General features: G+C 33.8%; 92 protein-coding genes and 1 other RNA gene (2 of these 93 running past the window's edge). 64 read left to right on the plus strand and 29 right to left on the minus strand.

Annotated elements, in window-relative coordinates; translation table 11 throughout:
• Nucleotides 1-552, plus strand: partial view of a LytR/AlgR family response regulator transcription factor gene (locus tag ACEN92_RS06710; RefSeq protein WP_495641599.1) — the 3' portion only. 150 nt of this gene lie to the left of the window's left edge; the window shows 552 of its 702 coding nt (coding positions 151-702); the start codon falls outside the window, past its left edge; it ends in the stop codon at nucleotides 550-552.
• A 174-nt stretch (nucleotides 553-726) separates the two neighbouring features.
• A complete protein-coding gene (locus ACEN92_RS06715) occupies nucleotides 727-2,196 on the plus strand; it encodes an MFS transporter (protein ID WP_495641600.1) in 1,470 nt (489 codons plus the stop codon).
• A gap of 122 nt (nucleotides 2,197-2,318) precedes the next feature.
• Here ACEN92_RS06715 and fsa read toward each other — a convergent pair whose 3' ends face one another.
• The 3 genes from fsa to ffs all read right to left on the minus strand — a co-directional run bounded on the left by fsa (nucleotide 2,319) and on the right by ffs (nucleotide 4,358).
• Entirely contained in the window at nucleotides 2,319-2,975 is a 657-nt protein-coding gene (gene fsa, locus ACEN92_RS06720; RefSeq protein WP_495641601.1) for a fructose-6-phosphate aldolase, read from the minus strand.
• 309 nt (nucleotides 2,976-3,284) lie between these two features.
• Entirely contained in the window at nucleotides 3,285-4,088 is an 804-nt protein-coding gene (locus ACEN92_RS06725; RefSeq protein WP_495641602.1) for an SDR family oxidoreductase, read from the minus strand.
• A 172-nt stretch (nucleotides 4,089-4,260) separates the two neighbouring features.
• An RNA gene (gene ffs / locus ACEN92_RS06730) (signal recognition particle sRNA small type) lies at nucleotides 4,261-4,358 on the minus strand.
• An 88-nt stretch (nucleotides 4,359-4,446) separates the two neighbouring features.
• Between ffs and ACEN92_RS06735 the strand changes: the two genes are divergently transcribed.
• Nucleotides 4,447-5,499, plus strand: coding sequence for a glutaminyl-peptide cyclotransferase (locus tag ACEN92_RS06735; RefSeq protein WP_495641603.1), 1,053 nt, complete (start codon nucleotides 4,447-4,449; stop codon nucleotides 5,497-5,499).
• Between the two features lie 135 nt (nucleotides 5,500-5,634).
• Entirely contained in the window at nucleotides 5,635-6,873 is a 1,239-nt protein-coding gene (gene hutI / locus ACEN92_RS06740; protein WP_495641604.1) for an imidazolonepropionase, read from the plus strand.
• Between the two features lie 56 nt (nucleotides 6,874-6,929).
• Here the strand turns inward: hutI and ACEN92_RS06745 are convergent, their stop codons facing one another.
• The gene (locus tag ACEN92_RS06745; RefSeq protein WP_495641605.1) at nucleotides 6,930-7,811 is read right to left on the minus strand and encodes a DUF8428 domain-containing protein; all 882 of its coding nucleotides are present in this window, start codon (nucleotides 7,809-7,811) and stop codon (nucleotides 6,930-6,932) included.
• Between the two features lie 97 nt (nucleotides 7,812-7,908).
• On the opposite strand from ACEN92_RS06745, the gene ACEN92_RS06750 reads away from it, so the two are divergent.
• Nucleotides 7,909-8,946 carry a formimidoylglutamase gene (locus ACEN92_RS06750; protein ID WP_495641606.1) on the plus strand — a complete coding sequence of 346 codons (1,038 nt, stop codon included), beginning with the start codon at nucleotides 7,909-7,911 and terminating at the stop codon, nucleotides 8,944-8,946.
• Nucleotides 8,947-9,079: 133 nt separating this feature from the next.
• Nucleotides 9,080-10,330 carry a DEAD/DEAH box helicase gene (locus ACEN92_RS06755; protein ID WP_495641607.1) on the plus strand — a complete coding sequence of 417 codons (1,251 nt, stop codon included), beginning with the start codon at nucleotides 9,080-9,082 and terminating at the stop codon, nucleotides 10,328-10,330.
• On the opposite strand, the gene ACEN92_RS06760 is transcribed toward ACEN92_RS06755, so the two are convergent.
• From ACEN92_RS06760 to aroC, 3 genes are all read right to left on the minus strand, one after another.
• Nucleotides 10,327-12,513: a response regulator gene (locus ACEN92_RS06760; RefSeq protein ID WP_495641608.1), complete on the minus strand. Its 2,187-nt coding sequence runs from the start codon at nucleotides 12,511-12,513 to the stop codon at nucleotides 10,327-10,329. The genes ACEN92_RS06755 and ACEN92_RS06760 overlap by 4 nt on opposite strands.
• A gap of 128 nt (nucleotides 12,514-12,641) precedes the next feature.
• A complete protein-coding gene (locus ACEN92_RS06765) occupies nucleotides 12,642-13,928 on the minus strand; it encodes a dicarboxylate/amino acid:cation symporter (protein WP_495641609.1) in 1,287 nt (428 codons plus the stop codon).
• Nucleotides 13,929-13,975: 47 nt separating this feature from the next.
• Nucleotides 13,976-15,034 carry a chorismate synthase gene (gene aroC, locus ACEN92_RS06770; RefSeq protein WP_495641610.1) on the minus strand — a complete coding sequence of 353 codons (1,059 nt, stop codon included), beginning with the start codon at nucleotides 15,032-15,034 and terminating at the stop codon, nucleotides 13,976-13,978.
• Nucleotides 15,035-15,222: 188 nt separating this feature from the next.
• Between aroC and ACEN92_RS06775 the strand changes: the two genes are divergently transcribed.
• Complete coding sequence (locus ACEN92_RS06775) at nucleotides 15,223-16,041, plus strand: UDP-2,3-diacylglucosamine diphosphatase (RefSeq protein ID WP_495641611.1); 819 nt, start codon at nucleotides 15,223-15,225, stop codon at nucleotides 16,039-16,041.
• A 151-nt stretch (nucleotides 16,042-16,192) separates the two neighbouring features.
• Nucleotides 16,193-16,690: a hypothetical protein gene (locus tag ACEN92_RS06780; protein ID WP_495641612.1), complete on the plus strand. Its 498-nt coding sequence runs from the start codon at nucleotides 16,193-16,195 to the stop codon at nucleotides 16,688-16,690.
• Between the two features lie 54 nt (nucleotides 16,691-16,744).
• Here the strand turns inward: ACEN92_RS06780 and ACEN92_RS06785 are convergent, their stop codons facing one another.
• The 8 genes from ACEN92_RS06785 to ACEN92_RS06820 all read right to left on the minus strand — a co-directional run bounded on the left by ACEN92_RS06785 (nucleotide 16,745) and on the right by ACEN92_RS06820 (nucleotide 24,424).
• Nucleotides 16,745-17,170 carry a protease complex subunit PrcB family protein gene (locus ACEN92_RS06785; RefSeq protein WP_495641613.1) on the minus strand — a complete coding sequence of 142 codons (426 nt, stop codon included), beginning with the start codon at nucleotides 17,168-17,170 and terminating at the stop codon, nucleotides 16,745-16,747.
• Between the two features lie 26 nt (nucleotides 17,171-17,196).
• The gene (gene bshA / locus ACEN92_RS06790; protein WP_495641614.1) at nucleotides 17,197-18,333 is read right to left on the minus strand and encodes an N-acetyl-alpha-D-glucosaminyl L-malate synthase BshA; all 1,137 of its coding nucleotides are present in this window, start codon (nucleotides 18,331-18,333) and stop codon (nucleotides 17,197-17,199) included.
• 537 nt (nucleotides 18,334-18,870) lie between these two features.
• Entirely contained in the window at nucleotides 18,871-19,353 is a 483-nt protein-coding gene (locus tag ACEN92_RS06795; RefSeq protein WP_495641615.1) for an ABC transporter ATPase, read from the minus strand.
• Between the two features lie 56 nt (nucleotides 19,354-19,409).
• Nucleotides 19,410-20,009: a hypothetical protein gene (locus ACEN92_RS06800; protein ID WP_495641616.1), complete on the minus strand. Its 600-nt coding sequence runs from the start codon at nucleotides 20,007-20,009 to the stop codon at nucleotides 19,410-19,412.
• Complete coding sequence (locus ACEN92_RS06805; protein WP_495641617.1) at nucleotides 20,009-20,800, minus strand: (Fe-S)-binding protein; 792 nt, start codon at nucleotides 20,798-20,800, stop codon at nucleotides 20,009-20,011. Before ACEN92_RS06805 ends, ACEN92_RS06800 begins: the two co-directional genes overlap by 1 nt.
• Before the next feature lie 137 nt (nucleotides 20,801-20,937).
• On the minus strand, nucleotides 20,938-22,275 hold the full coding sequence (locus ACEN92_RS06810) for a 4Fe-4S dicluster domain-containing protein (RefSeq protein WP_495641618.1): 1,338 nt from the start codon (nucleotides 22,273-22,275) through the stop codon (nucleotides 20,938-20,940).
• 5 nt (nucleotides 22,276-22,280) lie between these two features.
• Nucleotides 22,281-23,246, minus strand: a complete 966-nt coding sequence (locus ACEN92_RS06815) for an MlaD family protein (protein WP_495641619.1) — start codon at nucleotides 23,244-23,246, stop codon at nucleotides 22,281-22,283.
• A 50-nt stretch (nucleotides 23,247-23,296) separates the two neighbouring features.
• Nucleotides 23,297-24,424, minus strand: coding sequence for an N-acetylmuramoyl-L-alanine amidase family protein (locus ACEN92_RS06820; RefSeq protein WP_495641620.1), 1,128 nt, complete (start codon nucleotides 24,422-24,424; stop codon nucleotides 23,297-23,299).
• 82 nt (nucleotides 24,425-24,506) lie between these two features.
• Between ACEN92_RS06820 and ACEN92_RS06825 the strand changes: the two genes are divergently transcribed.
• Both ACEN92_RS06825 and ACEN92_RS06830 read left to right on the plus strand, forming a co-directional pair.
• Complete coding sequence (locus ACEN92_RS06825) at nucleotides 24,507-27,245, plus strand: putative LPS assembly protein LptD (protein ID WP_495641621.1); 2,739 nt, start codon at nucleotides 24,507-24,509, stop codon at nucleotides 27,243-27,245.
• A gap of 30 nt (nucleotides 27,246-27,275) precedes the next feature.
• Nucleotides 27,276-27,656 (plus strand): Rid family detoxifying hydrolase, encoded by a 381-nt coding sequence (locus ACEN92_RS06830; protein ID WP_495641622.1) that lies wholly within the window; start codon nucleotides 27,276-27,278, stop codon nucleotides 27,654-27,656.
• Here the strand turns inward: ACEN92_RS06830 and ACEN92_RS06835 are convergent.
• From ACEN92_RS06835 to ACEN92_RS06855, 5 genes are all read right to left on the minus strand, one after another.
• Nucleotides 27,637-28,011 carry a methylglyoxal synthase gene (locus ACEN92_RS06835; RefSeq protein WP_495641623.1) on the minus strand — a complete coding sequence of 125 codons (375 nt, stop codon included), beginning with the start codon at nucleotides 28,009-28,011 and terminating at the stop codon, nucleotides 27,637-27,639. The genes ACEN92_RS06830 and ACEN92_RS06835 overlap by 20 nt on opposite strands.
• A 9-nt stretch (nucleotides 28,012-28,020) precedes the next feature.
• Nucleotides 28,021-28,872, minus strand: coding sequence for an N-acetylglucosamine kinase (locus ACEN92_RS06840; protein WP_495641624.1), 852 nt, complete (start codon nucleotides 28,870-28,872; stop codon nucleotides 28,021-28,023).
• Nucleotides 28,873-28,996: 124 nt separating this feature from the next.
• Nucleotides 28,997-30,001, minus strand: coding sequence for a type I glyceraldehyde-3-phosphate dehydrogenase (gap, locus tag ACEN92_RS06845; RefSeq protein ID WP_495641625.1), 1,005 nt, complete (start codon nucleotides 29,999-30,001; stop codon nucleotides 28,997-28,999).
• 74 nt (nucleotides 30,002-30,075) lie between these two features.
• The gene (gene pfkA, locus ACEN92_RS06850) at nucleotides 30,076-31,062 is read right to left on the minus strand and encodes a 6-phosphofructokinase (protein WP_495641626.1); all 987 of its coding nucleotides are present in this window, start codon (nucleotides 31,060-31,062) and stop codon (nucleotides 30,076-30,078) included.
• A gap of 279 nt (nucleotides 31,063-31,341) precedes the next feature.
• Nucleotides 31,342-35,814 carry a translocation/assembly module TamB domain-containing protein gene (locus ACEN92_RS06855; RefSeq protein WP_495641627.1) on the minus strand — a complete coding sequence of 1,491 codons (4,473 nt, stop codon included), beginning with the start codon at nucleotides 35,812-35,814 and terminating at the stop codon, nucleotides 31,342-31,344.
• Between the two features lie 227 nt (nucleotides 35,815-36,041).
• Between ACEN92_RS06855 and tsaD the strand changes: the two genes are divergently transcribed.
• From tsaD to ACEN92_RS06880, 5 genes are all read left to right on the plus strand, one after another.
• A complete protein-coding gene (gene tsaD / locus ACEN92_RS06860; protein ID WP_495641628.1) occupies nucleotides 36,042-37,064 on the plus strand; it encodes a tRNA (adenosine(37)-N6)-threonylcarbamoyltransferase complex transferase subunit TsaD in 1,023 nt (340 codons plus the stop codon).
• A gap of 3 nt (nucleotides 37,065-37,067) precedes the next feature.
• Nucleotides 37,068-37,781, plus strand: a complete 714-nt coding sequence (locus ACEN92_RS06865) for a 16S rRNA (uracil(1498)-N(3))-methyltransferase (RefSeq protein WP_495641629.1) — start codon at nucleotides 37,068-37,070, stop codon at nucleotides 37,779-37,781.
• A gap of 17 nt (nucleotides 37,782-37,798) precedes the next feature.
• Nucleotides 37,799-38,437, plus strand: coding sequence for a DUF4159 domain-containing protein (locus ACEN92_RS06870; RefSeq protein ID WP_495641630.1), 639 nt, complete (start codon nucleotides 37,799-37,801; stop codon nucleotides 38,435-38,437).
• A gap of 10 nt (nucleotides 38,438-38,447) precedes the next feature.
• The gene (locus ACEN92_RS06875) at nucleotides 38,448-38,942 is read left to right on the plus strand and encodes a TrmH family RNA methyltransferase (protein WP_495641631.1); all 495 of its coding nucleotides are present in this window, start codon (nucleotides 38,448-38,450) and stop codon (nucleotides 38,940-38,942) included.
• 158 nt (nucleotides 38,943-39,100) lie between these two features.
• Nucleotides 39,101-40,063, plus strand: a complete 963-nt coding sequence (locus ACEN92_RS06880) for a zinc metalloprotease (protein ID WP_495641632.1) — start codon at nucleotides 39,101-39,103, stop codon at nucleotides 40,061-40,063.
• A gap of 149 nt (nucleotides 40,064-40,212) precedes the next feature.
• Here the strand turns inward: ACEN92_RS06880 and ACEN92_RS06885 are convergent, their stop codons facing one another.
• A complete protein-coding gene (locus tag ACEN92_RS06885) occupies nucleotides 40,213-43,578 on the minus strand; it encodes a CheR family methyltransferase (RefSeq protein ID WP_495641633.1) in 3,366 nt (1,121 codons plus the stop codon).
• A 76-nt stretch (nucleotides 43,579-43,654) separates the two neighbouring features.
• Complete coding sequence (locus ACEN92_RS06890; RefSeq protein ID WP_495641634.1) at nucleotides 43,655-44,107, minus strand: response regulator; 453 nt, start codon at nucleotides 44,105-44,107, stop codon at nucleotides 43,655-43,657.
• 619 nt (nucleotides 44,108-44,726) lie between these two features.
• Here ACEN92_RS06890 and ACEN92_RS06895 point away from each other — a divergent pair.
• The 10 genes from ACEN92_RS06895 (at nucleotide 44,727) to ACEN92_RS06940 (ending at nucleotide 62,939) form a co-directional block, all read left to right on the plus strand.
• Nucleotides 44,727-46,940 carry a fasciclin domain-containing protein gene (locus tag ACEN92_RS06895; RefSeq protein ID WP_495641635.1) on the plus strand — a complete coding sequence of 738 codons (2,214 nt, stop codon included), beginning with the start codon at nucleotides 44,727-44,729 and terminating at the stop codon, nucleotides 46,938-46,940.
• Between the two features lies 1 nt (nucleotide 46,941).
• Nucleotides 46,942-50,226, plus strand: a complete 3,285-nt coding sequence (locus tag ACEN92_RS06900) for a SusC/RagA family TonB-linked outer membrane protein (protein ID WP_495641636.1) — start codon at nucleotides 46,942-46,944, stop codon at nucleotides 50,224-50,226.
• A gap of 12 nt (nucleotides 50,227-50,238) precedes the next feature.
• On the plus strand, nucleotides 50,239-51,753 hold the full coding sequence (locus ACEN92_RS06905) for a RagB/SusD family nutrient uptake outer membrane protein (protein ID WP_495641637.1): 1,515 nt from the start codon (nucleotides 50,239-50,241) through the stop codon (nucleotides 51,751-51,753).
• 7 nt (nucleotides 51,754-51,760) lie between these two features.
• Nucleotides 51,761-53,452, plus strand: a complete 1,692-nt coding sequence (locus ACEN92_RS06910) for a fasciclin domain-containing protein (RefSeq protein ID WP_495641638.1) — start codon at nucleotides 51,761-51,763, stop codon at nucleotides 53,450-53,452.
• Nucleotides 53,453-53,504: 52 nt separating this feature from the next.
• Nucleotides 53,505-54,956 (plus strand): fasciclin domain-containing protein, encoded by a 1,452-nt coding sequence (locus ACEN92_RS06915; RefSeq protein ID WP_495641639.1) that lies wholly within the window; start codon nucleotides 53,505-53,507, stop codon nucleotides 54,954-54,956.
• 18 nt (nucleotides 54,957-54,974) lie between these two features.
• Nucleotides 54,975-58,163, plus strand: coding sequence for a SusC/RagA family TonB-linked outer membrane protein (locus ACEN92_RS06920; protein ID WP_495641640.1), 3,189 nt, complete (start codon nucleotides 54,975-54,977; stop codon nucleotides 58,161-58,163).
• 28 nt (nucleotides 58,164-58,191) lie between these two features.
• Nucleotides 58,192-59,934: a RagB/SusD family nutrient uptake outer membrane protein gene (locus tag ACEN92_RS06925; RefSeq protein WP_495641641.1), complete on the plus strand. Its 1,743-nt coding sequence runs from the start codon at nucleotides 58,192-58,194 to the stop codon at nucleotides 59,932-59,934.
• A 163-nt stretch (nucleotides 59,935-60,097) separates the two neighbouring features.
• Nucleotides 60,098-61,189 (plus strand): AI-2E family transporter, encoded by a 1,092-nt coding sequence (locus ACEN92_RS06930; RefSeq protein ID WP_495641642.1) that lies wholly within the window; start codon nucleotides 60,098-60,100, stop codon nucleotides 61,187-61,189.
• Nucleotides 61,190-61,191: 2 nt separating this feature from the next.
• Nucleotides 61,192-62,370, plus strand: coding sequence for a THUMP-like domain-containing protein (locus ACEN92_RS06935; RefSeq protein WP_495641643.1), 1,179 nt, complete (start codon nucleotides 61,192-61,194; stop codon nucleotides 62,368-62,370).
• A 2-nt stretch (nucleotides 62,371-62,372) separates the two neighbouring features.
• A complete protein-coding gene (locus ACEN92_RS06940; RefSeq protein WP_495641644.1) occupies nucleotides 62,373-62,939 on the plus strand; it encodes a hypothetical protein in 567 nt (188 codons plus the stop codon).
• Nucleotides 62,940-62,941: 2 nt separating this feature from the next.
• On the opposite strand, the gene ACEN92_RS06945 is transcribed toward ACEN92_RS06940, so the two are convergent.
• Nucleotides 62,942-63,580, minus strand: coding sequence for a M15 family metallopeptidase (locus ACEN92_RS06945; protein WP_495641645.1), 639 nt, complete (start codon nucleotides 63,578-63,580; stop codon nucleotides 62,942-62,944).
• A gap of 337 nt (nucleotides 63,581-63,917) precedes the next feature.
• On the opposite strand from ACEN92_RS06945, the gene ACEN92_RS06950 reads away from it, so the two are divergent.
• From ACEN92_RS06950 to ACEN92_RS07045, 20 genes are all read left to right on the plus strand, one after another.
• A complete protein-coding gene (locus ACEN92_RS06950) occupies nucleotides 63,918-64,421 on the plus strand; it encodes an OmpH/Skp family outer membrane protein (RefSeq protein ID WP_495641646.1) in 504 nt (167 codons plus the stop codon).
• Complete coding sequence (locus tag ACEN92_RS06955; protein ID WP_495641647.1) at nucleotides 64,405-65,010, plus strand: hypothetical protein; 606 nt, start codon at nucleotides 64,405-64,407, stop codon at nucleotides 65,008-65,010. The genes ACEN92_RS06950 and ACEN92_RS06955 overlap by 17 nt, the downstream gene beginning before the upstream one ends.
• On the plus strand, nucleotides 65,007-71,123 hold the full coding sequence (locus ACEN92_RS06960; RefSeq protein WP_495641648.1) for a hypothetical protein: 6,117 nt from the start codon (nucleotides 65,007-65,009) through the stop codon (nucleotides 71,121-71,123). Before ACEN92_RS06955 ends, ACEN92_RS06960 begins: the two co-directional genes overlap by 4 nt.
• A 20-nt stretch (nucleotides 71,124-71,143) precedes the next feature.
• Nucleotides 71,144-71,716, plus strand: a complete 573-nt coding sequence (locus ACEN92_RS06965) for a hypothetical protein (protein ID WP_495641649.1) — start codon at nucleotides 71,144-71,146, stop codon at nucleotides 71,714-71,716.
• Nucleotides 71,717-71,775: 59 nt separating this feature from the next.
• Nucleotides 71,776-80,514 (plus strand): GH-E family nuclease, encoded by an 8,739-nt coding sequence (locus ACEN92_RS06970; protein ID WP_495641650.1) that lies wholly within the window; start codon nucleotides 71,776-71,778, stop codon nucleotides 80,512-80,514.
• Between the two features lie 6 nt (nucleotides 80,515-80,520).
• Nucleotides 80,521-81,006: an ankyrin repeat domain-containing protein gene (locus ACEN92_RS06975; RefSeq protein WP_495641651.1), complete on the plus strand. Its 486-nt coding sequence runs from the start codon at nucleotides 80,521-80,523 to the stop codon at nucleotides 81,004-81,006.
• A gap of 178 nt (nucleotides 81,007-81,184) precedes the next feature.
• Nucleotides 81,185-81,769, plus strand: a complete 585-nt coding sequence (locus ACEN92_RS06980) for a hypothetical protein (RefSeq protein ID WP_495641652.1) — start codon at nucleotides 81,185-81,187, stop codon at nucleotides 81,767-81,769.
• On the plus strand, nucleotides 81,741-82,265 hold the full coding sequence (locus tag ACEN92_RS06985; protein ID WP_495641653.1) for a hypothetical protein: 525 nt from the start codon (nucleotides 81,741-81,743) through the stop codon (nucleotides 82,263-82,265). Before ACEN92_RS06980 ends, ACEN92_RS06985 begins: the two co-directional genes overlap by 29 nt.
• A gap of 221 nt (nucleotides 82,266-82,486) precedes the next feature.
• On the plus strand, nucleotides 82,487-83,224 hold the full coding sequence (locus tag ACEN92_RS06990; RefSeq protein ID WP_495641654.1) for an RHS repeat domain-containing protein: 738 nt from the start codon (nucleotides 82,487-82,489) through the stop codon (nucleotides 83,222-83,224).
• Nucleotides 83,224-83,859, plus strand: a complete 636-nt coding sequence (locus ACEN92_RS06995; protein WP_495641655.1) for a hypothetical protein — start codon at nucleotides 83,224-83,226, stop codon at nucleotides 83,857-83,859. The genes ACEN92_RS06990 and ACEN92_RS06995 overlap by 1 nt, the downstream gene beginning before the upstream one ends.
• The gene (locus ACEN92_RS07000; protein ID WP_495641656.1) at nucleotides 83,859-84,278 is read left to right on the plus strand and encodes a hypothetical protein; all 420 of its coding nucleotides are present in this window, start codon (nucleotides 83,859-83,861) and stop codon (nucleotides 84,276-84,278) included. The genes ACEN92_RS06995 and ACEN92_RS07000 overlap by 1 nt, the downstream gene beginning before the upstream one ends.
• Nucleotides 84,279-84,544: 266 nt before the next feature.
• Nucleotides 84,545-85,783, plus strand: coding sequence for an RHS repeat-associated core domain-containing protein (locus ACEN92_RS07005; RefSeq protein WP_495641657.1), 1,239 nt, complete (start codon nucleotides 84,545-84,547; stop codon nucleotides 85,781-85,783).
• A 19-nt stretch (nucleotides 85,784-85,802) separates the two neighbouring features.
• A complete protein-coding gene (locus ACEN92_RS07010) occupies nucleotides 85,803-86,273 on the plus strand; it encodes a hypothetical protein (RefSeq protein WP_495641658.1) in 471 nt (156 codons plus the stop codon).
• Between the two features lie 30 nt (nucleotides 86,274-86,303).
• Nucleotides 86,304-87,203 (plus strand): RHS repeat domain-containing protein, encoded by a 900-nt coding sequence (locus ACEN92_RS07015; RefSeq protein ID WP_495642329.1) that lies wholly within the window; start codon nucleotides 86,304-86,306, stop codon nucleotides 87,201-87,203.
• Nucleotides 87,204-87,359: 156 nt separating this feature from the next.
• Complete coding sequence (locus ACEN92_RS07020) at nucleotides 87,360-88,733, plus strand: polymorphic toxin type 43 domain-containing protein (protein WP_495641659.1); 1,374 nt, start codon at nucleotides 87,360-87,362, stop codon at nucleotides 88,731-88,733.
• Between the two features lie 10 nt (nucleotides 88,734-88,743).
• A complete protein-coding gene (locus ACEN92_RS07025; RefSeq protein WP_495641660.1) occupies nucleotides 88,744-89,238 on the plus strand; it encodes a hypothetical protein in 495 nt (164 codons plus the stop codon).
• A 200-nt stretch (nucleotides 89,239-89,438) separates the two neighbouring features.
• Complete coding sequence (locus ACEN92_RS07030) at nucleotides 89,439-90,656, plus strand: RHS repeat domain-containing protein (RefSeq protein ID WP_495641661.1); 1,218 nt, start codon at nucleotides 89,439-89,441, stop codon at nucleotides 90,654-90,656.
• Nucleotides 90,657-90,666: 10 nt separating this feature from the next.
• Nucleotides 90,667-91,128 carry a hypothetical protein gene (locus tag ACEN92_RS07035; protein ID WP_495641662.1) on the plus strand — a complete coding sequence of 154 codons (462 nt, stop codon included), beginning with the start codon at nucleotides 90,667-90,669 and terminating at the stop codon, nucleotides 91,126-91,128.
• 203 nt (nucleotides 91,129-91,331) lie between these two features.
• Nucleotides 91,332-92,031, plus strand: a protein-coding gene (locus ACEN92_RS07040) for an IS1 family transposase (RefSeq protein ID WP_495641663.1) whose coding sequence is annotated in 2 segments (ribosomal slippage) — nucleotides 91,332-91,946 and nucleotides 91,948-92,031 — 699 coding nt in all. Because the reading frame shifts where the segments join, the coding sequence is not laid out codon by codon here.
• Between the two features lie 156 nt (nucleotides 92,032-92,187).
• Entirely contained in the window at nucleotides 92,188-92,394 is a 207-nt protein-coding gene (locus ACEN92_RS07045) for a hypothetical protein (RefSeq protein ID WP_495641664.1), read from the plus strand.
• An 81-nt stretch (nucleotides 92,395-92,475) separates the two neighbouring features.
• On the opposite strand, the gene ACEN92_RS07050 is transcribed toward ACEN92_RS07045, so the two are convergent.
• Nucleotides 92,476-93,414 (minus strand): class I SAM-dependent methyltransferase, encoded by a 939-nt coding sequence (locus ACEN92_RS07050; RefSeq protein WP_495641665.1) that lies wholly within the window; start codon nucleotides 93,412-93,414, stop codon nucleotides 92,476-92,478.
• A 97-nt stretch (nucleotides 93,415-93,511) separates the two neighbouring features.
• Here ACEN92_RS07050 and ACEN92_RS07055 point away from each other — a divergent pair, with 97 nt between their 5' ends.
• The 17 genes from ACEN92_RS07055 (at nucleotide 93,512) to ACEN92_RS07135 (ending at nucleotide 107,604) form a co-directional block, all read left to right on the plus strand.
• Complete coding sequence (locus tag ACEN92_RS07055; protein ID WP_495641666.1) at nucleotides 93,512-94,519, plus strand: hypothetical protein; 1,008 nt, start codon at nucleotides 93,512-93,514, stop codon at nucleotides 94,517-94,519.
• Nucleotides 94,520-94,633: 114 nt separating this feature from the next.
• A complete protein-coding gene (locus ACEN92_RS07060; RefSeq protein ID WP_495641667.1) occupies nucleotides 94,634-94,951 on the plus strand; it encodes a hypothetical protein in 318 nt (105 codons plus the stop codon).
• Between the two features lie 102 nt (nucleotides 94,952-95,053).
• On the plus strand, nucleotides 95,054-95,494 hold the full coding sequence (locus tag ACEN92_RS07065; RefSeq protein WP_495641668.1) for an SMI1/KNR4 family protein: 441 nt from the start codon (nucleotides 95,054-95,056) through the stop codon (nucleotides 95,492-95,494).
• A gap of 13 nt (nucleotides 95,495-95,507) precedes the next feature.
• On the plus strand, nucleotides 95,508-95,936 hold the full coding sequence (locus tag ACEN92_RS07070; protein ID WP_495641669.1) for a hypothetical protein: 429 nt from the start codon (nucleotides 95,508-95,510) through the stop codon (nucleotides 95,934-95,936).
• Nucleotides 95,937-96,190: 254 nt separating this feature from the next.
• Nucleotides 96,191-97,021, plus strand: a complete 831-nt coding sequence (locus tag ACEN92_RS07075) for a toxin-antitoxin system YwqK family antitoxin (RefSeq protein WP_495641670.1) — start codon at nucleotides 96,191-96,193, stop codon at nucleotides 97,019-97,021.
• Nucleotides 97,021-98,232: a hypothetical protein gene (locus tag ACEN92_RS07080; RefSeq protein WP_495641671.1), complete on the plus strand. Its 1,212-nt coding sequence runs from the start codon at nucleotides 97,021-97,023 to the stop codon at nucleotides 98,230-98,232. The genes ACEN92_RS07075 and ACEN92_RS07080 overlap by 1 nt, the downstream gene beginning before the upstream one ends.
• Nucleotides 98,207-98,551, plus strand: a complete 345-nt coding sequence (locus ACEN92_RS07085) for a hypothetical protein (protein WP_495641672.1) — start codon at nucleotides 98,207-98,209, stop codon at nucleotides 98,549-98,551. Before ACEN92_RS07080 ends, ACEN92_RS07085 begins: the two co-directional genes overlap by 26 nt.
• Nucleotides 98,532-99,032, plus strand: coding sequence for a PulJ/GspJ family protein (locus ACEN92_RS07090; RefSeq protein ID WP_495641673.1), 501 nt, complete (start codon nucleotides 98,532-98,534; stop codon nucleotides 99,030-99,032). Before ACEN92_RS07085 ends, ACEN92_RS07090 begins: the two co-directional genes overlap by 20 nt.
• On the plus strand, nucleotides 99,032-100,153 hold the full coding sequence (locus tag ACEN92_RS07095) for a type II secretion system F family protein (protein ID WP_495641674.1): 1,122 nt from the start codon (nucleotides 99,032-99,034) through the stop codon (nucleotides 100,151-100,153). The genes ACEN92_RS07090 and ACEN92_RS07095 overlap by 1 nt, the downstream gene beginning before the upstream one ends.
• 70 nt (nucleotides 100,154-100,223) lie before the next feature.
• A complete protein-coding gene (locus ACEN92_RS07100) occupies nucleotides 100,224-100,658 on the plus strand; it encodes a type IV pilin protein (protein WP_495641675.1) in 435 nt (144 codons plus the stop codon).
• Between the two features lie 208 nt (nucleotides 100,659-100,866).
• Nucleotides 100,867-101,142 (plus strand): hypothetical protein, encoded by a 276-nt coding sequence (locus ACEN92_RS07105; protein ID WP_495641676.1) that lies wholly within the window; start codon nucleotides 100,867-100,869, stop codon nucleotides 101,140-101,142.
• Nucleotides 101,142-102,548: a GspE/PulE family protein gene (locus ACEN92_RS07110; RefSeq protein WP_495641677.1), complete on the plus strand. Its 1,407-nt coding sequence runs from the start codon at nucleotides 101,142-101,144 to the stop codon at nucleotides 102,546-102,548. The genes ACEN92_RS07105 and ACEN92_RS07110 overlap by 1 nt, the downstream gene beginning before the upstream one ends.
• Nucleotides 102,549-102,552: 4 nt before the next feature.
• Nucleotides 102,553-104,457, plus strand: coding sequence for a type II secretion system protein GspD (locus ACEN92_RS07115; protein ID WP_495641678.1), 1,905 nt, complete (start codon nucleotides 102,553-102,555; stop codon nucleotides 104,455-104,457).
• The gene (locus tag ACEN92_RS07120) at nucleotides 104,457-105,644 is read left to right on the plus strand and encodes a hypothetical protein (protein WP_495641679.1); all 1,188 of its coding nucleotides are present in this window, start codon (nucleotides 104,457-104,459) and stop codon (nucleotides 105,642-105,644) included. Before ACEN92_RS07115 ends, ACEN92_RS07120 begins: the two co-directional genes overlap by 1 nt.
• Nucleotides 105,637-106,161 (plus strand): hypothetical protein, encoded by a 525-nt coding sequence (locus tag ACEN92_RS07125; RefSeq protein ID WP_495641680.1) that lies wholly within the window; start codon nucleotides 105,637-105,639, stop codon nucleotides 106,159-106,161. Before ACEN92_RS07120 ends, ACEN92_RS07125 begins: the two co-directional genes overlap by 8 nt.
• Nucleotides 106,145-107,095 (plus strand): hypothetical protein, encoded by a 951-nt coding sequence (locus ACEN92_RS07130; protein ID WP_495641681.1) that lies wholly within the window; start codon nucleotides 106,145-106,147, stop codon nucleotides 107,093-107,095. The genes ACEN92_RS07125 and ACEN92_RS07130 overlap by 17 nt, the downstream gene beginning before the upstream one ends.
• 2 nt (nucleotides 107,096-107,097) lie before the next feature.
• Nucleotides 107,098-107,604: a hypothetical protein gene (locus tag ACEN92_RS07135; RefSeq protein ID WP_495641682.1), complete on the plus strand. Its 507-nt coding sequence runs from the start codon at nucleotides 107,098-107,100 to the stop codon at nucleotides 107,602-107,604.
• Nucleotides 107,605-107,762: 158 nt separating this feature from the next.
• Here the strand turns inward: ACEN92_RS07135 and ACEN92_RS07140 are convergent, their stop codons facing one another.
• The 5 genes from ACEN92_RS07140 to ACEN92_RS07160 form a co-directional block, all read right to left on the minus strand.
• A complete protein-coding gene (locus tag ACEN92_RS07140; protein ID WP_495641683.1) occupies nucleotides 107,763-109,841 on the minus strand; it encodes a beta-galactosidase in 2,079 nt (692 codons plus the stop codon).
• Between the two features lie 260 nt (nucleotides 109,842-110,101).
• Nucleotides 110,102-110,638 carry a YceI family protein gene (locus ACEN92_RS07145; protein WP_495641684.1) on the minus strand — a complete coding sequence of 179 codons (537 nt, stop codon included), beginning with the start codon at nucleotides 110,636-110,638 and terminating at the stop codon, nucleotides 110,102-110,104.
• 14 nt (nucleotides 110,639-110,652) lie between these two features.
• On the minus strand, nucleotides 110,653-111,021 hold the full coding sequence (locus ACEN92_RS07150) for a hypothetical protein (protein WP_495641685.1): 369 nt from the start codon (nucleotides 111,019-111,021) through the stop codon (nucleotides 110,653-110,655).
• 17 nt (nucleotides 111,022-111,038) lie between these two features.
• Nucleotides 111,039-111,917 carry a DUF5777 family beta-barrel protein gene (locus tag ACEN92_RS07155; RefSeq protein WP_495641686.1) on the minus strand — a complete coding sequence of 293 codons (879 nt, stop codon included), beginning with the start codon at nucleotides 111,915-111,917 and terminating at the stop codon, nucleotides 111,039-111,041.
• A 116-nt stretch (nucleotides 111,918-112,033) separates the two neighbouring features.
• Nucleotides 112,034-112,438 (minus strand): OB-fold protein, encoded by a 405-nt coding sequence (locus ACEN92_RS07160; protein ID WP_495641687.1) that lies wholly within the window; start codon nucleotides 112,436-112,438, stop codon nucleotides 112,034-112,036.
• A gap of 622 nt (nucleotides 112,439-113,060) precedes the next feature.
• Here ACEN92_RS07160 and ACEN92_RS07165 point away from each other — a divergent pair.
• On the plus strand, nucleotides 113,061-113,156 hold the full coding sequence (locus ACEN92_RS07165) for a four-helix bundle copper-binding protein (protein WP_495641688.1): 96 nt from the start codon (nucleotides 113,061-113,063) through the stop codon (nucleotides 113,154-113,156).
• A 137-nt stretch (nucleotides 113,157-113,293) separates the two neighbouring features.
• On the plus strand, nucleotides 113,294-115,343 hold the 5' portion of the coding sequence (locus ACEN92_RS07170) for a ligand-binding sensor domain-containing protein (protein ID WP_495641689.1). Its footprint extends 512 nt past the window's final position; 2,050 of the gene's 2,562 nt are visible here — the first part of the coding sequence; the start codon lies at nucleotides 113,294-113,296; its stop codon lies off the right edge, out of view.

Below are 115,343 nucleotides of genomic sequence, written 5' to 3' on the forward strand. Positions count from 1 at the left end.
GCTGTTTTTTTAGATATAAACATGCCCATGATGACCGGTTTTGAATTAATTAGTTTAATCGAAAACAAAACTAAAGTCATTATTACCACTGCTTTTAGGGAATTTGCTGCCGAGAGCTATGATCTTGATGTTTTGGATTATCTGGTAAAGCCAATTCCGCTACCAAGATTCATTAAATGCATTAACAAAATTACAACCGAATACAATTTAAAAAACAATATTAGAACAGAAGCCAGCAAAGGCGATTCACATATTTTTATTAAAGTAGATAAAAAAATGATGAAGATTAATATTGAAGAAATTCTGTTCGTTGAAGGAATGAAAGAATATATAAAAGTAGTTACTCCGGACAAAACATACATTACCCATAAATCGCTTACCTCATTATCAGAAGAACTTCCTAATGATAAATTTTTACGCATTCACAAATCGTATGTAATTGCTCTTGACAAAGTAAAATCAATTGAAGGAAACCGAATTCAAATTCTAAATCATATTATACCCATTGGAAGAAATTACAGTAAAGAAGTAAAAAATAAAATTTTAGAGTAACTTATTTTATCTCTGAAAATTCATAATTATATAAAAAAACAACACTTTGTTGAATAAATTATGCTGTTTGTTTAATTTTAAAATTATTTGTGTTCTTTTATTTTTTTTTGAAAAATGTAACAAATATATTTACGCACTTCAAAAAAACAATAAAACAAAAAATTAACCTTAATTATGAATTCAGAAAATGTTCAAACCAAATGGGGGCAATTTATCTCTTTGATAATAGTCTTCTTCTTTTGGGGTTTTGTTGGCTCAGCCAATGATATCCTGATTCCAGTGTTCAAAAAAGTATTTACATTATCTCAGGTACAGTCACAATTAGTTGCATGGGCTTTTTATGCTGCGTACTTTGTAGGATCCATTATCTTTTTTTTAGTATCACTAAAATCAGATGTTTTACAAAAATTCGGATATAAAAAAACACTGTCAGCGGGATTGATTCTTTCTGCCGTTGGTTCATTTTTATTTGTCCCTGCAGCAACAATGGAAAGCTTTCCTTTCTTCCTGACCGCTTTATTTACGGTAGGTTTAGGATTTTCGATTCAGCAGATTGTTGCAAATCCGCTTGCTATCAAAATGGGTAGCCCAACAACCGGGGCTCACCGTCTAACTTTAGCAGGAGGTGTGAACTCTTTCGGAACAACTATTGGTGCCATCTTGCTTGGAATTGCCCTATTTGGAATGGGTGACAACAAAAAAACCAATCTTTCATTAGAAGACATCAAATTACCATTTATCATTTTAGGACTGGCATTTATACTTGTTGCAGTTTTCATGTATTTTTCTAAAATCGAAGATCCAGCTAAAATAGAAGAGGCTCTAATCGAAAATAAACATGCCAAATTCAACATACTTGATTATCCACAGTTATATTTAGGAATGCTAGGAATCTTTATTTATGTTGGAACAGAAGTTACAATCATCAGTAATTTACCGGCATTATTAAAAACGAAAGAATTTGGCAGCATTCTGGAAGATGCTATTTCTCCATTTATTGCACTATACTGGGGAAGTTTAATGATTGGTCGCTGGAATGGCGGAGTGAATGTTTTCAATACATCAAACTTAATAAACACTGCCCTTAAATTTATTGTTCCGGCTTTGGCTTTTGGAGTGATTATCGGAGCCAACATTTTTGCTGCACATGACGTTTCTTCATTCTATATTTACCCGCTTTGGATCTTACTATTTATTGCTGTTAGTTTTGTAGGAGGAAAAAATGCCGGAAAAACATTAATGCTTTTCGGAATATCCGGTTTAGTAATGATGGTGGCAGGATTAGTTTGTCCAGATACGGAAATTGCTAAATTCTTCTTTATCTCAGGTGGTTTGTTTTTATCAATCATGTGGCCATCCATTTTCGATTTAGCCATCGCAGGTTTAGGAAGAAACACAGGAAAAGCTTCGTCTTTCCTGATTATGATGATTCTTGGCGGTGGCGTAATTCCATTAGTACAAGGAGGAATTTGTGATTTGGATGCAACACATCCAAACGGAATATTAGGCATCACTTATACACACTTCTCATACATTGTACCACTTATTGGTTTTGCATATTTGGCATTTTATGGTTTCTACTGTCCTAAAATATTAAAAAAACAAGGTGTGAGCCATGTTATAAGCGAAGGCGGAGGACATTAAAATCTCCTAACAAAATAAAAAGTCCCGTATTACAAAAGTGTAATTAGGGGACTTTTTTTATTAAAAAAATGCTGTTTTCTCTTATGAAAAAACAGCATTTTAAATTATTATCTTCAGTAAAATTACTTATTACCTTTCTCAAAATCAGCAACAAACTGAGCCAATCCGATATCTGTTAACGGGTGTTTCAATAAACCGTAAATAGCAGAAAGAGGTCCGGTCATAACGTCAGCGCCAATTTTAGCACAGTTTACAATATGCATTGTATGACGAACTGAAGCAGCTAAAATCTGAGTTTCATAACCGTAGTTATCATAAATCAATCTAATTTCTTCGATTAATGCTAAACCATCAGTCGAAACATCATCCAGACGACCAATAAAAGGTGAAACATAAGTTGCACCAGCTTTTGCAGCCAATAAAGCCTGACCAGCAGAAAATACAAGAGTTACATTTGTTTTAATTCCTTTATCAGAAAAATATTTAGCAGCCATAACGCCTTCTTTCGTCATTGGCAATTTCACCACGATTTGATCATGCAAGTCAGCCAGCTCCTCACCCTCCTTAATCATTCCGTCATAATCCAGCGCATTAACTTCAGCACTCACATCACCTTCAACAAGATTACAAATGTCAACGTAATGCTTTAAAATATTATTTTTTCCGGTAATCCCTTCTTTTGCCATCAATGATGGATTTGTAGTTACACCATCCAAAACACCTAAAGCCTGTGCTTCTTTAATTTGAGCTAAATTAGCTGTGTCAATAAAAAATTTCATATTATTTAAATTTAATTGTGTTCATAATTTGGGCGTGACCTAAGGGTCGGGCTATTCACTATATCTTTTGTTTTTTGGCAGCAAAAACAAAAGGATATCGTTTTTATCCCTCACGCAAAATCGGTGCAAAATTACGAAATGAATATCAATAACAATTACAATTTCAAAATTCAATTCAGAAATTATAATTTAAACTCCTTGAATATAAATCTTAAAACAAACTGCTTACGAAAAACGATACAAAAAAACATTCACAATCTGTACACCATGTTGTCATTCCGTAGGAATCTCAACACAAACTTATTAACTCTATAATTTATAATGATTCATTAACATCTTTTCGTAAACTGTATCAGGAAGAACCCGCTTCAATACAATCGAAAATTTCTGCATAAAAGCCCCAACTTTATAATGCACATTTGGCTTTTTAGCCTGCATGATTTTATAGATTGCTTCAGCCATTTCGTTCGGGTTGCTTCCGGCATCAACATGCTCATTCATTGTAGAAAGCGTTTCTCCATACACCTTTTCGTAAGCAGAACCGGAAATTACAGGAGCATGATAACGTCCCGCAGCGATATTCGTAGCAAAATCGCCTGGTGCAACGTTGGTAATATGTATTCCGAAAGATTTTACTTCCATACGCAATGCTTCCGTAATTAATTCCAAAGCACCTTTCGAAGCCGAATAAACACTTCTGTACGGTAATCCCATATAACCTGCGATAGAAGTAATATTAATAATCAAACCCGATTTTTGCTCACGCATTTGTGGCAGAACAGCTTTCATCACTTCAATTGGTCCGAAGAAATTAGTTTCAAAATTATTCTTGATTTCTTCCATCGGAATTTCTTCCAAAGGTCCGGTAATTCCAACACCTGCATTGTTAATCACAACATCAAGTCGTCCGGTTACAGCAATAATTTTTGCCACAGCAGTTTTAATTGACTCTACATTTCGAACATCCAAAGCCACAAGAGGAAAAACAGAATTAAGTACTTTTTCAGGATTACGGCTTGTCCCATAAACAACGAAACCTTTTTGTTGCAAAAATTCTCCAATAGATTTTCCGATCCCTGAAGATCCTCCGGTAATTAAAACGACTTTATTCATATTTTGGTAATAGGTTATGGTTATGGGTTAAAAGTTATGCGTTGATTAATGAGATAAAACTTTTAACCTCTAACTAATAACTTCTAACTTTACAAAGTCCCAAAAATAAAAAAATCCTCCCGAAGGAAGACCGCTTTTGTATTAATTCTAAAAAGAATTTCGATAAAATAAAAAATGGCAAGCGACCTACATCGCACCGCTCAACCACGTACCCTTGCTATGTTCCCATCCTGGGGGAGTCTGCAGGAGCTGGTCGTGTAGGACTTGCCGATGCAAATATACAATCTTTTTATATTTTTGCAAGAGCTTTGTTGCTATAAAAATATCGTCGTATATTGGCTTATTCAAAATTTTAACTATGAAAAAATATAACTTCCTAGCTGTCATTTTATTAGGAATCACATTAATTGGTTGCAACGGTGCAAAAAAAGGTGAAAATTCTTTATTTACAATCGATGATTCGGCTTTTCCTGCACATTTCACATCTAACGAAGCAGTTTCTATAGCCATTTTAAATCCAAATTCTAAAGAAATTGACAGCATCGTATATTTTGTAAATGACAAAAAAATGGGAAGCACTAAAGGTGTCGAAAAATTCAAATTTGAATTAAAAGACCAAAAACTAGGATACCAATACCTAAAAGCGACTGTTTATTTTGGCGGAGATTCATCTGATGCAACCAAAAGAATCGAATTGGTTTCTAACGTTGAAGCCAAACCATTAAAATACAAAATCGTCAATACTTTTCCTCATGATACAGCTTCTTTTACAGAAGGCTTAGAATTCTACAAAGACACATTGTATGAAAGTACAGGAAAAGAGGGAACTTCTTATTTAAGAAAGTACGATTACAAAACAGGAAAAGTTTTTAAACAAATTGATTTAGATAAAAAATATTTCGGAGAAGGGATTACCTTTATTAATGGTAAATTATTTCAATTGACCTGGCAAGACAAAATTGGTTTTATATATGATGCCAATACATTAAAACTGGAAAAATCTTTTACTTATGAAAAAGATATCGAAGGTTGGGGAATGACAAATGATGGCAAATATATTTATCATTCTGACGGAACTGAAAAAATATGGAAAATGGATCCAGACAATCAAAAGTTAATTGATTACATTAATGTTTATTCAGGAACTTCAAAAATAAAAGCGATCAACGAATTAGAATTAATCAACGGAAAATTCTATGTAAATGTTTGGCAGAAAGACGCAATCGCAGTGGTTAATCCAACTTCAGGAGCTGTCGAAGGCGTCTTAGACATGTCAGGTTTGCGCAAATTCATGAAAGACATTACCAAAGACGACGTTTTAAACGGAATTGCTTATAACCCTAAAACCAAAACTATTTTTGTAACAGGTAAGAACTGGAGCAAAATGTTTGAAATCACGGTTTCAGAATAAACATTATTTTTTAAAATACAAAATTCACAAATTTCACGAATTGTTTGGTGATAATTTGTGACCCGAGAACGTAGGACGAACTGGCGAAGCAAATTTGTGTTTAATAGCGTTACTTAAATATAACTAAACCAATTGATGATTACTCTGCTTATAAATATAAAAGAACTGCTTCAGGTTCGTGAAACATCTGTTTCTAAAGTTTCCGGAGCTGAAATGGCAATTCTTCCAACCATACAAAATGCTTTTTTGATTATAAAAGATAATCTGATTGGTGATTTTGGATCTATGGAAGATCTTCCTGAAATAAAAGCTGATAAAGTTATAGATTCAACTGGCCGAATCGTTTTACCTGCCTGGTGTGACAGTCACACCCACATTATATATGCGGGCAATCGCGAACAGGAATTCGTAGATCGAATTAACGGTTTTTCATATGAAGAAATCGCAAATCGCGGCGGTGGAATTCTAAACTCCGCAAAGAAATTAAATGAAACTTCCGAAGAAGAAATCTATGAGCAGTCAAGGTTTCGCTTAGAAGAAATAATGCTCCTAGGAACCGGAGCTGTCGAAATAAAATCAGGTTACGGATTAACGGTAGAAGGAGAATTGAAAATGCTTCGCGTTATTAAAAAACTGGCAAAAAGTTATCCAATTGCTATAAAGGCTACTTTTTTGGGAGCTCATGCTTTTCCACTGAATTATAAAGAAAACAAAGCAGGTTATATTGATGAAATTATAACCAAAATGCTTCCTGAAATTACTAAAAACAAGCTGGCAGATTATATAGATATCTTTTGCGAAACAGGTTATTTTTCTGTAGAAGAAACTGAAAAAATTATGGAAGCCGGGATTCAATTCGGCTTAAAGCCAAAAATTCATGTGAACCAATTTAATTCTATTGGTGGAATTCAGGCCGGAATCAAATTTAAAGCCCTTTCTGTTGATCATCTTGAAATCATGAAGCCTGAAGATATTGAAGCTTTGAAAAACACTGAAACAATGCCTGTTGCTCTGCCATCATGCTCTTATTTTTTAAGTATTCCCTACACTCCCGCCCGTGAAATGATAAAAGCAGGTTTGCCTTTAGCTTTAGCTACAGATTTCAATCCTGGTTCTACTCCATCCGGAAATATGAATTTTGTTGTTGCCACTGCCTGTATCAAAATGAAAATGACTCCTGAAGAAGCCATCAATGCTGCCACAATAAACGGTGCCTATGCAATGGGGATTTCAGAAACCCACGGAAGTATTACTAAAGGTAAAAAGGCCAATTTAATCCTGACCAAACCTATTTCTTCTTATTATCAAATTCCATATGCTTTTGGAAGCAATTTAATTGAAAGTGTTTTTGTGGAAGGAAAAGTTTTTACATAAAAAAAGAGGAGTTTTAAAAACTCCTCTTTTTTTTATTTTAACATGCTCTCTTCTTCTTATCTCAAAGAAAAACTAGTTTTAGAAACCAACTCATCATTATCAAAAATATTGATAAAATAAGTTCCTTTAGCAAAATCTTTACCAGGTAAGTCTTCAGAAACGTTTACAGTTTTGTTTTCATACTGCACTGTAGTTTTAAAACTATATGTTAATGTTTTACCGTCCCCAAAACTTTCAGTTTTTTTATCTCCTAAAACATTGTTTTTAGCATCGATAACTTGTACATAATACGTTTTGTCTCCCGATTTAGCGATTTGATTTTCAGCAATAGTAAAGCTTACTTTTAAAATATCAGCACGGCTGGCTTTGTCTGTTTCTACTTGCTTCCCTGAGCTTTTCAACTTGTAAGCAGCAGTTTTTGTATTTAAAACAGATAATTTAGCTCCTTTTTCAACTGTTTTCGATAACTCTTCGTTTTGACCAACCAAAACTTCATTGAACTTTTTAGATTCTCCCAAGACAACAATCGTACTGTCTCTCTGAACTGTTAAAACTCCATTTTGTTTTTTCAATTCGTCATTTTCTGCAACTAAAACTTTCATTTTACCTTGCATTGCCTGTACCTGAGATTTGAATTTAGACAAATCCCCTTTAGATTTATTCAAGTCATCCATCAAAGCCACAACTTTGTCTCTCTCCTGAATTAATTCATCAGACATTGAAGTGTTTTCAGCAATAGCAGCATCATAAGTTGATTTCAATTCCTGAAGATCTTTCAATACAGATTCTTTTTCTGTCAAGGTTGTTGTAAGTTCAGTTTTTACAACATCAGTATCCGAAGAAAGTTTAAAAATGTACACTAAACTACCAATTAGTAGGACTGCTAAAACTGCGATTACCGCCTTTAGGCTCGAGTTGTTTTTGTTTGGGTTTTCCATATTTAATAATTTTCTTAATAAACAAATTTAATAATTAATATAAGGTAATAACGTAAGTTAACACAATTATAGTATTTTTGGAGAATAATTTTTTTTTATGGATAAATTAATCCCTTTTACTATTAATGATTTAGCAAAAGTGACCAATCACCGAAGCGGCGAAATAAAATTTGGGGAAAAAATGATTATTATTCCTAAGGGGACTGATATAGTTAATTTCCTGAAAGAATGTGATGCCAGGTATGTTCTTTTAGGTATACCCGAGGATATTGGTGTAAGGGCTAATTATGGAAGACCCGGAGCTGCATCTGCGTGGGAATGTGCTATAAAAAGTATTGCAAACATTCAGCATAATCGTTTTTCCAAAGGAAGCCAGATTATTGTATTAGGACATATTAATGTATCTGAAGAAATGCGGGATGTTGAAAATCTTGATTTCAATGATATTGACGACCGATCAAAACTAAGTCAGCTTGTCGAAAAAATTGACAAAGAAGTTTCGCATATAATTTTTACTTTAATTAAAGCCGGAAAAACTCCTATTATAATCGGAGGTGGCCATAATAATGCATATGGCAACATAAAAGGTTCGGCTCTTGCTAATGGAAAACCGATAAATGCTATTAATTTTGATGCCCATTCAGATTTTAGAATTCTGGAAGGACGTCACAGTGGTAATGGTTTCTCTTATGCTTATGAAGAAGGATTCCTGAAAAAATATTTTATTTTTGGTTTACACGAAAATTATACTTCAAAAAGTGTTCTTGATATCATAAAAAAACTCGAAGACCGTGTTCGTTACAATACTTATGACAGTATCAATATCCGCAAAGAAAAAGACTTTAATAAAGAAATGATTGCTGCTTTGGAATTTATAAAAACAGATTCGTTCGGAATTGAAATTGATCTGGATGCGATTCCAAATATTGCCAGTAGTGCCATGACAATCAGCGGATTTTCAATTGAAGAATTGCGTCAGTTTATTTCGTTTTTTGGACAACATAAAAATGCGGCTTATTTGCATATTTGTGAAGGAGCGCCAGATTTGGACAACTCGCCAAACAATCATTTAATTGGTAAATTAATTGGTTATTTAGTAACTGATTTCATCAAGGCAAATCACGAAAAACTTTAACCACAAGTGATATTAATTATCTGAAATTGACACTTTTACCAAATAAACCAAGATTCAATTAAACGATTGACCGAATAAACCTATCTTTGCACAGAATTTTAGTACTTAAAACTAAGTTCTTAATACCTAAGTTATGTTATTCGAAGATTTATCACTTTCAAAAAGTATACAAAAAGCCGTATTTGAAGAAGGCTACCTAAATCCGACTCCAATTCAGGAACAATCTATTCCGATAGTTTTATCCGGCAGAGATTTAATTGGATGTGCCCAGACAGGGACCGGAAAAACGGCAGCATTTGCTATTCCGATTATACATCAGTTACACCGCATTGTTGGCTCAACAAAAAAAGCCAAACAAATTCGTGCTTTAATAGTTACACCAACCCGTGAATTAGCCGTTCAAATTGGACAAAATTTTGAAACGTATGGCAAATATACCAACTTAACACAGTTGACTATTTTTGGCGGCGTTTCGCAAAATCCTCAGGTTGACGCCTTAAAAAAAGGAATTGATATTTTAGTAGCTACGCCCGGACGATTATTAGACTTGCAGAAACAAGGCTTTCTTGATCTGGACCATTTACACACTTTGGTGTTAGATGAAGCTGATCAAATGCTGGATATGGGATTTGTAAACGATGTGAAAAAAATCGTAAAACTGACACCTAAAAACAGACAGACTTTACTTTTTTCGGCGACTATGCCTATAGCTATTCGTGAATTGGCCGAAATGTTTCTAACAGATCCTGAAACGGTAACTGTATCTCCTGTTTCATCTACAGCCGAAAATGTAGAACAACGTGTTTATTTTGTTGATAAAACCGAAAAAAGAAATTTACTTTATCATTTAATAAAAACAGAAGAGTTATCAAATATATTGGTTTTTTCGAGAACGAAACATGGTGCTGATAATGTGGTAAAAGCGCTTCGCAAAAACAATATCGCTGCCGAAGCAATTCATGGGGATAAATCTCAAAATGCAAGACAACGTGTTTTAGATGCTTTTAAAAACAAAGAAGTTGGCGTGCTGGTCGCTACCGATATTGCAGCAAGAGGAATTGACATTGATCAGTTGCCATATGTTATTAATTTTGATATCCCTAATATTCCTGAAACTTACGTCCATCGAATTGGAAGAACCGGACGTGCAGGAAACGGCGGGATTGCTATATCTTTTTGTGGTAAAGATGAGCTTGCATACTGGAAAGACATTCAGAAATTAATAAAAGTAGATGTTAAAACTGTAAGTGATCATCAATATCAATGGCATGACGGCAGTCCTGAAGCAACTACTGAAAAACCCAAAAATTCAAACAGAAGCGGAAGTGCCCATAAATCCAGAAAATCAAATGCTTCTAAGCAAAATAAAAAACGTTGGTATTAACAACCAACGTTTTTTTCTTCTAAAATAAGGTTATTTATAATCTTAAATAATTTTTCCGATTCAAAAGGTTTAATGATAATGTCATTCATTCCTGAAGAAAAAGCTTCATTTTCAATTTCATCTTTATCAAAAGCAGTAAGAGCTACAATTGGGGTTAAAATTCTATTTGAGCGAATTCGTCTTGTAGTTTCAAATCCATTCATTACAGGCATATTAATATCCATTAAAATAACATCAAATTCTTCCTTTTGTAATAAATTAATTGCCGTGAATCCGTCATTAACAACACTACATTTATAATTATTTTTTTCTATAATCTTTTTAGTAATAAGCTGATTGATAATATTGTCTTCGACTATTAAAATTTTATACAACTGATTTGATTCCAAATCGAAATCAATTTCATCAGTAGTTATTTGAGTTTCTGCAGGATTATATTGAAATGGGATTGTGAAAGTAAATGATGTCCCTTCATCTATATTACTTTTTAAGGAAATTGTACTTCCAAACAGCTGCAAAAGTTTTTTTACAATGCTCAGTCCTAAACCTGTACCCTGATAATCTTCTTCTTTTCTGCCAACTTGCACAAATTTGTCAAAAACCTTACTTTGATCAGCCATTGCTATACCAACTCCATTATCTTTTATCTGAAATTCTATAAAATAATTATCCTGTTCAATCTTAATCAAATTAGCTATTATTATGACTTCACCATTTTTGGTAAATTTAAGCGCATTGCTCACCAAATTCATCAAAATCTGACCAAGCCTGAGTTTATCACCAATTAAATCCTGAGGAATATCTGAGTCTATATTTACTAAAACCTGATTATTGTTTTTCCTGGATAAAAATGATAATGAATTTTTAATCATATTGATTTCCTCTCTGATGTTGAAAGTTGAATTTTCAAGGACAACCCTGTTCTCTTCTATTTTATTTATCTGGAGAACATCGTTTACTAAAGATAATAAATAACGGGCGGAGAATTTTAATGAATTTAAATATTGGCTTGTAGACAATTCCTTATGCTCATCCAGCAACATATTCGTAATTCCTACTACTCCATACAAAGGTGTACGCAATTCATGACTTATCGTTGAGATGAACTGTGTTTTTAATAATGAGGCTTCTTCTGCAATTTCTTTAGCTTTTAAAAGCTCTTCATTAGCCTTTTTCTTAATAACAATATTTTTATATAAAGTAAAAATCAGGATTAAAAAAATAAACGATATCAAAATAAATAAGACGACAATTATCTTGGATTTTTTAAGGCTTTGAGATTGTATTATTTTTTCATTTTCAATTTTATCTATCTCCCTTTTATATTCATCCAATTCTAAATTAAATCCTGCTATCGAAGCTTTTTTTAGCTTTTCCCGACTATACAAATCCTCTGTAATTTTATTATAAAGAGACAGGTTTTCATATGCTTCTTTATATTTTTCTGTTTTGGTTAAAAATTTGGAATATTCTAAATGTGCAAAAGACAAATCGGATTTCTCATCGCTGTTTTTTCCTGATTCAATTGCATTGTTAAAATAGGTATTTGCATTTTTATAGTCATTTTTATAACTCAAATACATCCCATTAAGCATGTTTACAACAATTGCTGTTGATCTGCCACCATCTCTTTTCTGATACATATTGATATATTTTAAAAAAGGGGTTCCTTCTTTAAAATTCCCAATATCAAAATAGGCCCAGGTTATATTTACGTTTGTAAAATACACTTGTTTAAAATCATTAATTTTTAAACCGTATGCGATAGATTTTTTGTAGTAATTGATGCCTTTGTTGAATTCTTTTTTCTCAAAACAATATACATTTCCTAAATTATTATAAAGACAATACTTTATCGAATCGTTATTTGTTTTATTGGCATAGAATAAGCTTTTGTTAAAGAAAAAAATTGCTCTGTTAAACTCTGATAATTCATTATAATTATCCGCTATAATTTTATAGCAGCTGGCAATTAAATAATTATTTTTTTTTAAGGAAGCATAGTTTAGAGCAGCTCTTGAATTAATTAATGATTTTTCAAAATTTGAATCTTTAAAATCTGACTTGGCTTTTTTTATTAATTCATAAATTTTAACATCCGGAATTTCTCCATATTGCCCTATTGCCGAATTACAAAAGCAATTCAGTAACAATAAGAGTAAAAAAATCCGTATTCGGGGCATAATCGGCTAATTTTTTCAAATATACACTTTAAAATAAAAAGAGCTGTATTTGATAAACAAATTACAACTCTTTTTTTATAAATTAATTAGCCATAAAAAACTAAACCTAAAGCATTTAAATCAAACAATTAAATATCTTTTTGTACAATCGTTTTTAATTCTTTATCTGCTTCCCATTGTCCAACTACCGAAGTCGCCAAAGCATTTCCTAAAACATTTGTTGCACTTCTGAACATATCACAAAAATGGTCGATTGGTAAAATTAAAGCAATTCCTTCTACCGGAATATCAAACATACCGCATGTTGCTGCTACAACAACAAGACTTGCCCTTGGAACACCCGCAATACCCTTACTTGTTAACATTAAAACCAAAAGCATAACCATTTGTGTACCTATATCTAAATGCACTCCATAAGCCTGTGCAATAAAAATACTGGCAAAAGTCATATACATCATGCTTCCATCCAGATTAAACGAATATCCTAAAGGCAGCATGAAAGATACTATCCTGTCTTTTACGCCAAATTCTTCCAGTTGTTCTGTTAATTTAGGAAAAACAGCTTCACTGCTGGTTGTTCCAAATGCAATAACTAAGGGCCCAACAATACGTTTTAGTAATTCATTCATTCTTCCTTTCAGAAAAACATAACCTACCACAATCAAAATAACCCATAAAGAACTGATTCCAATTAAAAATGAACCAAAAAATTTGAAATAAGTAATAGCTAATTCCTGAAAATCCCTCACTGCAAATACACCTGCAATGGCTCCAAAAACTCCAATTGGAGCAAAGTTCATTACATAGTTTACCATTTTTAAAACAATGTGTGATGTTTTATCTAAAGCATTTATAACCGGCTTGACTGTATTTCCTAATGAAGCGGCTGCCAATCCAAAAAAGATAGAAAATATTACAATTTGTAAAATTTCATTGGTTGCCATAGCTTCAATAATGCTCTTAGGAACAATATGCTCTACAAAATTTTCAAAAGAAATTGATTTTGTTTTAGCTGTAACCTCAGAAGCTGTTGCCAAATCGACATGTCCTAATTTTAGTCCTACTCCCGGTTCTAATATGTTTACATAAAATAACCCAATCAATAACGATATAAAAGAAGCAGTAAAAAACCATGCTAAAGCTTTACCTCCAATTCTTCCTACTGCCTTAATATCTCCTAATTTTGCAATTCCTACTACCAAAGTGGTAAAAACCAGCGGTGAAATAATCATTTGCACCAGACGGATGAAGATAGTCGCTAACATTTTTATTTTATTGCTAAACGATTGTGCCGCCTCAGACGAAATCGAATTATGCAAAATGATGCCTAAAATAGCACCCAGAATCATTGCAATTAAAATTTGACCTGTCAGTCCTGAAATAAATGATTTCTTTTGGTTTTGAATTGTATTCATTAATTGTTTTTTAAATTAAATTAAGACCCTCACTGCCTGCTTTTAAATTAATATGTTTTGTTGATTAAATAAAAATCAGCCAAAACAATTGCTGCCATTGCCTCAACAATAGGTACAGCTCTTGGTACTACACACGGATCATGACGCCCTTTTCCGGTCATTGGTGTAATGTTACCTTTATTATCTAATGAATCCTGAGTCTGCATAATAGTAGCAACCGGTTTAAAAGCTACCCTGAAATAAATATCCATACCATTACTGATTCCACCCTGAATTCCTCCTGAAAGATTCGTTTTTGTAGTTCCGTCAGGGTTGTATAAATCATTATGTTCACTTCCTTTCATTTCTGAACCTGAAAAACCGCTTCCGTATTCAAAACCTTTAACAGCATTAATAGAAAGCATTGCTTTACCTAATTCTGCATGTAATTTATCAAAAACAGGTTCGCCTAAACCAACCGGAACATTTTGAATTACACAAGATACAACACCTCCAACAGTATCTCCCTGTTTGCGGATGTCGCGAATATATTCTTCCATTATTGCAGCTGATTTTTCATCAGGACAACGGACAGGATTACTTTCTGTTTTTGAAAAATCCAATTCCTGATAAGGTGTATCTAAATGAATTGGTCCAACAGACGAAACGTAAGCATTAATTTTAATTTCCGGCAGCATTTGTTTCGCAATTGCGCCTGCAACTACTCTGCTTGCTGTTTCACGTGCTGAACTTCTTCCGCCTCCGCGATAATCACGAAAACCATATTTTTGATCATAAACATAATCCGCATGACTTGGTCTGTAGTTGTCTTTTATATGTGAATAATCATCAGATTTTTGATTGGTATTCGGAATAATAAATCCTATTGGAGTCCCTGTAGTTTTTCCTTCAAAAATACCGGATAAAAACTGAACTGCATCCGGTTCTTTTCTTTGGGTTACAATTGCTGACTGTCCTGGTTTTCTTCGGGACATTTCAACTTCAATTGCTTCAAAATCAAGCTGAATTCCAGATGGACAACCATCAATTATTCCGCCTAAAGCTTCCCCATGAGATTCTCCAAATGTGGTAACTTTATATAGTGTGCCGTAGCTATTTCCTGCCATTATAATTAGTTTTGAGCAAATGTAAGTTTTATGAATTAAATTAAAAAATTTAAAATTAGTATTATTAACTAAAGGTTAACCTGTTTAAAAATCACAATTTGTTAAAATCAAAGCTAAATTGATAACCTTTTGATAAAACAAAACCAATCTAAGTTTGCTTTATTTGTTAAACTTCAAATTAAGAAAAATTGAAAAAAAGAAATGTCGAATTAGTCATCATTTCAGATGTGCATTTAGGAACCTATGGCAGTCATGCCAAAGAGTTAAACAACTACCTTTCAAGTATTAAACCAAAAACATTAGTTTTGAATGGTGATATTATTGATGCCTGGCAATTTAGAAAATCATACTTCCCTAAATCACATTTAAAAGTCATTCAACGAATAATTGGAATGGCCTCTAAAGGCACAAAAGTGTATTATATTACCGGAAATCATGATGAGATTCTAAGAAAATTCAGCAACATGAATATGGGAAATTTTGCCTTAGTTGATAAATTAATATTGGAATTAGACGACAAAAAAGCATGGATTTTTCACGGAGATGTTTTTGATGCTTCTGTACAACACTCAAAATGGATAGCAAAATTAGGCGGTTTAGGTTATGATTATTTAATTTTGACAAATCGATTAGTAAACTGGTTTTTATCCAAATTAGGAAGAGAGCCCTATTCATTTTCTAAAAAAATAAAAGCCAGTGTAAAAAAGGCTGTCAAATTTATTTCTGATTTCGAAACTACTGCTACTGATTTAGCAATCGAAAAAAAATATGATTATGTAATTTGCGGACATATTCATGAACCTAAAATTATTGAGAAAGAAAACAAATACGGTTCTACTTTATATTTAAATTCCGGAGACTGGGTCGAAAATTTAACTGCCTTGGAGTATCATAAAAAACGATGGAAGTTAGTTTCTTATTCAGAAATGAATATTATGGAGGAAGAAAATCTTTTTGAAATGGAAGATATTTTAACTTCACAATTAATTACCTCAATTATCAAATAATGGCAACACATTAATTATAAATGCGTTACAACAAGCCAGACTTTCTTCATTTTTAAATTACAATTAGTGTAAATTATATAACAATTTTATATAATATTATACGTTTATACCTATAAGTAATTGTATTTTTGAAAAAATTAATAACCGTTTTATGAAAAAAATTATTTTATCAGCCTTTATGCTACTAGGATTAGCATTCTCGGCACAATCACAAGAAATTGCTAAAAATGCATTGGGTCTTCGTTTAGGAGATAATGATGGATTTGGAGGAGAGGTTTCATACCAAAGAGGATTATCTAAAAACAACAGACTTGAATTCGATTTAGGATGGAGAGACAGCCGTTATGTAGATGCCATTAAAGGAGTTGCTCTTTATCAATGGGTTTGGAATATTGATGGTGGTTTCAACTGGTATGCCGGTGTTGGTGGAGGTGTTGCTGCATGGGATTATAACGATAATAATGTAGGTTATGATGGTGATCATAATGGAGTTTATGTTTTTGCTGCCGGTGATATTGGTATCGAATATGGTTTTGACAAAGTGCCAATTTTATTATCATTAGATGCAAGACCAGAAATTGGATCAGGTTATTATGATGATGACAACTTTGGTTTTGATGTAGGTTTAGGTGTCAAATTTAAGTTCTAAATTTCATAACTATTTATAAAAAAAATCCTGTCGTTTTAAAGCGACAGGATTTTTTTATTTAATTATGATTTCTTTTTTCGAGTGTACCCTTACAACTGTATAGGGATAAGAGATTACCTGAGTTACCATAGCGTCCGACGAAGGATTGTTTTCTTTTACAGTAATTATAATATTCTTATCAGTCTCCTCTACCTTTTCAACTCCTATTGAATATCCTCCGGAATTCTTCTCTCCCATATTCAAAATCACATAATTTGAATTACTGATATCCGGGCTCTTCATTTTATCTTTTAAAAGCGGGTCATTTTCCAGCATTTTAATTTCATTGGGTTCACTCAGTATTTCAAAAAATTTAATGTTTCCTCCTCCATTAGATTGTTCCGTTAAAACTTCATATAATCCTTTTGAATCAGATGTTTTTTTTGCCCCTCCACAGGAAATTAAAACGAAAACTGCTAAAACCGAAATTACTTTTTTCATTACCGTTTATTTATAGGTTAAAATTTCTATTCTTTATAATCGTCTATTGCTTTTTGATATAACGCTTCATATATAGGTAATATGTTTTTAATATCGAATTTTTTTGCAACTTCTAAAGCATTATTTTTAAACTCATTTAAAACTGCATCGCTTTTAAGGATTTTAATCGCATTTGAAGCCATTTCATCAACATCTCCAACATTACTTAAATATCCTGAAAAACCATCAAAATTTACTTCCGGCAAACCACCTGAATTACTCGAAATTACCGGTACCCCACAAGCCATAGCTTCTAAAGCTGCCAAACCAAAACTTTCTGTTTCTGACGGAAGTAAAAACAAATCGGTCAACAATAAAATTTTATCAATTTCATTACTGTTTCCAAAGAAAATCACCTTATCATGAATTCCTAATTCCTGGCATAAAATCTCTGCTTTTTCCTTTTCAGGACCATCACCGACCATCATTAATTTTGCCGGCATTTCTTTTTGGATATTATAGAAAATCTTAATAATATCCGGAATGCGTTTCACTTTTCTAAAGTTACTGATATGGGTAACAATACGTTCATTTTCTTTTGCCATCACAGAACGATGACAAGGTGCCAATGGATCTCTTTTGACTTTATCCAACTCAATAAAATTTGGAATCACCTTAATTTTATTCTTTATTTTAAATAATTTCAACGTATCATCTTTCAAACTCTGCGAAACCGAAGTTACATAATCTGATTTATTGATGCTGAAAGTTACCGCCGGTTTATAAAAAGGATGATTTCCAACCAATGTAATATCAGTTCCGTGAAGCGTTGTAATCATCGGAAGATTTATTCCTTCATTTTTTAGCATTTGCTTCGCCATATAGCCCGCATATGCGTGTGGAATTGCATAATGCACGTGCAACAGCTCAATCTTATATAATTTCACCATGTCAACCAATTTGCTTGACAAAGCCAATTCATAAGGCTGATAATGAAAAAGAGGATACTCAGGAACGTTAACTTCGTGATAATGAACGTTAGGATTTAAAAGTGCCAATCGTACAGGCTGGCTATAAGTAATAAAATGGATTTCGTGTCCGCGTCTGGCTAATTCAAGGCCTAATTCTGTGGCTACTACCCCACTACCGCCAAAAGTCGGATAACAAACTATTGCTATTTTCATGTATTAAATTTAGTCCTACGAAAGTACTTAAAAATAGCGTTTAATTGAAGGTTTAGAATGTTAGATTTTTTGTAAATCTTGGATTTATCAGATTAATAGACAGTTAGATTATTGGATTTTTAGATAATTAACTCTTACTATCATCCTGAGCGAAGCCGAAGGACTTTTACTCATAATTTTCATCAGGAGCAATACATTTATTTTAAAAACACCACGAGTCCCGCTGTCCGCTATATCTTTTATGGTCTCGTTTTTGGAACGAGACCATAAAAGGATGTCGTTTCCATCAGGGCTAGATTAGAGATTTCTGTTTTATAAGAACCTTTCCCATCCATGCCATTCCGAGGAACAAGGAATCTACGTTGCCAGACCTACAAAGACATTACTTTGTGGAGTTACCTGCGGAGATTCCTTGTTCCTCGGAATGACAAACTTTAGCAAAACCTGAAACCTGAAATTTGAAACAAATTAAATTAAGACCAAAAAAGGCACAAAATCTAAATTTTATGCCTTTCAAATATATTATATCATTTTCTCTTAGAAAAATCTGCTATGCCAGCTATCTACAGCAGGAACTTCCCAGGATTCGTTGAATTCCTCGATATTATTTACAAGATTATTAAAAACAATCGTATTTTCAGAAACCGATTTATCTTTAACCATTTTCTTAAAATCAATTAAAGGCTTGTGTGCAATATGTTCACCAAGTTTAAAAGTAACATTCATTTTATCCAGCAAATCAACATTATACTTTTTCTCTAAGCCCTGAATAAACTCAACTGAACTATCAATAGAACAACCTGTAGCCGCCTGAACATCCTGATTTACAGCCAAAATAATGAATCGGTTGTATTTTAATAGATATGAAGCTTCTAAACTTGTTCCATGTGCAGCCCAGCCATCAATAAAAGATTTTAGGTCAGACTCAATTTCAGAAAATTCTTCCTCAGAAAATTTTCTGTTCGATTGGTAAATCCAGATTCTGGATTCGCCAGGTAAATTTTCAAAAGGTACGTACATTTTAATTTTTTTAAATTGTTGATTTTAGATTGCAGACTTATGACTTAAGGTCTTGATTACTGTTTTTCTAATTTAGTAAGGATTTTGAAATATCTAAATTCTTTAGCTTTTGAATCAAATAATTCAATTTCAGTATAACTTACTTTAAGTTTATCTTTTTTCTTTATATCATTGTTAGTCAACAAAGGAGCCGTCTCAAAGTAGGTTAATAAGAGAAAGTTATATTTCCTTCCGTTTTGATCTTTTATTTGCAAAGTAATGAACTGTTCTGACTGAATATCAATTACTTCACCCAAAATGAAAGCGTCTTCTTTTGCATCTGCCTCATCCTCTTTCGCGTCTTTACCCAATTCTATAATTATATTAGGACAAAAAGCAAGCATTTTTAAAGCTACGGTTTCACCTAATTTCCCCATTCCGTCCGTGTCGTTAAATTTTTCTTTTTCCTCACTACTCAACTCAGACTTATGATCGGAATAACTTTTAATTATACAGATACCAACATCCTTTTTTAGTTCATCGCCTGATAAATTTGGATCTTTGACTTTTTTGGCATCTAAACATTCACAGCTTTCTTTTGCTATAAGATCTAAACCTACTTGAGAATAGGTGTTGGCAAAACACATTAAAATAAGGAGTAAAAATATTTTTCTCATTACAGATCCTGTGCGTTTGCGATTAATTCAGCAATATCCATTACTTTAATCTGACCTTCTTTTTCCTTATGTTTTATACCATCTGTTAGCATCGTATTACAAAACGGGCAACCGGCTGCAATAATATCCGGCTGTGTTTCAAGAGCATCTTCGGTTCTTTCAACGTTCACTTCTTTATTTCCTGGTTCAGCATCTTTAAACATTTGTGCTCCACCTGCTCCACAACATAATCCGTTTGCTTTGGAACGCTTCATTTCAACTAATTCAACATCCAATTTTTGAATTAAATCTCTTGGTGCTTCATAAACTTTATTAGCTCTTCCTAAATAACAAGGGTCATGAAAAGTGATTTTTTTACCTTTAAATTGTCCTCCTTCGACAGTCAATCTGCCATCATCAATCAATGATTTTAAAAACTCAGTATGATGAATTACCTCATATTGACCTCCTAGTTCCGGGTATTCATTTTTTAAGGTATTAAAACAATGCGGACATGCAGTAACAATTTTTTTTGCTTCATATGCATTCAGGACCTCAATATTCATCATAGCCTGCATCTGGAACAAAAATTCATTTCCTGCGCGTTTTGCAGGATCACCAGTACAACTTTCTTCGGTACCAAGAACAGCAAAAGAAACATTCGTACGATTTAAAATACGCACAAATGCTTTTGTAATTTTCTTTGCCCTATCATCGAAACTTCCTGCACAACCCACCCAGAATAAAACTTCCGGCTGTTTTCCTTGGGCAAGCATTTCGGCCATCGTCGGTACTACTAAACTTTCTGACATATTCTTTTTGTTTAATCGGTTAATTGTTAAGTTGGTTAATCGTTACAAACGAATTCAACTCTAAACCTCACTAAAAACCGAAAAATTATTTTATTCTATCAATTAAACGAATTAACGATTAACCAATTTAACCTTTTCTAATTTTCGTTCTTCCAATTCAATCTGTCCTGTTGATTGTATTGCCAAGGAGCTCCATTATTTTCGATATTGGTCATCATCGCATTTAATGACATAGGTGCCGCACTTTGCTCCATTACTAAATAACGGCGCATATCCATAATAATAGACAACGGACTGATATTTACCGGACATTCTTCTACACAGGCATTACATGATGTACATGCCCATAATTCTTCGGGGGTAATGTAATCGTTCAGCAATGTTTTGTTATCCGGAACGAAAACACCTTTATTAGTATCTATATTTTTTCCAACTTCCTGCAAACGATCTCTCGTATCCATCATGATCTTGCGGGGAGACAATTTTTTACCTGTTATATTTGCGGGACATGCTGATGTGCATCGACCACATTCTGTACAAGTATATGCATTTAGTAATTGTACCCAGTTTAAATCCTGAACATCGCTTGCACCAAATTTACCCGGTACAGCATTTTCATCAACCGGAGCAGCAGCAAACGGATCAGCATTTGGATCCATCATTAGTTTCACTTCTTTGGTAACCGACTCCAGATTATCAAATTTCCCTTTCGAATTTAAATCGGCGAAATAGGTATTTGGGAAAGCTAAAAGAATATGCAAATGTTTTGAAAAATATAAATAATTCATAAAAATCAAAATCCCTGTAATATGCAGCCACCAGAAAGCTTCTGAAAGCAACATTACTAATTCATTTGACATTCCGTTAAAAATTGGTGCGATAAACCGACTCACAGGAAAACTTCCTGCTTTTATAAAATGTGAAAATCCTCCAGGAACATTTTGCAGATGCAAATCTGAGGCATTCATCAGTAAAAACAATGTCATTAAAACCATCTCAAAATATAAGATGTAATTGGCATCACTTTTAGGGAATCCATCCAGATCACGATTAATAAATCGTTTTAATCTGATAATATTTCTTCTTATCCAAAAAGTAATCACAGCTACCAGAACTAAAAGTGCCAGAATCTCAAAAGAAGCAATCAGAACATCATAAACCACTCCTAAGTAAGGTGCAAAAACTCTGTGCGTCCCGAATAAACCATCAATAATAATTTCCAGCAATTCGATATTAATGATAATAAAACCAAGATAAACCACAATATGTAAAATTCCGGCAATGGGACGTTTTACCATTTTAGACTGCCCGAGGGCAATCATTGCCATATTTTTCCAACGTGCGGCAGGGTTATCTTTTCTATCAACATCCACTCCTAAATTGATGTTTCGAATGATTTTTTTAACACTGGATGCAAAAAAACCTAAACCTGCTATCAGAAGTATAGCGAATAAAATATTATCTAAATAATTCATTCCTTTTATTTTTTAGTAGATGAGTTTTCATCTTCAGTTGGTGCTGTATAAGGTTTATTTTTCTTTCCAAAAACAGAGACATTTACGTAACGTGTTGGATGAAGACGTACATCCTGCAATAATAACTCTAACTCTTTTGAAGTTTTAGACAGATTATTATACAAAGCATCGTCATTTAATAATTTTCCGGCTGTACCTTTTCCTGAGTTTAAATTACTCATTATGCCATCCACTTTAGCCAATGTCTGATTAAGGTTTCTAACTGTTTTTCCTAAATCAGCTTTATTTAGGGAATCAGATATTTTATTGAAATTGCCTGACATTTTATTAAAATTCGTCACTACTCCATTAATCTGGGACTTATTCGTATCTAAAATAGAATTAAGACTTCCGGAAGCTTTATGAAACTGCTCCATCGTCTGACTCAATTCTGACAATGATTTTTTTAGATCTTCCTGACCTTTTTTATCCAAAACATTGTTTAATCCGGCAACCAGAGTATTAATGTTAGCAAGCATTAGATCTAATTTTTGCTGAATTGGTTCAATTTTACCGCCTAACGATTCTGTCAATCCTAATTCTACAGCCGACTCAAGAGTTTGTCCATCAACAGCAAGATCTTTATCTGCCATATTTGGAATAATTTTGATTTGTTTTCCTCCAATTAAACTTGGAGAATACAATGCTGCTTTACTGGTTTTAGAAATTGGAAAGTCAGTTTTTAACTGAAGTTCTATCAATAATCTGCCTGTTGTTTCATTGATTGTAATTTTATTTACTTTACCAATTCCCAGTCCGTTTAAAGTTACTGGTGCTGATTGTGCTAAATCTTCAACATTATCATATTCAACATATAATGTTTTATAATCAGTAAAAAGGTCTTTGCCTTTTAAAAAACTATAACCCCAAATAAATAATAAAATTGACGCAATGACTAAAATAGCCGTTTTAATTTCTCTTGTTAGTTTCAAAATTGTAAGTGTTTGTACAAAATTAATATAAATATTCGAACTTACCAGTATTATTTGACAGCGTCCTGAATACTGATTTTTTCACCATCTTTAGTTGCAACTAAAAAAGAAGCTCCATATCCTTTACTTTTAGCTTCTTGCAAATATTTCTTGGCACTTTCGTAATCTGAAGTTTCCTGATAGAAATATTTATAAATATTATTTTCATATATCATGGTTACGTTTTTTAAGCCTTTAAAATTTTTAGGTTCCAAAGGTGTCTTTTTTATGCTGGCAATAAGCTGCACCTTAAAAAAAGTTCCTTTTGGAGCAGTCTTAGTGACTGTAATCGGTACTGTTGTTTTTGGTTTTACAGGTGTTGAAGTATCCTTTACAGGTTTAACATTATCAGCATCAGAGTTACCATTTCCAAAATACTCTCTTTTGTAACTCAAAATAGCCTGGGCAATCGCCTGAGCGATATCATCCTGCCCTGCTTCGGAGTTTAAGAGATCTCCTTCTGTAGGATTTGAAACAAATCCGGTTTCAACTAAAACCCTTGGCATATATGCTTTATGCAGTACCATAAACGGAGCTTGTTTTACGCCTCCGTGACGAAGTTTTTTTCCAAGTTTTTCAAAATTATCTTCGATTTTACTGGCCAGCGAAATACTGTTATCAAGATATTCTTCCTGCATCAATGTCATTCCAATCATTGATTCAGGAGAATTAGGATCGTAACCTTCGTATTTACGCTTATAATCTTTTTCCAGAGTAATAACCGAGTTCTCTTTCTTTGCAGCTTCAAGATTTGATGCTACTTTACTCAAACCCATTACATACGTTTCAGTTCCGTCTGCCGCCGTATTTTTATTAGCATTACAATGTACGGAAACAAAAATATTAGAATTGGCCCTGTTAGCTATATTTGCCCTTTCCACTAAATCAATAAATACATCCGTTTTACGCGTATATATAACATCTACATTAGGATTAAGTTCTAAAATTTTCCCAACTTTTAAAACAATTGCCAAAGCTATATTTTTTTCAATACGACCACTATAAACAGCTCCAAAATCATGAGCACCATGTCCCGCATCAAGTGTCACTTTAAAAACATTAGATTGACTGTATGCACAAAAAGACATTATATTTATAAATAAAATAAATATTAGTTTAGTTTTGTTATATATGTTCATAAATATAAAAGTTAATTTTAATAAACCACAAATGCTATAATTTTTATAATTGTTTATTTTTGCCAAAAAATTATATGTAAGTTTGACATGTCAAAAAACAAGCCATACTTTTACAAAAATAGCATTTAAACCTTTGCATACAAACTTATTTAATATCGTTTTATTATCATTTTTCCTAAGCTTAGGATATGGTAATTTATATTCACAGGATATAAAAACCAAAAAGACTTCGTTACCAACTGGAAAACAAACAGATAAACCTAAACCGACTGTAGTCGATACCATAAAGACAGATAGTATAAAACCTAAACTAACTGTTGTTGATACTGTAAAGGTAGACAGTATTAAACCTAAAAAGGCTTTTCTTGATGGAAAAGTAAAGTACAAAGCAAAAGATTATGCTAAGATTGATCAGAAAAAGAAAATAATTACGCTTTATAACGAAGCCGAATTATACTATAAAGATGTAGAACTTAAATCGGGAATTATAGTCTTAGATTATGCAAAAGACGAAGTATATGCAGGCCGAATAAAAGATTCAACAGGGACTTTATACCAATATCCAAATTTCAAGCAAGGCCAAAGCGAAGTTCAGCCGGATTCTATTCGTTTTAATTTTAAAACAAAGAAGGCTTTAATTTATAACTCAAGGACAGAACAGGGAGAATTTAAAATAAAAGCTCCTATTACAAAAAAAGAAAACGATTCCGTATACTTTTTAAAAGGTGCACGTTTTACAACTTCAACAGATGTTGACAATCCCGAATATTATTTTAGGGCCAGTAAAGTAAAATTCGTTCCCGGAAAAAAAGTAATTACCGGGTTAACCAATATGGTTATTGCTGATGTTCCAACGCCTATAGCTTTACCTTTTGCTTATTTTCCTATGAGTCAGGAAAAAAGCGTTTCAGGGATTATTATACCAAGTTATAATGACTCAAATACCCGTGGATTTTCACTCCAGAATATGGGGTATTATTTTGCCTTAACCGATAATTATGACTTAACCGTATTAGGAGATTATTACACGAACGGTAGTTACGCCATGCGTTTCGAATCTTCTTATGCTGAAAGATATAAATACAGGGGAAATGTTAATATACGTTTTGAAAATTTAATTTCAAGTGAAAGAGGGTATCCGGATTACTCAAAACAAAATATTTACAACATTCAGTGGTCTCACTCACGAGATTCCAAAGCAAATCCTAATTCGAGTTTTTCTGCTTCTGTAAATATGGGTAGCAGTAAATATTTTAAGCAATCCATCAATCAGGCAAATATTGGATCAAACTTAAACAACACTCTTAGCTCTTCTATTTCATATAACAAAACTTTTAATACTATCCCACAAGCCAGAATAGCATTAACTGCAACTCATTCCCAAAATACACAAACAGAAGAAATAAACATGACATTGCCCTCATTACAGGCAAGTATTGATCGTATTTATCCTTTTGTTGGAAAAGATGGTGTAAAAAAAGGTATAATTAAGAACATCAATTTACAATATAGCCTGAGCGGAAAAAATAGTTTTGTAACTAACGATTCTTTATTTTTTAAACCTCAAATGTTTGATAATGCAAAAATCGGTATGCAACACAGTATCCCTATCAGCACCAATTTTAAAATATTCAAATATTTTAGTGCCAGTGCGTCTACAAATTATCAGGAAACATGGGTAACAAAAACCATTGACAGATCGTATGACCAGGATTTGAATAAGGTTGTCGATAAAACAGTGGGTGGTTTTGACGCTTTTAGAACATACAACTTTAGTTCTAGTTTGGGAACTACTATTTACGGTACTTTTAAATTTGGTGATACCAAAAAGATACAAGCCATACGTCATGTCATGCGCCCATCTATATCATACTCCTACACTCCTAGTTTCGAGAGATATTATGATACTTATGCCATAGATGCTACAGGTACTACTATGAAGGAATATACACGATTTGAAAATGGAGTTTACGGACAACCGGGACTATCAAACTCAAATATAGTAGGATTTGATTTAAGCAATACTTTTGAAGCCAAAGTAAGAGACAGTGACAGCACTAAAACCGAGCCTAAAAAAATGATGCTGCTAAACAATTTAAACTTTAGCACCAGCTATAATTTTAATGCTGACGGCAAGACAACATTTGCTTTCGAACCGGTTCGTGTTAGTGGGGGAACCCAATTGTTTGACAACAAAATGAATGTCAATTTTGCAGCTACTTTAAATCCTTATGCTATTGATAATTCCGGACAGCAAATTAATGTCTTCAATATCAATAATGGAGGAAGTTTATTTAGAATGACCAGCGCCAATATGACTTTGAATTATTCTTTTACAAACAAAAATGAAAAAAAGGATGAAAATAAACAAAGTGAGCGAAACGGAGGACGTAGTGATGATTTGTTTGGTACCAATACCGATTTGAATGATACTAGAAAAAGCCAATTTTCAGAAGATGATAAAGAAAACGTAATTACTGAATTCTTTAATTCTAAGCTTCCCTGGGATATGACTATGGCCTATTCATTAACCTATTCAAATACCAGCAGGGAAAATAAAATTACAGGAAACTCTCTAATGGTTTCTGCAAATATTGATATTACTCCTAAATGGAAAGGGGGAATTTCATCAGGTTATGATTTTGTGCAACGAGGAGTTACTTTTACTCAGTTACGTTTTGAAAGGGATTTATTAAGCTGGAGAATGTCTTTTAACTGGACACCACTTGGAGCTTATTCTAACTGGAATTTCTTTATTGGAATAAAATCAGGAATGCTTAGTGACATAAAATGGAACAAACGAAGCACTTCTAACCGATAATCGTCAAATAAAAATTAATACCTTTTTGATATGAAAAAAATAATCTTTACCGAAAAAGCTCCGGCTCCTATCGGACCTTATAACCAGGCTGTATTATCAGGAAACACACTTTATGCTTCCGGACAAATAGCTATAAATCCTGCTTCAGGAGAGCTTATTACCGAGAACATCAATGATGAGACCCATCAAGTCATGAAAAATATTGCTGCAATTCTTGAAGCTGCGGATATGACTTTTGAAAACGTTGTAAAAGCATCTATTTTTATTATGGATATGAATAATTTTGCAGCTATAAATACTGTTTACGGATCTTATTTTAATGAAAAAACCGCTCCAGCTCGTGAAACGGTTCAGGTGGCTTGTCTGCCAAAGAATGTAAATGTTGAAATTTCTATAATTGCTGTGCAATAGCATCTAATAATAATTGTGCCGTTGCTTCATTTGTTGCCAACGGCACGTTATGTACATCGCAAACACGAATTAACATATTGATATCAGCTTCATGGGGATGACTCGACAAAGGGTCCTTAAAGAAGAAAACCATTTTTGTAATTCCTTCTGCCACTCTTCCGGCTATCTGAGCATCACCTCCTAATGGTCCTGAAAGCATTCTTCTGGTTTTAAAACCCGCAGCTTCAGCTTTTCCTCCGGTAGTACCCGTACCAATCAGGCTTATATTTTCATTTTGTAAAACAACTGTGTTTTTAATTAAAAAATTAATCAAATCCGCTTTTTTACCATCATGAGCAATAATTGCAATTTCCATTATAAAATATTATTTATTAGCAACGTGATACGCTATCAAACCGTCAATTGGACGTCTTAAAACATTACCTAATTGAAGTTCATATTTATCAAATATTTCCTGTAATTCGTCTTTTAAATAAAAAGCGATTGAACCCACAAAATGCACAGGAACTTCTTTGCAATTTTCAAATTGTCTGATATAATTTTTTACGAAAGATTTCATTCCTTTAAAAATGATTTTTCTACAAAATTCAGAGTCTTTGTGTTGAATTAAAAACTTAGCAAAAGTTGCCAAATAAGCATTTGGATTTGCCTCTTTGTAAAGTTTATTCTTAATAAAATCAGGATCTAAATCATATTCCTTTTCAAATTCAACTGCCAATTCTTTAGGCATTTTATTAAAATAATATTTTCTGATCAGTTCTTTTCCAAAAACATTCCCACTACAATCATCCATAACAATATACCCTAATGACTGTACTTTTTGATGCAATACTTTTCCATCAAAATAACTGCAGTTGGAACCAGTACCTAAAATACTCACAATTGCCTGCTCTCCTTTTGGAGTAGTTGCATAAACGGCAGCATACGTATCTTCATGGACTTCAACAATTGCATTAACAAAATATTCCTGAAACATTTGAGATAAAGATTGTTTCATTCTGTCTGTACCACAACCTGCTCCATAAAAAAACAAATGTGTAGCTTCTTTTCTATTTTGTAAAATATCAAAACGGTCATTTAATCTCTCGATAATCTCAGGACCATCAAGAATTTCAGGATTCAACCCTAAAGTTTGTGTTGTGAATAATACCTTTCCATTATCATCAATTGCAATCCAATCGGCTTTGGTAGACCCACTATCAACTATTAATTTCATTTTATTTTAGTTTTTGGATTAGTTTCTTTAATTAAAAAGTGTGTTTTTTACATTAATTAAAGAGGTAATAAAATAAGAAATCCCGTTACTTTGAAATAACGGGATTTTCTAAAATTATAAAATATTATTTTAAACCTGCAATATGTACAGATAAATCAATTAATTTACTAGAGTATCCATACTCATTATCATACCAGGAAACTAATTTGAAGAAAGTTGAATTTAAACCAATTCCTGCAGTAGCATCAATGATAGAAGTTCTTTTATCAGAAATAAAATCCTGAGATACAACAGCATCTTCAGTATATCCCATGATACCTTTCATTGTAGTTTCAGAAGCTTTCTTCAAAACAGCCATAATTTCCTCATAAGAAGTTTCTTTAGCTACTTTTACAGTTAAATCTACTGTAGAAACGTCAGCAGTAGGAACACGGAAAGCCATACCTGTTAATTTTCCATTCAAATCAGGAATAACTTTTCCAACAGCTTTTGCTGCTCCTGTAGATGAAGGAATAATGTTTATACTTGCAGCACGTCCACCTCTCCAGTCTTTTCTTGAAGGTCCGTCAGCAGTCATTTGAGTTGAAGTTGTTGCGTGAACAGTAGTCATCAAAGCCTCAACAATTCCAAAGTTATCGTGAATAACTTTAGCTAAAGGAGCTAAACAGTTTGTAGTACAAGAAGCATTAGAAACAACTAAATCAGAAGCTTTTGCAGTTTCGTGGTTTACACCCATTACAAACATTGGAGCATCTGCAGATGGAGCAGAAATAATTACTTTTTTGGCACCACCTTTAATGTGCTCATTAGCAGTTTCGATAGTTGTGAAGATACCAGTACACTCAGCAACTACATCAACATCAACTTCATTCCATTTTAAGTCAGCTGGGTTTCTTTCTGCACTGATACGGATATTTCTTCCGTTTACATAAAGTTTTCCTTCTTTTACTTCTACAGTTCCGTCAAAACGACCGTGAACTGAATCATATTTTAATAAATAAGCTAAGTGATCTACATCTAATAAATCATTTATTGCAACTACTTCAACATTATCTCTATTGAAAGACTCTCTAAAAACGATTCTTCCAATACGTCCAAATCCGTTTATTCCTAATTTTACTTTTGACATTTTAATTGATTTTGTTTTGTTTTTATTTAACTAATTTAAAGTTTAATTTTCTCACTATAAACTTCGTTTCTTTTTTATGTTGACATGATATCAGATACTCTCAACAATTCTCTGTCGATTTCAGATTTTCCTTTAATGGCTTGTTCCAATGGTGTCAAAGTTACTTTGTCCTGTTGTAATCCAACCATATAATTTGATTTACCTTCAATCAGTGATTCTACAGCCTTAACACCTAAACGGCTGGCCAGAACACGATCAAAACAAGATGGAGAACCTCCACGCTGCATATGACCAAGAACCGAAACTCTTACGTCGTATTCAGGCAGATTAGCTTCAACATAATCTTTTAATTCGAAAACGTTTTTACCAATTCTATCACCTTCGGCAATAACTACTATACTTGATGATTTCCCTGAAGCTTTACTTTTTTGAAGTGAGTCTAAAAGCCTGTCCAGACCTAAATCTTCTTCAGGAATAAGAATTTCTTCGGCACCGGCACCGATTCCTGCATTAAGAGCAATATGACCTGCATCCCTGCCCATAACCTCTACAAAAAACAATCGGTTATGTGAACTTGCAGTATCCCTGATTTTATCAATACAATCTACAACTGTATTTAAGGCTGTGTCATATCCTAAGGTGTGACTTGTCCCAAAAATATCGTTATCAATTGTACCTGGAATTCCCATTACCGGAAAACCAAATTCTGAATTAAAAATTAAACCTCCGGTAAAACTTCCATCTCCACCTATAACTACCAAAGCATCTACTCCGGCTTTTACAAGATTGTCATGGGCTTTTTTTCTGCCTTCTGGTGTTCTGAATTCAGTTGAGCGTGCCGATTTTAAAATCGTCCCTCCTTTATTTACAATATTATTTACACTTCGAGGTCCCATTTCTTTGAAGTCTCCTTCAATCATTCCCTGATATCCCCGATAAATTCCCAAACATTCTATATTATGATATGCGCATGTTCGAACAACTGACCTTATTGCGGCATTCATTCCCGGCGAGTCTCCTCCTGAGGTAAGAACACCTACTTTTTTTATTGTTTTTGGCATTATTTAAGTATTAAAGTGTAAAATTAGCAAACATTCATCACTTTTCAGTAGATGCTTATAATAAATTAATAAAAACATTCAATTCAAACGTTTTCGGTTAATAAGTTTTTCTATGCCAAAAAATTCATTTAAAATAATAAAAGGCACATTTTTTAATTAAAAATGTAAAATTAACAATCTACAAATGAACTGTTATAATTCTCTGAATTTACAGGCCGTTTATAAAAAGCAATTCCCAAAATAAAAAAATTTAATAAACGCTGAGCCAAAATTATAAAATTAATAATCATCATCTGGTATTAAACCCTGATTATTATTTTGTTGCTGTTTTTCTTCTTCTTTTTTATCTGAATCTTTTTTCCTCGAATCTTTTTGGTTCTTTTTTGATTCTTTTTTAGAATTTGAAAAATTTATATAATCCGGATTCAGGTTAGAATCCTGCAAATCATTAGAAGAATCTTTAACCTTTTCTATTTTATGCTTTTTAAAAATTTTATTGACTAATTCACTAAAAGTGTCAAAATCTACTTCATAAGTAATACCTACTCCTTGTGTATAACCAATTCCCTGACCTATATAACTAATATCATTTTCTTTATTGAACAAACGTAAGTTAGCAGTTCCATCTTCATTAATTCGGTATTGTACTTCTATATTTCCAACAATTGCTGATTCATTAATACCTCCAACCGGTACACCTACTTTTCCGTTGATACTGATTTTTTCATTGATTTGAGATGAAACTGTAGCTACAACCTGACCATCCGCCTCTTGTCCTATTCTTTTATCAGCTGATATATAATTCAAATTGATATTGAATTTGTCACTATCCGATTTAATGATTCCTCCTAACAGGCTCATTGCCGTTTCTGTAAATGTTCCTGATAAATCTCCCTGACTAAAGCCATCTGTACTCATAAAAGAGCCTGTCGATAATAAATATAAAGCTTGTGTTTGACGAACATCCTTATCATCTAATTTATATTGGATTTCTGATTTCAAAACACTGCTTACGGATGGAAATTCAATATCAAAGTTTGGATCCGGGCTTGCTAAATCCCCTTTCAATCCTATGACAACTTCTACAGGAACCTTTTTATTAAATGAAGAATTCTCTAATAAAACTGCCGGATTTGCAGTTGTTCTGTAAACAGCTTCCAAATTTAGCTGTGCTTTCATAGGGTTTCCTTCCCAGATGATCGAACCTCCTTTTCTAACAGCAAATTTTTTATCAATTAAACCACCGTATTTAAAATTGTAGGTTCCTTCATATGCCTGAAAATCTCCCCACATATTAAACTTACCAAGCGTATTGATTTTAAACAACAATGATCCATGACCTCTTCCTTTCATACCATGACCTGAATTTCGGTCCAGTATTACCTCTACTTCAGCATCGGGGGTAATATCAAAATCAAATTCTAATTCAAGACCGTTATAATTTTTTGTTTTTTCGATAATACCATTGGCTAAATTATATTTTTCCTTTGGTGTCACAAAATGAATAAAACTACTTTCTCCTACGCTCTGTACATTATTAATAGGTATTTTTATCTCTGTACCTTTTTCTGATTTTGCATCTACTTTAATAAACAATCCCTCCGTTGGTCCTTTTATACTCGCTGTACCATTAATAAAAGCAGTTCCAAAATATGCGGCATCTTCACTATCCTTTGTGTCTAATGCCAATAATCGCTTAGAGGTTATTGTTAGATCTAATTTCCAATCACCAAAATTTTTATGTTCTATACTTCCATTCAACAAACCTTTTGTTCCAAATTTAGTATCTGTCAATTGATTGTTTCTGAACAAAAACTTTTCATCTGTTAAATCAATAACAGTACGATCGTTTAATTCATAATCTGTATTAAGATAGGTAACCGTCATACCCGCTTTTTCTACATAAAGCCTTCCGTTGATTTCCGGTTTTTTAAGGTTTCCTACTATTGCAGCATTCCCTGATGCAGTTCCTCTTATGTTTGACAGTACATTACCTCCAATAGTTCCTAAAGTTGCCAAATTAAAACCATCAAGTTTTAGGTTTAAGTCTAAAAATGTTTCTTTATTTTGAATTGCGAAACTTCCTTCGGCTTTAAAAGATTCAGTAAAACCATTTTCTATAGAAGAATTTATTGTGAATTTTTTAAATGCTTCATCTCCCGCAATATCAAACTTTAAAGTTCCTAAATCAATTTTATTTAAATTCAGATGATCAATTTCAATTGAGGCAGTTGGCTGATAGATATTTTTATTCTGCTTATAATTTATACTTCCGTTTAAGTTCCCGTTTACGACAAACTTATTATTCAAAGGGGTTATTTTATTAATATCAACATCTTCAAAATTTAACACCAGATCTTTATAATCGGTTCCTTTTATAACCCCGTTTAAATCAATTTTTTGGTCCTGATGAGATAATATGATGTTATCAATAGTGAAATTTTTAAAATCTTTATCAAAAACTACTTGATTGTTGTGCTCATCATTTTCGTTTAAATACCATAAATAGTCTTTAAATTTCATTTCGGATTTATGAATTCCAACTATATTATTTTTATTTTTATCTATGGTATGATATAAATTCAGATTGTAATAATCCTCACCTTTATTTCCACCTTTAAACTCAGAACGGACAAATAAAGTGTCTTTTGAAGTAACATTAATCAAACTAAAATCCCGAACCTTATAATAAGGCGTTTTGATGCTGTCCAATTCAACAAAAGCATTGTATAATGGATTTTTATTATCGATATTGATTCGGATATTATCAAATGTATTTTTAGAAGCTGTTATTTTTTTGGAATTAAATTTAAACTTGAATTCTTGTTTATCAGAATCAATTTTACCTCTAAAAACAGTACTTGAGTCAATTTTTATATCCGGATATAACATTTCGACCACTTTATTGTATACCTGGAAATTAAATTTCAAAAATTGCCCTTTTTTAACTTTATAAGGTTTGTAATTCGTATAAAGGCTCCCTACAGAATTAAGCACCAATTTATCTAACTGATCAAATTGAAATTTACCGACTATTTCTCCATTTATAACATCTGTTGAATTAACGGTTATGGTACGCAATCTATCTGCACCAAAACTGGAATTTATTCTAAGTTCATCAAAGGCGTAAGTTGCCTGCGGGTTTTGATAAACAGCATCTTTTATATAAATATTCCCCTGAAGGTTTTCTATAGAATTTCCTGTAACAGCTACAACAGCATCACCTTTAAAGTAAGAAATGGAATCTTTTACTAATTTGAGTTTTCTTAAATCAGCATTTTCAACATTTAAGTGAAAATCATATTTATTCTCACGTTTGCTCAAATCAACCAAACCATCAAAAGTCAAACTTAAATTGGGATCATTTACAGAAACCTGTCCTTTATAATAAGGCAATTTAAAATTACCATTCAAAACAATATTATTATAAGTATATTTATTATAATCAAATTTGGCAATATCTCCTTTTACAATGGTGTTTAGATATTTCTTAGTAAAACCTACTCCGTCAACATCCAGATTTAAAGTTGTTCTGCCAATATCTTTTCTGTTCAGTAAAGCACCAATGTCAAAATTATCTAAAACAATATTTCCTGAATAGGATGCCTTATCAATAAAATCAATATTATTCATATTCAATTCGACCTGACCGTTTCCTAAATCGGTCGCCATTTTAAACTTAGTTTCTAAATCTGTGGTCGATACATTTGCAGTTCCTACAATATTAAATTTGCCAATTCTCTGCAATTCTTTAGGTAATTTTTTCCCTAAAACATTTGGCAATAAAACAACTAAATTATCATAACTTGAAACCAGTTTGTTAAACTTTCCATACATAGAAAACTTTTGGGATTTATTTCCTAAAAGATTTTTAAAATTAATATTCCCTACAATTCTAGAGCCATTTCTATCACTCAATCTAAGACCATTTAAATTAAGGTTATTGAGAGGTCCCTGTATTTTGGTTTTAATTTTAAAATGCTGGTTTTTACCTAATCCATTATAAAAGTACCGGATATCGTTTGAAGCCAATGAAGCTGAATCCAATGTCACATTAAATCTAACTTTATCTGTAAATTCTAAAAAATCCTGGACTTTATAATTTAAAATTGCCTTTCCATAAAGATTAGATCTTTTGGTCAGTATAGTTAAGTTTTCAAGTTTTATTTGTTTTTTGCTGTAACTAAACTTAGATATTAAGTTTGAAACATATAATCCTCTATGATCTAAAAAGGAAAATCTGTGAATGTTCGTGTTTATTTCAGAACCATATAATTTAAAATCACTTATATAAGCATTTAGTTTTTTAAAATCTATAATCGTTGGCGTTTTCTTATTTTCGTCAATTACAGAAAATGTACCTTGAGAAATATAGGCATTTTTAGAAGTCAATAAAAAACGTTTCTTTGATTTTGTTGGTTTGCCCGATTCAAATAATCGTATAAACACATTAATATTGTTTTCACCTTCGTTTTTGTACGTTTTTAAATTAAAAATCAATCCCGTCAAACGAATATCCCCAAAAATTAAGTCTCCGTCAATTAATCTGGTTACGCTTAAAATATCAGTGGTAATAATATCTGAATAAATTAAAGTTTTTTTGTGATGGTCTAAAATCAATACTTTTTTAAGCTTAACAGCTCCAAAAATATTTATTGCCACTTTATCAATAGTAATATCTGTTTTAAAGTCAGTATTTAGCGTATCGGTAACATAATGGGCAATTTTAGTCTGTACTATAGGCAAGGACAAAACAATAGCAAGTACTAATAATAGTAAAATTAGCCCAATTAGGGTACGAGATACTATTTTTTTTACTTTTTTGATAACTGCTTTTATTTTAAGTTTCTTTTAAATTTATTTGAACAGGCAAAGAACAGCTGTTTCTGATAAAAATTCTTTAATTTTGGCTTCTATTTTTAATCAAATAAATTTAAAAATTTGATTTGTCAAATATAATCCAAAATTTGTGCCTTTATATGCAAAATTCAGAGGTTTTTATTCTTGCCATCGAAAGTTCATGCGATGATACTGCCGCCGCGGTTTTACATAACGATAAAGTTCTTTCAAATGTTGTAGCCAATCAGTTAATTCACAATCAATATGGCGGTGTTGTTCCAGAATTAGCTTCAAGGGCACATCAGCAAAATATTGTTCCGGTAATTGATGCAGCGCTTCGAAAGGCAAATGTACAAAAAGAACAGCTAACAGCCATTGCCTTTACTCAGGGACCTGGATTAATGGGTTCTCTTTTAGTTGGAAGCTCTTTCAGCAAATCACTATCATTGGCCCTAAAAATTCCGTTAATTGCTGTAAATCACATGCACGCACATATATTGGCCCATTTTATAGACGAAGAAGGTTTTGATAAACCGGAATTTCCTTTTTTAGCCTTAACCATCAGTGGCGGACATACGCAAATTGTAAAAGTAAATGGTTTTTTTGACATGGAAATCATTGGAGAAACTACTGATGACGCCGTTGGAGAAGCTTTTGACAAAAGCGCTAAAATCCTTGGGCTTCCCTATCCCGGAGGCCCTCTGATAGATAAATATGCCCAGTTAGGAAATCCTAAAGCTTTTGCTTTTACAAAACCAAAAGTTCCCGGATTAGATTTTAGTTTCTCCGGATTAAAAACAGCAATCTTATATTTCATTCAGAAGAAAAAAATAGAGAATCCAAATTTTATTGAAGAAAACCTAAATGATATTTGTGCTTCTATTCAATATACGATTATCGAAATTTTGATGGATAAATTAAAATTAGCCGTAAAAGAAACCGGAATCAGGCAAATTGCAATTGGCGGAGGAGTTTCTGCAAATTCAGGAATAAGAACAAGATTAAAAGAAAGTGAAAGTAAATACGGCTGGAAAACCTTTGTTCCAAAATTCGAATATACTACAGACAATGCTGCAATGATAGGAATTGTAGGGTATCAAAAATATTTATCAAATCATTTTGAAACATCAGCTGTTGTTTCGAAAGCACGAATTCAATTTTAAATTATGCAATTATTTTACAATCCGGATATTGACGAAACTACTGAAAGCTTTTCTTTTGACAAAGAAGAAAGCCGTCATATTATAAAGGTTTTACGAAAAAAAGATTCGGATATTTTACACGTTACAAATGGATTGGGATTTTTATTTGAAACTGAAATCACTTTGGCCTCAGATAACAAATGTACCGTTCAGGTTCTTTCTGTTAAAAAAGCTGATGCACCAAAATTCCGTTTACATTTAGCAGTTGCACCAACAAAAATGAATGATCGTTTTGAATGGTTTTTGGAAAAAGCTACCGAAATTGGGATTCAGGAAATCACACCGGTTTTTTGCGATCGATCTGAAAGAAAAGCAATTAATCCGGAACGTTTTGAGAAAATTATTCTCTCGGCAATGAAACAATCAAATGAAACGTTTTTACCAAAATTAAATCCGGCTGTTTCTTTTAAAGAATTCATTAAACAAAAAAATGAAGGTTTAAATTTGATTGCACATTGTGAAGAAACTGATAAAAAATCGTTGAAAGAAATTTTAAAACCAAACGAAGATGTCACAATGCTGATTGGACCTGAAGGAGATTTTTCAGAAAAAGAAATTGCACTGGCTTTAGAAAATAATTTTCAGCCGGTAACTTTAGGGAATACTCGTTTGAGAACTGAAACTGCAGCTATTGTTGCTTGTCATAGTATTGTGTTTTTTAATGAAACCCCAAATTAACTGATGCATAAATTGCTATGAGAAAAATATTTTTTTTGTTTTTGTTTGTTTCTGTTACTTCATTTTCCCAGGAAATTGCTTTATTAAAATACAGCGGTGGCGGTGATTGGTACGCCAATCCTACCTCATTGCCTAACTTAATCAGGTTTTGTAATTCTAATATCAATACAAGAATAAAAGCAAAACCATCTACGGTTGAACCCGGCAATCCTGATCTACTTTCGTACCCTTTTGTACATATGACCGGCCATGGAAATGTTGTATTCAGTGATACTGATGTAAGCAACCTGAGAAATTATTTAAACGGCGGGGGTTTTTTGCATATCGATGATAATTACGGAATGGATCAATATATTCGAAAAGAAATCAAAAAAATATTCCCTAATAATAATTTAGTTGAAATTCCGGCCAATCATGCCATTTTTCAAAAGCCCTACCCTTTTCCTAACGGATTGCCTAAAATTCATGAACATGATGGTACGCGTGCACAGGCATTTGGAATTTTTATTGAAAATAAATTAGTGCTGTTATATACGTACGAATGTGATTTAGGTGACGGCTGGGAAGATGCAGAAGTACATAATGACCCTGCAAATGTTAGAGACAAAGCATTAAAAATGGGCGCAAATATTATCAACTATATATTCACTAATTAATTTCTAAAAAGTGCAGCTTACTCACGAAGAAAACCAATTTGAAAGAAAAACGTTTCCGATAACACTGGTTTGCGATCATATTTATTTCCAGCAAAATATTGGTTCTCTTTTTAGGATTAGTGAAGCTTTTGGAGTTGAAAATATCATCTTTTTAGGAAAAGATATCCCGCTTACTCCACGTAAAATAAACAAAACATCAAGAAGTACCCATCTTCATGTACCACATCAGATAATCGAAGAAACAGCTGAATTGATTATTTATTTATTAGAAAATAAATTTGAAATCATTGCTTTGGAAATTACAAACAACAGCAAACCTCTAAAAGAAATTATAATTCCCGAAAATAAAAAAATTGCACTTTTGATAGGCAATGAAATTGATGGGATTTCAGATGAACTTTTAAAAATTTCGAATCAAATAATTCATATAAACATGTTTGGTAAGAACAGCAGTATGAATGTTGCACAAGCTACAAGTATAGTTTTGTACGAATTAACCTCTTAAATTATTTTTTATTTTTTTGTAAGAAGTAGACTATACAAGGGATTGTTAAATTTATGATAATAAATTGTTTAAAAAATTTGTTTAGGTGTATTTTTTGTTATAAAATTGCGTTAATGTTAACGTATAAACAATTTTATAACAAAAAAACCCCTATTATTATGAAAAAAGTTCTCTTATCTGCAGTTGCAGCACTGTTGCTGTTTTCTTGTCAAAATGACCAAACAGCAGAATCTACAGATTCAAACATGAGTGCAATCACACATCGCAGATGTGCCTCTCAGGAAGTTTTAGAAGCACAACTAAAAGCTGATCCTATGTTAGCTATCAAAATGAATGAAATCGAAGCTTTTACTTCAAAACAGCTTCTTAATGGCTTTACCGGCCGTTTAGTAAATGGAAAAATCGAAATCCCGGTTGTAGTAAATGTTTTATACAAAACTACTGCACAAAACATTTCTACTGCTCAAATTCAATCTCAAATTGATGTTTTAAACAAAGATTTTAATGCATTAAATTCAGATTACAATAATGTACCAGCATTATTTTCAGGCGTGAAAGCTAATGTAGGAATTACTTTTGTTTTAGATCAGGTAATCAGAAAATCTACTACAAAAAGTTCTTGGGGCACAAATGATGCAATGAAAAAAGTTGCTCAGGGTGGTTTAGCACCAACTTCTCCAACAACAAAACTGAATCTATGGTCTTGCGTTATTGGTGGCGATATCTTAGGTTATGCACAATTTCCTGGCGGATCTTCTGCAACTGACGGTGTTGTAATTGACTACAGATTTTTTGGATTATCTGGTTCTGCAAATGCACCATTTAACTTAGGAAGAACCGGAACTCACGAAGTAGGTCACTGGATGAATTTACGTCATATTTGGGGAGATGCAACTTGCGGAAGCGATTTAGTATCTGATACTCCAACTCATAACGATCCTAATTTTGGTGTACCAGCTTACCCTCATTACAGTACATGTTCAGGAACTCCGGTAGAAATGACTATGAACTACATGGATTATACTGATGATAATGCAATGTATATGTTTTCAACAGGACAGAAAAACAGAATGTCTGCTATTTTTGTATCAGGAGGGCCAAGAGCTTCTTTTGGAATCTAAAAATTAAAAAAGACATAAGTTAAAAAAAGGCCATCTAAAATATTTTTAGATGGCTTTTAAAATTAATTCTCTCCGTCAAAACGAATTAAAGTAATTACTTTTGGTGCTTGTATTGTTGGGCTGTTTTTTTTCTAATAATGTAACATGTTTTATATCGGCAATATAATATGAAATTCTGCCCCAATATTTTCTTCTGCTTTGGAAAAAATAATTCCCAAATGATTTTCTACAATTTTTTTACCAATCGATAGTCCAATACCAGTACCCATATACACTTCATTATTGTGAAGCCTTTGAAAAATTGTAAAAATCTTATTTTCATACTCTTTATTAAAACCTATACCATTATCTTTAATTATTATTTCACAATAATCAAATCTGGTATCCAAAACAGGATAATTTTTAATTTGTTTTAAAGTAAGTTTTTTTGAACTTATCTGCACTTTAGGAACTGAACCATCATTTTTATAAAACTTAAGCGCATTACTTATTAAATTATAAAAAAGCTGATTCATTTGCAGCGGAATGGCATTAATAATTGGCAACTGCTCTACTTTTATTTCAAACTTATGTTCATGGATTAACAGCTCAAAATCAATAAGAATATTTGCTATGATCACATTTAAATCTGTAACTACGAATTGCCTGTCCGGATTATTAAGAGAGGAATAAGCCAGTAAGTCTTTGATAAGCGTGTTCATCCTTATAGAAGATTTGCTGATTTTTTCAAGTAAAACAAGTGCCTCATCAGAAATTTTTTCTTCCATTCCTAAAAGCTTGCTTATAAACATTAATATCTTCCGTAATGGTTCCTGCAAATCATGACTCGCGATATATGCATACTCTTGTAATTGAACATTGGCAACATTCAAATTCTTGAGAGAACTTTCAAGCTCTTCATTAGCTATTAACAAATCTAAAGTCCGTTCCTGAACTTTGGCCTCAAGCTCATCTGACAATACCTGCAATCTTTTTTCGATAATCCTCCGTTCCGTAATATCTTCAATAGCGAGCAGAATCAATTGCTTTTGACTGGCTTCATTGGTTACTTGCCTGGCATTTAACAAAAGGATACTTTCACCATAAGGTAAAAGATTCACTGATATTTGATAATCATCAAGCTGCGTTTTTTCCTTAAGTACTTTTTCAAGCATCGCACGCATTGGAAGATTATCAAAAAGATGATTTTGGATTTCGTAAATCAGCTTGCCTGCTGCTTCCTCTTTTGCAATATTATATTTTTTAGCAAATGCCCTGTTAATATTTTTTATTCTTAACATGCTATCCAGGACTACAATAGGTTCCCGAAGAGTAGCCACAATAGCTTCTGCATAATTTTTTGAAATATTAATTTCCTGCTGTTTGTTTAAAAGCTCCTGGTTAATTTGCAAAAGTTCTTCGTTACTGGATTGTAGTTCTTCTTTAGAGGTTTCCAATTCTTCATTAAGGCTTTGCAATTCCTCACTTCCGCTCAATAGTTCCTCATTAGCACTCTGCAGTTCTTCGTTTGACGCTTCACACTCTTCGCTAATAGCATTTACGTCATCGTGTATTTTGGCTAATTCTTTTTCAAGCTGTGCAATCCTTCTTAAATTTACATTATCCCGTATTTCTTCAGCTGTAAATCCATTTGACGGCATATCTTCTTTTCTAATGATACTTTTGTAAAATAATACTAAGAAATAAGGATCAGAGGTATCCTCCAAGGGTTGTATTTCAATAGTGATTTCACTTATACTTCCTTTATTTTTAATCTGAATTCCTTCTTTTATTATTAACGATCCCGTTTCTTTGGTTTTGTGCCAGGCGTTTCGTAATTCAAAAGCAAGCCCTTCACGGGCCATTTTGAGCAGATTAAAGGTAGGTTTTCCGGGAGAAAGTTCAATAAATTCTGCAATACTTCCATTTATATGTACAATATCCATTTGTTCATTTACAATCACACTCGCCGGCGTATATTTTGAAAGCAGTAGCGATTCTGCACTTTTTCTGTAATCCTCTTTGATAATTTCTTTTCTTTGAATGTCAGTTTTAAAGCTTTTTAATTTGTTATTAGCTCCTAAACCTGAATGTACAAATCTTCCGGAAGCCACTTTTCGGGTATAAATTTTTCCCGCTTCATCAAATGGCTGAAAAAATTCAGCGGCAGGAACAGCAGTTTCTGATTTTCCTAAAAGCAAAAATCCATTTTCTTTTAAGGCGTAATGAAATGTAGTCAATGCTTTTTTCTGCAAAACTGAATCCATATAAATAAATACATTCCTGCAGGTAATTAAATCCATTTTAGCAAAAGGCGGATCAGTCAAAAAATTATGAACAGCAAAAATGCACAAATCCCTAATATGTCTTTTTATTGTATATCCGTTTTTATTTGAAGTAAAATAACTCGCCAGAATAGTTTCGGAAACGTTCTGCATTTGCGACTTTTTATAAAAGCCAATCCTTGCCTCTGCAATAGCAACTTCTGAAATATCAGAGGCAAAAATCTGAATTTCCTTTCCTTCAAGATTCTCTCCTAAAAACTCATGAAGGGCAATTGCCAAAGTATAGGCTTCTTCGCCTGTAGAGCAGCCTGCAATCCAAATACGTATCGAATTTCCCTCTGTTACTCTGTTGACCAGCAATGGGAAAATTTTTTCTTTCATTATCTGAAAGATTTTAATATCCCTGAAAAATTCCGTTACCGGTATCAGCAGATCATTAAATAAATCTTCAGATGCCAGTTTATTTTCCTGCAAAATTTTAAGATAATCGCTAAGGCTGACAACTTTACTTAAAGTCATTCTCCTTGCAATACGCCGGCGTATAGTGGTTTGTTTGTAACGCATAAAATCAACTCCGCTATGATTATGCAGAATTTTAATAATTTCCTGAAATACGGTTTCATCATTTGGATCATTTTCTTCACCTGCAACGGCTTCCGCTTGTGAAAACTCAATCAATTTCTCTACTATTTTTGCCGGTGACATCACATAATCAACAACTCCTGCATTAATAGCAGTTTGCGGCATTTCATTATTAGCAGCATCAATATCCTGGGCAAAAGTAATACCTCCGTGCTTTTTAATTGCTTCTAAGCCAATTGTCCCGTCAGATCCGTTTCCGGAAAGCAATACACCGTAAGCTAAGTCAAGATGGACTTCGGCCAATGAAGTAAAGAAGATATCTATTGCCTGATTTTTGGTGTCTTTTATACGTGGACTTAATTTTAAAACCCCATCAAAAGAAGTGAGCATTTTGTTTTCCGGGATAACATAAATATTATTTGGAGCCAAATGAATATTATCTGTAATTTCATTAATTGGTATTTTGGCCACACGGGAAAGAAGTTCTGTGAGTATGCTATTGTGTGTTGGATGTAAATGCTGCACAATTACATATGCCATTTGAGAGTCATTAGGAATAGCATCAATAAACTGACTAAAAGCTTCAAGTCCGCCTGCCGAAGCTCCTATACCTACTATAGGGAAATCTTGTATCGTAGCTTTTGGCAGAACGTTTTTTTTGTTATGCATGATTTTGATATTAATTTCGTGAAAGCATATGAAAAAGTATAAATCAATACGCAACAGTTGTAGAATTGTTTAAAACCTAAACCGTAATTATAAAAGATTCCAATCCTGAATGTTTCAACCTTTGTTTCCAGTCCATTTCGACCACCTTTCTTAATAATTTTTTTAAATCATCAAAATTAACCGGTTTGACAATATAGGCATTGGCACCTAATCCAAAAGTGTTTTTTATTCCTTCTTCTGATGCTGAAGTGGAATAGATAGCTATTATCGGAACGTCTTTAAACATAACATTTTCCCTAATTTGCTGCAGCGTCTCAAAACCGGACATTATTGGCATATTAAGGTCCAAAAAAATGATGTCCGGGACAAAAAGATTTTTATCATAAAGACGCTCTAAAAGTTCCACACCATTTTTACAAAATTCAACAGGAAAATTAAGATGAATATCCGCTATTGCATCAGCAAAAAAATCCCTGTCATCCTGATCGTCATCAGCAAGTAAAATCCGTATATTCTCTTTATTATCCATTAGTTCTTTATCATTTACACCAAATGTACACTTTAATAAACAGTAAGCGATCAATTATAGTGATTTACTTATAAATTTAATCCGTTGGATGCAATTCAAAAAACAGGTATCAGTACTTAACTCTAATGATGTAACAATAACTCAGTATCCGGCTTTTTATATGAATCATACTTTTTAACCTTCTCCATCAGTTTAGATTCTTTTTAAAAATGAATCTAACTATAAATTGCCATGCTTTTAGCATAAATCTGCCATTAATCCGGAATTATCAATGTCTGAATTTTCTTGAAAATCATTAATTTTTTATTTTATGGATACTTTTTTCATGAATTTCAAGAAATATCAATTTTTTTTTGAAGTGTTCTTTTTTACATTAAGTAAAGGAACGTTGACAGTTTCAACCCTTACAAATACTAGATTTTATACATTATTAAAATATTAACAAACAGATTATGATATTAATATTTAATTACAGATTAAAAAACACATATTAAAAAAAACAGGATACTACAGGATAGAATTAGCAACATAACCTTTTACGTTTGATATGTTAATATTTACTAAAAAAAAGTTAAGAAAGATATAACCAGTCTTTTCCATTACAATAAATTAAACAAGAATGAAGAAAATAATACACTACTATTTACTTGCCTTTTCGTTTTTAGTCATTTTGGCAAGTTGCAGCCGAGACGTCTTTGATGAATACTATGAACGACCTGATACTCTGGAGCCTCCAATTTATCAACAATTGGAAGCACGTGGTAATTTTAAGAATCTTTTAATCTTAATTGATAAAGCCGGATACAAAGACATATTGGGCAAAGCCGGCTATTGGACAATGATGGCTCCAAATGATGAAGCCTTTTCTAAATTTTTTCAAGAACAAGGTATTTCAGATGTAAACAAAGTTGATGCTGAAACTGCTTCAAAAATTGTTCGTTATGCACTTATATACAATGCCTTTCGTACCGAACAGCTTTCAGACTACCAATCTGCAATTGGATGGGTACCTGATATGGCTTTTAGAAGAAGAACCGCTTTTTATGACGGGTTTCAAACCAAGACAATTAACAGCAAACCAATGATTATTGTAGGATCTAACCGAAATGGAGGATACGTTCCGGGGGATAATAACAATAAATACATTTCTTATTTTGAAAAAGAATATTTTGCGGCACAAAGTTTAAATTCTAATGATTATAATTTTTTCTTTCCAAATTCAACATACACAGACTTTAACGTATTAGGCGGGACTATAAAAAATGCTGACATTATTGCGGAAAATGGTATTATACAGGAAGTTAGTCGGGTTTCACTTCCGTTAGTAAATCTGGATCAATATTTAGAAAGTAATAGTGAGTACAGCGAGTTTCGTAAACTGCTTGAGAACAATTTGGTTACTTATACTTTTAATCAGTCTGTAACTACTACTTATCGTAATTTCACTGGTAAAAATGATGATGTTTATATAAAGTTTTATGATCCCACTTTGCCTTATTCCCTTAATAATGAAAACTTTTTAAAACAAGCGGACAATGATGGACAAAGTGACGCCTATACTTTGTTTGCTCCGGATAACACTTCTTTACTAAAATTTATTAATGAAGTTTTACTTAAAAACTACACCTCTATTGACCAGCTTCCTAAATATATTTTTCAGGATTTGTTTAAAGCACATATGGTGGCCGGTGCGGTATGGCCATCTAAATTGAGCTCCTTTAATAACGGACTTGATGAGGATTTAAGATTCAACTTAAGCACTGATGTAAAAGAGGCTAAAGTATTAAGCAATGGTTTCTTTTACGGAACTAACAAAGTACAGGCTTCTAATTTGTTTTACAGCGTTTATACCTCAGCTTATCTGGATCCTAAATTTACTTTGGCTACACGATTATTCAATGACGGTTCTTCATATAGAGAAATCATCAGTAATATCAATCAAAAATTCACTTTGTTTCTCCCATCGGATACCGTGTTGCGTGCTCTTGGGTATGAATATAACACGGCCAGATCAGAATGGAATTATGTTTCGCCTATAAATGGCGCTGCCTTATCAGGTACTCCTGCCCGATTACGTTTGTTAAGAGTATTATACAATTCTATTGTTCCCACACCTGAAGAAGAATTAAATAATTTATCCGGTTCCGGAATTATCCGTTCAGGAGATATGGATATTCCCGGTGAATACATAAAATGGAGTAATAATAAAGTGTATGCTGCAGGAAATGAAGTTTTGGGAAATATGGCAAATATTCTCGGATATGAAGATCAGCAAAACGGACGTACTTATTATATTGACAAATTACTTGAATTTAGCGAGGAACCACCAGGTCTGGATCTTAAAAATTTAGCTGTGGCCGGTTCTGAATATTTTAATTTTTACAGTTATCTGAAAAACTCTAATATTTATTTTGCAGGTGACCAAATCAGAGGAGTAAGCGTTGGAAGCTCATACACATTTGTAATTCCAAATAATGCAGCTATCGTACAAGCTGTAAAAGATGGAAAACTTCCCGGCAATACTACAACCGGTGCTCCCAACTTTACCCCGGCTACCTTAGGAGAACAAGATTTAGTAGCTGATTTTATTCGATATCATATTTTGGTTAACAAAACCGTTTCTGACGATGGCCTTTTTGGAGGACAGGTTGAAACTTTAAGAAAAGATAGTCGTGATGAAAAAACTTATGTAGGAGTAATGAGTGATAAAGGGGTATTAACTTTTACTGATAAGGCAAACAGATCAGCCAACTTCATCCCGAACAAAAGTAACAATCTCGCCGACAGAACCTTAATCCATTTAGTAGACAACTATCTTTTATATACGGAATAAAATGAAACAAAAAATAACCAATTTGCTTTACCGTTTTTCATTTGCCTTGCTTATTATGGCAGCATTACCATCTTTAGCACAAGAATCTAAAAATAACTTAGTGCGTGGTCAGGTTGTCGATTCAGATGATAATTTGCCTATTCCCTCAGCTACTATTGTTGAACAGGATTCAGAAAATCGTACCGTTGGAGGTGTTTTATCTGATATAGATGGAAATTTTGCCATACACCTTAAAAACCCAAACAATAAATTATTAATTACAAACATTGGATATAAATCTAAAATAGTATCCATTAATGGTAAAACCACAATAAAAATTTCTTTGGTATCTACTGTTACCTCTTTAAATGCTGTAGTTGTGACAGGACAAAAAAAGGTGGAAACCGGTTTGCTAAACATTGCAGACAGAAATAAAACGACTAGTTCTGTTACCATCAAAGCAGCCGATATAGCCAACTCTCAAGCCGCTTCTATTGACGAACAATTGCAGGGACGTGTTGCCGGTGTGGATATCATTGCTTCCAGTGGTGATCCAGGTGCCGGAATGCAAATAAAAATCAGGGGAGCTTCTTCTATTTCCGGATCTTCCAGTCCTTTAATTGTTGTTGACGGAATGCCTTACGAAACCTCTATTCCTGCAGATTTTAACTTTGGAACTGCAGATGATGATGGTTATGCCGCATTGTTAAATATTGCTCCTTCGGATATCGATACTATTACTATCGATAAGGATGCAGCTGCAACTGCTTTGTGGGGTTCCCGCGCTGCAGGTGGTGTTATTATTATCAATACAAAACGTGGAGGAGTCAGCGCTCCAAAAATTAGCTACACTTTTGTGGGTACCCGTTCAAAAGTTCCGGATGCAATCCCAATGTTAAACGGAGATCAATACTCACAATTGATTCCGGAAGAATATATGAATCGAAACGGAATACCCTTAAATACGCAAAATATCAAAGAATTTCAATACGATCCTCAGGAAGTTTATTATTATAAAAATTATAGCAACAATACCGACTGGACAAAAGCAATATCTCAGATTGGCTTGGTAAATGATCATAACTTGTCTTTACAAGGTGGCGGACAAAGAGCAAGATATTTCAGTTCTGTAGGGTATTACAATTCAAAAGGGGTTACTATTGGAACTGGTTTCGAACGTATCAGCACTCGTTTAAATTTAGATTACGTAGTTTCAGATCGTATTCGTTTTAAAACGGATATAGCTTACACTTTCTCAAGTACAGATCGTAATTATGTAAATAATTTCTCAGGCACTGATAAAGACTTACTTAGAAGTGTTTCTTATGGAAAAATGCCGAATATGGGAATTTTTGAATATGATCAATCAGGAGTGCTTACCCCTAATTATTTCTCACCTGCACAAAACGTTCAGGGAGGATATCCAAGTACTTACAACCCGGTTGCAATGGCAGAATTTGCAACAAACAATCAGGTAAGCAATAGAGTTGTTCCGCATTTTAATATAAATGTTGACATTATACCAAAAAGATTCATCTCTACATTTGATTTGCAATTTGATTTTAACAGCACAAAAGCTAAATCTTTTTTACCTCAAAATGCCACAGGACGTCCCATTACAGAAACTGTGGTTAACCGTGCTTCAGATGTAGATGTTGATATGGCTAATATTACAACCAAAACTAATTTTGTATATACACCTGATCTGGGTGAAAAACAAAATTTATCCGTACTTTTATCTTTGCAATCGAATGACTCCCGCTATGAATCACATCAGGTAATAACCTCTAACACAGCCTCTTCATTACTTACGGATCCTTCGAATCCGTCCAGAACACAAAATTCAGAACTGAATTTATATACCAGTAATAGTCAGACCCGAACTGTAGGCGGTTTATTAAATGCACAATACGGATTATTAGATCGTTACATTGTAAACGTTGGTTTACGCGGAGATGGAAATTCAAGGTTTGGCCAGGAAAACAGGTACGGATTATTTCCTTCGGCATCTGCCCGTTGGAGAGTTTCTGGAGAATCTTTTATGAAAAATGTGAGTTGGGTAGATGATTTGAGTGTGAGATTTAGTTATGGACAATCAGGAAAAGCTCCCAGATATGATTACCGTTATTATAATGTATATGGAAACTTTCCCTCTGAATACTTAGGTCTTAATGGAGTATATCCTCAAAATATTGAATTGAGTAATTTCCGTTGGGAAACACTGACCGGAAAAAATTTAGGGTTCAATCTTCAAATGTTTAATAAACGGGTTCAACTGGACGTAGAAATTTATCGAAACACTACAAAAGATATGATATTCCAGGATCTTGATATCACCACTGTTTCAGGATACAGTAAAATGGATCAGAATGTGGGTACTATGGATAATCAGGGCTGGGAACTAGGTCTTTTTACAACCCCGATCAAAACAGACAAATGGAAGGTAGAATTCAACTTTAACATTGCCAGCAATGAAAACATGATTCGTGAGATTTCAGAATACTTCCCAAATGAAAGCGGAAATACGGATCGTAATGGAGAATACAAGCGTTTCCTTCAAAAAGATAACCCGTTTGGATCTTTCTACGGATACCGTTTCAAAGGAGTTTATACTGATAAAGAAGCTACTCTTGCCAGAGATACAAATGGAAATGTGATTACAGGCCCTAATGGTCAAACGGTTTATATGCGCTTTAATTATCCAAATACTGATTATACTTTTCAGCCTGGAGATGCCATTTATGAAGACATTAACAAAGATGGTAACATCGACAGTCGTGATGTGGTTTATTTAGGAAACAGTAACCCAAAACTTACAGGAGGATTCGGACCTAATATAATTTTTAATAATCAATTTAAATTATTACTGTTCTTTAACTTCCGTATGAATTATGATATTGTAAACGGAACTGATATGACCACAACAAACATGTATGGCTGGGGTAATCAGAGTACTGCAACATTATCCAGATGGCGTAATCCGGGCGACAAAACAGATATGCCAAGAGCAATTTATGGAGCAGGTTACAACTGGTTAGGATCTGATCGATATGTAGAAGATGCTTCTTTCCTTCGTCTTCGTTCAGTTACTTTCAGTTATTCTTTGGGAAAAAAAATATTGAAAAGCTTAAGAATGGATGAAATAAGAACTTATATAACAGCTGATAACTTATATACCTGGACAAACTATAGAGGTCAGGACCCAGAGGTGAGTATGAAATCCGGCGATCCTTTCGGAATTGCGATCGATAACTCCAGAACTCCTCCCACAAGTCGTATATCATTAGGTATCACAACACGTTTCTAAATAAAATTGATTATGCAAACTAAAATAAAATCCATACTGGCAATCTTTCTAATTTTTGTTACTGTAACATCCTGCAGCGATTATTTAGATTTACGACCTGAAGACGGAATCGTACGCGAAGAATTCTGGAAAACCAAAGAAGATGTTCAGGCTGCCGTTATCGGTATCTATTCTTCTTTATTAAAAAGGCCTCCGGGAGCACAAGTCCCGACAGATGGAACTGATTACAATATCAGTGAGTATTTGTTTATGTATGGAGAAATCAGAGCAGATATGATATCCCCTGCCGGAAATACTACTCCGGATCAAAGAGACATCACGACATCAAACATACTGTCTTCTAATGACCTGACTAGCTGGGCAGCATTTTATCGGACCATAAATTACTGTAATACAGTTATTGAACTGGCTCCGGCTGTGAGAAATAACGACCCTACTCTGACACAAACCCAATTGAACAATTATCTGTCTGAGGCCTTGGCTATCAGGGCCTATCTGTACTTTACGTTAGCTCGTACTTTTAAAGATGTGCCTCTTAAATTAACGGCAACACTTTCGGACAAGGATAATTTTCAAATAGCTAAAACACCACAAAATGAAATTTTTGAACAGGTAATCAAAGACTTAGCCTTAGCAGAAGAATATGCTGTTGTTGATTATGGAAATGTACCTTCCAACAAAGGCAGGATTACCATTTATACTATTAATGCAATGCAGGCTGATGTTTATTTGTGGATGAATAAATATACAGAAGCTCTGGCTGCAACTAAAAAGATAGAGGATTCGGGTAAATTTGAGTTAATTCCCGCCTCAAACAGTTGGTTCAGCAGTGTATTTGCACAAGGAAATACTACCGAAAGCATTTTTGAATTTCAATATACCACACAAAACCTCAATCCGTTTTACGAAATGTTTTTTCAAAGACCGGAATTTATAGCTTCTCCTATGGTTTTGGAAGATATATTTGGAATTGACTTCGATAATCCGTTGAATAGAGACGTACGCGGTGAAAGATGTGCTTTGGTTTCCGGAACTAATGAAATCTATAAGTTTACCGGCCTTAATATACAAGATCGTAAGACATTACAAGAATCGAATACACACTGGTTTGTTTACAGATATTCAGATGTTTTACTTTTACAGGCAGAAGCCTTAATTCAATTAGAAAGAGGAGATGAAGCCCTTGCTATTATTGAAAATATTCGCACAAAACGCAGAGCAATCAGTCAAACCGCTCAAAATGTAAATTCTACTAATAAAGCAGAAATGACCGACTATCTTTTAGCAGAACGTGCACGCGAATTTGCTTTTGAAGGAAAACGCTGGTTTGATGTTTTACGAAATGCACGAAGAAATAATTACGAACGATTAGATTTATTGATTAGTATGGCACTGATTAGTGCTCCGGCAAATCAACAACAATCTATTATAGCCAAACTTCAGGATCCGAATAGTCATTATTTACCAATTAATGAATACGAATTATATACCAATAAAGCACTAGTTCAAAACCCATTTTATAAATAATTAAGTCATGAAAAGATACTCCACATTCCCAAAATTGATGAGACTTACTTTAGTGGTTTTTCTAACCCTGGCATTGCTTAACTGTACTTCTGAGAAAATTAATGAACGTACAGACGAAACAGTAAATATTACTGATTTTTTGAGGCAAAATGATGAATATTCCATGTTTTTGGAAATGTTAGAAATCACTAACTATTCTTCGTTTATGAATACCTACGGTACATATACCTTATTCCTGCCAACCAATACTGCGGTAAAAGAGTATTTAACTGATATTGGTGCTGCTTCTGTTAAAGAAGTACCATTAGCGGATTTACAGGATTTAGTAAAACTCCATATTCTTGATCAGGAAGTAGTTACGACATCATTTACTGATGGAAAGATTGCAACTCCAAGCCAGCAAGGGCAGTTCATCATTACTGGTGCTGCTAATATTGGAGGCGTTTCCAGTATTACAGTTAATAAAACAGCCCGAATTACATCGTCAAATGTAAAAGTAGGAAACGGAGTAATACATGTAATAGACAAAGTATTGCGTGTTGCCAATAAAACTTTAGCGAAGACTCTAGAAGAAAATGAATCATTTTCTTTGTTTACCGAAGCACTAAAAGCAACAGGGTGGTATGAAAAATTAAACCAGCCGTTGACCTCTACAACTGTTGATGGGAAAACTACTCTTACAGGTCATCTAACAGTATTGAGTGAAACAAATGAAGTATTTAAAGCTGCAGGTATCAACAACCTTGAAGAGTTAAAAGCAAAATACAGTCACCTGCATGACCCTTTGAATCCTGAAGACAGTTTGAACCTTTTTGTGAGCTACCGTATTTTACCAAAGCTTCAATATTTAGCTGATTTAGCCGTTTCTCCATCATTAGAAACCAAAGCGCCACTGGAAGTAATTAGTGTAAAATTAGCTATGGGTAATATTTTATTAAATGAAGAAACTTTCAATGGAGTTTTAGAAAAAGGAATTCCTGTAAACCGCGCAGCAAGTGATGTTACCAGCTCAAATGGAGTAGTTCATGCTGTTGATCAAAATTTCTTTATTAAAAAAAGAAATCCTGCTCCGGTTTATTTTGACTTGGGTGACCAGCCGGAATTTAGAAAATTGAGTGCGATTTTTAGGAAACCGGGTAATTTTGTAACTCTTGCAAAATCTGTTTTTAGTGAAGTAACCTGGGATGGGACTGATGCATTAACTTATGTTTGTGCAGCCAAAGGAAGTTCAAGTTACCAGGATCGTGCATGGAAAGGAGATATAATTGAAATATTCCGTTTTAGAAATAATAACACTCAAAATATTGCCTTTAAAACACCTGTAATTATAAAAGGAAAATATAAAGTTTGGGTATCTTACAGATGGAAAAGCACTAAAAATCCCACGGTTAGAGCCTATTTTGATGGTGTAGCACTACCTAGACTCATTAACTTTCAAGAACAAGGGGTTAATAATATTGACGAGAGAGTTTTAGAATCACAAGGATATAAAAGCCATATTAGCCCATTTACCAATAGGTTCAATACCAGACTTTGTGGTGTTATAGATGTACAAACAACAGGTCGGCATACTATAACTTTTGAATCGCTTTCTAATCCTGGTGATACGGCCTGGATGGATACAGTAGAATTCCGCCCGGTAGACATGGATCAGCTATATCCAAGATTTCAATCCGGTGGAGAAGGTTTTGCCCCTTAATAATAACTGAATAAATCGAAAACATTCTAATCAAAAACTTAATCACCTAAAAATGATATTATTAAAATTAATTAATAAAAAACTCTTTGTTGGTATTCTGACAATAGCATTAGTTTCTTGTTCTGATCCCTGGTCAGATCGTGAAAATAATGGAGACGATAATCTAAATGCTACTCTTACCGAAGCCATCACAAATACATCTGAAACATCCAGGTTTGCAGAATTGTTAGTACAATCGGGTTATGACAAAATTTTGTCGGCTTCTAAAACTTATACTGTTTTTGCACCAACAAATGCAGCTATGGCTCAAGTTGACGCTTCTTTTCTGGATACCCCGCAAGAACTTGAAGCTTTTGTACAAAACCATATTGCACTCACAGCATATTCTTCTATAAGAAATGAGGCATCAGAGCAAATAAAAATGCTTTCCAATAAATATTTGTTGTTTAAAGGAACAACAGCAATTGGCGATGCCACAATTGTTACTGCCGATAAATATGCGGCAAATGGCGTTTTTCACATAATAAATAAAGCATTGATTCCAAAACAAAATATATGGCAGTATGTGAATAGTATAACGGCCACTTCAGCAATGAGCAACTATTTGGTAAGCCTAAATGAATTAAACATTTATGATTCAGACATTATTGCCAAAGAAAATGCAATACCGGGAGCATTGGCAGATTCCCTTAGTAACTCTTTTTTAAAAAATGTATATAATGTAAATAACGAAAAAAATTCTTATACACTTTTTTTGATTGAGGATGAAGGGTATACTACTGAGGTAGACAAACTTAAGCCTTATTTAAACAAACCTACTGCTGATTCAACCGCCACGTACTCAGGGTATTTTACAGTTAGGGATATGGTTTTTCCAAAAGCGTATATGCCAAGTGAATTGCCAAACGAATTAACTACTCGTTTTGGTGTAACGGTGCCAATAGACAAAACCCAAATTGTGGGAGAGCCTATTATTTTGAGTAATGGGGTTATATATCGCATGAAAAAAATGGATGTCCCTTTGATCAATCGTTTGGTAACCACTAAAATAGAAGGAGAAAAAAACACCTCATTATTTCCAAATTTACGCAGCAAGGTTTTTTATCGTGAAGTCAGAGATCCTTTTGGCGTACTATTTAATGATATTATGTCTCAAAACTCTACAGTTTCCACATTTTTAATTAATTATAGAGCTACTGATTTATATAGTACTACTTACAAAGTTTACTGGAGAGCCATTAACGATGTTCAAACCAATGTATTTCAGCAAAGGCTAATGATAGGTACTATAATTACAAATGATGTTGTAACGGGAGCGTCAATCAAAGCTTTTCCTTATACCAATGTAGAAGTAAAAAATTATAATGAAATCTATCTGGGTGATTTTAGTTTGTCAAAATCGGGTAATATCGATATGATTTCGTTAATGGCTTTCAATACAACTACAAACGGTAACAATTCCCTTACCCTTGATTATTTAAAATTTGTTCCTGTCGTTAAATAATATTTTATTAAAATAGATATGTTAAAAAATTTACAACTAACCTGTGCGATAACCATCTTCTTTGCCGGAAGCCTTAGTGTATCCTTATACGCTCAAACCGATCAGGATTCAACTGCAACAACTGTAACCGCGGCTCCAAAAATAAAAAATGGAATTATAGTTAAAGGTATTGTTAAAGATGCTAAAACCAAAGGAGGCCTATCAGGGATAAATGTAGTAGTGAAAGACTTTTCGGCAGCAATTACAAATGATGACGGCAGCTTTGAAATAAATGTACCTCATTTAGAAGCACTTCTTACTGTAAGCGGACAGGAATTTCAAACTAAAGTTTTTCCACTTAAAAATAGAAATACAAATTTAGAAATCTTCTTATACGAAGCCTATTATTCCCCTGCTTACCAAATAGCCAATATGCCTACGGGAGAAGAACTGCAATACGGAAGTACAAAAGCCGTTAGTGTGGTGAATTTCAAAACCAATCAATGGTCAAGCCCTGTTAAAGAATCAGTTGGAGACTTTCTTCAGGGGAGAGTTGCCGGGCTAAACAGTATCCGAAGATCCGGAGTTCCTGGCTCAGGTGCTTATCTGAACCTGCGTGGCTTTACTTCTTTATATGGATCAAACAAACCTTTAATCATTGTTGACGGAATGATTTATGACGATGAAGATTATGGTTCAGGAATTATACAAAATAATAGTTCTTCTCCTCTGGACAATCTTGATGTTAAAGATATTGAAAACATCACTGTCCTTAAAGACGACAGTGCCCTTTACGGAACAAAGGGAGCTAATGGTGTATTGATTATCAACACCACACGCCCAACAGAATTGACTACAAAAATTGATTTCACCATGTATGGAAGCGCTAATCAAACCCCTGACCAATTACCGGTTATGGGCGCAGATGCTTACCGTACACATATTTCACAATTAGAAGCTTCACGTGGACTTTCGCAAGATCAAATTGCCAATCTTCCTTACATGAACGATAATCCCCAGATTCCGGGATATTACAGATACCATAACGAAACTAACTGGCAGGACAAAGTTTTCAAATCGAGTGTAAGCCAAAATTACTTTCTTAAAGTTCGTGGAGGTGATGATATTGCAAAATATGGTTTATCTGTAGGTTATCTTAACAATCAGGGTATTGTAGAAAATACCAAATCAACTCGTTACAGTACTCGTCTAAACGCGGCTTTACGCTTAACAGAAAAACTATCGGTAGATGCCAATATGTCTTTTATCAATAATCTTCAGGATCAAAGAGACCAGGGTTTTGCTTATAAAACCAGTCCCATATATCTGGCACTTACAAAATCTCCATTTTTAGCTGCTAATGCTATTGGCGACGATGGAAATGTTTCGCCAAATCTTGCAGATACAGATGATTTTAATATAAGTAATCCAAAAGCTATCATCAATGACGGAATTGGAATTAACAAAAACTACCGTTTTTTTGGTAATCTGAATTTTAAATATAACATTAACAATGCATTCAATGTAAACGCTCTTTTCGGACTTACCTACAATAAAGAGCGCGAAACTTTCTTTATTCCGGATAAAGGAGTAGCCGACGTTATTCTTCCCACTGCAATAGCAAAAAACCGTTCAGGAAGTGAAGTGCAAATTTATAATAGCATTTATACCGATATTTATGCTAACTATCTTAAAAGATTTAAGGAAAATCATAAAGTAGACGTTCGTTTTGGTTTTAGAACTCAAAGCAATCATTCTGAAAGTGATTTAGGTTTAGGATACAACTCTGCTACAGATGATTTTACCAGTGTTGGAGCAGGATCTAACTTATTACGTCAAGTTGGCGGAGCTTTAGGAGAATGGAATTGGTTAAACATCTATGCCAGTGCCAATTATAATTATCTTGATAAATATTTCCTAACCACAAGTTATGCTGTTGATGGTTCAAGCCGTTTTGGTGATAATCTGGATGGAACTAATAAATTCTCTTTAATGACAGCCTTAACAGGAGCATGGATGGTTTCTGCAGAAAATTTCATGAAAAATTCACCAATTATTGACTATTTAAAATTGAGAGGAACCATTAGCGAAGGTGGAAATGATGATATCGGAAACTTTACTGCGCAAAAATATTATGTTTCTCAAAATTTATTGGGTGTACAAGGTTTGGTAAGCGGCAACATTGGAAATCCAAACCTGCAATGGGAAACCGTTAAAAAAATCAATTTTGGTGCCGACATAGGCTTGTTTAACGAACGTATCAATCTTTCTATGGATTTTTACGGAAAGAAAACGGACAACATGATTATTTATGAATCTGTTAGTGGGTTAAGCGGTTTTGATTATGTAGTGTCTAATAGTGGCCAAATGCGAACTTTAGGAACTGAAACGTCTTTAAATGCGCGTGTTGTCAGTACACCTGATTTCACTTTTGATTTTGGTTTGAATTTAGCTACCTATAAAAACGAAGTACAAAGTCTTCCAAACGGTGATATTCTTACTCAATTTGGCGGAGCTACCTACATTACATCAGTTGAGCATGATGCTAACTTATTCTATGGTTTAAAAACCAATGGTGTTTATTCAACTACCACAGAAGCACAGGCAGATGGATTATCCAGACGTTTGACTAATGGCGAACTTGTTCCTTTTCAGGGAGGAGATATACGTTTTACAGATACTAACGGAGATAAGGTTATTGATGATAAAGACCGTATGAATATCGGTAATCCAAACCCTGACTTAACCGGAAGTTTTACGACTAATTTTACATACAAACGTTTCAGCCTTCAGGGTTTGTTTACTTTCTCTGTAGGAAACGACCTTTACAACGGCGTACGTTACAATTTGGAAAAAATGAGTGGTTACGAAAATCAAAGCGTTGCTGTATCAAATCGCTGGAGAGCCGAAGGACAACAAACTGATATGCCAAAAGCAACATGGGGTGATCCAATGGGAAATGCAAGTTTTTCTGACCGTTGGATTGAAGACGGTTCTTATTTAAGGCTTAAAACTTTAGTGCTTGGATATGATTTTAATGTTGAAAAAATGAATTATATAAAGGCTATAAAAATTTATGCTACTGCCAATAACTTGTTTACCCTGACAGACTATCTTGGATATGACCCTGAATTTAGCCCTACCTCATCTATATTTGGGCAGGGAGCAGACATAGGATTAGCGCCTCAGTTCAGAAGTTTTCAGTTAGGATTACGTTTAGGCCTTTAATTATTTTACACTTAGAAAGAACATACAGATGATAACAATTAGTACAAAAACAAAAAAAAGCACCATATTATGGGTGATGGCTCTCGTGTTCAGCCTGAGCTCCTGTTCAGACTATTTAGATGTACAGCCTGAGGATAAGCTTGTTGAAGAGCAAATGTACCGCAATATATATGATGCCGATGCAGCTGTAATAGGTGTTTATGGAAAATTTATGGCGCTTGCTGAGAAAAACGTTATTTTGAATGAAATGCGTGCTGACCTGATGACGACAACCCGAAATTCAAGCCCTTTCCTGAAGGAAATTTCAGAGCACAATGTTTCACCAAATAATCCTTATGCAAATCCTAAAGATTTCTATGTGGTGATTCAGAACTGCAATAATGTGCTTAAAAATTTCGATATCATGCTCGAAAAAAAGCGATTTACCCAGGAACAGTATGACCAGCGTTACTCTGATATTGGAGCAATTCGCAGTTGGGTTTATCTACAGTTAGGAATTCATTATGGAAGTGTTCCCTACATCACAGAACCTATTGAAACTATAGAGGATGTCAAAAATATTTCGAAATATCCTAAATTGTCATTTAACCAACTGTTAGACCAACTGATTTTATTTACTGAGAATTTGCCTTACAAGGATTTATATGCGACAGCAAGCTCTATGGTAATTAATATTGATGGTTACAATACTGCAAAATTCTTTATCAATAAAGAATGTTTGTTGGGAGATTTACAGCTTTGGAAAGGAAATTACAGCGCAGCAGCTGCCCATTACAAAAACGTTATGGAAACAGGGACTAAAGGAGGTGCAGATACAGAATTGTATAATACTTACCGTGTAAAATTTGCTGAAGTTACAACACATGATGATTTAGCAGTTGGTTATTTAAGATATTCTGAACAGGATGCTACTACCTTAATTAATAGCAATACTCAGGGATGGAGATCTATTTTTGCACGAGACAGAGATATATTGTGGAATACCGAATGGATTTGGTCTTTGCCTTTTGAAAATAATTTTGCCCCTAAAAATCCATTTATCACTTTGTTTTCCAACAAAAATGGAAACTATTTAGTTAAACCATCGCAAAGCGCTATTGATTTGTGGAACCGTCAAGTCCAAAATAATAATATTCCTTACGATGCACGTGGATCAAAATTCACTTACAACATCATAAATGGTGATCCCGTTATTATGAAATATCTTTATAGTAGTGAAGCTGTAGCTTCAACTGGAATTGCAAATACAAAAGGACAATGGTTTTTATATCGTGCAGCAAAATTACACCTGCGTTATGCAGAAGCTGCCAACAGAGATAACCAGCAAAAAGTAGCCTATGCCATTTTAAACTATGGCATAAATGATACTTTTACCATAAGTCCGGAACCTACAGACGTTACCAATATTCAACAAACCAAGTTACCATTTCCTTATGATTTCGATGCCCGCATGGGAGATTATCCGTTTTTTAGAGGAAATTGGCATCGTGGCGCAGGAATTCGTGGCCGTGCCTATACAAAAGCTGCCGGAGCACTGGGAGATGATATGATCACAACTGAAAACCACATTATTGAAGAAGATGCACTGGAACTTGCCTACGAAGGAAACCGTTGGGAAGATTTGGTTCGAGTGGCTTTACGCCGAAATGATCCTTCTTTTTTAGCTGATAAAGTATATGACAAACTTAGCAAGGAAGGAAACAGTAAAGCAAGTGAAGTACGCTCTAAATTAATGAATGTTAATAACTGGTACCTGCCTTTCACCTGGTAATATGCCCTTTGAAACGTGATCTGTAAAATTCAGACCCTAAGAAGCAAAAAAGCCCTTAACAATAATAAACTGCCCCCGGATAGTGTCTAACTTTCCGGGGGTATTTTTATTAAACTAAAAATCTAATGGCTTTTTCCCTATATTTATGGTCTAAAAACCAAATATGATAACATCAAGAATTATTTCTAATGGAATTCTGAGAGCGTTGACTACAATACTAGTTGTTGGAGGTATTTTATATTTTTTATATGAAATTCAAACAGTAATTGTTTATTTATGTATCTCCCTGATATTGTGTTTAATTGCAAATCCATTAGTGCAATTTTTAAAAAACAAACTGAAGTTCAGTAATTCGTTAGCTGCTACAACTACTATAATTCTTTTTATATTAGCAATGGTTGGGTTTATTTTGCTTTTTGTTCCGTTAATCATTTCTCAGGCCAACAATTTATCATTATTAGACACCAATCATTTACAAGAGCAATTTGTACAAACAGAAAAAAATATAGAAAGCTATTTCAACATTCAACACGTAGATTTAAACAAAGTTCTTAAGGATTCAAAAATAACTACGATGTTTGATTTTACTTATTTTACAAGATTCATAAACTCTATTATGGGGTTTATGGCAGATATGGGAATGGGGTTGGTTTCTGTATTTTTTATTACTTTCTTTTTCATAAAAGACCAGGAAATCTTTAAAGATCAGGTAAGAAGAATTCTTCCGGATACGAATGAAGATAAAATCTTAAACTCGATTACCAAAACAAATCATTTACTAACCCGATATTTTGTTGGTTTGCTATTGCAGTTAACAGTTGTTTTTATTCTCTATCTAATTGTTTTAATTATTTTCGGAAATAAAAATGCATTCGTTATTGCATTTTTGTGTGCCATCTTAAACATAATTCCTTATATCGGACCCATTATAGGAACAACCTTAGCCGGAATCCTAACCATGATTAGTTTAATTGGAAAAGATTTCCAATCAGAAATTTTACCAACAACAATTTATGTAATTATAGGCTTTCTAGTAGTTCAGGCAATTGATAACAATATCAGCCAGCCAATAATCTCATCAAAAAGTGTAAATTCGCACCCGTTAGAAATATTCCTGATTATTTTAATCAGTGGCATAACTTTTGGAATTGTCGGAATGATTATAGCAATTCCGGTTTTTACTATGATCAAAGTAATCTTAAAAGAATTTTTTCCTGACAACAAAATTGTCTCCGTATTAACTGAAAGGATTTAGCATTGAACACTTCTATTTTAAGCAAAAATATTCAGGACTTTATAACTCAGAATAGCGGTGCTTCGATTCCACAATTAGCACTTCAGAAAAACCCGTTTCCTGAAGTCGACTGGATTTTAATTTTAAATCAAATTGAGGCGAAATCAAAAGCGAAAGATAAATTACCTACCTGGTTTTCAACAGAAAACATTATTTATCCGGGCAAAATTTCCGTAGAGCAAACATCTTCTGAAAAAACAGCAGCTTACAAAGCTTCGTTAATTTCCGGAGAAACCTTAATTGATCTTACGGGAGGTTTTGGAGTTGATGATTATTACTTTTCCAGAAAATTCAAAAGCATTTCACATTGCGAAATCAATACAGATTTATCGGCAATTGTAAAACATAATTTCGAGCAATTACAAGTAAAAAATTGTGACTTCTATGCTGATGATTCTACAAATGTTCTAAATCAATTAAACCAAAAATGGGACTGGATGTACATTGATCCATCCCGCAGAAATGATGCAAAAGGCAAGGTTTTCATGCTTAAAGACTGTTTGCCAAATGTTCCGGAGTTATTAGATTTTTATTTTGAAAAAACAGATTCAATTCTAATAAAAACTGCTCCCCTGTTAGATATTTCAGCAGGTTTATCAGAATTGAAATTCGTAAAAAACATTCATATTATTGCACTTGAAAATGAAGTAAAAGAATTGCTTTTTGAAATTCACAATCATTATTCAGGTGAAATAACCATTAAAACAGCCAATATCTTAAAAGACAAAACAGAAACATTCGAATTTGTTTTAGATGGTTCCAATTTGCCTTCTTACCATCTACCTCAAAAATATTTGTACGAACCCAATGCTGCGATTATGAAATCTGGTGGTTTTGATGAAGTCAGTGCAGTTTTCAATATCAATAAACTCCATAAGCATTCTCACTTATATACTTCCGAGGATTTAATTGATTTTCCGGGAAGAGCTTTTGAGATAGAAAAAGTCATTTCCTACAATAAAAATGACATGAAAGCAGTACTCATAAATCAACAGGCAAATGTTACTACCAGAAACTTTCCGGACACTGTGGAAAACATCAGAAAAAAATGGAAAATAAAAAATGGAGGAAATCTGTATTGTTTTTTTACAACTGATAAAAATGATAACAAAATAGTTTTAATTTGCAGAAAAATAATTTAAAAATGAAACAACTAATTACTTTTACTTTTTTCCTATTAACCTTTACCGGATTTGCCCAAAAACCATGTGAATACAGCACTAATGTAACAGATTCAATTGGTACCTATAAAGTAACAAATGAATATTTGATTAGTGAGAAATACTTTGGAGGAAGTTTTAGTTATATTTTCTTTTCATTAGCGCAAACTGATGGTTTACCTACGCTAAATTTGCAGTATATTCAAAAAAGTAAAGATTTTATAAAAGCAAATTGTTTTGACAAAAATTCAAAAATTTTTCTACAATTAGAAAACGGAAAAATAGTGAGTTTAATGCATATCAATCAGGAAAATTGCGGCACTCTTGTTCGTGATGATAAAGGTTTTGATAATCGCATAAATACTGGGATTTTTATGTTTATGAAGGATAATTTTGAAGAACTGAAAAAATCTCCTGTTTCGATTATGCGAATTAAATATTTAACAGATACAGTAGATTATATTGTAAAAGGAGAACTGATATCAGAACTAAATGGCAAAGTCACTCATCCAAATACATATTTTATGGAAAACATCAGATGTGTTCAGTAATTTTAATCACACTTCCATTTTTGGTTGGAAACTTTATCTTGTAAACCGGTTTTTAAATTGTAATGCCACCATTCAGAATCAAAAGAATTAAAGCCATTTTTAACCATTATTTTTTTAAGGTATTTTCTGTTCGAAAGTACTTCTTTTGAAAGCTTAGTATAATTATGACTGGCCTGAACTCCAAAAAAGTCAAAAGGAGTTCCCATATTCATTTCTTTTCCTGTAGCATCGACTATAGAAATATCAACGGCTCCACCCCTATTATGGATGGAGCCTTTTTTTGGATCAGCCACATACTCCGGATTCGATACGATCTCCCACATTTTTTTCTGAATAGATAAAGGTCTGTAACAATCAAAAAGTTTGATTTTATATCCTTTCTTCATAAAATCTTTATTAGCCGAAATTAAAGCTTCAACAGTCTTTAAACGCAAAAAACATTCAGCACAATCATATACTTTTGCCTTTAGAAAATTATCGTCTGTCGCGTACTTCATATCATAGACAAAATCTTTACTGTACTCTTTTAGATTCACAAAAGTTGTGTCTGCTATTTTATCTGAAGTTTGTATTTGTGCATTTGAAATTTTTACTAATAAAAAACAAATAATAAGTAATAAAAATTTTATGTTTCGTATCATCGACGGTATAATTTAATGATTATCTATCCATTTTGGTTATAAAATTATAATAACGGAATTAACAAATTTAACAAATTACAGCCGGGATTAACTAATAATTTTCTATTCTGATATTTTTATTTTTATTGGTTTATTGATACTTTTTAAAAAACAAATTTGATTGTCAAAAAAACAAGCTATTAATTAAATTATTCACAAAAAAAAACAACAAAATACCAACTCTTACACATATGATTTTGTTTTTAAATTAAATTGTAAAACTGTTAAAAAAATAGTTAGAAATGTTTAATCAATTCATAAAAAGAATTAGTTTTACAAAAAATTAACAAACTAATCTGTGATAAAAAATTCTACAAAAGCATTATTTATATTAAACCTGTTTCTAATATGTGCAATAGTCATTTTTATTTTTTTAACTTTCAATTCACAGTCTAAAGTTGTCTATGTTGACAATGTTAAAATTTTTAACGATTTTAACATGACAAAAGAGTTAAAGTCCTCCGGTGAAAAAGAATTCAATTCTAAAAAAACATATATTGATTCTTTATATTTAAAATTACAATCTTCAGAAATTTCTCCTCAGGAAAAAAAAACAGTAATGCAGGAATTTATCCAGAAAAAGGAAGAACTCGAACAATTTAATCAAATTTTTGCTTCTGAACAATCTTCCAAAATTTGGAACAGAATTAAAAGTTATACTTCAGAATTCTCAAAAGAAAACAAATACAAACTTATTATTGGTTCAGAAAACAAAAGCAACGTTTTATTTGCTGATGAAGATATTGATGTAACCAACGATTTACTTACTTACATAAACAAAAAATATGAAGGACTTAAATAAGATTATTTTTGTCTTACTGTTTTTTGCTTTGTTTTCTTGTAAAAAAGATGTTCAATCAACCAATTCAGACGATTCAGAAATCAGGAACCGTTACTTCAATCTGGAAAAAACAGGCTGGAAATCCCGTATGTATACCCAAACAGTAGAAGACATTGGTTTTACTGCTGTCGAAGTTCCTATCCAGTATTATTTGCTGAAAGATCTGGGAACAGAAGACTTAAAAACGGTAGATTCCCTGTATGAAGAAAACAAAAGAGAGCGTATTATTGAATTTACCTTTCAACAAGACGAAGAAAAAGATTTATTATCCAAAGATTTTACAGCAATGGAATACACGGATGCTGTAAAGTACATGTCTTTTGGCCTGAACAAAGACTTTTATGTGGTTACCTCAAAAAATGATACTATTGCCTGTTCAGGGGTTACTTTCGAACGCAACTTTAAAATTGCTCCTTATCAAAAAGTGATGCTGTTCTTCTCCGAAATAGATCCAAACGACAAAATACAATTAGTTTACAACGACTTCCTTTTTAGAAAAGGAACCCTGAAATTTAAATTTAAAGATCCCTTTACCCAAATAGCCTTATGATCAAGCAAAAAAAAATAAGCAAAATAAAAAAAACAATCGCTATTTATTTAGCCATGATGATTCTGTTGGAAACATTACAGCCAATGCAGATGTATGCACTGACAAGTGGTCCGACACAACCGGAATTTAATTCATTTACTCCCATAGGCACTTCCGATATGGTGGATTTAACCAATGGGGATTTCAATTACAATATCCCGATAATGGATGTAGGGGGATATCCGCTAAACCTTTCCTATAATTCCGGAATAAGCATGGATCAGGAAGCATCCTGGGTAGGCTTGGGATGGAATCTGAATGTCGGTCAGATTGAACGCCAGGTCCGCGGATTACCCGATGATTTTAACGGTGATGAAATGATTTACGAAAATAACCTTAAAAAGAATATAACCGTAGGTACCAATTTAGGTGTAAATGTAGCCTTTGCAGGAAACGACAGTAAGCTGTTTACAGCCGGAGCCGGAATTGGAGTTGAATATAACAATTATGAAGGTGTTTCTTTTCGGCCTTCATTTGGAGTCGGATTTAATTTAAGCGACGAAGTGTCTGTAGGATTAAATATTTCCAGCTCAGTAGCTGAGGGTGCAACTGTAACCCCTTCGCTCAGCATTTCTCAAAAGTTAACAACAACATCAAGTTCCTCAACGAATTATATTGATGGTACAGGTACAATTGGTTTAGGCATAAACAGCAGAAAAGGAATAGAGAACCTTAATCTGTCCGCATCAGTAAAAAACAAATCCTATATAGCCAATTGCGAATCTAATCATGACACGAAAATAGAATCAAAAGGGAGTATTGGAGGAAGTATATCTTTTAATAATCAGAGCTTTACACCAAGTAAACGAATAGGGTTTAAAAATTACAGCTTTAGTTTTAATGGTGCCGTGGGTTTTGAAACATGGTTTTTAGAACCACAGTTTCAAATGACCGGATACGGATCTTATCAGGAAATAGCCCCGGAATATAAATATCGCAAAGAAAAAGCTTTTGGTTATGAATACACGGAATATAAAAAAAACCAATCAGGCATATTAGATTTCAACAGGGAAAATGAAAGAACTGTTTCCGAAAATACAACTGCACTTCCCGTAACAAACTATACGTATGATACTTATAATATTGAAGGACAGGGCGTTTCGGGAATGTTCAGGCCGTACCGTTCCAAAGTAAGTTATGTTTACAATGATGCCGTTGTGGACAGAGGAATAGGTATTAGTACAGGAGCAGAATTCGGCATTGGGGAATTATTCCATTTTGGCTTTGATTTTAAAGCAACAACGACTGTCAGTTCTACGGATGGATGGTTTAAAAATAATAATGCAATAAAATATCTGGCAGAAAAAAATACAGATAAAAAAGCACCGGATTATGAACCGGTAAGTTTCAGGTTGGTTGGAAGTATGGCCGTAGATCCGGAAATCAGCATTTATGACGGAATTCAAAACACAAACCCATTACGTTTCGGAATTGGCGGGGTATCCAAAAACAGGACTGTAATACCAAGATATTTTAATGAAACTGCCAATACGAGTACTATTCCCAATAAAAGGACCAAACGGGTTTTGAGAAACCAACTGGTTCAGAAAATTACGAATGCGGAGGCAATTAAAGATCCTTTTATTGAAAGGAATACCTTTGCCAAGCCTGATCATACTGCTGCAATAAAAGTAGTACAGAATGACGGTAGCACTTATGTATATGGCAGCACCGTTTATAACTCAAGAAAGGTAGAAGCTACTTTTGATGTGTCAGGTAAACTTGCACTTGCAGATAATACAAAGGGATCAGTTCCTTATGATGTAGATTTAACTAAAAATTACAGCAACAATAGTGACCAATATTTAAATAAGATTACGACAAACCCATATGCACACTCTTATTTATTAACTTCCGTATTGTCTTCTGATTACCAGGATATTGACGATAACGGTCCCACGATAAATGACCTGGGAAGTTATACTAAGTTTGAGTATCTAAGTAGAAATTCTAATTACAGATGGAGAGTTCCTTATGAAAAGGCCTCTTATAACAGAGGGCTTATTTCTAAAACCGAGGACGAAAAGGGAACTTACCTGTATGGTGAAAAAGAATTAAAATATTTAAACCGAATCGTTACTAAAACGCATGTAGCTTTTTTTGATCTGGATGAAAGAAAAGATGCCAGAGGTGTTCAGGGAGAAAGCGGTGGTATGGGTTCCGGAAAAATGTATAAAATAAAATCAATCCGATTATATGCATTGCCTGAAGTAACCAATACAGCAGGAGATATTATTGATCCGGGTGAAAACGGAGTTGTCAAACCCATAAAAACGGCTTATTTCGTTTACAATTATAGTTTATGCAAAGGAATGCCCAATAATGATGGAACTGCAGTAGCCCTTGCAAATGATAATGCAGGTGGGAAGCTAACATTAAAACGCGTTTATTTTACACACAGGGGGTCCAAAATGGGAAAATATACCCCGTATGTTTTTAATTATGGTGAAATTACGGATCCCAACGACCCTGATTATATTCCTAATCCTGATCCTACTAATCCTAATCTTAATCCCAACAACCCTGATTATGATATAAAAGGCTTTGATATCTGGGGTAATTATAAAAATAATCCCCTTCTAAGCGGCAACAGCGAAGTACCTGCATCTGCGTTGTCAACAGCAGAATTTCCTTTTGTAGAACAAAATACCGCCCAGGCCAATTTATATACGGCTGCCTGGACATTAAAAAGGATTACTTTGCCCTCAGGAGGAAAAATTGCAATAGAAACCGAAAGTGACGACTATCAATATGTCCAGAACAAAAAAGCCATGCAGATGTTCAAGGTTTTAGGCTGTGGAGAAACACCAGTTCCGCCATCCACTGTAACCAGTACATTATATGACAAAACTAAATCAAATAGATATTTGTATATCAAATTAGATAATGAATCATCAGGTTTAACCAAGGAGGAATTTATCGCCAAATACTTAGCAGAAAATTTAGACAAACCCATTCAGTTTCGCTTTTTATTGAATATGACAAGCCAAAGCTGGCAGAAGGAGTATGTTTCGGGATACTTTAAAATCAATGAAAATGCAGGAACCACTCCAATAGCAATTACAGATCAGACAACAGGAGGTCCTATAGTGGCAATCCCATTGGAATTCCTAAAGCTCGATGGCGGAGTTAACAGCAATGCTGACGTTAATCCTATAGCAAAAGCCGGGTGGGGATTTGGAAGAACTTATCTTAACAGGGTGGTTTACAGTATAGGGGGCGACAGCGTGAATGATGATTTTACTTCCATTGTCAAAGACCTGGTAGGAAGCATTAAGGCTATTTCGGAGATATTCAATGGCCCGAACAAGGCATTAAAGGATAAAGGCTGTGCCAGTAATTTTGATCCAAACAAGTCATGGATCCGACTGGAAAACCCGAACGGGCGAAAATTAGGCGGCGGACTACGGGTAAAATCTATAAAATTAAGCGATAACTGGGGTAAAATGCTCGGTAATACGACATCTCCGGATACCGATAGTATGGAATACGGCCAAACGTATACCTATAACGATCAATTTGGAAAATCGAGCGGAGTGGCCACTTTTGAGCCCAATTCATGCTCCGAAAATCCTTTGGTGGAACCCTTTTACAACAACCAGGGTAATTATGCGGAGAATATAGCGGCACCAAAAGAAAATAATTATGTCGAGAAACCATTTGGACAAAACTTTTTTCCTGCCCCAAGAATTACCTATTCCCGGGTTTTGGTAAAAAATCTGGACCGCAAAGATGGGGCAACCCAGTTTAAGGTAAAAACACACGCTACAGGCCTGGTCGTTACGGAACATTATACCAGCTATGATTTTCCAACAAAAGTCAGTTATACAAAAATCGATACCAGACCCGACATCGTCGATAATACTGTTTTAGGCGCAATAGTTAAAACAGGGAATGTCAGGGTCAGGAACCATCTTACCCTCACACAGGGATATTCGATTGAAACCAATGACATGAACGGCAAAATAAAATCCCAATATGTATATTCCGAGAGTCAGGCTGACCTGTTATTACAACCGAACCCTGAGACTCCGGCCAAGCCGATTTCATCCGTAGAATACAAATACAATGTTGGTGCAGATGGAAATTTAGACAATAATTTAACGACTATCAATTCGGCAGGAGAGGTAAAAACAAAATTAGTGGGGGTGGATTATGACCTGATCAATGATTTTAATGAAAGCCATTCCGAAACCAATCTTGTAGGGTTTGATGCGAATGTCGCCACGGTCTTATTTGGTATTTTTCCTGTATTTGTACCCATGGTTATCCCTAAATTATCCTACCATGAAAACGTGCTGCGAACCGCTGTCACGACAAAACACGTTCATAAAACAGGTATCCTGATTGAAAAAACAGCCTACGATTTAGGCTCCACCATATCGACGAAAAATATCGCCTGGGATGCCGATACCGGAGAGGTTATTTTGACCCAGACCCAAAATGAATACGACAACAATTATTATTCCTTTACCTATCCCGCCTATTGGATGTATGATGGTATGGGCATGGCCAGTAAAAATATCGGCATTGAAGGGGAATTGATTTCGAATACCCTGGCAGCGCCAGCCGGTATGTCTGCTTCATCAACAGATGCAGGATACAAATTAAAAGACTATATAGGACCCTTAAAGAGCCTGTTTCATGTGGGGGATGAACTTTACATAAAAGACGGATTGACACAATCCTCTTCCACATTTGGACAAAACCAGCCAATCGTATACAAATTATGGGTTATCAGAGTAGACAATAGTGGTATATTATTAATGGACCGGGATGGGAACTATACCAATCCATGTGCTGACAACAACACTATTAAATTTAAAATTATGCGATCCGGATACCGCAACCTGCAATCGGCAGCCATGTCAACCATAACAACGATGACAAACCCGATTGCAAACGGCAATTTAAATGCAAATAGTTTTATGTATTCCGGTTCTTCAGGCATCAACCCGAGAATTATAAATGCAAGCGCTGTCGCATACAAAGATTTTTGGAACCCCCAGAAGGAATCCGGTCTGAAACCGTATCCCGAAAGAGATCCAAGTAAATATATTACCAATCCCGGTCCCGGAGGCCTGCCGGTAACGGTATATGGAGGTGCTCCTTATACGGACGAAAATGGCAATCCGGCTTATCCATTTGATGTTAAAACAAATCCGTATTTATGGAATATAAAAGGAAACTGGAAAGCGGAGAAATCATATGCGTATTTGGCCGGAAGAAATTCAACTCCTGCCGCTAATGCCAACGATCCCCGAAACGAGGGCTTTTTTAACAGTTTCTCCCCTTTCTACCAGCTCGTTAATGGGGTATGGACCGCCAATACAACCAACTGGACCTATGCCAGCAGTGTAACAAAAGTAAGCCCGTATGGGGCAGAACTGGAAAACAAGGATGCCCTGGAACGTTATAGCGCCGCCCAATACGGCTATGGGTATAAGCTGCCAATGGCCGTGGCTTCCAACTCCAAATACCAGCAAATGGGGTTTGAAGGGTTCGAAGAAGTCAAGACAGGAAAAACCGATAAGCATTTTGGTTTCAATACCGTTTCAGCTGATTTTGTTTCAACGGAATCACATACAGGTAAAAGCAGTTTAAAAGTACAGAATGGTCAGACTAAATCATTAACCCGAAAACTCACCCAGACCTATACGCCTTATTCCTATATAAGTTGTGCTGTTGATCCTAATTTATTTTGTCCTGTAGGAACAGTTGTAGATGGAGCGACATTAACGAATATTGGGATGGATAATAGTATGTGGGTGATCAGGCTTACCTATGGCCTTGTGGGAGATGGTTCTGATCCAAATATCAACACATCAGGTCCTCAATCTGGAAACTATCCAATATCATTATATACAATTAAGAAAGTTAATAATATAGTGTATGTCGGTATTAACAAAACTGAATTAATTAAGCATCAAGGCGGTGGGGTGTATGCCGGGCAGCCTTTCTATACTACAATTATTTATTATGTAAACGGGACCCCAATAAGCACTGTCAGGGCTGGGTATAAACCAGCTTCCGGCACTTTGACAAATGACTGCAACAGTTCAATAGGGTGGTAAATATCAAAAAAATAAAAAAAATGAAAAAAACAATATACACCTTGATCCTATTGCTGATCATCACGTCAGCCTCTTTTGCCCAAAGCGAGGGATCTTTCATGCCCCTTACTTCAACTACCCTCACTACAAAATATATTGTAAGCGGCTGGGTTAAGGAAGCGCAAACGGTATTGCCGGTAAGCTATGGCAACAGTTCCATTATGGTTACTGTTACCAATGTCTCGGCAACCAGTACAACCTACACTCCCTCGGGGGCTATTATTGACGGATGGCAGCGTATTATCGGTATCCTGGAAATTCCGCCTATCACAACTTTAGATACAAATGCAAATATCAAAATTGATTTAAAATGTAGCGGAAGTACACCATGCTATTTTGACGATATCCGGTTTTATCCCTACGATGGAAGCCTCAAAAGCTTTGTTTATGATGAGGATACCCAAAGGCTTATGGCCGAGCTGGATGAAAACAATTATGCCACTTTTTATGAATATGACTTGGAAGGAGGCCTGATCCGGGTAAAAAAAGAAACCGAAAAAGGCGTGTTTACCATTCAGGAAACCAGAAGCAGCACTGCTAAAATTACTCCATAAAGAGATTTTCCTTTTTTAGCAAAAACTTTCAACTACCAATTAATAATATTATAAAATATATGAACATTATATTCAAAAATTGGATCAAAAAAATCTATTTGCCTGCTGCATTCTGTTTTTCCCTGGTTTTGCAAGCCCAGGTACAGGAACTCGAATACAGCAATTTTACCCCAACAACATTAGCAGCTTTTACCAGCGGGAACTTTACGGACTCGGAGCTGGCTGCTGCCAATCAAAAAAATATAGATACCTATTGCTATTTTTCCCTGGCAATAGACAATGATAAAGCCCCTTATACGGGCTATAGCGTTACGGCGAATTTTGAGATTACGCCTTACGATCAAACCGGGGCTTTGATTCTGTCTGAAATAGTGACCAAAACCATGACGGTGAACTACAATCCTAACTTTAGTACCAACAGTCCTAATTTTAGTGACCTTAACTATTTCAAAATCAAAAACAAATTTGGTATCAGAGTGGTCTTGGTTTCCAATAGTATAGTGGTAAAAGATCTTTCCAATACTGTTATTCCAATTGCTAATGCCACTGCCCAATTGAATAATGTTACCGTAAAGATGGGATTCAGGGCCAAAAGATATTATCCTTTAGCTGCCACTACAGTACTTAATCCGGGCGCGACACCAAATACCAATGCAACAGCCGTTAACATTGCATGGGGTGCTTTGACAGGGGCCATCGAATACGAACTGGAATGGACATGGGTAGACAATTACAGTGAGACAAACAGCACCACTATTAATGCACCGCAAAACATTCCGTTTACGGACAGGGACTTCGATCTGAACAACACCCGGGTTGTAATCAGGGCAAATGGAGCTGCAAACAGCTACGAGATCCCGCAAATTTACGGCAGGGGCTATCTGCTGTACCGGGTAAGGGGAATAGGACGAAACACGGCTAACGAAAACGCCAAAGTATATGGTACCTGGAGCTCGGGAACTGCTGCAAAAGCAACAGTTGCCGACTGGCCAAATCAAATCACGATAACGGAACATGAAACCAATAAAAACTGGCAATTTCAGGCCAGTTATGCCGAGGACGGAAAGAAAAAAGAAGTGATCAGTTATTTTGACGGGTCGCTTCGAAACCGTCAGACCGTTACCAAAATAAACTCAGACAATGTGGCTGTTGTTGGCGAGGTGATATACGATACCCAGGGAAGGCCCGCTATTGAGGTGCTGCCAACTCCTGCAAACGGGGATGCAAGCATTCATTATTATCCAAATTACAATCTGTTTAATGCCACCACCCGGTATTCCAATAAAAATTTTGATTATGACCCTGCTGCCTGTGTAACCGCCACAGCCCCAATGGATACCGCTTCAGGTTCAAGCAGGTATTACTCGGAAAATAATGGTTTCCCGTCTTCGGTAAATCGGAATTTTATTCCGGACGCAAAATTATTTCCTTTCTCCCAGACTGAATATACTCCTGACAATACCGGGAGGATTTCCCGAAAAGGGGGTGTTGGCGACAAGCACAAACTGGGGTCCGGCCATGAAATGAAATACTTTTACTCCGTACCAGAAGATTTGGAACTTAACAGGCTCTTTGGTTATAAGGTGGGAAATGTTTCACATTACAAGAAAAATACAGTAATTGATCCCAACGGCCAGATCTCTGTAAGTTACCTGGACCCGCAAGGCAGAACAATCGCCACAGCATTGGCAGGGAGCAATACGTCCAATTTGGAAAGCCTGCCTGATGAGGCAATCGCAATCAGTCAGATCAACAGTAATTTAATTACCGGCAATACCTTACAGGCAACCGGTGCATTCCCGGGCAATCCGGACAAAAAAAACATCACAAAAGAAATGACGGTTAATGATCTTATAACCTATCACTTTAATTATACTTTAAACCAGAATACTTCTTTTCAGCCTGAATGCCAGACCCCTGCTTTTTCTTATCCTTTTGTCTATGATCTGAATTTATCTTTAAAAAATGATTGTGGTATTAGTGTTGGTGATTTAAAAAATACATTAGGCACTTTTAGATTAGATGGCACGGGTGCACCTGTAACATTTGATGTAGGCCAAATTGATTTACCACTCACCAAAGGCAAGTATAGTTTGGCAAAAGAATTAAAAGTCAATGAGAAAGCATTAAAATCCTATACGGCCCATTACCTGAAAAAATTGACCGAAACAGGTTCTTCCTGCTATATAAATCCCAATAACTACAGGATCAGTGCCAGCCTGCTCTCTGACAGCTGTAACTTTGACTGTCTTAATTACAAGACCACATTGGGGACAAAAGCATTATATGTCCAAAATGCATTTAATGCTTTTTATTCCAGTGGTACTCTTATTACCGCCTCCGGTCCCGATACCGGCAATACTCCCATTGACGTTCAGCTTAATGGGGTTGCCAATGTTGATGGTACGGCTATTGATCTTATTGAGAAAGCGGGTTTGATTACCCGTTTTTCCAAAGAATGGGATTTGCTGATGGATGAGGGCAGTAAATATTGTCCCACTTCTCCCGTATATACACCTTCCTGTGCGGTAAGCGATCAGATGCTCCTTAGTGATGTAAGCCCGGAGGGGCAATATGGGGCCACCAGCGATACCTACAATAATGGTATTGACCTTCCTGTTACCCCAAACCCGTATTATAAACTCAGTGTTTTTAATGGGCATACGCCAGAAAACCCTACAGGAGGAAATCAATTGTTTTATGCTGCTGCCAATACCACATCAGGAAACAATTGGAAAAAACCCGTAACGCCATACACAAATGATGACGGGACTCTGGCCTGGATTGAGGTAGAAACTACTGATGCAGAAATTACATTTATTCCCAATATAGATAGAAAATATAGTGATATCCCTGAGGCAGGGAGACAAAAAAGCACAAGCCTTGTTGACGGTTCCGTTACCTATAAGGTAAAACCAGAGTATCTGAAAAACAGTGCTGATTTTATTGCCAACTGGAATGATGGCTGGGCTGCATCGCTGGTACCCTATCATCCGGAATACAACTATCTGGTATATGGTAAAAAGCTTTGCGGAATAACAAAAACCAATACGATTAATGGTACTATAGTTACCACGGACGATTATGACAACCGCATTCAGTATGCCACCACTTTTGCACAGGCACAATTAGATGGATTTATTAATGCCGACGGAACTAATTCTGACCTGATTTATACCAATGACCCTTATTTTCAGGATTTTACAACTCTCGGTAGTGATGCTGCCAGTATTCAAACGGCAACATGGCCCCTTTTGCGGTATGACTCAAGGACTACCAGCAGCAATACCAGTATCATGTACCAGGCGTTAAAAAGCAACTATTCAGGAGACCAGACTGTGTCAGGAAACCTGACTATGTTTCAAAATGCGGTTAAAATCGTTATGTGCTCGCCGCTGGTAAGTGCTTGTGCTTCCACGTTCAGCGGTGCTTCACCCCAGCAAAAAGATGATATCTGGAATGTCTACAAAGCCTTATATTTAGGGCTGAAAGCCAATATCAAGCACATTTATATAAATCTTTATGCGTTAGAGAAAAAAACATATAATGGCTGTATCGGCACGGAAAAATCCAAATATGTAAGCGATGTGCTGGGCAGCAGTTTTGCAACTCAAAAAACAGCTATACACGATGCAATTCAGGCAATCTCTACTACAAACACGTTATGTGCCAGTGCCAGTGCGCCGCTGTATGCAAAACTCGAAAGACGTTTTATTCCTGCAGATTTCGGTTATGACTCCTCAGTAGCCGCAGATGTCGCAGTGGCCAATAATAAGGCAGTAAACAACTACCAGGTTTATGCCCAAACAGGCAATTGTCCGCTTTTGTCCGATTTCGATTTGTTTTTAAATGGCTGGATCATCAATAAAAAACAGTTAAGCTCCAATTTATTAAAAGCCCTGTCTCCGGGAATTGCGATCCCAACAACTACCCTGGTTACAAACGCAAGTTTTACGGATACAAAACTGGATATTTGGTTTACCAGTACGACCCCGAGCCTGACCAGCAGTAAAATCAGTTTGATTACTGACTCGCCTACCTATAAATGGACGAATTATGTCACGACCTGGAAAATCCTCAAACTGAAACAATTTTTTTACGACAAAGCAACTTCCACCCCTGGAAGCGGGATTTACAATTATAAGGTAATTGCCGAAATCAGCAATGGGCAAAATGAAACAAAAATAGGAGAAATACTCTTAACAGGTACAACCGCTGCCCCAATTGGGGAATGCGGGGTTTCTACCGGTAGTATTGGGGAAGTATTGAACCCCAATGCGACTGCTTATAGCAATGTGAGGTGTGAGGATAAAGCATCTAAATTTAATAGCGCAATTATAGTCTTTTTAAGTGAGTTAAGTAATAACCAACTCTTAAACAGTACCACACCGATTAATCTGTCAAATACATATTCTTATAAAGGTACCTTTTTAGAACAGTTATTCGGTGCCGATCCCTCAACTGTCTGGGTTAAGGATACAGATACTGCAAAGTTTATTTACTACATAAAAAAAGGAAATACAATAGTTGCAACATTCGATTTTGATGATAGCAATCCCTTTATAGGCACAACAACCGGCACATTTTCTAATTTTGCAATTGGGGGCCCTGTAAATTCAGGGAATCATTTTTTAGTAGATTATTCCAGGACTAATGCAGCAATTACTACATTTCATGGAATTATGACCCTGTCGGGCAATAATTTAAGCTGCCCAGCCCAGAAATGTATCCCGCAGCCGGTAGCACCCGTTGCTTGTGACAGTGCCAAAAAAACGGAATATATCGAATTTATAAATGGTAAAATCGACGTGGCCGGAGCATTAACAAATTATACTATAGATCCTGCCACAGTACAGTTTTGCGAAAACAACTACCAATATATCTTTGACAGTTACAAGGCCTATATCAATCAAATGAAAAGTATCGGACTCACATCCGCCTACGATATTCGTTTCAGGACCATTTCCGAATTTGGGAATACCTATCTCAATTATGGTTTTACAGATATTGGCAATGCCATTACCCAATATTCAGCCTATTACGTCTCAAAAGCAGCGGATCCCAATGTATTAAACTGGAACAACTGGGTAAATACCCTTTTCAGGGCAAGCAATACTCAGTGTCCGCCGGCACCGATATCAAATACTTCCACACTCGCAATGCCGCTGGATACTGCAGCAGCCTGTGCCCATTTTAATATTAACGCAGATGGTGCCTTTGGCAATGATATCTACAACAGTGTTATAGAAGCCAAAAGACAAAAATTTATAAAAGACTATATTGCCCAAGCCATGGCAGCCACGGAAACGTTTGATATGAATTATGCGGATAAGGAATATCAATATACCCTGTACTATTATGACCAGGCAGGAAACCTTACCCAGACTGTAGCGCCCGAGGGAGTAAAACGCATGGCTTTGAACAAGGCACTAAACGACAGTATAAATGCCTACAGGACAGCCAACAATCCTGTAGAAAATACCGCTTTGCAGCCTGTCCATACCTTCAAGACGCAATACAGGTACAACACCTTAAACCAGCTGGTGTGGCAGAAAACACCCGATGGCGGTGAAACCCGGTTCGCCTATGACAAACTGGGCCGGATCATTGCTTCGCAGAATGCCAAACAGGGCAAGCCCGAGCTTGGAACCGTTAAATTCAGCTATACCTCCTACGATGGTTTAGGCCGTATTGTGGAAGCCGGCGAAGTGCTGAACCCAAACGGAACGGCAGCCACCACCTACACCATAAGCGACGAAGGAAAATTAGTTTACGGAGGCACCGCCATAGTGGATGCCTTTACCACCAATGCAGTCAGCAGGACAGAAGTGACCAGGACGGTGTATTCTGATGATACTCCCGTAGAAAACTGGAGCCCTCCGGTTCCTCCCAATGTAACACCGCCTGTAAATACCCGAAATGCATCCTATTTCTTTACAAGTGGCAGTATGGCCACTAATAATATAAACAGGGTAACGGCAGTTTTTTATTATGATACCTATATAGCAGCATCTCCATTGAATTTCAACAATGCCATTTTATACAATTATGATATTCATGGCAATGTAAAAGAAGTGGTCAATTATTATTCGGCGCTCCGGGATGTAAACTGTATTGCCTCTTCCAAAAATGATTGCGAGAAACATGTAAAAAGAGTCGTATACGATTATGATCTTATCAGCGGGAATGTAAATACGGTAACCTTTCAGCCCAATAAACCCGATTTATTTATTCATAAGTACACTTATGATGCAGATAACAGGATTGTCGATGTGCAGACCTCCTCGGACAATGTGATTTGGGAAAAAGAAGCCAATTATAAATACTATCTCCATGGTCCTTTGGCACGGGTGGAGTTAGGGAATAAAAAAGTACAGGGTATCGATTATGCCTATACGTTGCAGGGATGGCTCAAAGCAGTAAACGGGGAAAACCTCACCGCTGCCGCCAACGATATGGGACAGGACGGACTGGCTGCGGGAAGCACCAAAACATTTGATGCCTTTGGGTATTCCTTAAACTATTACGAGAACGATTACAAGTCTATCGGTACTGCGGATGAGACTTCAGGCTTCAAACCCCTGATGTACAGCCGAAATGCTACTATTCAGCCCAATTCAAAAGATTTGTTTAATGGCAACATCAAGCAAATGACTACCGCCATACGCAAAAAGGACGGTACTTTGCTGAACATTCAGAAGAACAGCTATACGTATGACCAGCTCAATCGTATAAAAGCCATGACTTCCAGTGCTATTGTGCCTAATGCCACTTCGGGAAGCACCAGTTACGATTCGAATTATTCGTATGACAGAAACGGAAACCTGCTGACCTTAAACAGAAAAGCGCCTAACAGTGCCGGAGTGCCGACCGACATGGATAAACTGACTTATGAGTATCCTAACGAAACCGGACAGACGTACCGAAACAGCAATAAACTGGCCCTGGTGAAAGATGCTGCTGCGATACCGGCTGCAACATTTGTAGGAGATTTGGAAGACCAGGTGGCCAAACTCGCTGCCCTGACGCCTGCCATAACCTATGACATCAATACACCGGCCACCCATAATTATATTTATGATGAGATCGGACAGCTTATCGAAGATAAGACAGAAGGGATACTGATCAACTGGCGTGTGGACGGAAAAGTAAAGAGTGTCGTAAAAGGGACCGTGACCTATGCTTTTGAATATAATGGCTTAGGAAACCGAATAGCCAAAAAAGAAGTCAAACCGGGCCTTATCACCACCACTTATTATGCCCCCGATGCCCAGGGGAATGTGCTTGGGGTATATGAAGAGAAATTCAAGCCCAAGGAAACCGACCTGCAGAACGACCTGGTCTTAAACAGCTACAGTGTTAATAGCGTAGCCTTAAAACGCGCGATCAATAATATCTTTATCACCAACGACGGCAGCAGTGCCAGTGTGGGTGCCAACGGAAATTTAACCCTGCAGGCAAGCAATTCCATTACCCTTAAGAATTTCACGGCAGTTCAGGGAAGTACTTTCCTGGCCCAGATTACACCGGTACAGGCCAATAACAACGAGTCTGAATTGGCCCTTAAGGAACACCATATTTTCGGAAGCAGCCGACTGGGTCTGGAAGCCAAAAACCTGGTGATATACAATAGCGCGAATACCAGCACGACAGTCGACCCTGTTCCAACAAATTTCTTATCTTTGATTGGCGACAAGCGTTTTGAATTGTCCAATCATTTAGGAAATGTACTGGCGGTGGTAAGCGACAAGAAAATTCCGACTGCAACCGCAGGAGTATTTAATCCTGACGTTCTTAGTTATAGTGACTATTATCCTTTTGGAAGTTTGGTGCCTAACCGTCATGCGGATAGCAATACGTATCGTTATGGGTTCAACGGTAAGGAGAATGATAATGAAATAATAGGAGAAGCAAATTTCGAAGATTATGGAATGAGAATGTATAGCACTCGTTTGGGTAGATTTTTTAGCGTTGATCCACTTACAAAAAGGTTTCCTGAATTAACCCCATTTCAATTTGCGAGTAATACACCTATACAATCTATTGATTTAGATGGTCTGGAACAATATCATTATACTTTAAGTTTTGATAAAAAAGGAAAACCACAGTTAAAATATATAGATGAAACACATTTTAGATATGAGCATTGGAAGTGGGGATCAAAAAATATTTTGGGAGCTGACATACCGATTCCACAAAGATATTTCACTGAAGATCATAAGTTTGTAGTTCATACTGGAAAAGTACACGAAGGTCTTACTCCCGATAATAGTCAAATTTATAGAATGGAAATTACTAAAACATTTGACGACCGACAGGAAATGCTTGAATGGGTTTCTCAAAATGTACCTGGTGATATACAGAGATACGATGACAATTATTCAACACTTGATCAAATTGGACATCATCTTAGTAATATACAAGAAATATATCACGAAAGTAGGCCTGGTGGAGGGTCAGGAGGACATTATGAAGAAGAAAGCTCTATAGTAAAACCTTATTCAAAATCAAGACCATCATATGATACAAATCAAGTGGAGGAAGTTTGGGAAACAGCAAAGCAAAAGAATGGTAAAGTTTATGACCCAAACACTGGAGAAGAATTATTTTGGGATAAATCTACAAGAAGAGGCTGGGATATGGGTCACACTCCTGGTAAAGAATATAGAAAATTGCATAAAGATTATATGGATGGTAAAATCACAAAAAAAGAATTTTTAAATGAATACAGAAATCCTAAAAACTACAGACCAGAAGCACCAGGCCCAAATAGAAGTCATAAGTATGAAAAAAAATAAATTATTATGGAAGAAATATTTCAAATTGTAAGATTAAACAAAATAGAAGAATATTTTAAAAGAATAGAAAAAATTAATATTAATATTGTAAATGAATATAATCAAAATTTACTTCACGAAGCTATTACTTTTGAAAATAATGATATAGCAATAGATTTGATAAATAGGAGAATAAATTTTAATCAAATAGATAAGGACGGAAAAACCCCATTACACTATTGTGCTAATTATCTAAATGTAAAAATCGCAAAGACTTTAATAGAAGCTGGAGCAGATTTAAATATTAGTGATAATTATGGAAATAATCCTTTATGGGTAGCAGTGTTTAACTCTAGAGGTGATTACGAGATAGTAAAATTATTTATTGATCATAATGCGAATCCTAATAATAAAAATAATGTGAATAAATCTCCATTAGATTTTGCAGTACAAATACAGGATGATGAATTAATACAAATTCTCAGTAGCGGGGGTAGTGTTTCAGATTGGTAATGTATCAGATTGGGGTAATGTATCAGATGGGTAGTGTTTCAGAGTTAGTGATATAAGATTTTATATTTATAACGTATTGATAAAGAATGATAATTGAAAATAATTTAGGAAAGGATGAGCAGTAAATGTTCATCCTTTTTGTTTTAATATTGCCTTAAAAGAATTAAAATGAGAGAAAATGCTACCTCATGTTTCAGAGTTAGTGATAATATTAATTGGCAGTACCTTCCTGGCTCAAATTACACCGGTACAGGCCAATAACAACGAGTCGGAATTGGCACTTAAGGAACACCATATTTTCGGGAGCAGCCGTCTTGGCCTGGAAGCTAAGAATTTAGTGGTATACACGAGCAGTAATACAAGTACAAATAAACGAGGGATAGGTAATGGTGATTATTATTCCGCAAGTGCCAATTTAAAACACGAAGAAAAGCACTTTAAAGGTATGGGAGCTGACCCTTGGACTGAGCATTTTCAAGTTTGGGTTGAAACTTTTAAGGAAATTAAAGCAGATGGAACATATTCAAAATTAAATAATGGATACAAGAAGTTTCTTAATAATGTTGGTTCAGGTTATATTGATGAGATATCAAGAAGTATATCCGATTCCAAAATTGTTACTTCAAAAGATTTTAATCGGGCATACGACATATACTTTAATAATGTAAAGGCTTACAATGAATTAATGAACGATAAGGAGAAAATAAAAATCACATCTAAAAAGGCCTTTTTAGATGCACGAAAATCAAATAGAGATGATTAGATTGTTGAGCTTAGTTTTTGTAATTGTTATATTGCAAAGTTGTAATAATATAAACAAACAATTGGAGATTGAAAAAATAGCTATTGAAGAAGAAAGTTGTGGAACTAATTGTATTGGAATATCTACAGTTCGTATTCGATATTTTTTAAAATCAGATTTTATCATAAAAGAGCAATTTCTTAATATAGATGGATTTACCAAAACCAAATTGATAAAATATCGCTATCAAAAGAGTAATCAAGGGAAATATTTGTATCAATATATATACAATGAGATAGATTTATCAAAGTATTTATCTTTGAATAGTGTTAAGAAACAATATAAAAGATTGATTTATTTTAATCAATTATCTTTACATAATTCTAAATACATTATGCAAGCTAATTCATCAACAAAAATCCAATATTTTTTAAACAGTGAATTAGTCAATGAAGAAGATACTTATAAAATGGATTTTCCTCCTCTTGTCCCCCCCAGCTGGTCCGAGCAGAAATAATTACAACGGCTAGTGCGAGTGTCCCACTCGTACCCACAAAGAAACTCGACAAAGCAATTAAAAAAGAAACCCGGTAATGTTTTCAGAGTTAGTGATATAAGATTTTAGATTTATAACGTATTGAAAAAGAATGATAATTGAAAATAATTTAAGAAAGGATGAGCATTACTGCTCATCCTTTTTGTTTTAATATCGCCTTAAAAGAATTAAAATGAGCGAAAATGCTACCTCATGTTTCAGAGTTAGTGATAATATTAATTGGCAGTACCTTCCTGGCGCAGATTACACCGGTACAGGCCAATAACAATGAATCTGAATTGGCACTTAAAGAACACCATATTTTCGGAAGCAGCCGTCTTGGTCTGGAAGCCAAAAACCTAGTGGTATACAATAGCAGTAATACCAGCACGACAATAGATCCGGTTCCAACAAATTTCTTATCTTTGATAGGCGACAAACATTTTGAATTGTCGAATCATTTAGGGAATGTACTGGCTGTTGTAAGTGATAAAAAAATTCCGACTGCCACAGCCGGGGTATTTAATCCTGACGTTCTTAGTTATTCTGATTATTATCCTTTTGGAAGTTTAGTACCTAACCGTCATGCGGATAGCAATACGTATCGTTATGGGTTTAATGGAATGGAGAAGGACGATGAATTGAAAGGGGAAGGCAATAGTATCAACTATGAAGCTCGAATGCAAGATACGCGTTTAGGTAAATTTTTGTCTCTTGATCCACTTGCAAAACAATTTCCATTTTATTCGCCTTATCAATTTGCTGGTAATACTCCAATTCAGGCAATTGATTTAGATGGAGCTGAAGAATATCATTATACGATGATTGAAAAAAGTGGAAAAGCGCAATTAAAATTAACAAATGTCAAAAGATTTAATCATCATTCTTGGTTTGGTGGACTAATTGAATTTGATACAAAAATTGAGGTTAAAGATATATAGTGAGTTACCAAGGGAGATCCTACCATATTGGATTCGCTAAGTACGGAAAAGGATATTCTAATTCAGAAAAATTCGAAGATTTTGAAAACGATTATTTAAAGGGAAAGGTAGATCCATTAAAATTTGAATTTGAATATTTTGATGATGAACATTCACAAGCAGCATCAGATGTTAATCTTATTGTTCAATCTCAAAACGCGAGTGCAGAAACATCATTGCCATTTGGAGGTAAAACACAAAAGTGGAAAGTTGATTTGATGGGTGGTGAAGAAGGTACTTCAGGATATGTAAATTTTGATAAGTATGCCAAGAAAGGAATAAAAGACGATGTTGCTAATTTTACAAAATATTTTTCTACTAGTTCTGTTAATACTGTTAATAAGATGCAAATAAATAATCCTCAGGCTCCTTTTTTAAATGAAATAGCCGGAGGTTTAAGCCAAGATGCGATTATTACTGTAAGGGGAGGAATGAGTAATTCATTCTTTAATAAAGTTTTTAAAGGAACAGCCGAAGGAATGAATCATTATACAGTCATTAGTAAAACTGAAGATGTTCTAAACAAGAATTATAAAAGAACCGATGGTAATCCAGTAATAGGCCAAATAAATGAAATTGTTTTAAAAAAGAAATAATGATAGTGAAGAAAAATTTAGATGAAATTGATTCCTCTGAATCTTATTTTAGAAAAATTATCATCAATAAAGAATTATTGATAATTGCTTATATGAATTTAGGAGTCAGTAATCATGAACTTAATAATTCTAAAAGAATTAAGTACATAGATCGAAGTTATATTATATGCACTGATATCGATTATCTAAAAGTTAATGACATGATTTTTATTAATAAAAACAAAGATTCGGAACATTATTATTTTGGAGGTTATGATTTAGATAATAAAATATTTGATATAGAAATCAGAAGTAATAATTTAGTTTTAAAGCTATTGTCAGACAGTGTTATTACTGATTATCATTGGGTTCCTATCAATACTCCTAATTTTAAAAAGAATATAGATGATGAAAAATTAAATTTTTTCTTTGGATTATAAAATAGGTAGTGTTTCAGAGTTAGTGATATAAGATTTTATATTTAGGTAATGTATCAGATGTGGTGGTGGCTAATTATTTGATATATCATTTACAGAAAGTCAACTATTTAGAGTAATAGGTAATGTTTCAGAGTTAGTGATATAAGATTTTATATTTATAACGTATTGAAAAAGAATGATAATTAAAAATAATTTAGAAAAGGATGAGCATTACTGCTCATCCTTTTTGTTTTAATATTGCCTTAAAAGAATTAAAATGAGAGAAAATGCTACCTCGTGTTTCAGAGTTAGTGATGATATTAATTGGCAATACCTTCCTTGCTCAGATTACACTGGTGCAGGCCAATAACAATGAGTCGGAATTCACCCTTAAGGAACACCATATTTTCGGAAGCAGCCGTCTGGGCCTGGAAGCCAAAAACCTGATGGTATACACCAGCAGTAATACCAGCACGACAGTAGACCCTGTTCCAACAAATTTCTTATCTTTGATTGGAGACAAACGTTTTGAATTGTCCAATCATTTAGGAAATGTACTGGCTGTGGTAAGCGACAAGAAAATTCCGACCGCTACTGCCGGGGTATTTAATCCTGACGTTCTTAGTTACTCTGATTATTATCCTTTTGGAAGCTTGGTGCCGAACCGCCATGCAGATAGCAATACGTATCGCTATGGCTTCCAGGATCAGGAAATGGATAATGAGTTGAAAGGGGAAGGGAATTCTTTGAATTACACATATAGAATGCATGACCCTCGGATTGGTAGGTTTTTTGTAACGGATCCGTTAGAAAAAAAATACCCTCATAATTCACCTTATGCTTTTAGTGAAAATAGGGTTATTGACGGTAGAGAGTTGGAAGGATTAGAATTCACCAGATATGACACAGACAGTTTCGATCCAAATGTCAAATTAATGGCTAAGCATGACAAGGTAACCAATTATGCTGATAGTAAAAGCTATAAGATTTTTAATGAAGCAAGGCATGGGTTTAGTGGAAGTGGTTTTGCTGTCGATTTTATGGGAGGTGAAATAATTGGGGCATATATTGCTGGAACAAAATTATATCAAAGTGCTGCCAAGTATGTTAAATCTAAGTTCGTAACATCAACCTTAGAATCCTCAAAAAAAATAATTGCTAAAACCGGAGAGGAAGTAGCCCAAAATACAAGTGTATTTACTAATCTTGAAAAGGTATCTAGTATTGCATCAAGAAAAAATATCAAAAGCATGCAATCTGGATTAAGACTTGAAAGTACAGTAGAATACTTTTTAAAGCAGATGAAATCCCCCAAAGGATTAGATGTCTCTAAGAGTACTATAGGAGGATATCTTGATAAAGGAATATATTATATAAATGAAGGAAATCATCGTATGGCAGCAGCTATTCAATATCAAATCGAAACAGGAAGTTCAAAATATGTTGATGAATTTCTTGAAACGGGAAGCTGGACAACAAAAGCTCCAACAGCCAAGACATATAATTTTTCAGTAAGTACGGACTAAATTATTTAAATTATTATAGATGAAAACAAATAAATTTACTTTTAGAAAAGGACAAGTCTATAAAATAGACTTGCCTGAAGATATTGATTTTGATATTTTTTTATTAGAGCACTGTGAATTTTTAGATGGGGCTGAAATAATTATTCAAGACACTCAATATGAATATTTACGAGAGCAGTATCAGAACATAAATTTATTAGAATTATCAAGTTTATTAAATCTGAATTATTATTCTTTTTTGGAAGATATTGATTTAAATTTGAAGATTAAGTTTTTAGATTTTATAGATTTAAAACGATTAGACTTTCTTATTAAAATAAAAACTCATAATGTTGTAACGTCTTTAGAGGCTATGAGTGAAAAAAGCAGGGAAAAATATATTTCTTTTTTAAAACTTGTTTCTTCTTTTTATAAAAATAATTTTATCTTATGCTTAGATTACAATTCTACTAAAAATTCTATAACTAAATTAAAAGTAAGTGAGCTTTAGGAATGTATAGATAGTGTTTCAGAGTTAGTGATGGTATTAATTGGCAGTACCTTCCTTGCCCAGATTACACCGGTACAGGCCAATAACAACGAGTCGGAATTCACCCTTAAGGAACACCATATTTTCGGAAGCAGCCGTCTAGGTCTGGAAGCTAAAAGCCTGGTGGTATACAATAGCAGTAATACCAGCACGACAGTAGACCCTGTTCCAACAAATTTCTTATCTTTGATTGGAGACAAACGTTTTGAATTGTCCAATCATTTAGGAAATGTACTGGCTGTGGTAAGCGACAAGAAAATTCCGACCGCTACTGCCGGGGTATTTAATCCTGACGTTCTTAGTTATAGTGACTATTATCCTTTTGGAAGTTTGGTACCTAATCGTCATGCGGATAGTAATACGTATCGTTATGGGTTCCAGGGACAGGAAATGGATAACGAAATCAAAGGTGAAGGGAATTCTTTGAATTATACTTTTAGGATGCACGATCCGAGGATTGGAAGGTTTTTTAGCAGAGACCCTCTTGAGAAAGATTATCCTTGGAATAGCCCTTATTCTTTTGCTGAAAATGATGTTATTGCACATGTTGAATTAGAAGGTGGAGAGAAGGCTGACGCAACTAGTAAAGCTCTTGCTCCACGTGTGGTAGTGCTTACTAAAGCAACCGAAGATATCACTGCAGAATTGGCAAAACAAAGAATGAAAAGTGCAATGATTGAAGAAGGTAGTAAACAAGTTCTTAAAAAACAGGCTGTTAAAGGTGTTGGGCAAAAGATTTTAGGAACAGTAGCCGAATATGGTGGGATTATGTTTATGCTACTTAGTGATTATTCAAGCCCAAATTTTGGTAGAACTAATGAAAGACCTTTAGATTTCAAAACATTTAAGGTTGATGAAAAAATTGCAGTTCCGGTAGTGTTTCAGAGTTAGTGATATAAGATTTTATATTTATAACGTATTGATAAAGAATGATAATTGAAAATAATTTAGAAAAGGATGAGCAATTATGCTCATCCTTTTTGTTTTAATATTGCTTTAAAAGAATTAAAATGAGCGAAAATACTACCTCGTGTTTCAGAGTTAGTGATGATATTAATTGGCAGTACCTTCCTGGCCCAGATTACACCGGTACAGGCCAATAACAACGAGTCGGAATTGGCCCTTAAGGAACACCATATTTTCGGGAGCAGCCGTCTGGGCCTGGAAGCCAAAAACCTGATGGTATACACCAGCAGTAATACGAGTACGACAGTAGACCCAGTTCCAACAAATTTCTTATCTTTGATTGGCGACAAGCGTTTTGAATTGTCCAATCATTTAGGAAATGTACTGGCGGTGGTAAGCGACAAGAAAATTCCGACCGCTACAGCCGGGGTGTTTAATCCTGACGTTCTTAGTTATAGTGACTATTATCCTTTTGGAAGTTTGGTACCTAACCGTCATGCTGATAGTAATACGTATCGTTATGGCTTCCAGGGACAGGAAATGGATAACGAGCTGAAAGGCGAAGGAAATTCTTTGAATTATACTTTTAGGATGCATGATCCTAGGGTTGGTAGGTTTTTTGCGATTGACCCTTTAGCTAATGAGTATCCTTGGTATTCTCCATATAGTTTTGGAGGTAATAAGGTTATTAGATTTGTTGAGTTAGAAGGATTAGAAGAAAAAAATCCAAGTTTATTTACCAAAGCAATGAATGCACTGGGAGGTCAGTTTTATCTTAATAGACTAAATGACTATATTACCAAAAATGACATTCCTGATGAAAATATTATTTCTTTAAAAAATGATACATATGTCGTTATTAGAATATTGGAAAATTACGAGACTAGATTTTCAATTTTTAGAATGAGTAAGAAGACAACAAGTATTATGCCGTCTTTATTAACAAGTTCAGATAACGACGATATGGAACTTAGTTTGAAACAATTTAATAATACTGAAATTCAAGGAAATTTAGTTCTTCCTGCACCTGGATTTGGAGGACTTGGAGGAGGAGGTAAAATCGTAAATGGTCTAAGAATCGCAGGTAATGCAGATAAAGCTTCAAAAATAGGTACTGTTGCACGAGCAACAAATTTACTTAAGGGGGCTGGTCCAGCACCTGAATTAATAGAAGTTAGTTCAAGAGTCAAATCTTTAGCTTTATTTAAGAAATATAACCCAAAAAATGCTATTGAATTTATTTTTGACCCAAAAACCGAAACTTTTGTTGTTGGAAAAGTTAACCAAGTATTAGCAGGTCTTTCTCCCCATCAGAAATTAGTAAAAGTTCTTGGTGCTGACAATAAAGTAGTCGGTGGACTATTTAAAAGAGGTGCTAATGGTGAAATTTTAACAAATGAATTTTCTGGTCACTATCACCAAAATTGGACACCCGCTATTAGAGCTCAATTTGAAAAATTCATGACCTCACAAACAGGACAGGTTATAAAACATACCGACGGTCCCACTTTTTAATTTTTTTACTATGAAAATATTAGAGTTAATAAAACATAAGAATTCAATAATCGAAATATCAAACAAAAAGTATGATTATTTTCATATTGCAGATTTTAAAGATTTGCATTTTAGCTATGGTTTTTCTAAAGAAGGATGGATAGTTAAAGAACATGAAAAATTCACTTTAATTCTTAGTACCGATACTAACTATATAAGCTTTGTTAAGCTTCTTGAAATTCCATTTAAGGATTTTGTTAACGAAATTGAAAAAACAATAGTCAATAACAAACTTAGCGAATACCAGTGGGTGGATTTATTTCCTATAAATGAAGTCATTAAAACATGCTTGAATTCTGAGTCTGCATATTGGAGCGAATTAAGCTTGGAACTTTTACTATCATCAAGATTTTATTCGACCGAATTGTCTATTTTTTGTAGTGAAAAGTTAAATGAGAAATGGTTGAATCAAAAACTAAGACATAAGATAAAAAACTATTTATCCCAATGTAAAAAGAATCTTTAGAGATAAATAATCTTCTTACATATTGGGTAGTGTTTCAGAGTTAGTGATATAAGATTTTATATTTATAACGTATTGATAAAGAATGATAATTGAAAATAATTTAGTAAAGGATGAGCAATTATGCTCATCCTTTTTGTTTTAATATTGCTTTAAAAGAATTAAAATGAGCGAAAATACTACCTCGTGTTTCAGAGTTAGTGATGATATTAATTGGCAGTACCTTCCTGGCCCAGATTACACCGGTACAGGCCAATAACAACGAGTCGGAATTCACCCTTAAGGAACACCATATTTTCGGAAGCAGCCGTCTAGGTCTGGAAGCTAAAAGCCTGGTGGTATACAATAGCAGTAATACCAGCACGACAGTAGACCCTGTTCCAACAAATTTCTTATCTTTGATTGGAGACAAACGTTTTGAATTGTCCAATCATTTAGGAAATGTACTGGCTGTGGTAAGCGACAAGAAAATTCCGACCGCTACTGCCGGGGTATTTAATCCTGACGTTCTTAGTTACTCTGATTATTATCCTTTTGGAAGCTTGGTGCCGAACCGTCATGCCGATAGTAATACGTATCGTTATGGGTTTCAGGGACAGGAAATGGACAACGAGCTTAAAGGCGAAGGGAATTCTTTGAATTATACTTTTAGGATGCATGACCCTAGGATTGGAAGGTTTTTTGCGGTTGACCCTTTATTTAAAGATTATGCTTATAACTCCCCTTATGCATTTAGTGAAAACAGAGTGGTTGATGCTATTGAATTAGAAGGTCTGGAAAAAATTCATTATTTTACGGGGCAAAGAAAAAAGTATATTGGTCTTGATGTGGCTCTCAAAATTCTAAGTGCCTCAGGAATTTTACAAAAAATAGTTAAAGAATTTAAAGCGGATAATAACTTAACTGATGTATATATTAACGTAACTAGGTTAAATTTTGAAAAAGACGGAGGAACCAAAGGAAATACTCACGTTCCATTTATTACTGAGGTAAAAGGAAAAAGTAAAAACGCATCAATAGATTTAATGGATATTGCTGGTCAGATGGAAGATTATGATCCAAAAGAAAAATCAGAAAACCTTGAGTACATAAACAACAATACACTAAAACCAGGAAGAACTGCTATTATTGTAAATGTAGATGAGTCTTTTGTTCTAAAAGCTAAGAAAAATTTAAAATTTTCTAGGCAAATCGCTTTTACAATTGCTCATGAATTTATAGTTCATGTGATGGATCAAAAAGATAGGATTAATAATGTGCCAGTTGGTGAAGAACATAAAAGCTTTTATAATGACCCTAACTTTTATCATGATGCATCACAGGACGAATTTTCTCCTACTTATGATGAAGTAGTCCCTAAGTCACCAGCAGGGAAAATAAAAAAAATAATAGAAGAGAACTCAAAAAAGATTGGGTATTAAAATAATAGACATGAGAAAATATTTATTTATATGTGTAGTTTTATTTTTTATTAGTTGTACAAATTATAAAGAAAATGAAAAATGTTATAAAACAGAGTTTACTTATTTATGCGAAGAACCAGAAGTTTTAATGAATAAAGGAGGTATAAACAGAATTTCTTTTTTATTTTATATCAATAGAATTGAAGAAAAAACAAATAAAGAAAATTTAAAAAGTTTAGTTATTAATATTCCTAAAAATAAAACCAAATTTTCTTTAAATGATGCGAGTGATGTGCGTTTTACCTATTCATATTCTTCAAAAAACAATAACTTTAAAAGTGAAGCAGTTAAACATGGTACTGGTATAATCGAAGGCCAACTTTTAAATAAAGAAATTTGGAAGATAAAAATTAAATTTAAAGAGTTTGATTTTGATGGATTAGTTTCTTCGAAAAACACAGAATATGCCAATCGTATAAAGATAAATTAGATACCAGATAGCGCGGATATATCAACGCAACGATAGCGCAGAAATTTTTTCTGTGCCCGCAAAGGGTAGTGTTTCAGAGTTAGTGATATAAGATTTTATATTTATAATGTGCTGATAAAGAATGATAATTGAAAATAATTTAGAAAAGGATGAGCAATAATAGCTCATCCTTTTTGTTTTAATATTGCCTTAAAAGAATTAAAATGAGCGAAAATGCTACCTCGTGTTCCAGAGTTAGTGATGATATTAATTGTCCAGGATGCAGAGAGAAAAAAATCGTAAAAAATGGGACAACTAAAAATAAAAAACAACAGTATTATTGTAAAAACTGTGGTAAACGATTTATAGAAAATTACACTTATCAGGCATATAAATCAAATACAAACAAAAAGATTATTCAGTTAACCAAAGAGGGTTCAGGAATTAGAAGTACAGCAAGAATATTACAAATTTCAACTACAACATTATTAAAAAGAATCGTAGCTATTGCTAAAAACATTCATCAGCCAGTTATCAGTAAAGGGAAAACTTATGAAGTCGATGAAATGTGTACTTATATCAGACACAAACGAAATTATATCTGGCTGGTTTATGCTCTGGAAAAGAATTCTAAACGTGTTGTTAGTTTTAGTGTCGGCAAACGAACGAATAAAACATTAAGCCGTGTATTAGATACTTTAAAATTATCAGAAGCTAAAAAAATATTTACCGACAGCTTTAAAAACTACAAATATTTGATTGATGAGAAATTACATTCTGTAAAACGTTTTGGCACGAATCATATTGAAAAGAAAAATTTAACGCTGAGAACCCATCTCAAAAAGACTAAATCGTCGAACAATTTGTTTTAGCAAAAGTCTAGTGATTTTAATTTCAGTTTTGAAGATTTACTTTTGGATTTGAATTTTTAAACAATAAGTTTATCCTTTAAGAAAAACGTTTCTTTAATAGATTTTTGGAAGCAGTCAAGTTATAGAAGGTATTGTTGATGGTGTAATAATTGCTTATCAGGTTTCTAAATGGAGCAGTAAAATTAAAAACAATTAATAACAAAGTAAAATGGAAGAAAATCAAAAAATAGTAGTTAAAATTAGTCCAGATGATGAATCTGTCGGGTATATCTTTATGCCTTTAAACGGTAATGGAGATAACAAAATTCATAGAACAATTGCTATAAGTGAATTAATAGAAAATTATAATGGGATACCAATATATTTTGATTTAAATGCGAATAATGAATTAATTGGAATTGAAATTTCAGGTTAGTATATCCCAGATGACGTGGATATATCAACGCAATGATAGGCGGAAATTCTTTCGTACCCTCAACGAAGAATTTAAACTATTCTAAGTTTTTATGATAAAAGTTCCTCTCTGAAACTTAGTCAAATCTTCCATTTCTGGATTTGAAATATACTTATTTATAACATCCTTATGGATAAAACTTAAATCTAACTCTACTCGCTTTCTGTAATTCTCGCCAATAAAGTCAACTACATTTAAATTATATTTTTCTGATAATTGTAGATAATAGACATAAGAAAGCCGGTTTGTATAAGTAATTGAATTACCTGCCCAAAATGACCAATATTTATCTGAATACCTTAAAAAGTTAAATTCTGAAATAGATTTGTCTTGAAAAAATCCCGGATTAGCAAAATGATCAATAAAATTTACAGTGTGTATACAGAACCCACCTTTAGTTAGCCATGCTTTAGTTTTTTGAAATAACTCGTTTAAAACATCCGGAGAAATATGTTCTAAAACCACTTGCGAAGAGATATAATCGAATGACTGAGTGTATTTCTCTATTTCCTCAAAAGTATACGGGGCAAGATAAGTAATATTTAAAAACTCAAAAAGTGCTGAAAATGATTTCTTTTCTTTTATTGAAGAAATCATCGATTTTATTTGATTTTCATCATAAACGCTTTTTGATACGATTTCGTTCAAAAAAGAAGGTGACTCAATAAAAGCAATTTGCTTTTTATAGGTTGAAAACTTCAAATCTTCAGTGATGTCAACAGTTATTATTTTTTGGAAGCCTAATAAAGAAAGTACTATAGCAGAAAGTATTGAATAGCCAGTTCCAATTTCTAATGCTGTAGATTGAACTTTAAGATCTAAACTACAATAACTGAATTTTCTCAAACATTCATGAGTTTGGTAAAGAAAAACATTTTTATGATACTCTTTATTAAAAGTCACTGGGAGATGATTTAATTGATCTCCCAATTTACTTATTGCCAATATCTTTTGTAATGATGCTTTTATTCTCCAGTTCATAAAGGCTAATGTATTGAAATATATTTGTTTTTAATAAAATTCCCCTAATTAATTTTCTATGTTTGTAATATATTAACTACTTATAGAACAATATAATATGAACAATTCTCTTAAACTAACTTTTTTAATATTTTTAGTTACTTGGTTATCTCAAGCCCAAATTAGTACAGGAACAGGTGGTGCACCAAATATATTACCCAATTCTCCAGCAACAAATACTAATGTAGGAATTGGTACAAACAATCCAACTCAAAAATTAGAAGTAATAGGAAATATAAAAGGGACGAAAGGAATTTTTCCCGGAAATGAGTTTAGCAATCAAACTTTTGCTAATTGGGATGCTGGAATTGATGAAAGTATTTGTTTTTCCGGGGGAACAATAAATCCCGTTTATCCGAATCGCCGTTTGTTTAATATGTATGATATGTCAATGGCAAGTCCTTATGATGTAAAGTTAGTAGGGTTTAATATGTCAGATAGAACAGGTAAAGAAAGATTTGTTGTTAATTTATTTGAAAATTCTACTACTGAACTTGTATTAAATGATGCTCAAAAAGCAGAGTTTTTTAAGGTTAAAGATTATGGAGATGTAAAAGGTGCTTATCTACAGATGGGAAAACCCAACACTAAAGTAATTATTGGTGGTTGGTCAAGCGACCCTATTATAGCTTCACATAAGTTTGTTGTTAAAGGAAGCTCTTTAATACAAGGGGACATTCTTACAGATTCGAATATTGGGATTGGAACTTATAATTTTACAGATGGAACAGAAACTTATCGCTTGTCGGTAAAAGGAAAAATTAGAGCTGAGGAGATTAAGGTTTATAATACTTGGGCAGATTACGTTTTTAACAAAGATTATAAGTTACCAAGTTTAGAAGAAGTTGAAACTTATATTGCAGCTAATGGTCATTTACAAAACGTACCCTCTGCCAAAGAAGTTACGGAAAATGGTCTAAAACTTGGTGAAATGACTAAAATTCAACAAGAAAAAATTGAGGAGTTAATATTATATATCATTGAGCAAAACAAAATCAACGAGAAACAAAATCAAGAAATTGAAGAATTAAAAATTCAGGTAAAAGCTTTATTAGAAAAAAAATAATAATCTGCAACGATGAGCCACAAACATAGTCAAACAAAAAAGCAATTCTTAAAAGGAGTTGCTTTTTTTGTTTTTTTCCAGTAATATAAAAACCTTAAGCTTAAAAAAAATATTATGATTGATGATTTAATTAGATTTATTGGGAATCATGAACTAAAAAGCCGGCTATTAACAAATCAGGATTTTATTACCTCTTGGAATAATTGGATAACAATACCAGAAAAAGGTTATTTAGATATTGGAACAGAACCGTATAATATTAATGAAATAAAGGCTGTTGATATTCTATTTGTGAAAGAAATACGAGTTGGAACAAAAGTTAAACCAATTTTAAAAAATCTGAAAAATGATTTAGAAGAATCTATTTTAAGGTTGAATTTAAGTTATGATTTTTTAGAAGATAATATAATAAGAATTTACCTCACTGCCTGAGCATTAAGTATGGCCTATTTTATGAAGATAAAAATGATTTATTGTGTTCACGAGCGGGACACTCTCGCCTGCGGGAGCTGATGGTATTAAATAATAAAAAATATGCATATAAATAGTATAATAACAAGAATTGAAGAGTTAGGGTACAAAACAGAAGGAATTGACAATGAAAAGATAAAAAAAATTGAAAAATATTATGATGTCTCTTTACCTCTTGACTATAAAATTTTCTTGGAGAAAATGGGACAATCAGGAGATAAATTTTTAAGAGGGGAAGACTGTTTTTATGATCGAATCTTTGAGTTGAGAGAATATGCAAATGAGTTGTTGGCCGATGATAACAGCCAATTTAAATTTAAAAAAGAGCATTTTGTATTTTATTCTCATCAAGGCTATATTTTTGCTTTTTTTGACACTTCATTAAATGAAAACTCTCCTATATATTATTATTTTGAAGGTAATTTAGAACCTAAAATAAAATATGATTCTTTGGCTTCTTTTTTAGAAGATTACCTAAATAATCATCTGAAAATTGCAAAGTAACCTATCTAAAATTATGAACTATATTTCTAAAGACATAAAAAGAATTAATACCGCCGAAGCCATTTGTGGTGATATTTTAATGATCAACACTAATTTAATTATTCCTTATTCTAACGTATTAATAATGGATTGTGGTGATGATATTTTATTCAATGAAAATGCACATTCATTTTTGAATTTTTGTTTTATAATTTTTGAAAATGTAAAAGTCATAACTTTTGATTATGATTACAGTAGATTAATTGACAGTGAAAAACGTGAGTGTTATGGAGGGGTTCATTATTTAACTAATAAGGAATTTGAATTTTGGCTTTCCTATAAATCAGCAAAAATTGTTTTAAAAAAAGACTATGTATTTTCAAAGATGCCGTTATCCTTTTCAATTGATGAATGTAAGGAATTAATCAGTAAAAATCCAGCAGTTGCAACTGTATTGACATAGTGATAAATAATACAAGATGGCGCAGATATGGCGTTTCAAATTATCCAGTCATTTGTGTGATATAGATTTTCTCAATATGATTATAAGAATGATAATAAAAATAAGAAAAGAAGGTTCGAAAATTCCTAAAATAAATAACGATCTTATCTATTGAATTTTAATAAAAAATTAGTCCTCCCAAACGTACAAATTATTTTTATAAGAAAATAAAAAAAGGTATCTTGCGCGCATTTCAATAAATTAAAACCGCCTTCTTGAAAACAATAATTTTACCCCGCTATATCCTTCTCTTTCTTGCCTTTGCATTGCTTTCCTTTAGCGATCCCTATACCATTAAAAGAATTTCTGATAAAGATTTCAGATATGAATTTTATACTACAGTAAAAAAAATAAAACCCAAAACTGACAGAACCTATTTTTGGTTCAAAGGCGGATTCATTCACGAAGCACAAGGCGGTATTGCCGGTGATTTACTTGATGATAAATTTACCAAAATGTACCACAGCAACCAGCTGGCGGAACAAGGACAGTTTAAAGAGGGCCTTCGTGTAGGCTTATGGAAAACCTGGCATCCAAATGGCGTGTTGGCCACTACCCTAACCTACAATAAAGGTTTGCGCTCGGGAAAATATTTCAGATATGACGAAAGCGGTAATTTAATCGAAAACGGAAAATTCCGTTCAAACCTAAAAACCGGAAAATGGACCAATACGGAGAACAAAGAAATAACTACCTACAGAAAAGGTGTAATTGTTAAGCAAAAAGAAACTTTTACTAAATCTGAAAAATACAGAATTAAACAGGAAAATACCAAATTAGAAAAGGCACAGGAAACTCAAAAAGAATCAGAAGCAATTTCTGATGCTGCAAAACTGGCCAGTTATAAAGCTAAGGAAAAAGAAGAGAAAGCGTTAGAAAAAGAGAAAGCCAGGAAAGAAAAAGAAGCTACAGCTGCTGCCAAAAAAGCAGAAAAAGAAGCGAAAAAATCCGCTAAGGAACAATCGAAAAACGAGCCTAAAAAAGATTCCAAAGTAACAACCTTCTTTAACAATCTTTTCAAAAAGAAAGATAAAGCTCCCAAATAATGGTTAAAGCTCATAGTCTGTTGTATGCCATTTATATTTGTCTGATTGTTTCTATTATTTGCGGAGCGCTGCTGTATTTCTCAAATTTATACAATCAGCTTAATTTGTATTATAACCTGCAAGAGGAACTTTACATCCAGAATCAATCGGTTTTAAACTTTGCTTTGGGCAATAATATCATTCCAACGGAAATTGAAAAGGACGAAAACTCCGGAATAGAAGGCAGTTATGAAACAAAACAGTATGGTTTGCTTTCTCTGGTTTTGGCCAAATCGTACATTGCCAATGATACTGTATCATCTGTTCATTTTGTTGGCATGCGAAATCAGGACAAAAATGCTGTTTATCTGACCAACTTATCAAAATCATTATATTATTCGGGAAAAGTCAAATTAATTGGAAACAATCAATTACCAAGTACTTTTATCGAAACCTCTTATATCAACAACAATCTGAATCAGCTTATTGCACAAGGAAAAAACACTATTTCAGAACCTCAGTTACCGGAAATAAATTCAAATTTCAAAAAGATTTTTCAAGGTATAAAATCAGAAGAAATAAAACTCTCTGAGATCGAAAAACCAAAAGATTCTTTGTATTACAATTCCTTTTTTAATACAACCAAAGAAATTCAGGTAAGGTCATCTTTAGGAAATATTATTTTCAAAGGCAATTTCATATTACGATCTGATGATTCTATCCGGGTGAAAAGAAATGCAGTTCTCGAAGATGTAATTTTAATGGCCCCAAAAATAACTTTTGAAGAAGGTTTTAAGGGAACCGTTCAGGCATTTGCAACTAAAGGCATTGAACTCGAAGAAAAAGTAACCTTAAATTATCCGTCGGTAATCTGCGTGTATAATGAAAGTACGGAAGAATCCAAAATAAAAATAAAAAAGGGATGCCAAATAACGGGTGCCGTGGTTTTGTTTGGCAATACAAATGACCTGATTGATAAAAATATAATCGAAATAGACGAAAACGGATTATTGTTTGGCGATTTGTATTGCAGCGGAAAACTGATGCTTAAAAGCAATGTCTACGGCTCTGTTTATACCAATCGTTTTTTTCTGAGAACAAGTTCTTCTTCTTATGAAAATATGATCAGCGATATTGAAATCAATACTGGCAAACGACCTGATTATTTCATTTCGATTCCATTGTTTAACACTCAAAAAACAACGTATGGTGTTATCAAAAAAGTATTATAATCTGCCCGCCAATTCCATATTAGAATCGGTTATTGCCCTGACCATTATTTCGATCTGTTTGTATTTTGCCATAATGATTTTTGCCTCGGTTTACACCCCAAAAACGTCTGCTAAATTTTACAGTACGCAAAATAAAGTGAACGAACTTTTTTATTTATCGGAACTAAAAAATGATTCATTAGCTAATGAAAGTGAAAATGAAAACCTGCTGATAGAAGAGGAAACGGTAAATGAAACACTCAAAAAGGTTTCAGTACAATATAAAGACAGTACACAATTTAAGTTTGAAAAAAGTTTCTATGTTCAGAACAATCCGTAATTGCCCAAAATCAATACCTGCTTTTTCTATTATTGAAGCAGTTGTAGGTATGGCCATAACAGCTATTATCATGGGCGTTTTGTTTGTTATCTTTTCGATTGTTACAGGAAGAATGCTGGATTTTAAAAACCAAAATCAATTGGTAAATGATTTAAACCGACTAACCTATAGCCTAAATAAAGATATTTTTGAAAAGGAAAAAATGACGGTTTCGGAAAATGAAATTTATTTTAACGGATATGCCGGAGAAAGGGTTTCTTATCAGTTTTCTGACGATTATATCCTGAGAAACAGTGAAACTTTTATTGATACATTCCGAATCAAACTTAACAGGATGATAATGGATACCGTAAAAAGCAAATCGGAACAATTTGTTTTCCAAAAAATAAAATTAAACATAGAGGCAAACGAAAAGGAACTGGATTTACGATTTTATAAAAGAGTCTATCCAAATGAATTATTACAAACAATAAAAAAATAATGAGTTTTGATTTAACTACATACAAAACGCCTAAAGCAGAAAAGAAAGATTTCAGGATTGAAACCGGTTCTTTTCAGTTCTCTAAAAAACTTTCTGATAAAAAAAAGGAAATTTTTTACAGAGAACTGGGGATGCTTTTACGATCAGGTGTCGATTTTAAGAAAGCATTGGAAATCCTTGGAAATCAATCGGGCAATAAATTCGAGAAAGAGCTTATTCTTCAAATCAAGGAAAAAGTAGTCGAAGGAAGAAGCATTTATGAGTCAATGCGCGAAAGCAATCAGTTTTCTGCTTACGAATATTACAGTATCCAAATTGGTGAGGAAACGAGAAAACTTGAAGAAGTTCTGGGCGAACTGCAAAAGTATTTCAACCGAAAAATCCAGATGAAAAGGCAAATCATTTCGGTAATGACTTATCCGACAATCGTAATGCTGGTTACTGTTCTGGTTCTTTATTTTATGCTAAATAAAGTGGTTCCGATGTTTAGTTCTGTCTTTAAACAATTTGGAAGCGAACTGCCAAAAAGCACACAAATTATCCTGAAAATATCAAATCATTCGGGAATGATTTTTTCTGTTGTAATTGGAGTTATAGTTGGTTTAATTACGATTCACATGCTGTTAAAAGGAAAAGACAGTTACAGATCCTTTACGACTCGTTTGATTTTGAAAATTCCGTATTTTGGAAACCTGATTAGGAAAATTTACATTTCACGATTTTGCCAGGCAATGAATTTATTGATTACTTCAAAAACAACTTTGATTAATTCATTGACATTAACGGCAAAGATGATTGGTTTTTACCCAATTGAAACTGCAATTTTCCAAATTAAAGAAGACATCACCAGAGGAGCTTCCTTAAATGAAAGTTTAAAAAAGCATACTGTATTCGAAAACAAGATGGTTTCTATGGTAGAAGTTGCCGAACAGGTGAATCAACTTGAAACAATGTTTGAAAGACTAACAGAGCAATATAATGAAGAAATAAGCCATCAGACCAAAATGATTGGAGTGATTCTGGAACCCATGATTATCATTGTAATTGGAGCAATTGTAGGGGTAATTATGGTTTCAATGTATGCGCCAATGTTTGACTTAAGTAAAATCATAAATAAATAGCAGTTATTTCAATTCAATTTGTATTTTTGCGCCAAACAATTAACACATTCTTAACAAAAGAAAAAGTACAATGTTAAATAAGATTAGAGAATATCACAAATTAAACAAAAAGTTAAATGTTAAAGCATATTCTTTGACAGAAATTTTAATTGTACTGTGCATCATTGGCATATTATTACTGATGGTATTACCCAACCAGACCTCGGTAATTGGCCAGGCAAAAGCTATTGAAGCTCAGGCTATGCTAAATCAGGTTTACGGGCTGGAAAAAAGTTATTTCTACAGACATTCAAAATATTCCGGCAGTTTGGAAGAAATAGGCTTCGAACAGGAAAAAACGGTTGAAGAGGGAGGACAGGCTGTTTATAAAATAGAAATTTTAGATGCCTCAAATGATTCCTTTTCTGCCAGAGCAACCGCCACATCAGATTTAGACAGCGACGGCAGTTTTAATACATGGGAAATCGACAGTAAAAAAATATTAACGGAAGTAACAAAAGAATAAATTGAAAATAGCCCTGACAATTTTGTTACTTTGTTTAATACTTATTTTTATTCAGGACATAAAATACAGAAAAATACACGTTATTTTACCCATAGTAATTTTCGCCGCATGTTTCTTTGTAATACCTGTAAAAAAATATGATCTATTAGAAATTTTACTCTTCAATACAGGTTTCTTCTTCATCACATTAGGCATATTGACACTTTATATGAGTCTGAAATCTAAAAAATTCCTGAACCCGTTCCATCATTATTTTGGATTGGGCGACTTGCTTTTTTATGTGGCTGTTACTCCTTTATTTTTATTAAAAAATTATATCTTATATTTTATTCTATCCCTGATTTTTGCGATTTTGATGCAATTTGTATTAAAAAAAATTATTCGGGAAGAAACTGTTCCTTTGGCAGGATTTGCAGCCTTATTTTTATTCATTATACTATTGAAAGACAGCTTTATTGATTTTCAAAAAATCACTTTATTATAATGACACAAGATATCATAATCCTTCCTGAAATTCAGCATACTGTGTCTAATGACTTAGCAAACCAGTACCGGATATTACCTAAATTAATGCTGGAAAACACATTAGAATTATATGTTGATGATTCTAATAATAACGAAGATGCAAAAGATGAATTAGAACTTTTTCTGGGAAAAAACATTGTATTTTATCCTGTAAATGCATCCGAAATAGAAAAAGCATTATCTATTTATTATCGAAAAGAGAGAGCATTAACGTCAAACAAATCCTTAAATGTAGACAAAGGTGATTTTCTCGAAAACTTACTGACAGAAGCAAAGTCCTTAAAATGCAGTGATATTCATTTTGAAGTTTATGAAGATTCTTCGCGAATTCGTTTTAGAATTGATGGTCAACTGATTGAACGTTATAAAATAGAACGCGATAATTATCTTGAATTGGTCAATAAGGTCAAGATTAAAGCCAAATTAAATATTACAGAAAAAAGGCTTCCACAAGATGGGAGGATTACCAACGAATCTTTTGACATCAGGGTTTCTATTTTACCAACTTTATTTGGAGAAAAAATAGTAATGCGTCTTTTAGGTCAAGATGCTTCAAATATTGATTTGAGTACTTTAGGACTTCAAAAAGAAGAACTGGAAAGCTACCTGGAAGCAGTAAAAAAACCTAACGGGATTATTTTGATAAGCGGCCCAACAGGTTCCGGAAAAACAACTACGCTTTATGCTACTTTAAGATTACTCAATGACAGTCGAAGAAACATTGTGACTGTTGAAGATCCGATCGAATATACTTTAAAAGGAATTAATCAGGTACAGTTGAAAGAAGATATTGGGTTAACATTTTCTTCGGCACTAAAATCGTTTTTACGTCAGGATCCTGATGTTATTATGTTGGGAGAAATTCGTGATTCCGAAACTGCACTAATGGCAATTCGTGCTTCATTAACAGGACATTTAGTATTATCTACAATACATACCAATTCGGCAATAGGAACTATTTCCAGATTAATTGATATGGGGGTCCCCTCCTATTTGATTGCTGAAACTTTAAATGTATCTGTAGCCCAGCGGCTGGTTCGAAAACTTTGTGATAACTGTAAAAAGGAGACTGTTTGCAATACTAAAGATTTTCCTCTCAATTTTAAATTTCCTTATGAAGTTCCATCCTATTATAAACCAATAGGCTGCAATCAATGTTTTCATACCGGTTATAAAGGCAGAACGGCAATCTATGAAATTTTAAATATCGACAACAAAATTGCTGAAACAATAAAAAACAATACCATTACCAAATTGTACGGTAATGACAAAAACTATAAATCACTGCCTGAAAAAGCATTTGAAATTTTAGCAAAAGGAGAAACATCTCTTGAAGAAATATATTCAATTTTAATAAACATATAAATAAATGCTTAAACAGTTTTTTTACATACTGGCTGCGTTATTCTTTTCAAATATTATTGTTGCCCAACAAGATATTAATGAGTTAGGCCGAAAATTTGACGAATTATCATTACAGAAAAAAGGATTAAATGAAACGATTAAAATTGATGTTTCAGGTCTGACCCTGCACGATTTTATTTCTTCAATAGCCGAAGAACATCAGTTAAATATTGATGTTGATGTTGAGCTGAATCAGCCTGTGTCCAATAATTTCTTTGATGTCACGGTAAAAGATGTCTTTATACATCTTGCTCAGAAATATGATCTGGAAATTTCTTTTATGAACAACATTATAATTTTCAAAAAAAGAAAAATTATAGCTGTTGTCGAAAAAAAGCAATCCAAAATAATAGATGTCAGCTATAATCCTCAAAATGATTTCTTATCTGTTAAACTGGAAAACGATACTTTATCTTCAGTAGCAAAAGCTATTATTGATAAATCGGGCAAGAATTTGATTTTGGCCCAGGACGTAAAAAATATTAGGGTTTCTTCCTATATCTTAAATCGTCCTTTTGATCAGGTTATCGAAATGATGGCGAAATCAAATGATTTATCAGCTGTAAAAGATGATAACGGACTGTATTTTCTGCAAAAAAATACCGTTTCAAATATAAATACGCTAAATAGCAATACAAAAATAAAGCAACCAAAAGTAAGCCTTGGAGTTCCCGGTTTTTATGAAGTTAATATCAATAAAAATGGTTTTTTACAAGTAAATGCCTATATCGCAGATGCTTCGGATTTATTAACGGAAGCAGCAGAAAAACTTCATATTAATTATTTTTTATACAATAAACCGGAAAACGAAAAAACAACCCTTTCTGCAGATAATATCACTTTTGATGATTTATTAGCCAACATTTTTAAGGGAAAAAAATATACTTTTAAAAAGCAGGATAATTTTTATCTAATTGGTGAAGAAGCGACAGAAGGATTAAGAGTAACCGAAATGATCCAATTAGAAAACAGATCGATTGAATCCATAGTTAATACGTTACCAAAAGTTTTTTCGGAGAAATTAGAAATAAAAGAATTTACAGAATTAAACGGATTAATTGTTTCCGGATCAAGATCTATACTCGAAGAATTAAAAGTATACATCAAACAAATTGATAAAGTTGTGCCAATGGTGCAAATTGAAGTCATCATCGTACAATATAATAAAGCATATGAAATTCAGACCGGAATGAAAGCGGGTTTAGACAAAATAAATTCGGTTCAGACTGGCGGAGTACTGTTTCCCAGCACTGATGTAACTTTAAACGGATCTTCTGTAAATAGTTTAATTGATGCTTTTAATGGTTTTGGTCTTTTTAAATTAGGAAAAGTAACAGAAGCTTTTTATCTCAACCTGAAGCTTTTAGAAAGCAATTCAATCCTTAAAATTGAATCTACGCCTAAAATCGCAACCATAAGCGGACACGAGGCTAAACTATCAATTGGGGAAACCAGTTATTATTTTGAACAAAATAACCGATTAATAAACAGCAATATAGGAAATGATATTCTAAATTCAGGAACATGGAAGTCTACCGATGCCAATTTGAGCGTATCAATAAAACCATATGTTTCTACTGATGAAAATGTAACATTAACCATTGCTGTAGAAAAAAGCTCTTTTCTGGCCAGAGCCGGTGAAGATGCCCCTCCCGGAAAAGCTACTCAAAAGTTCGAGTCTTTGGTAAGAGTTAAAAATGGCGAAATGATTTTATTAGGCGGCTTAGATGAGCTGAAAAAAGAAAACTCGGGAACCGGAACTCCTCTAATATCAAGAATTCCAATTATAAAATGGTTTTTCAGCAGCAGAAAAAAAGGAAAAAGTGATTCTAAACTTCATATTTTTATTAAACCAACGGTTATTTATTAATGGTAGCTACTTTATCTAAATTTATAAAACTAAATGACTTAAATGTTGTTGGAGTAATCAAAAAAGAAGATTATGAAATCTACAATTTGCTTACCATTAAAAAGAAAGCCAATAAGATTTCTATTGTTGCTATGCATACTTTCGAAACCTTCGAAAAATTAAGCAAATCGGCAGATAAAAAATTGCCCCTTTTAATTGTTACAGAAGGAAAAGGCGTTTTAAATAAAGAAATCGATTTTGAGAATGAAGCCGATTTAAATTGGCAGAAAAATATTGATTATAACGCTATTTATTATACCGCTTTAAAAGGATTAAAATCTAATTTTATTAGCTTTTGCCGCAAAAACATTGTTGAGGAAACAACCTTGATGTTTCAAAAAAACGGCTTTCAGGTTATTGATGTTTATATAGGTTCTTTTCTGGCTTCCTTACTAAATAATGTTTTGAAAAAAGAAGTTCTGTTTTCGACTGATTTACGTTTAGAATTTGAAAATGAAAAGCTATTGAGTTTCAGCAAGCAAAATGAAGGTACAGAAACAATAAAATATCAGGTTGGAGAAGAAACTGTTTCCAATACTTTTTTACCATTATACGGTGCGGTTATTCATTTTTTTGTCAGACCAAAAGAAGTTTCAAAGACTATAAACCCAACTTTGAGCAGTGAAGAATTAATTTATAAGAAAGCTTTTGGATTTTTAGGAATAGCCATGTTGATTGGTTTTCTGACTTCTCTGTTAATCAGCTACTTTTTGATTCAGTATTATGGAACAAAAAATTCCGAACTGAATCTCCAGACGGTATATTCAAATCAGTCGTATAAATTGATATTGGATTTAGAAGCTCAAAAAGAAAAAAAACTGAATATTCTAAAAGAATCGGGAGTTTTGTCCTCAAAATTTCTTTCTTATTATGGATATGAGCTTATAAAATCGATTCCATCAAATATTTCATTAAATGAATTAAATATCATTCCGTTAAAAGAAGAATACAAAGAAAACAAAAAAGTTTTTTTTGAAAACAGAACTATAGTTATAAAAGGGGAAACTTTTCAGGAAGCATCATTTAACAACTGGTTAGAAGGCTTAAAAAAAATGGCCTGGCTGCAGCGCTTTGAAATCATCAGCTTAAAAAAAGACAAGAAAAACAAATCAATATTCGAACTAAAAATAACCCTTAAAAATGTTTGAAAATTATTCGTATAAACAAAAATTTTATGCCTTGATTGTGCTTTTTTGTATGCTGTCAATAACAGCTTACAAGAGATCATTTCATACCTTATTTGATGTACTTAACGAATATCAGACACTATCAAAAAAAACCAGTGATATTAATAAAAAAGCTAAAAGTACTGATGGTTTAACTAAGGATATTGCCTATTTAGATAAAATTATTGGAAAAGAAGGAATTACAAAAGAAATGGTACAGCAAGGCATCGTAAGTTTTGCTTCTGAAAATTCTCCTGAAGTTTCAATAAGTGATTTAAAACCTATACATGATTTTCCGGAAGATGACTATCACGTCATTACCAATCAGCTGGATGTAACGGGGAATAGCAATCAGCTCTTAAACCTGGCATATAATTTTGAAAAGAGATTCAGCTTTTCCAGAATAGTGAGCATGAATTTTTACACAACAAAAAAAAATAACAAATCAGAAGTTTTACATCTAAAAATGATTTTTCAAAACTATGAAAACAATAAATAAAATAATATTCATCGCATTAGCAATCCTTACCTATTCATGTGATGATATTCTTGAAGAAGACATCAGTGATGACACTGTTCAGATTATTTCGCCAACAGGAGGTGCTGTAATAGAAAGTAATGTCGTAAATTTTAAATGGACCAGTCTTGAAGGAGCTGATAAATATCGGATTCAGATATATGAAGACGAGGCTCTGTTACTCGATTCATTAACTTCAAAAACCAGTATAACATTGCCACTGGATACAGGAGGTTACACCTGGAGTGTACGGGGAGAAAATTATGCTTATGAATCTATTTATTCATCACCATCTGCTTTTTCAACAATTATTCCTGATAATTTAACCAATCAGCAGGTTGTTTTATTGAGTCCGGAAAATAATATATTTGTAAATTTTATCAATATAACCTTAAATTGGGAGTTCCTTGCAAATGCAACTACCTATAATGTCAAAGTTATTAATGCCACAACAGGTGCGGAAGTATATTCTAAATCCGATTTGACTGTTAAATCGTTAACGCTTGATCTGCCTTCTTTAGCTGATGGGACTTATGAATGGCAATTAACAGCTAAAAATAACGACAGCGAAACGAAGCAGTATTCTGCCCGTAAATTCAATATCGATACCACGATTCCTAATCAGCCAAAAAACACATTACCCGCAGATAATTCTACTCAAACAGTCAATTCAAGTGTCACTTATACCTGGAGTATTGCAGCTGATATTGGCACTACTAAATCCCCTGTTTCTTATATAACAGAATTTGCAAGTGATGTTGATTTTAACTCGATTGTTCAAACACAAAACAGTAATTCAACAACACTTCAAAAAACTTTTTCAACAGCAGGTATCTATTATTGGAGGGTGAGAGCTATCGATGGAGCAGGTAATATTGGTACTAACAGCACAGGATTTAAAATTACTGTAAATTAAAAATGGCTAAAAAGAAAATAAATATAATTCTGATCCTGATAGTTTTAGGACTCTGGGGAACAGTCGGTTATAGATATATTTACCGTCAATTTTCCGGTGATGAAGTACTTTTGGAAAAGCAGAACCAAACAAAGAATATAACAATCAGCCAAATCAATAAAGATACTTTTGAATTAGAAAAAATAAATCGGGATCCATTTCTGAATAAACAATTTCAAAGTACTGTTACTCCTATTAGAAAACATGTTTCTGGTTTTTCATCTGCAAAGAAAACAGCTCCTCCTGTAAACAAAAAAGTGGTTCCAAATATTGATTGGCCAACATTAATTTATTATGGATATATTGCATCTAAAGAAAGAAATGAAGATTTAATTTTACTAAAAATAGATTCCAAGCTCTATAAATTAAAACTCAATGATCCTGTAAATGGTTTAATTGTTAAAAAGAAATATAAAGATTCTATTGAAGTTTTTTTTAACTCCCAAATTAAAATTATTAAATTAAAATAAAACGATTCAAAAAAAATAAATCGAAACAGAAATTAATTCTGTTCCGATTTATTTTTTTTATATAACCCCCGAATAATGTTAAAATACAATTTTGAAATATTTTATTTTAAGATTCTGCCTCCTTCTTAAAATGATGAATATTTTTCTGTTAAATAATTCTATTTTTCTGACTCAATTATTACAAAACCCCAGGCAGCCAAATCTACTTTCTCATTTTTTGAAACCTTTTTATTGCCTAAAAGCTCTGTTCCATTGTCATGCGGATAAGTAAAATTTACCGGAGCTGCCGAGTAATTAAAATAATAACGAACAGTTTTTCCGTTCTGGTTACTACCTGTTTTTACTATAACAGGAAAACTTATTTCCTGATCAGCTTCCCATAATCCTGCTTTTTTTACTGCATTTTCAATAATTTTGGCTGTAAGTGCCGGACTTGTATAGGCTGCTATATAAGTTGCCGTGCCTTTACCAAACTGATTTTGTGTTACTGCAGCATATTTACCCCATTGAGGATGGTCATAATAAGCAAGCACTTTTGCTGTAACCGGTTCTATAAGTTCCATCCATTTTTCAATATAATTATCTTTATCGTTAACCTTAAAAAAATCACTTTTTAAACCTATTTTATCAGGAACAGTAAACTGACTGTATTTAATACCACAAGCCTGATCTATGATTCCCGGCTGAATAGTATGTCTTACTTTTGCATACTCATTTGAAAAACCGCTTTTAAAAGTAAAAACTACATTACCGCCTTTTTTAATAAATTCATCAAGCTTCTGAAGAAGACTGTCCGGAGCAGCATATAAGGCGGGTACAATTATAAGTTTGTAATCATCTATGTTTGTTGACGAAGGATCTATCAAATCAGTTTCTACATTCATATTATAAAGCGCATCATACATTCTGCGCAAAACGCCATTATAGCTGTCTCCAATCCAAAATGAATTAAATGCTGTTAAAGCTTCATTACTAAAAAGTATCGCAACTTTATTTTTTTTCTTCAGGTTAATCAAATGATCACTAAGCCTGCTAAAATCAGCGCCAATAGTTTTAGCCTCCAGATAAGTTGGATTAGGTTCAAAATCATGGCTTAATAAACCTTTCCAATAGGTTTCAGCAGAATTATGTATGGAGTGCCAGTGCCAGTATGAAACCATATTAGCTCCCGATGCCAAATGACTAAATGCCTGTAATCTTAACTGTCCCGGATATGGAACCCATTCGGGGAAACCTTGTGCTTCTGTCTCCATGACAAAATAGTTTTTACCTGCTTTCATTGATCTTGTAAGATCACCTCCAAATGATATTTCCAGTCCGGTAAGCTTATCCTGCGTAGGGTGATAAATATCAATTCCTGCTACATCCAGAGTTTTAGCTGCAGCAAAATGATCCACTTCGGTTTGTATACCAAAAGAATGACCACGCCAGTCCATATCAAAATTTTGAGTAATAAACTGATCCTTTTTTTTGTATTCCCTTACTATATTAGCTTCCCAGTTTAAAAATTTAGTAACAAGCCCACGTTGAAAACGGGCAAACTCACCGCTAAGGCTTGCATTAATACTACCATTAACAGAAGGGAAATCATTCCAGTTATTAATTCTGTTACTCCAGTAATCAAGTCCAAATGCATTATTTATACTATCAAGGCTTACAAACTTTTCTTTCATGTAAGTCACAAATTGTTTTTGAACCTCAGGACCGCTGGTATCATATGCTTTTGTTTCATTATCTACCTGATATCCTATTATTGCCGGATGATCTTTTACGTGCTCAAGAAGCTTTCGTATAGCAATCTCTGCATGATGTAGATAATGAGGATTTGTTATGTCCATATTCTGTCTCGGTCCATATTGGTTTGGACCTCTCTTAGTAATAGCCAGTACATCAGGATATTTTTTCACAAGCCAGGTAGGTACTGCATAAGTGGGTGTACCTATTATTACTTTTATGTTAGCTTTGTTCATTGCATTTAGTACGCGATCAATATGCGAAAAATCAAATGTCCCTTCCTGAGGTTCCATTGTACTCCACGTAGACTCCGCAATTCGTACAACATTTATACCTGCCTCTTTCATCATTTTGACATCCTTATCAAGTCGTTCATATGGCATATATTCGTCATAATAAGCAACACCATATAAGAGTTTCGGTTTATTTTGAGCTTTAAGATGCGAAGTGAAAATTAGTGATATAAATACGATTTTAATAAACAGAAAAAAATTAGCTTTCATAGGTTAAAATTATTTCCGGTAAATATAAGTGTTTATTTTACATTTTTAAATTATGCCTGCGGAAAATTGGAGATAGCACTTTGCCCCTAACCTATTAACGCTTCTTTAATTTACTGTATAGAGCTCATAAACTATCTACTCTGAAGTCATAAAAAAACCTGTAGTATAAAATGTATACTACAGGTTTTATAACAAATCTGTTCATAAATTTAAACTTCATCACTAGTTTCGGGAATGAAATAACTATCGGTAAACACTTCCTACATTAATTTAAAATCTATGGACACATTAACTTTCTTTGAAACTTTTTTACTTACAATACTTGGAATCTTAATATCAAAATCATCAGCATTTACATTGAAATTGGCTGCAATTTCTACTTTATTATCATTTTTTTTGATTTTTGCCGGAACAGTAATTTGCTTTGATTTTCCATGTAGCTCTAATACTCCGGTAATTTTAAAATCTTTAGCGGTTTTGCTTAATGCTGAAATATCAAAATTCTCGATTTTTCCTCTAAAAACTGCTTTTGGATATTTATCACTCTCAATGTAATTTTCATTAAAATGTTCTTCCATTAAAGCAATTTTAAATTTGTATCCTTTCATTAAAGATAACGATGCAATTTCTCCGGTTGCAGTATTTAAAACACATGAAGAACTTTCATTTACAGCTTTTACCTCTTCGAAAGCGGGTACAGATGCTTCAAAAGTAATTTTTCCGGTTTTAGTGATTAATTTATCTTGTGCATGAATGAATCCAAAAGATAAAAATAAGAGTAGGGCGATTTTTTTCATAACTAATTATTAATTTATTCTTGTAATCCGTCAGTATTCCATTTAATGATAATATCTATATTTGTTTGCGAAAGCCTTGGCCCTCCAAAAGGCATGGCACCAGACGTACCTTCTGCTCTGGAAATTCGATCTAATAGTCCTCTGTTAATAACAGCTTGCTTAACAAATGTATATGTAGTTAAGGACATTGGAGCTCCATTGGTGGGAGTTGATCCGTGACAAAAAATACAATTGTTATCAATAATTGGTTTTACGTTTTGAGTATAGGTAGCTGATTCAATATCATCGACAGTTGTTAAATCTGATAAACTATCATTGGTACAACTATTCAATAAAAGGCTAAAAAGTGCCGGAATAATTAATTTTATTGATTGCTTTTTCATTTTTTTAATATTATAGATTAAAAAACACGAACTAAATTGAAACCGAAAGCAATTTCTCCTTTACTCCAATCTCCCGAAGTTTGCCCTAAGTAGCCACTTTCATGCATTGCTCTTGAATTAGTGAAATGCATTTGAAAGACGTGACCGCCTGTTTCTAAATCAACACCTATCGATAACGGATTTTTATATATAGATTCAGAGGCTCTGTTCAAATGAGCAGCATAATCAATATTTACCGACCAGCGCTTTGCGAATTTATAACGTCCCCCTAAACCAAGGGCAAATTGGCTATTATTTTGCGGATTTGGAATGATAGGTTGGTTATTAGTATCCAGAATATCACGCACAGTATTTTCATGGAAATAAGATGGAGCGATTTCCAGTGATAATTTTTCAGTAAATTTTCTGGATATTAAAATTTGTGTTACATAGCTGAGCCTGTTTGCAAATTTAAGAAGTGGGTAATCTTCCTTTTTTAATTCAGAATTAACAGCTACACTGCTAAAACCTACAATGGCAAAAGGGAATCCATTTTTTATTTGTGATTTCAAGCGATATTTCACACCCAAATCATAGGTTTCCTGAAAACCACTGCGTGCAGCATGTACAGTCAGCCAATCATTTACGCCATACAAAAATTTAATTTGTGTATTAGCATTATCCATTCCAAAAAAATCATCAAAACCATTTTTTACATAATCAAAACGATGTGCAACAACAAGATACAAATCGCCTTTTGCTGCCAATTTAGTTGATTCTAAATTAATAATTTTTAATGATTTAAAAGCTGATTCAACTTTTACATTTGTTTCAACAGTATCGATTTCCTTCAGCAGGTCATCTTGTGCAAAAATTGATAAGGGTAAAAAAAGTAGAAGTAGAATTAATTTTTTCATAATATTAAATATTTAAATCTAGTTTTACTATCATTCCAAAAACAGGGAGTGTTACTATTTCTGTTGATTTTGTTTGTACCTGTGCACTTAAAAAAGTAAGTATATTTTTATTTAAATTAGTCTAATATTTTACATTGATCCATTTTTAATTCTTCCAATAAATCATCATAACCAACAAAGCGCCCTTTAATTTTAATTTTTTGATCCGTTTTCAAATCACCGGAAATTTTATCGACCATCGTTACAGATAACTTTTTATCTAAAACAATTGTGTTACTTTCTAAATCTAATGAAGTGATAGTCCCATAAGTTTCAATAGTTTTATCTGCGTATTTTTTTGTGCCGGCATTAGCATCTTTCAAAAACTCATCATGAAGCTGAGTTACTGATATTGTGAAACTTGCTGATTCTGAATTTATATCACGGTGATCTTTGTAAACATAAAAATTGATGAAACAAAAAACTACTAAGGCAATAAAAGAAAGAATCAGGAGAACTTTTTTTATAACAGATGATTTCATATCAAAAAAAAATTATTAGAGCATTTTTTACTTAAAATATATTTGTAATGATACATAAAACCATTATATTCTGATAGATTAAAAATTATCAGAATAATATATTAAACAGATATGGAGGCAGAATATAGCCTTTATCAGAATTTACAACTTGAATTCCTAAACAAGAGTACTTCATTTTGTACTCCTTATTTCAAAAAATCAAGGTAATTTTATTATATCAAATATAATAAAATTATACGTCTTAACAACGCATAACACAATATTAATGAGATTATTATGATGTTTTCATATATCAATACTACAGTCAAAGCGGTTATATGAAAATTAATGCCGGTTCGTTAACAATATAAGTTAACACTGCAGGACAATCATAACCCTGACTACCCTTGAATCTGAAGAATATACTGCAGGTAAAATTTATACAATCTATCTAATTGGATCTACAAATTCCGTATTAAGCATTCATACAATAACTCATAATTTAGGAATAAAAAGAGAAACGTTTCACCAATTCTGTTTAGGAAATTACTTCAAATCCTGCATAACATAGTTTGAAATTTGTACCATGTGGGGCACAAAACTAAAAGCCCAATTCATACGAATTGGGTTTTAGTATTCTGATATGGATCATTGCAGGAAATGTGCCGAAGCCTGCTATAATTGCGCTGCCGAATGTAAAAAATGGCAACTTAATCAATCTCGTGAGTTAAATATATAATATATTAGAGAATTATTACCTTTAGGCAAAAAAGATGTTTGCTAGGATAATCGAACATTCTGCCTAATAGTCTTACTATATAGTAAAAAGGACATCTGAACATTTGTCAAAGGATTAAAACAATATTTATATAAAAAATGAATCCAGTAACCAGAGTAATTACAATCTTTCTTTTATCAATGTCTATTGCTCAGGCTAACAATTTCATATTTTCTCCGATTAATGTTTTACATGGACTGAGTGATAATCAGATACGGTATATACTGCAGCTCCCTGATGGAAGGATGATTTTCAAAACAAGCGGCAATATAAACATCTATGATGGAGCACGTTTTAAATATATTCACCAGACTTCCCGGCACATTTATCCATTAAAGAGTTACGATGGTTTCTATCGGATTTATCAAAGCGGAGATTCTCTTCTTTGGATCAAAGACACTCATAAACTGATGTGTGTTGACCTTCGTACAGAAAAATACATATCACGACTGGATTCTTATTTTAAGAAAAAAGGTTTTAAACAACCTGTTGAAGATCTTTTCATGGATTCAAACCAGCGATTATGGCTTCTGACATCCGGCAGATTATCACAATATAATTCTTCTGATTTTTTGAACATAGGGGCTAATCATGAAAAATTACAGGATTTAACATCTCAAAATAACAACCTATACCTGTTTTATAATACTGGCGAGGTGGTGTGTTATGATTTAAAAACAAAAAGAAAGCTTTACAGCAATGCTGCTTATCCGTCACAGCAACAGGTATTTTTTAAGAATACCTCACTGGTTGTAAAAGGAAAAAATGGTTTCTATCAATTACGAAACGGAAGTAAAGGCGGCTTTTTCTTCTTTGATACCCAAAAACGCATTTGGAAAAAAATACTCGAAACCAACTACACACTTAATACATTGATCGTTAATTCCGATGACACTGCCTATATCAGTTGCACCAATGGTATTTGGATAATTAATTGCCAAAATGGAGAAAAGCAATATCTTCCAACATTACAAAAAATTGACGGAAGCATTCTGGATACTGAGATAAGCACTCTCTTTTATGACAAACAAAATGGTTTATGGCTGGGAACTATTAATCAGGGACTGCTTTATTATCATCCTTTCCGATACAAGTTCACTAACATAGGACGTTCGTATTTCCCGGTGTCTTCTACAAAGGATATCATAGTGCAGGCGTTTGCCGAAGATCAGATTGGAAATATATACATTAAATCTCAATCGGCGATATATCGATATTATTCCTCTGCAAAAAATAATAAGATCTTGACAGCCCTCCCCGCTTCTTCAGTACCACAAGATGTATTAAAAAAATTAAATCAAAATCATACTGCCTCACTTACAGATGTGCGCCACTGGAAATGGATCGGTACACAAGACGGCTTAAAGCTTTTTGACCCTGATCAAAAAGAAGAAAAAATCTTTTATACCAAAGATGGCTTATCAAATAATTTTGTGCATGCCATATTGGAAGATCGCAACAATAATATCTGGGTAACGACCAGTTACGGAATAACAAAACTACAGATAGATTCCATAACTAAAAAAGTTCATTTCACCAGTTTTAGTTCAGATGAAGGAACATTAGAAGGAGAATATACCAATGGGGCAGCATTTGAAGCAGCCAATGGGACTCTTTATTTTGGAGGAATAAATGGATTCAGTATATTGAATCCGGGCAACATGGCTGAGCAAAAACTACCCTTCAGACCTGTCTTTACAAACCTTTTTTTACGCGGAGAGAGAATCGAAGCAGGAAACAGATACGATGATCGTATTATTATGGCGGAAACTGCACCATACACTAAAGAAATAGAACTTTCTTATGATCAGAACTTCCTGACTTTTGAGTTTTCAGCTGTCAACTATCAAAATCCTTCTCAGACCTACTATCGGTATCAGCTGGAAGGCATCGATAATAATTGGCAGGAAACTTCTATTAGCAGACAAAATAAAAACGCGGGTATGGATGGTATTCTTAAAACTTCCTATACCAATCTGCCTCCGGGAGAATACAAACTTAGAGTGATCGCTTCGGGCAATGATCGTCAATGGAACGGGCTGGTTTCTGAATTGCGTATCACCATTCACGCGCCATGGTGGAAAACTACTTTTGCATATATTCTATTCATAGCACTTTTTATAGTTATGCTGGGTACAGGCATATATT

The sequence above is a fragment of the Flavobacterium sp. Flavsp81 genome (assembly GCF_059491325.1).

What these genes read in the sequence shown, in the direction of transcription:
- ACEN92_RS06715 (WP_495641600.1), top strand. Translation starts at nt 727, where the DNA reads ATGAATTCAGAAAATGTTCAAACCAAATGGGGGCAATTTATCTCTTTG.
- fsa (WP_495641601.1), bottom strand. Translation starts at nt 2,975, where the DNA reads ATGAAATTTTTTATTGACACAGCTAATTTAGCTCAAATTAAAGAAGCA.
- ACEN92_RS06725 (WP_495641602.1), bottom strand. Translation starts at nt 4,088, where the DNA reads ATGAATAAAGTCGTTTTAATTACCGGAGGATCTTCAGGGATCGGAAAA.
- ACEN92_RS06735 (WP_495641603.1), top strand. Translation starts at nt 4,447, where the DNA reads ATGAAAAAATATAACTTCCTAGCTGTCATTTTATTAGGAATCACATTA.
- hutI (WP_495641604.1), top strand. Translation starts at nt 5,635, where the DNA reads ATGATTACTCTGCTTATAAATATAAAAGAACTGCTTCAGGTTCGTGAA.
- ACEN92_RS06745 (WP_495641605.1), bottom strand. Translation starts at nt 7,811, where the DNA reads ATGGAAAACCCAAACAAAAACAACTCGAGCCTAAAGGCGGTAATCGCA.
- ACEN92_RS06750 (WP_495641606.1), top strand. Translation starts at nt 7,909, where the DNA reads ATGGATAAATTAATCCCTTTTACTATTAATGATTTAGCAAAAGTGACC.
- ACEN92_RS06755 (WP_495641607.1), top strand. Translation starts at nt 9,080, where the DNA reads ATGTTATTCGAAGATTTATCACTTTCAAAAAGTATACAAAAAGCCGTA.
- ACEN92_RS06760 (WP_495641608.1), bottom strand. Translation starts at nt 12,513, where the DNA reads ATGCCCCGAATACGGATTTTTTTACTCTTATTGTTACTGAATTGCTTT.
- ACEN92_RS06765 (WP_495641609.1), bottom strand. Translation starts at nt 13,928, where the DNA reads ATGAATACAATTCAAAACCAAAAGAAATCATTTATTTCAGGACTGACA.
- aroC (WP_495641610.1), bottom strand. Translation starts at nt 15,034, where the DNA reads ATGGCAGGAAATAGCTACGGCACACTATATAAAGTTACCACATTTGGA.
- ACEN92_RS06780 (WP_495641612.1), top strand. Translation starts at nt 16,193, where the DNA reads ATGAAAAAAATTATTTTATCAGCCTTTATGCTACTAGGATTAGCATTC.
- ACEN92_RS06785 (WP_495641613.1), bottom strand. Translation starts at nt 17,170, where the DNA reads ATGAAAAAAGTAATTTCGGTTTTAGCAGTTTTCGTTTTAATTTCCTGT.
- bshA (WP_495641614.1), bottom strand. Translation starts at nt 18,333, where the DNA reads ATGAAAATAGCAATAGTTTGTTATCCGACTTTTGGCGGTAGTGGGGTA.
- ACEN92_RS06795 (WP_495641615.1), bottom strand. Translation starts at nt 19,353, where the DNA reads ATGTACGTACCTTTTGAAAATTTACCTGGCGAATCCAGAATCTGGATT.
- ACEN92_RS06800 (WP_495641616.1), bottom strand. Translation starts at nt 20,009, where the DNA reads ATGAGAAAAATATTTTTACTCCTTATTTTAATGTGTTTTGCCAACACC.
- ACEN92_RS06805 (WP_495641617.1), bottom strand. Translation starts at nt 20,800, where the DNA reads ATGTCAGAAAGTTTAGTAGTACCGACGATGGCCGAAATGCTTGCCCAA.
- ACEN92_RS06810 (WP_495641618.1), bottom strand. Translation starts at nt 22,275, where the DNA reads ATGAATTATTTAGATAATATTTTATTCGCTATACTTCTGATAGCAGGT.
- ACEN92_RS06820 (WP_495641620.1), bottom strand. Translation starts at nt 24,424, where the DNA reads ATGAACATATATAACAAAACTAAACTAATATTTATTTTATTTATAAAT.
- ACEN92_RS06830 (WP_495641622.1), top strand. Translation starts at nt 27,276, where the DNA reads ATGAAAAAAATAATCTTTACCGAAAAAGCTCCGGCTCCTATCGGACCT.
- ACEN92_RS06835 (WP_495641623.1), bottom strand. Translation starts at nt 28,011, where the DNA reads ATGGAAATTGCAATTATTGCTCATGATGGTAAAAAAGCGGATTTGATT.
- ACEN92_RS06840 (WP_495641624.1), bottom strand. Translation starts at nt 28,872, where the DNA reads ATGAAATTAATAGTTGATAGTGGGTCTACCAAAGCCGATTGGATTGCA.
- gap (WP_495641625.1), bottom strand. Translation starts at nt 30,001, where the DNA reads ATGTCAAAAGTAAAATTAGGAATAAACGGATTTGGACGTATTGGAAGA.
- pfkA (WP_495641626.1), bottom strand. Translation starts at nt 31,062, where the DNA reads ATGCCAAAAACAATAAAAAAAGTAGGTGTTCTTACCTCAGGAGGAGAC.
- tsaD (WP_495641628.1), top strand. Translation starts at nt 36,042, where the DNA reads ATGCAAAATTCAGAGGTTTTTATTCTTGCCATCGAAAGTTCATGCGAT.
- ACEN92_RS06865 (WP_495641629.1), top strand. Translation starts at nt 37,068, where the DNA reads ATGCAATTATTTTACAATCCGGATATTGACGAAACTACTGAAAGCTTT.
- ACEN92_RS06870 (WP_495641630.1), top strand. Translation starts at nt 37,799, where the DNA reads ATGAGAAAAATATTTTTTTTGTTTTTGTTTGTTTCTGTTACTTCATTT.
- ACEN92_RS06880 (WP_495641632.1), top strand. Translation starts at nt 39,101, where the DNA reads ATGAAAAAAGTTCTCTTATCTGCAGTTGCAGCACTGTTGCTGTTTTCT.
- ACEN92_RS06885 (WP_495641633.1), bottom strand. Translation starts at nt 43,578, where the DNA reads ATGCATAACAAAAAAAACGTTCTGCCAAAAGCTACGATACAAGATTTC.
- ACEN92_RS06890 (WP_495641634.1), bottom strand. Translation starts at nt 44,107, where the DNA reads ATGGATAATAAAGAGAATATACGGATTTTACTTGCTGATGACGATCAG.
- ACEN92_RS06895 (WP_495641635.1), top strand. Translation starts at nt 44,727, where the DNA reads ATGAAGAAAATAATACACTACTATTTACTTGCCTTTTCGTTTTTAGTC.
- ACEN92_RS06900 (WP_495641636.1), top strand. Translation starts at nt 46,942, where the DNA reads ATGAAACAAAAAATAACCAATTTGCTTTACCGTTTTTCATTTGCCTTG.
- ACEN92_RS06905 (WP_495641637.1), top strand. Translation starts at nt 50,239, where the DNA reads ATGCAAACTAAAATAAAATCCATACTGGCAATCTTTCTAATTTTTGTT.
- ACEN92_RS06910 (WP_495641638.1), top strand. Translation starts at nt 51,761, where the DNA reads ATGAAAAGATACTCCACATTCCCAAAATTGATGAGACTTACTTTAGTG.
- ACEN92_RS06915 (WP_495641639.1), top strand. Translation starts at nt 53,505, where the DNA reads ATGATATTATTAAAATTAATTAATAAAAAACTCTTTGTTGGTATTCTG.
- ACEN92_RS06920 (WP_495641640.1), top strand. Translation starts at nt 54,975, where the DNA reads ATGTTAAAAAATTTACAACTAACCTGTGCGATAACCATCTTCTTTGCC.
- ACEN92_RS06925 (WP_495641641.1), top strand. Translation starts at nt 58,192, where the DNA reads ATGATAACAATTAGTACAAAAACAAAAAAAAGCACCATATTATGGGTG.
- ACEN92_RS06930 (WP_495641642.1), top strand. Translation starts at nt 60,098, where the DNA reads ATGATAACATCAAGAATTATTTCTAATGGAATTCTGAGAGCGTTGACT.
- ACEN92_RS06940 (WP_495641644.1), top strand. Translation starts at nt 62,373, where the DNA reads ATGAAACAACTAATTACTTTTACTTTTTTCCTATTAACCTTTACCGGA.
- ACEN92_RS06945 (WP_495641645.1), bottom strand. Translation starts at nt 63,580, where the DNA reads ATGATACGAAACATAAAATTTTTATTACTTATTATTTGTTTTTTATTA.
- ACEN92_RS06955 (WP_495641647.1), top strand. Translation starts at nt 64,405, where the DNA reads ATGAAGGACTTAAATAAGATTATTTTTGTCTTACTGTTTTTTGCTTTG.
- ACEN92_RS06960 (WP_495641648.1), top strand. Translation starts at nt 65,007, where the DNA reads ATGATCAAGCAAAAAAAAATAAGCAAAATAAAAAAAACAATCGCTATT.
- ACEN92_RS06965 (WP_495641649.1), top strand. Translation starts at nt 71,144, where the DNA reads ATGAAAAAAACAATATACACCTTGATCCTATTGCTGATCATCACGTCA.
- ACEN92_RS06970 (WP_495641650.1), top strand. Translation starts at nt 71,776, where the DNA reads ATGAACATTATATTCAAAAATTGGATCAAAAAAATCTATTTGCCTGCT.
- ACEN92_RS06975 (WP_495641651.1), top strand. Translation starts at nt 80,521, where the DNA reads ATGGAAGAAATATTTCAAATTGTAAGATTAAACAAAATAGAAGAATAT.
- ACEN92_RS06980 (WP_495641652.1), top strand. Translation starts at nt 81,185, where the DNA reads ATGCTACCTCATGTTTCAGAGTTAGTGATAATATTAATTGGCAGTACC.
- ACEN92_RS06985 (WP_495641653.1), top strand. Translation starts at nt 81,741, where the DNA reads ATGCACGAAAATCAAATAGAGATGATTAGATTGTTGAGCTTAGTTTTT.
- ACEN92_RS06990 (WP_495641654.1), top strand. Translation starts at nt 82,487, where the DNA reads ATGCTACCTCATGTTTCAGAGTTAGTGATAATATTAATTGGCAGTACC.
- ACEN92_RS07000 (WP_495641656.1), top strand. Translation starts at nt 83,859, where the DNA reads ATGATAGTGAAGAAAAATTTAGATGAAATTGATTCCTCTGAATCTTAT.
- ACEN92_RS07005 (WP_495641657.1), top strand. Translation starts at nt 84,545, where the DNA reads ATGCTACCTCGTGTTTCAGAGTTAGTGATGATATTAATTGGCAATACC.
- ACEN92_RS07010 (WP_495641658.1), top strand. Translation starts at nt 85,803, where the DNA reads ATGAAAACAAATAAATTTACTTTTAGAAAAGGACAAGTCTATAAAATA.
- ACEN92_RS07015 (WP_495642329.1), top strand. Translation starts at nt 86,304, where the DNA reads ATGGTATTAATTGGCAGTACCTTCCTTGCCCAGATTACACCGGTACAG.
- ACEN92_RS07020 (WP_495641659.1), top strand. Translation starts at nt 87,360, where the DNA reads ATGATATTAATTGGCAGTACCTTCCTGGCCCAGATTACACCGGTACAG.
- ACEN92_RS07025 (WP_495641660.1), top strand. Translation starts at nt 88,744, where the DNA reads ATGAAAATATTAGAGTTAATAAAACATAAGAATTCAATAATCGAAATA.
- ACEN92_RS07030 (WP_495641661.1), top strand. Translation starts at nt 89,439, where the DNA reads ATGATATTAATTGGCAGTACCTTCCTGGCCCAGATTACACCGGTACAG.
- ACEN92_RS07035 (WP_495641662.1), top strand. Translation starts at nt 90,667, where the DNA reads ATGAGAAAATATTTATTTATATGTGTAGTTTTATTTTTTATTAGTTGT.
- ACEN92_RS07045 (WP_495641664.1), top strand. Translation starts at nt 92,188, where the DNA reads ATGGAAGAAAATCAAAAAATAGTAGTTAAAATTAGTCCAGATGATGAA.
- ACEN92_RS07050 (WP_495641665.1), bottom strand. Translation starts at nt 93,414, where the DNA reads ATGAACTGGAGAATAAAAGCATCATTACAAAAGATATTGGCAATAAGT.
- ACEN92_RS07055 (WP_495641666.1), top strand. Translation starts at nt 93,512, where the DNA reads ATGAACAATTCTCTTAAACTAACTTTTTTAATATTTTTAGTTACTTGG.
- ACEN92_RS07060 (WP_495641667.1), top strand. Translation starts at nt 94,634, where the DNA reads ATGATTGATGATTTAATTAGATTTATTGGGAATCATGAACTAAAAAGC.
- ACEN92_RS07065 (WP_495641668.1), top strand. Translation starts at nt 95,054, where the DNA reads ATGCATATAAATAGTATAATAACAAGAATTGAAGAGTTAGGGTACAAA.
- ACEN92_RS07070 (WP_495641669.1), top strand. Translation starts at nt 95,508, where the DNA reads ATGAACTATATTTCTAAAGACATAAAAAGAATTAATACCGCCGAAGCC.
- ACEN92_RS07080 (WP_495641671.1), top strand. Translation starts at nt 97,021, where the DNA reads ATGGTTAAAGCTCATAGTCTGTTGTATGCCATTTATATTTGTCTGATT.
- ACEN92_RS07085 (WP_495641672.1), top strand. Translation starts at nt 98,207, where the DNA reads ATGGTGTTATCAAAAAAGTATTATAATCTGCCCGCCAATTCCATATTA.
- ACEN92_RS07090 (WP_495641673.1), top strand. Translation starts at nt 98,532, where the DNA reads ATGTTCAGAACAATCCGTAATTGCCCAAAATCAATACCTGCTTTTTCT.
- ACEN92_RS07095 (WP_495641674.1), top strand. Translation starts at nt 99,032, where the DNA reads ATGAGTTTTGATTTAACTACATACAAAACGCCTAAAGCAGAAAAGAAA.
- ACEN92_RS07100 (WP_495641675.1), top strand. Translation starts at nt 100,224, where the DNA reads ATGTTAAATAAGATTAGAGAATATCACAAATTAAACAAAAAGTTAAAT.
- ACEN92_RS07105 (WP_495641676.1), top strand. Translation starts at nt 100,867, where the DNA reads ATGAGTCTGAAATCTAAAAAATTCCTGAACCCGTTCCATCATTATTTT.
- ACEN92_RS07110 (WP_495641677.1), top strand. Translation starts at nt 101,142, where the DNA reads ATGACACAAGATATCATAATCCTTCCTGAAATTCAGCATACTGTGTCT.
- ACEN92_RS07115 (WP_495641678.1), top strand. Translation starts at nt 102,553, where the DNA reads ATGCTTAAACAGTTTTTTTACATACTGGCTGCGTTATTCTTTTCAAAT.
- ACEN92_RS07120 (WP_495641679.1), top strand. Translation starts at nt 104,457, where the DNA reads ATGGTAGCTACTTTATCTAAATTTATAAAACTAAATGACTTAAATGTT.
- ACEN92_RS07125 (WP_495641680.1), top strand. Translation starts at nt 105,637, where the DNA reads ATGTTTGAAAATTATTCGTATAAACAAAAATTTTATGCCTTGATTGTG.
- ACEN92_RS07130 (WP_495641681.1), top strand. Translation starts at nt 106,145, where the DNA reads ATGAAAACAATAAATAAAATAATATTCATCGCATTAGCAATCCTTACC.
- ACEN92_RS07135 (WP_495641682.1), top strand. Translation starts at nt 107,098, where the DNA reads ATGGCTAAAAAGAAAATAAATATAATTCTGATCCTGATAGTTTTAGGA.
- ACEN92_RS07140 (WP_495641683.1), bottom strand. Translation starts at nt 109,841, where the DNA reads ATGAAAGCTAATTTTTTTCTGTTTATTAAAATCGTATTTATATCACTA.
- ACEN92_RS07145 (WP_495641684.1), bottom strand. Translation starts at nt 110,638, where the DNA reads ATGAAAAAAATCGCCCTACTCTTATTTTTATCTTTTGGATTCATTCAT.
- ACEN92_RS07150 (WP_495641685.1), bottom strand. Translation starts at nt 111,021, where the DNA reads ATGAAAAAGCAATCAATAAAATTAATTATTCCGGCACTTTTTAGCCTT.
- ACEN92_RS07155 (WP_495641686.1), bottom strand. Translation starts at nt 111,917, where the DNA reads ATGAAAAAATTAATTCTACTTCTACTTTTTTTACCCTTATCAATTTTT.
- ACEN92_RS07160 (WP_495641687.1), bottom strand. Translation starts at nt 112,438, where the DNA reads ATGAAATCATCTGTTATAAAAAAAGTTCTCCTGATTCTTTCTTTTATT.
- ACEN92_RS07165 (WP_495641688.1), top strand. Translation starts at nt 113,061, where the DNA reads ATGGATCATTGCAGGAAATGTGCCGAAGCCTGCTATAATTGCGCTGCC.